This window comes from Nonomuraea sp. NPDC049655 (assembly GCF_044465465.1).
GTDB lineage: Bacteria > Actinomycetota > Actinomycetes > Streptosporangiales > Streptosporangiaceae > Nonomuraea.
This window is the reverse complement of sequence record NZ_JBITLS010000011.1, coordinates 56591-164705: the sequence shown is the minus strand read 5'-3', so window position 1 is coordinate 164705 and position 108115 is coordinate 56591. Positions and strand designations below refer to the sequence as shown.

Below are 108115 nucleotides of genomic sequence, written 5' to 3'. Positions count from 1 at the left end.
CCCGGCTGGATCCCCGGCAGGTAGCCGTGCCAGACGAAGCCGTCGACCTCCGGGAGCGGCACCCGCTCCTCGCTGTCGTCGTCGTGAAAAAGGCACAGCTCGACCCGCTCGGCGACCTCGGAGAACACGGCAAAGCTGGTGCCGACGCCGTCCCAGGTGCCGCCGAGTGGATAGGGTTCGCCCGGCCAGACCTCGCGCATGTGACCCAATTGTCGCACGCGAATGCGTTCCTGTTAGAGGAGTTCGGCTTTCAGGGTGATCGTGGTGCCCGCCAACGCCTTGCTGACCGGGCAGTTCGCCTTGGCGGTCGCGGCGGCCTCCTGGAACTGCTCGGCCGAGATGCCCGGAACGTGCCCCTGCACGGTGAGCACGATGCCCGTGATGCCCTCGCCCGGCTGGAACGTCACGTCCGCGCTCGTGCGCAGCGACTCCGGCGGCGTGCCGGCGCCGGCCAGGGCGTGCGACAGGGCCATGGAGAAGCAGGAGGAGTGGGCGGCGGCGATGAGCTCCTCGGGGGAGGTGCGGCCGCCCGCGGCCTCGGCCCTGGAGGGCCAGGAGACCTCGAACGTGCCCACGCCCGAGCTGTCGAGCGAGACGGTGCCCGAGCCGTCGAGCAGGGCGCCCTTCCATTGCGTGGTGGCGGTGCGGGTGGTGGCCATGGCGGGTGATCCCTCCGGTCGTCGTCCGTTCGACACTATCGCGGGGCCGCGGAGCGGGTGCCGGGGGGCGTCCGCCTCAACATTTCCGGCGAATGGTGACATGCTCGGGTCGCGGCGCACCCGCCCGCCTCGGTCCGGACCACGGGAGTGTGGTGCCAGTGGAGGCACCGTACGACGACCGCCTGCTGCACCAGCGGGTGGTCGGCGGCGACGAGTCGGCGCTGGGGGAGGTCTACGATCGGCTGTCCGCACTGATCTTCGGGCTCTCCCTACGGGTCACCAGGGACCGCGTGATCGCCGAGGACATCACGCAGGAGGTGTTCCTGGTGTTCTGGGAGCGCCCGCTGGCCTACGACCCCGGACGCGGCCCGCTGCGCGCCTGGCTGGCCACGATCGCCCACCGCCGCGCGGTCGACCACGTGCGCGCCGAGGAGCGCCGCCGCGTCTCCGCGCTCGGGCCGCGGCTGTTCGAACGCGAGCCCGCCAGGCTGGAGGAGGCCGTGCTGGCCGCCGAGGAGGCCGAGCGCGTGCGGCAGGCGGTGACGTCGTTGCCCGAGGGGCTGCGCCGGCCGGTGGAGCTGGCCTACTTCGGCGGCCGGACGTACCGGCAGGTGAGCGAGGAGCTGGGCGTGCCCGAGGGCACGGCCAAATCGCGCATCCGGCTGGCGCTGCGGCGCCTGGCCGACGCGCTGGCGGAGGAAGAAGCGTGATGGATCCTGTCGAGCGCCTGTATCTGGACACGTTGATGGAGGACCCGGCGGTGCCGGTCCGTTCCCTGCGCCCGCAGCTCCTGGCCGGGGCCAGGGCCCGCCGCCGCCCCGCGGCGCCGACCGCCGGCTGGGCGCTGCCGTACGCGGGCCGCGTCGCCGCCATGGACGCGCTGCTGGCCTCGGCCGCGGACGACGACTGGGCGCGCGTCATCGTCGAGGGCTGGACGCTCCAGGAGCTCGTGGCCCACCTGGCCGCCAAGGACGGCCTGCTGGCCGCCTCCGTCGGCGCGCCCGTGCTCGGCCCGCCGCCGGCCGCCCGGGACGCGGCCGGCCGCACGGCCGACGTGCAGGCGTACGAGCGGGCCCGCAGCCCCGAGCAGACCAGGCGCGACTGGCGGGCCCAGGCCGACGCCCTCTGCCGCCACCTGGGCGGCCTCGACCCGGCCACCCCGGCCACGGTGGACGGCATGGAGACGGTCGTGCGCGACCACGTCCTGGCCAGGAGCCTGGAGACGTGGGTGCACGCCGCCGACGCCGCCACGGCGGCCGGGGTGCGCCTGCCCGACCCGGTGCCCGAGCACATCCGCCCCACGGCCGACCTGTGCGCCCGCCTGCTGCCCTGGACGATGCTCCTGTCCGGCCTGGACGGCTCCGGCCGCACCCTGCGCCTCACCCTCACCGGCGCGGGCGGCGGCGACTGGCGCATCCCGCTCGGCGTCGCCGACACCGCCCCCGGCACGCCGGACGCCCACCTGACGGCGGACGTGGTCGCGTTCTGCTTCCTGCTGGGCGGCAGGGGCGAGCCGGACGCCTTCCCCGCCGAGCTGACGGGCGACCTCGCGCTGGCCCGCGACGTCCTGACCTCGGCTCCCGCCCTGTCGGGACCGTGAGCTGGTAAGCTGTGATCGATCTGTGACCTAATATAGGGTGATAAATCGGGATCCATAGGGAATCCTTTGATCCGAAGTCCAGCAGAGGGCTTCACTCACGTAGAAACGTGGCGTGCCTCTGCCTGGGCTTTTTCCATGGACGGGGCCGCCTTCGGGCATATGGAGCTACTCAGATGGCCGTCCTGGATATCGCACTCGACGAAATGACCGCCGAACAGCTTCTGGCTGAGATGAACAGGCCGGAAGCCTCGGACGAGCACAAGGCCCGCATCCGTGAGCGCGTCGTCACCATGTACGACTCCCTCGTCACCGAGGTCACCCGTCGCTACCGCCACCAGCGCGAGCCGATGGAGGACCTGCGCCAGGCCGCGTACGTCGGCCTGATGAAGGCCATCAACGGCTTCGACCCCGAGCTCGGCCACGAGTTCCGCGGCTACGCCATGATCACGATGGTCGGCGAGGTCAAGCGGCACTTCCGCGACCGCACCTGGGCCGTCAAGGTGCCGCGCGTCTACCAGGAGCGCCGGCTGGAGCTCAACAAGGCCACGGCCGACCTCACCCAGACGCTCGGCCACTCGCCCACCGTCTCCGAGCTCGCCGCGCACATGAACATCACCGAGGAGGACGTCCTGCTCACCCTGGACGCCTCCACCGCCTACAGCGCCCTGTCGCTGGACGCCCCCGTAGGCGGCGACAACGACGGCGCCGACCTCGGCGACTTCCTGCCCTCGCAGGACGAGTCGCTGGACACGCTGCTCGGCAAGTACTCCGTCAAGCCGCTCATCGACGCCCTGCCGTCGCGGGAGCGCAACATCCTGCTGATGCGCTTCTACGGCAACATGACCCAGTCGGAGATCGCCGCCGAGTTCGGCATCTCGCAGATGCACGTCTCCCGCATCCTGCGCGCCGTGCTGAACCAGCTCCGCACCGCCCTGTCGGACTGACCGGGTGGGCGGGCGGCCCCTGCTCCAGGGCCAGAACCCCGGCCCCCGGCGGCCCCGCCCAGCGGGCGGCCGCCGGGGGCGACAGGGTCACTCCCCGCCGATCCCCGTGACGAGGTCTCTGGCGTAGTCGTCGTCGCTCTCCTCCAGCACCCGCCTGACGCCCTGCTCGGCCCGCTCGTCGCCGCGCGCCGCGAGCCCCCGCGCCGCCTCGGCCACCGTGCGCAGGTCGGCGTCGGCCAGCCGGTCGGCCAGCGCCTCCCGGATGCGGGGCGTGTCCGCCGACAGCCCGGCCAGCCCGGCCGTGGCCCAGTCGCGGATCTCGGCCTCCTCGTCCCGGGACATCTCGATGAGCAGCGACAGGCCCTCCTCGTGGTCGGCGGGCAGGACGTCGGCCAGCGCGATGGCGTCCGTCATCGTGCGCTTGTGGCCCGGCCGGCCGATGATGTCGAGCACGGCGGGCAGCGCGCGCGGGTCGCCCTGGTGCCCCAGCGCGGCCAGCACCGAGCGCAGCACCTGCGGGTTGCCCTCGGTGGTCACCATCTTCTGCAGCAGCGCCAGCGTGCGGTCGAGGTAGGGCTTCTCGCCGTCGGCGAACCCGAACTGGGCGATCGCGTCGACCCCGAACTCCCGCTCGCGCGCGTCCTCGCTCACGCACAGCCGGGACAGGGCCTCGTAGGTCTCGTCGTCGGCCCGCCGGCCGAGCGAGTCGGCCACGATCCACCAGGTCTCGGCGTCCTCGTCGACGTCGCGGTGGGCGACGGCCCTGGCGACGAGCTGGTCGACCGGCGTGTGGACGCCCGCCGCGTCCTCCAGGACGGTCGCCACGGCGGCGTGGCCCCGCTGGGCCTGCACCTGCTCGGTCTGCGAGCCGTCGGGGGAGCGGCCGGCCACGGTGACCAGCTCGGTGCCGTCCTTGGCGTACTGGCGGCCGACGACGTACTCCCAGCCCTCCTGGGCGATCTGGTCGAGCAGCGCGGACTCCAGGTGCACGCCCACCCAGTCGGCCGCGATGTCGAGCGGGCTGTCGCCGTCGCCGTCGAACTTCTCGTGGTCGGCGCCCGCCTCCAGCAGCGTCTGGACCACGCCCAGCGCCCCGCGCCTGGCCGCCAGCGTGAGCGGCGTGTCGCCGTCGTCGTTGGCCGCGTCGACCTCGGCCCCCGCCTCGATCAGCACGCCCGCGGTCGCGGCGTGGCCGTTGGCGGCGGCCCAGAGCAGCGCCGTCCAGCCGCCGGCCTCGCGGCCGTTGACGTCGGCCCCGGCCGCCAGCAGCGCCTCGGCCACCTCGACGCGGTCCCAGGCGGCGGCCGCGCAGAGCGGCAGCCCGGCCTCCTCGCCCTCGCTGGCCTTGTTGGGGTCGGCGCCGCCGGTGAGCAGCTTGCCCACGGTCTCGGTCTCGCCGTTCAACGCCGCGCGATAGAGCTGTTCCTCATGCATGACAGGACCCTAGCGTCTTCGCAGCCCGCGGTCGCCGGAGCACGCTGACGGGCGGTCCGTGGGCCCCGGGACCATCCAAGGGTGTACGGATGTTCCTCCCAGGGGAGGAGCCCCAACCGGCCCAAGACGCGATATGTTGCGTCTATGACAGATCCGGGTGAGGTGCGCGCGTCGGACGCCGAGCGCGAGGCCGTCGTGGAACAGCTCCGTGTCGCCTCGGTCGAGGGCCGGCTCACGCTCGCCGAGCTGACCGACCGTACCGAGGCCGCCTACACCGCGACCACGCACGCCGAGCTCGCCCTGCTCACCCAGGACCTGCCCGTGGGCCGCGGGCCCGCGCCCACGCCCCCCCCGGCCCGCGAGGGCGGCAAGCGGCGCTGGTTCGTCGGCATCATGGGCGACACCAAGCGGCGCGGCACCTGGCGCATCGAGCAGGAGCTCGGCGCGGTCGCCGTCATGGGCGACGTGCTGCTCGACCTGCGCGAGGCCGAGGTGCGCACGGACGTGGTCGACGTCACGGCGGTGTCCGTGATGGGCGACGTCAAGATCATCGTGCCCGACGGCGTGAACGTCGACCTCGACGGCGTCGCCGTGATGGGCGACAAGAAGGTCGACGTGCTGGAGGCGGCCCCCGGCATGAACGTGCCGGTGATCCGGGTGCGCGCCTACGCCGTGATGGGCGACGTCAAGGTGCTCGGAGACTCCCGCGCCCAGCCGGTCAAGCGCGGCCTGGCCGCCTGGCGGGAGCACTGGCGGGCGCTGCACGGCGACGACTGGCGCGAGGTCGGCCGCCAGATGCGGGACGACGCCCGCGAGGTCGGCCGGCAGATCCGCGACGAGCACCGCGCCCTGGAGCGCGAGCGCCGCGACCGCCGCCGCGACCATGGGGGTTACTGAGGCCGTGCAACGCGGGCGGGGGTCTTCGGCGTAGTGATCGGTGAACATCACCGGACAGTGAGGACCCCTCGATGCGGGATCGTGCCGACTTCGAGCGATACGTCGAGCAGCGCTCGGCCCGCCTGCTCAGGACGGCGTACCTGCTGTGCCGCGACTGGGCCACGGCCGAAGACCTGACGCAGACCGCGCTGGCCAGGGCCTGGCTGGCCTGGCGGCGGGTCGGCGCGAACCCCGACCCGTACGTCTACCGCATCCTGACCAACACGCACGCCTCCTGGTGGCGGCGGCGCTGGCGGGGCGAGGTGGCCACGGGCGAGCTCCCGGACCGCCCCCAGGAAGCGGACGACACGGCCGGGCTCGGCACCCGGGACGCGCTCAGGGCCGCCCTGGCCGCGCTCCCGGCCAAGCAGCGGGCCGTGGTCGTGCTGCGGTACTTCGAGGACCTGCCCGACGAGGCCATCGCCGAGATCGTGGGCTGTTCGGTGTCCACCGTACGCAGCCAGGCCAGCCGCGCGCTGGCCAAGCTGCGGCTCGACCCCGCGGCCAGGGCCGCGGCGGAGACGGGGAGCTGACGATGACGGAACAGCGACTGCGTGACCTGCGTGACCTGCTCGAACACGACACCGCCGACGCGCCCCCTGGCGGGGTGCGGCTGGCCGACGTGGACGCCCGCGCCCGCCGCATCCGGCGGCGCCGGGGCCGGGCGGCGGCCTCGGTGGCGGCGGCGGCCCTGACGGTCACGGCCGTCACGGTGCTCACCGTGGACGCCCGGCCCGTTCCCGTGTCCACCCCCGCCGCCGGGGACGTGTGGGCCGGCGCCCTGGCCCAGCCCGCGCCGGCGCGCGCCCGGCCCCGGCCGCCGCTCTTCCACGGCTACACCCAGGGCGGCAGGCGGGAGACGTTCACCTTCGAGTCGAAGGCCGGGAAGGTGTCCTTCACCCTCACCTGCCCGTCGGGCGGCTACGGGCTGGTCTGGCTCAACGGCGACCTGGTCGCCACCGGCGCGTGCGGGCCCACGGTCCGGCAGCCGCCCGGCTGGTTCGGCGACGCCACGGCCCGCGACGGCGTGAACGAGCTGAGCGCCGCCGTGGTGAAGGCCGCGGACGCGGGCACCGGCACGATGACCGCCGAGCGCGCCGACGAGCTGCTGGCCTGGACCGCCTCCTACCCCGCCGACTGGCGGCTGACGCTGGTGGACGCCCGCACCCGCGCGTGCCGGCCCGACGTGGTCAGCGTCGATCCGAGGACCGGCGCGATCACGGCCCAGTGCTGAGCGCCCGGTGCTGAGCGCCCGATGCTGAGCGCCCGGTGCTGAGAGTTCGGTGCTGAGGGCTCAGCCGGCCACGGGCAGGCGCTCGCGCAGGGCCGACTCGTACCGCTCCAGCAGCACGTCCACCAGCTCGGGCGCCGGGCCGAGCACGTCGGCGCAGACGGCCGGGGCGGTGGCCCGGCGGATCCGGTCGGCGAAGAAGCCGGGAGCCAGCAGGTAGGGGGCGACGGCCACCCGCGGCGCGCCCGCCGCCCGAAGCCGCGCGACGGCCTCCCCGGGCGTCGGCCCGGCGGCCGAGGCGTAGGCCGCGGTCACCGTCCACCAGCCGGCGCGCCGCCAGGCGCGGGCCATGCCGGCGATCACCTCGTTGGCCCTGGCGTCGCTCGACCCGGCCGAGACCAGCACGACCGCCGTCTCCGGGTCGCCGGCCGGCACGCCCGCCTCCGTCAAACGCCGCTCCAGCGCCGGCAGCAGCAGCGGGTGCGGCCCGAGCGTCGTGCCGTAGCGGACCCGCAGGCGCGGATCGCGCGCGCGGGCCTCGTTGAGCGCGGCGGGCAGATCGACCCGGCTGTGGTAGGCCTCGGTGAGCAGCAGCGGCAGCACCACGGCCTCGCTCAGCCCGTCGAGCGCCTGACCCAGCGTGGGCGCGCAGTGGTCGAGGTAGGCCACCCGCACCGGCAGCTCAGGACGCGCCACGCGCACCCGGTCCAGCAGCGCGGCCACGGTGGCGGCGGCACGCGGGTCGCGCGACCCGTGCGCGACCGCCACCAGTGGCACGCGCCCGGGGGCCGGCCCGTCTGCCAACGGGACGCGGCCCCTGCCGGGGATCACAGGTGAATGCCGCATTCGACCTTCCCCAGCCCCGCCCAGCGGCCGCTGCGCGGGTCCTCACCCTCGGCGACCTGGCGCGTGCACGGCGCGCAGCCGATCGAGGGGTAGTTGTCGTAATGCAGGGGGTTGATCAGCACGCCGTTGTCGGCGATGTAGTTGTCGACGTCCTCCTGCGTCCAGGCGGCGATCGGGTTGACCTTCACCATCTGGCGCTTGGCGTCCCACTCGACGACCTTGGTGTCCGTACGGCTGGACGACTCGTCCCGGCGGATGCCGGAGATCCACGCCAGGTACGGCTCCAGCGCCCGGTTGAGCGGCTCGACCTTGCGCAGGTAGCAGCACAGGTCGGGGTTGCGGCCGAACAGGCGCGGCCCGAGGTCGCGATCCTGCTCCTGGACCGTCCTGGACGGCTTGATGTCGATCACGTTGACGTCATAGACCTGCCGCACGGCGTCACGGGTGCCGATCGTCTCGGCGAAGTGGTAGCCGGTGTCGATGAACAGCACGTCCACGCCCGGTTTGACGCGGCTCACCAGGTCGATGAGCAAGGCGTCGCTCATGGAGGACGTCAGGCACAACCGGTCGCCGAACGTCGCCGCGGCCCACCGGATGATCTCCCGGGCCGGGGCGCCCTCAAGGAACGTGGCGGCGGACTCGACGATGTCCTGCAGGTCGAGCGTGCCACGCTGATCTCGCAATCCCACCTCGATGTCGACGAGCGTCATATCTTCACTCCGATTCCGAGAAACTTCAGCTTGAAGGCGCGGGCGCAGGCGCGGCAGTACCAGCCGCCGTCCCCCTCGTAGGGCTCCAGGTCCTCGTCACCGCAGTACGGGCAGTGGAAGGGGACCGCTCGCGTGGTCATTTCAGGTCCGCCTCGTCCGCGCGCTGCACCCAGTCGGCGAAGGACTCGCCCTCCTTCTTCTGGGCGTCGTAGTTGCTCACCACGCGCTCGACGTAGTCGGGCAGGGCCTTGGCGGTGGTCTTCAGGCCGCGCACCTTGCGGCCGAAGCCGGAGTTCACGCCGAGCGAGCCGCCCAGGTGGATCTGGTAGCCCTCGACCTGGTCGCCGTTCTCGTCCACGACGAGCTGGCCCTTCAGGCCGATGTCGGCGACCTGGATGCGGGCGCAGGAGTTGGGGCAGCCGTTGACGTTGATGGTGAGCGGCTGCTCGAAGTCGGGCAGCCGCCGCTCCAGCTCGTCGATCAGGTGCGCGGCGGTGGCCTTGGTCTCGACGATGGCGAGCTTGCAGTACTCGATGCCGGTGCAGGCCATCGTCTGGCGGCGGAACGTGGAGGGGTTGACCTGCAGGTCGTTGGCCTCCAGCTCGGCCACGATGGACTCCACCCGGTCCGGCGCGACGTCGAGGACGACCATCTTCTGCTCGACGGTGGTGCGCACCCGGCCGGAGCCGTGCCGCTCGGCGATGTCGGCGATCACGTGGAGCTTGTCGCCGTCGAGACGGCCCACCTTGGGCGCGAAGCCCACGTAGAAGTTGCCGTCCTTCTGCGGGTAGACGCCCACGTGGTCGCGGCGGCTGCCGCGCGGCAGGGTGGGCGCCGGGCCGTCGGGCAGGCTCTCCTTGACGTACTCGGTCTCCAGCACCTCGCGGAACTTCTCCACGCCCCAGTCGTTGACCAGGAACTTCAGCCGGGCCCTGTGCCGCAGCCGCCGGTAGCCGTAGTCGCGGAAGATGCCGATCACGCCCGCGTACACGTCGTCGACGCGGTCGGGGCTGACGAAGACGCCGAGGCGCTTGGCCAGCATCGGGTTGGTGGACAGGCCGCCGCCGACCCACAGGTCGTAGCCCGCCTCGCCGTGCTCGTTGACGACGCCCACGAAGGCGACGTCGTTGATCTCGTGCACCGTGCAGTGGGCCGGGCAGCCGCTCAGCGCGCTCTTGAACTTGCGCGGCAGGTTGGAGTACTCGGGGTTGCCGATGAACTGCCGGTTGATCGACTGGATGTCGTCGGTGGCGTCCAGCACCTCCTCGGCGTCGATGCCGGCCAGCGGGCAGCCCAGGATCACCCGCGGGGTGTCGCCGCACGCCTCGGTGGTGGACAGGCCGACGGCCTCCAGGCGCTCCCAGATGTCGGGCACCGACTCGATCTCGATCCAGTGGAGCTGGATGTTCTGCCGGTCGGTGAGGTCGGCCGTGCCGCGCGCGTACTCGTTGGCGATGTCGGCGATCGTGCGGAGCTGGCGCAGGTCGAGCTGGCCGCCGTCGATGCGCACGCGGAGCATGAAGTAGCGGTCGTCGAGCTCCTCCGGCTCCAGGATCGCGGTCTTGCCGCCGTCGATGCCGGGCTTGCGCTGGGTGTAGAGGCCGTACCAGCGCATCCGGCCGCGCAGGTCGGCGGGGTCGATCGAGTCGAAGCCGCGCTTGGCGTAGACGTCGATGATGCGCTGGCGGACGTTGAGCCCGTCGTCGTTCTTCTTGTTCTCTTCGTTCTTGTTCAGCGGTTCCCGGTAACCGAGGGCCCATTGGCCCTCGCCGCGCGGGCGCTTGTGATGCCGGCTGGCAGGGGTGCTCATTGCGCGTCCTTCGTTTTGTGGGCGCGCGCAGCGTTCCTCCTGCCTCGTCGTCGAGTGCAGGGGTTCAGGTGGGTGCGACGCGCTCTGCGGTAAAGAAGATGAGTTAGCGGGCGTCGCAACAGATGGCACTGCGGACACGCTGAAGGTCGACGTGGCGTCGACCGACGAGCATGGGGTCCGCTGGCATACCTTGAAGATACTCCGGAGATCCCGGATGTCCAAGATGGGGTCCAGAGTCTGGACTCCGCGGGCCCCTAACCCTGGCGCGGCCAGTCGAGCGGCGACTCCTGCGGCCGCTCCTCGCTCTGGTGCTGGCAGTCGCACCAGGAGCCGCCGCGGCAGTCGTCGTGACGCTTGTCCTTGCAGCTCTCGCAGATCACGTCTGCATTATTCTCCCAGAACGTTGTTCGGGTTAGGCTGGCGCGCGTGGACCTCATGGCCGGACTGCTGGCCGACCTCCGGGCCGAGAGCGATTCCCTGGAGGCGCTGCTGGCGCCGCTGCGCCCCGCCGACTGGGAGACGCCCACGCCCGCCGCGGGCTGGGCGGTGCGCGACCAGGTGAGCCACCTGGCCTGGTTCGACGACGCCGCCGTGGTGTCGGTCACCGACCCCGACGGCTTCCGTGCCCTGGCCGCGCGGGCCGGCTCGGTGGACGAGCTCGCCGAGGCCGCGCGCGGCCTGCCGCCGGGGGAGTTGCACGCCTGGTTCCGCGCGTCCCGCGCCCGGTCGCTGGAGGCGTTCGCGACGCTCGGCGCGCGCGTGCGGGTGCCGTGGTTCGGGCCGGCGATGTCGGGGGCGTCCTTCGTCACCGCGCGCCTGATGGAGACCTGGGCCCACGGCCAGGACGTGGCCGACGCGCTCGGCGTCGCCCGGGAGCCCACCGAACGGCTGCGGCACGTGGCCCTGCTCGGCGTCCGCGCCCGGCCCTACAGCTTCGCCGCCCGCGGCCTGCCCGAGCCCGCCGGGCCGGTACGCGTCGAGCTCACCACCCCCGGCGGCGACCTGTGGACCGCCGGCCCCGCGGACGCGCCCGCCGCCGTGCGCGGCCCGATGCTCGACTTCTGCCTGCTCGTCACCCAGCGCGTGCACCTGTCGGACACCGCCCTGGAGCCGGCCGGCGAGCCCGCCCGCGCCTGGATGGAGATCGCCCAGGCGTTCGCCGGGCCGCCGGGGAGCGGGCGGCCGCCCAGGTCAGGGTAAGTTCAGGGTCGTACCGGATGACGTCGGCGGCACGGCCGGTGACATGCTGTGAGCATGCGGACCATTCTGAACGTCATCTGGCTCGTGTTCGCCGGCATCTGGCTGGCGATCGGCTACGCCGTGGCCGGGATCATCTGCTGCATCCTCATCGTCACCATCCCGTTCGGCATCGCCTCGTTCAGGATCGCCGCCTACGCTCTGTGGCCGTTCGGCCGTACGGTCGTGCGCGATCCCGACGCCGGCGTCTTCTCCCTCATCGGCAACGTCATCTGGTGCGTGGTCGCGGGCATCTGGCTGGCGATCGGGCACGTGGTCACCTCGATCCCCCTGTTCATCTCCATCATCGGCATCCCCATGGGCATCGCGAACCTCAAGCTGATCCCCGTCTCCCTCCTCCCGCTGGGCGCGCGCATCGTGGACAACGACTAGGGCAGGAGCCGGGACGTAAGCTGTCCCGGAGAGTCACTGCGAAATACCGTTGGGTGCCATGACGTCCACCAATGCGCCTTCCCGGTCCAGGAGGCGGCTCGCCTCGAACGCCCGGGCCAGGCTGAACTGGGTGCTCGACACCAAGTCGTGGGCGATCGTGCGCGCGGCCACGAACGCCGGTGTCAACTACCGGGTCACCGGCCTGGCCGGCGAGGCCGCGTTCTTCGCGCTGCTGTCGCTGCCGCCGTTCGTGCTGGGCCTGATCGGCGTGCTGGGCAAGCTCGGCACCTGGCTCGGCGGCGGCGTCGTCACCGAGGTCAAGAGCTGGGTGATCGAGCAGGCCGGGCTGCTGTTCACCGACGACGCCGTCAAGAAGGTCATCAACCCGCTCATCACCGACGTGCTCAGGGACGACGCCAACAAGGTGTCCATCATCTCGCTGGGCTTCCTGCTGTCGCTGTGGTCGGGGTCGCGGGCGCTCTACGTCTACGTCGACCTCATCTCGGTCGCGTACGGGCTGGGGGAGGAGCGCGGCATCATCCGCACCCGGCTGATGTCGTTCGGCCTCTACGTCGTCGGCCTGATCATCGGCATCATCGTCATGCCGATCCTGGTCATCGGCCCCACCCTGCTCAAGGACGCCCTCCCCGGCGAGTACGGCATCCTCATCGACATCCTCTACTGGCCCGTCGTGATCAGCGGCTCGGTGCTGTTCCTCACCGTGCTCTACCACGTCAGCGTGCCGGTGCGGACCAAGTGGTACCGGGAGCTGCCCGGCGCGATCCTGGCCCTGTTCCTGTGGATCGTGTGCGCCGCCGTGCTGCGGGCGGTGCTGGCGGCCTGGTTCTCGCCGGTGTCGGTCTACGGCTCCCTGGCCGCCCCGATCGCGCTGCTGCTGTGGCTGTACATCACCGCCCTGGCCGTGCTCATCGGAGCCATCCTCAACGCCGAGGTCGACCGGCTCTGGCCGGGCGTGAGCCGGACCAAGTAGTGGGACGAGCGGCCCGTTGCGCATCCGCTATCGTCTAGGGCGACGCGACTGGCGCATTCGGTGGGATCGACCACCAGGGAGCGAATCAACCGGGAGCGGAGGCCGAGCGCCTGGGTCTTCGCCAATTGTCAATGATGACAGGGGAGTCATGAGTTCTCTTGCTAGCGCCGACCCGCAGCTCGCCGAGCTCATCAAGGCGGAGGAGCGCCGCCAGGCCGACACCGTCAAGCTGATCGCGTCCGAGAACTACGTGTCCAAGGCCGTGCTCGAAGCGACCGGCACGGTGCTGACCAACAAGTACTCCGAGGGCTACGCGGGCAAGCGCTACTACGAGGGCCAGCAGGTCATCGACCAGATCGAGACGCTGGCGATCGAGCGGGCCAAGGCCGTGTTCGGCGTCAACCACGCCAACGTCCAGCCGTACTCGGGCTCGCCCGCCAACCTGGCCGTCTACCTGGCCTTCCTGCAGCCCGGCGACACCGTGCTCGGCATGGGCCTGCCCTTCGGCGGCCACCTGACCCACGGCTGGTCGGTCTCGGCCACCGGCAAGTGGTTCAACCCGGTCCGTTACGGCGTGCGCCGCGACACCGGCCGCGTCGACCTCGACGAGGTCCGCGAGCTGGCCCTGGAGCACCGGCCGAAGCTGATCTTCTGCGGCGGCACCGCGATCCCGCGCACGATCGACTTCGAGGGCTTCGCCTCCATCGCCCGCGAGGTCGGCGCCGTGCTCGCGGCCGACATCGCGCACATCGCCGGCCTGGTCGCGGGCGGCGCCCACCCGTCCCCGGTGGGCCACGCGGACGTGATCTCCACGACCACCCACAAGACGCTGCGCGGCCCGCGCGGCGCCATGCTCATGGCCACCAGCGACGAGCACGCCACCGCGCTCAACAAGGCCGTCTTCCCCGGCCTCCAGGGCGGCCCCCACAACCACACCACCGCCGCCATCGCCGTCGCGCTGCACGAGGCCGCCCAGCCGTCCTTCCGCGACTACGCCCACCAGGTCGTCGCCAACGCCAAGGCGCTGGCCGAGGAGCTGTCCAGCCGGGGCTTCGACCTGGTCTCCGGCGGCACCGACAACCACCTGATCCTGCTCGACCTGACGCCCAAGGGCATCGGCGGCAAGCCCGCCGCCCAGGCGCTCGACCGGGCCGGTCTGGAGACCAACTACAACGCGGTGCCGTTCGACACCCGCAAGCCGTTCGACCCGTCGGGCATCCGCATCGGCACCCCGTCGGTCACCTCGCGCGGCATGGGCGAGGCCGAGATGCGGCAGATCGGCGCCTGGATGGACGAGGTCGTCACGGCCCTGGCCAAGGGCGACGCCGAGGACGTCATCACCCGCGTCCACCACGAGGTCAGCGAGCTGACCGCCCAGTTCCCGGCCCCCGGCCTGTCCTGATCCGGCGGCCCGCCCGTCCGGCCCGTCCCGTCCCTCACGGCGGGCGGCCGGACGGTCAGTGCCGGACCGTCACCACGATCTTGCCGAACTGCGCGTTCGACTCCAGGTGCCGGTGGGCCCGCACGATCTCCTCCAGGTCGAACGTGCGGTCCACCACCGCCCGGAAGGCCCCCGAGCGCAGCCCCGACGCCACGAACGCCGCCGCCCGCCGCAGCCGCTCGGGCACCCGCGTCGTCTCGTGCATCGTGTACGTCCGCATGTTCAGCGCCGGCATGCCGAGGTCGATCCCCGGATAGGGCGTCGGCTGGCCGCTCAGCGCGCCGTACACCAGCAGCAGCCCCTCGGGGGCGACCACCCTGGCCAGGTCCGTCACGCCCGGCCCGGCCACGGCGTCGAAGACGAACTCCGCGCCGCGCCCGCCCGTGGCCGCCAGCACCCGCTCGGTCACGTCCTCCTCCCCGGTGACGATCACCTCGGCCGCGCCCTCCTTCAGCAGGGCCTCCTTCTTGGCCGCGGTGCGGGTGAGCGCGATCGGCGTGGCGCCCATGCGGTCGGCGACCCGGATGGCGGCCAGGCCCACGCTGCTGGAGGCGGCGTTCAGCACCACCGTGTCCCCGGGACGCATCCCGCCCACCTCCACCAGCGCGCCGTAGGCCGTCACGTACGGCATCCACACGGCCGCGCCCTCCACCGGATCCACCCCCTCCGGACGGGGCAGCACCGCAGCCGCCGGCACGACCGCCCGCCCGGCGTACACGCCGTAGTCGTTCTGCGAGAACGCCGGCACCGTGCTCACCGGCTGCCCGGCCCGCAACCCGGTGACGCCCGCGCCCACCGCCTCGACCACCCCGGCGGCCTCGGTGCCCAGCCGGGCGGGGAAACTCCGTACGGGCTCGATGTAGTGGCCGCTGCGGAACAGCGCCTCGGCCCGGTTGAGGCCGATCGCGTCCACCCGGATCCGCACCTCGCCGGGCCCCGGCTCGCCGGCCGCCACGTCCGCCAGCTCCAGCACCTCGGGCCCGCCGAGCTCGTGGAACAGCACCGTCCTGGTCATCACATCGTCCTTCCGCGTCAGAGGCCGCCATTCAACCGCCGAAGTACGACTGCCGTCAAACTTCGATGGATGTCGTACTATGGACCCATGGACGCCGACCGCACCCCGGACCACCCCGACCTGCGCGAAGTCACCCTGCAACGGGTTCTCGAAGCCCTCGTCGACCCGGTCCGGCGCAGCATCGTCACCCAGCTCGCCACCGCCGCCGGCGACATCAGCTGCGGCGGGTTCGACATCTCGGTGAGCAAGTCCACCGCCACCCACCACTTCCGGGTGCTGCGCGAGGCCGGCCTCATCCGGCAGCACTACGCCGGCACCTCCCGCCTGAACACCCTGCGCAGGGCCGAGTTCGACCAGGCGTTCCCTGGCCTGCTCGACGCCGTCGTCACCGCCGACCGCGCGTCCGCCTGAACGCGGCGAGGCTCTCCCGCCCGCGGCGGAAGGGCCTCGCGCGGGTCCGCGACCTCAGGTCCTGACGGTGAGCAGGGTCGTCCCCGTCCTGGTGACCACCTCGAAGCGGTCGATCTCCGCCAGCGGCGTGGCGCTGCCGCCGTGCATGTAGAGCGGGGCCGGCGAGCCCGGCACGCCGTAACCCGGCGCCGGCACCGACCATCCGGTCATCACCCGCCGCTCGCCCGACTTGCCCACCGACACCAGCTCGCACTCCAGCGGCCCCTTCACCCCCGACAGCTTGAGCGCGGCGTGCGTGCCCCAGCCCTTCGACTCCACCACCAGCCCGCCCGACACCCCGCCGACGCCCTTGCCCGCGATCGGCGTGCCGTCGGCGTAGAACTGCTCGGCCGGGCCCATGTGGTCGGCGCGTCCCGCCATCGCCTGCGGCGGGTCGCCGCCGCCGGTGAGCTGCGTGCCGACGGTCAGCCCGCCGGCCACCAGGGCGACCGCCGCGGCCATCCCGAGCAGGAACGTCCCCCTGCGGGCCCGCCGGTCGGCCGCCTTCTTGCGCTGGAGCAGGTCGACCACGCCGGCCTGCCCCTCACGGGGAGGAGGGCCGGCGTCCTCCAGGGGGCCGATGCCGTGCAGCACGCTCGCGACCCCCGCCAGGTCCGACAGCTCGAAGCGGCAGGAGGGGCAGGTGCGCAGGTGGGACTCGAAGGCCAGCCGGTCGTCCTCCTCCAGCAGGCCGAGGGCGTAGGCGCCCACGTCGGTGTGCTCGACTTGCGAGGTCACGCCGTCACCCCCCGCTCCTCCAGCGCGACCCGCAGCGCGCGGACCGCGTAGTAGACCCGCGACTTCACGGTGCCCACCGGGATGCCGAGCGCGGCGGCGGCGTCGTTGACCGACCGGTCCCGCAGGATCGTCTCGTTCAGGATCTCGCGATGCGCCGGTGACAACGCCTTCAGCGCCTCCGACACGACCACCTGGCGCAGCAGCCCCTCCAGTTCGTCCGGCACCGGCACGCAGTCCAGCGCCCCGTCGCCCGACTCCGGCGGGCGCGCCTCCCTGCGCCGCCGGTCGTCGATCACGATGCGTCTGGCCACCGTGGCGAGCCAGGGCATGAGCGAGACCGAGTCGGGGTCCAGCCGCTCCGCGCTGCGCCAGGCCCGGATCATCGTCTCCTGCACCACGTCTTCCGCCCACTGCCGGTCGCCCGCCGTCAGCCGTACCACGAAGGCCAGCAGCGGCCGGTGGTACTCCCGGTAGAGCGCGGACACGACCACCTCGTCGTCCGGTCGCACCCGCCGGATCAGATGGCGTAGGCGCGGCTTGCCCACCGGGGCCGTCCCCTCGGCCGAGGGCGGGGGATACGTGCTGATCCGCATCATTCCCCTTTCTCGCGTCCGTCGGGAGGGAGTACGCTCGGCCGCCCTGGCGGGGTTCAACGGATCGCCGAACATAATGCGATTGCATCTGCCGGGACAGGGTGGTTAGAGTCGCATTCGTAACTGATCGAGGAGGTGAGGGCTATGCGGGTCGTTCTGTTCCGCCTGTCGTCCGTCTACCTCCGGGCCCTCGTCTGAGCTGCCCGTTTCCTTCTCGATCAAAGGTTTCACCGTCTTGTCTTACGACCTTTCCCTGCTCGGCTGGACCGATCTGCGCGCCGCCGAGCTTCCTGCTGACACCGTCCCGGCGCGGGTGGCCCGCGTCGACCGCGGCGCCGCCGAGGTGATCGCCGCCGACGGTCAGCAGCACGTCCGCTACGGCGCCCGCGTGCGCCGTTCCTCCGCCGACGACCCGGTGGCCCTGCCGTGCGTCGGCGACTGGGGCGCGCTCCGATGGCTGCCCGAAGGCCGGTACGAGCTCGACCAGGTGCTCTCCAGGACCACCGCGTTCATCCGGGGCGGCGTGAGCCGCCACTCGACCGGCGGCCTGTCCGGCGACGGCCAGGGCCAGGTGCTCGCGGCCAACGTCGACGTCGTCTTCGTGGCCGAGCCGTCCATGCACTCGACCGACTTCGCCGACCTCGGCCGCATCGAGCGCCTGGTGGCGCTGGCCTGGGAGTCCGGCGGCACGCCCGTCGTGCTGGTGACCAAGTCCGACCTGTTCGAGGCGGGCCTCGACGAGCTGATGGCCGACGTGCGCGCCGCCGCGCCGGGCGTCGACGTGCACGCCGTCTCCTCGGTGCTGGGGGAGGGGGTCTCGCTGGCCGCGAGCTACCTGCACGGCTCGCGTACGGCGGTCGTGCTCGGGCCTTCCGGCGCGGGCAAGTCCACCCTGGTCAACGCGCTGGCCGAGACCGGCGTGATGGACACCCAGCAAGTGCGCGCGGCCGACGGGCGCGGGCGGCACACCACCGTCCACCGGGAGCTGATCCCGCTGCCCGGCGGCGGCCTGATCATCGACACCCCGGGCATCCGCCGGATCGGCCTCTACGACATCGGCGAGGGCGTCGACCTCGTCTTCGCCGACATCGAGCAGCTGGCCGAGCGGTGCCGCTTCGCCGACTGCGGGCACGTCAGCGAGCCGGGCTGCGCCGTCCTGGACGCCATGGAGAACGGCGAGCTGCCCGAACGCCGGCTGCAGAGCTGGCGCAAGCTGCAGCGCGAGGCCGCCTGGATGGCGTCCCGCACCGATGCGCGGCTGCGCAAGGAGCAGCAGAACAAGTGGAAGATCATCCACAAGGAGATGCGCCGCTCCAGCCGCTACCGCCCCTGACCGTCTTCGGCCGGCTTTCTCGCCTTCCTCCTGGCTGGTGCGGGAGGAAGGCGAGTAGAGCCGGTCGTGCGGGTATGCACAGGTCATGCGGGTGTTCGCGGATCGGGCCGAGGCCGGGGCGTTGCTGGCCGAGCGGCTGCCGGAGGTGCGCGACCCCGTCGTGCTGGCGTTGCCGCGCGGCGGGGTCGCCGTGGCCGTGCCGGTCGTCCGCCGGCTCGGCGGCGAGCTGGACGTGCTCGTCACCCGGAAGATCGGCTACCCGCCCGCTCCCGAGCTGGGCGTGGGGGCGATCGCCGAGGGCGGCGAGCCGGTGTTCGACCTGACGATGCTCGACCGGCTGGGCCTGACGCCCGAGGACGTGGCCGACGTGGTCGAGCGGGAGCGGCACGAGCTGGCCAGGCGGGTGCGGGCCTACCGGGGCGACCGGCCGCTGCCGCCGCTGGCCGGACGTGAGGTGATCGTCGTGGACGACGGCCTGGCCACGGGCGTGACGGCACGGGCCGCCCTGCGCGCGGTGGCCGCGGCCCGCCCCGCCAGGGTGACGCTGGCCGTGCCGGTCGGCGCGGAGGAGACCGTCGAGATGATGCGTGCGGAGGCCGACGAGGTGGTGGTGCTGCTGACCCCGATCGACTTCAGGGCGGTCGGCCAGTGGTACGAACACTTCGACCAGCTCACCGACGACGACGTGCTCGACCTCCTGGAGCGGCGGTGACCCTCACCGGACGGCGCCGCTCGTACCGGTGTCTATGCGGACAGGACCGCCCAGACCAGCTTCCGCGAGCCGCCGGGGGCGAACCAGCCCCACGCGCTGCAGAGCGCGTCGACCAGCCGAAGCCCGCGCCCGAACTCGGCGAACACGTCGGCCGGCGCCGCCACCGGGACGGTCTCGCTGTGGTCGGTCACCACGCAGGCCAGCTCGGGCCGGCGGAAGAGCAGCCGGAGCTGCACGGCTCCGCCGCCGTGCCGCATCGCGTTCGTGACCAGCTCGGAGACCACCAGTTGCACGTCGTAGACCAGGTCGGCGGCGGCCCACGAGGTGAGCGTCTGGTCCACGAACCGCCGGGCCATCGCCACGCAGGCCGGTTCGAACGCGGTGCGCTCGTGGAAGGGGAACACCGCGTCGCACTCTCCGGCGCGCCCATCCACCAGAATGGTGGCGAGCCACCCTGGTGGCCCGGAACCGATGGCGGCTTGCGGCCGAGCGTCGAAAGTCGTCATTCTGGCCCCCGAAGCGCGGTCTGGTGATCCAGTGCCCATCTTTACGGGGTGTGGGTAGTGATGCAAGACTTTTCGTGTTTTACCGATGCGAATACCATCTGCACGTGCAGATGATCTAGGAGCGGTCGAGTGAGCGCACAGAGCGCGGAGGGAAAGCTTCTCAGCTACACGCCGGGAAGCCCGACGGTGCTGCGGATCCTGCTGGGTACGCAACTGCGCAGGCTCCGTACCGAGAAGGGTATCTCCCGGGAGGATGCCGGGTACTCCATTCGCGCATCTCATGCGAAGATCAGCCGACTTGAGCTCGGTCAGGTGAGTTTCAAACAACGGGACGTCGCCGACCTGCTCACCCTCTACGGCGTCACCGCCCCGGACGACCGCGAGCCGCTGCTCGCCCTGGCCCGGCAGGCCAACGCGCCGGGCTGGTGGCACAAGTACGGCGACCTGCTGCCCGGCTGGTTCGAGGTCTACATCGGGCTGGAGGGGGCCGCCTCGGCCATCCGCACGTTCGAGAACCAGTTCGTCCCCGGCCTGCTGCAGACGCCCGCGTACGCCAAGGCCGTGATCCGGCTCGGCAACGAGAAGGCGCTCGACCCCGAGCTCGACCGCCGCGTCACCCTGCGCACCACCCGGCAGAAGCGGCTGGAGAGCGGGCTCAAGCTGTGGGCCGTGATCGACGAGGCCGTCCTGCGGCGGGGGCTCGGCGGGGCCGGCGTCATGCGGGAGCAGATCCGCCACCTGCTCGACGCCACGGAGGAGCGCAACGTCACCGTCCAGGTGATGCCGTTCGAGAGCGGCGGGCACGCGGCGGCCGGCGGTTCGTTCAGCATCCTGCGTTTCCCCGAGCGCGAGCTGCCCGACGTGGTCTACATGGAGCAGCTCACCAGCGCCCTCTATCTGGACAAGCCGGCCGACTCCGACCACTACATGGAGGTCATGGACCGGCTGAGCATCCAGGCCCTGGAGCCGAAGCAGACACGGCGCTTTCTGGAACAGCTCATTTCCGGATGAGCTGCTGAAACTCCTGTGATCCACTCCATAGTCGGATTTTTGGTCATCCGGTATATGGAGTCTGTCGTGCTGTCGTATGGTCAGCGCAAACGCGGATGCACGTGCATCCGTAAGATCGCTAGGAGCTTCCCCCATGCACGAGTTCCGGAACGGAACGCCCGCCGGTCACCTCCCCGTCGTGTGGCGCAAGAGCAGGCGAAGCAATCCCAACGGCAACTGCGTCGAGGTCGCGGGCCTGCCCACGGGTGAGATCGCCATGCGCAACTCCCGGTTCCCCGACGGCCCGGCGCTGGTCTACACGCAGGCCGAGATCAGCGCGTTCGTCCTGGGGGCCAAGGACGGCGAGTTCGACGACCTGATCGTCTGAGCACCCGGTCTGATCCCCCGTCTGATCAGCGGGGTTCGTTGTACCAGCGCCACCGGGTCAGGCGCGGCCGTCCGGGCAGCTCGCCGCGGCCGGTCGCCCACAGCAGCGTGGCCCAGGGGGCGGTGTCCACGGGGACGTCGGGGAACAGGCGGGCCAGCACCCGCGAGCACAGGTCGGCGGGCGGCTCCCAGGCCAGTCCCAGCCCCTCGGACACGTCGTGCATATGCACGAGCGTTTCCACCAGGCCCATCGCGGCGGTCGCCGACGCGTCCGCCATGCCGAAGATGTGATGACCGCGCGCCTGCGGCGGCGCGGTGCGGACCATGGCCGACAGCAGCGCGCCGGAGGTCTGGAGCACCTGCAGCAGCCCGGTGGGCCCGGCCGCGCGGTCGGCGTGGATGGTGTTGTTGGGGCCGCCGGGCCTGCGCCGCTCCAGCACGAAGGGCACGTACGTGTCCAGCGGCGGCACGCTGAGCCCGAGCTGGGCGGCGTAGGCGAACAGGTCGTCGGCGAGGTGCTCGACGGTCTCCCAGCAGGTCCACTCCAGTGAGCCCGCCTTCGCCTCCCACGCCTGCGGCGGCGCGTCCCGCAGCGTGTCGACGGCGAGGGCGACGGCCTGGTCGAGGTCGTCCGCGGTCACGAGCGCTGAATCCGGCATGCAGGGCACCTTATCGCCGTCCGCTTCGTGCGCCCGCGTGTAGGGTCGTCACGATCCGCGCGGCCGGACGGGAGCCGTACCGCATGACCGAGCCCGAAGACCTCACCGCGCGCGCCCGCATCAGGGAGGCGGCGCTGCTGCACTTCGGCGAGCACGGCTTCGAGGGGGCCACGACCCGCGCCGTCGCCGGGACCGCCGGGGTGACCCCGGGGCTGCTGCGCCACCATTACGGCTCCGAGCAGGCGTTGCGCGAGGCGTGCGACGAACACCTGATCAGGCTCGTCCGGCGGATCGACGACGACGTCCGCGCCGGCGCCGTGCCCGCCGGGCGCAACTCCGTGGCCGCGGCGCTCGACGCGCTGGCGCCCTACCGGCTGTACGTGGCGCGGGCGCCGGCCGAGGGCTGGGCTGCGCCGCTGTTCGACGGCATCGCCGAACTGAGCGAGCGGTGGCTGGCGGAGCTCGACGAGACCCGCACCGACGAGCCGTTCGCCGGGCGCAGGGCGCGCGACCGTGTCCACGGCCATGTCGCCCACCCGCTCGCGCTCACCCTGCTCGACCTCTACTCCCACCCCCTGCTGACCCCGGAGGCGGCGGCGGAGCTCCGCGACGCCCTCGGCAAACCCCCCGGAAGCAGATGATCCAGCTCAGGATCGTTTCATTCTGGACGGACCCGCTCAGGACAGGAAGTCGGTCAGCGTCGGCAGCAGCGCCTCCGGCCGGCCCAGCACGCCGTGGTCCTCGCCGGGCAGCACCACGTGCCGGGCGCCCGGCACGGCGTCGGCGACGGCCCGCACGGCGTCCAGCATCCACTTCGGGGACTGGTCGCCGCCGATCGCCAGGGTGGGCACGGTGATGCCGGACAGCCGCTCGACCGGCAGTGACTGCCCCGGACCGCACACGGCGGCGTCGTAGGCGAGCGTGTGCGCCAGGCTGGTGAACCAGCCCCACACGGGCTCCGACCGCATGCCCGCCACCACCTCCGCGGGCACGTCGGCGCCCTCGGTCAGGAACAGCGCCACGGCCTCGTCGCGGCGATCGCCCTCGACGAGGGCGCGCAGCCGCTCGGCGAAGTCGCCGCCGGGCGCGGTGCGCGCGCCGTCCACGACGTACGGCGGCTCGTAGACGGCCAGGCGGGCGATCGGCAGCCCGTACGCGGCGGCCTCCAGCGCCAGGATGGCGCCGGAGGAGTGGCCGAAGACGCTCGCCGAGCCGCCCGCGTGCTCGATCAGCGCGGCGAGGTCCTCGATCTCGCGCTCGACGGCGTAGGCGGGCGCGTCGCCGCTGCCGCCCCGGCCGCGGCGGTCGTGGGCGATCGCGCGGAAACCGGGGGCGAGCGCGGCGGCGAGGGCGGCGACGGTGGTGCGGTCGTTGAAGGCGCCGCCCACCAGGATCACCGGGTGGCCCTCGCCGCTGCTCTCGAACGCGATGCGGGTGCCGTCGGCCGAGGTGACGGTCTGAACCGTGGACTGCATGTCGAACTCCTTCTGCGGGCTCTTGTCAGCAGGAGGTCGGAGCCGTCCCACGCTTCTCTACATGCTTCTACCGGAGAATTCGCGGATCGGCCTGAAGGCCGCGCGAGAGCCGGACGGTGATGAACTCGTTGTCGTCGGGACGGCCCGGCGTGCGGCCGCTGGAGAAGGGGAAGTTGTTGTCGTCCAGCAGGCCCAGGGTGCGGTCGTCGAGGACGACGACGTCCTCGATGGTCTGGAACGGGAACCGGAACGTGCCGGGCGCGCCGCCGAGGCCGCGCGGGTCGGCCAGGTCGAGCAGGTCGGCCACCTGCGTCTTGTCCAGGGCGCCGTCGTGGTCGCGGTCGCGCGTGTCGGCCAGGTAGACGCGCTTGACCTTGGCCGCGTCGCCCTGGAGGTTGTCCCGCTCGATGATCAGGAAGCGGTTCGCGTCCACGGCGACGGCGTCGCCGATGGAGTGCGCGGGGTCCTCCAGCCGGTACGTCCACGTGCGCCCGGTGTATGCGCGCTTGCGCAGGTCGAACTCGTTCATCCGCAGAGTGCCCGCGGGGTCGCCGCTCACCGTGCCTTCGAGCAGCGGGTAGAGCCGGCGGCCGTCCACCGACCTGGCCATGCCCTCGAAGCCCTTGGAGCTGGCCAGGTTGGGCTGGGCGCCGTTCAGCCAGGGGTTCTCGGGGGCCTTGACGCCGGGCAGCTCGATCGGGGCGTCGAGCAGCCGGCCCTTGCGGTCGAAGTGCAGCAGGAACGGCCCGAACTCGTCGCCGATCCAGTACGTGCCGTCCGTCGCGCGCACGATCGACTCGACGTCGAAGTCGGAGCCCGTCAGCGTACGGTCCTGGCGGGTCAGGGCGAACGGGACGAGCCCCCGCGGGTCGGTCAGGTTGAAGCCGCCGAGCACCTCGACCGTCCTGGCGGCGAAGTCCGGCTTGACGCGGTGCACGCGCAGGAGGAAGTCGGCGCTGTTGGCCTTGTTGCCGAAGCCGTTGTCGGACAGCACGTCGAAGGTGCCGTCGTGGCGGCGGGCGATGCCGCTGAAGCCCTGCACGGGCTGGCCGGGGAAGGGCGGGGTGACGCCGTTGACCGGCGCGGCGCCGAGGAGGGAGCCCGACGGCTCGCTGCCGGGCACGTAGGTCTGCGCGGGCAGCGCGGCGAAGCCGGTCAGCGTGGCGCGGCCGAACGCGGCGGGTCCGCGGTCGCCGGGCCGGGCGGGGTCGGCCAGGGCGGCGGTGGCCGGGGCGGCGAGGGCGAGCGCCATGGCCGCCGCGCACGTCAGGGTGGTGATGCGTCTCATGGCGGGCACGCTAGAGGCGGCACATGACGGCATTCCGAACAGGAGACGACCTTCAGGGACGCTCGCGGAGGAATCGGACACGCGCGAGCCCGGTTATCTACGTACATGCCCGGACGAAAGGCGCGCAGGACGGGAAACGCGACGGCCACCCCTGCCCTGGGTCGGGCGGGGGTGGCCGGGCGATGCTTTGTGCGGGATGACGATCTCGGGCCTGATCAGGCAGTTGCCCCGACCGGGTTCGCCAGAGCCTGGACATGGAAGGCCAGGCTCCGGTTCATCGGGACAACTGAGTGATCACGCGATGATCGTTGATGCTGCCGAGGTGTGTCAGGCGGCGGAGATGCCGGCGCTGGCGGCGCGGCGCATGCGACGGCGACGCTCGCTGGCGCGCTCGTCCTCGTTGAGACCGCCCCACGTGCCGTACTTCTCCGGCCGGGACAGCGCGTAGTCTAGGCACTCGTTGCGGACAGGGCACCCGGCGCAGATCGCCTTGGCCTTCCGCTCACGTACGTCACGCTCGGGCTGCCGCTCCCCGTCGGGGCCGAAGAAGAGCACGAGATCCTCACCCCGGCACGCGGCATCATCCTGCCAACCCCAGCTGGGGCGCGGGCGGGCGAGCTGCCGACGTACCTGAGACATGAGAAAACCACCTTCGTGAGAGGTATTTCGGTAATTGAGCCGCATTGGACGCTTTTGGCGTCACTGTTCCAACGCAAGGACGGGCCGTGATGTTCCCTAGTCAGGCGAGGGCGGGCGTGGCGTACCGCACAGGCGTGAGCCTGTCCAGCGAAACCAGCCGGTAGGTGGTGATCGTCTCGGCGCAAGCCGTACCACACGGCGCTGTGAACGCCGATGGCTCAACCACAACCTGGAACCGGACGTCTCCGCAGCGCACGACTGCTTCGGTGACGTCGCCGTCCGACCTGGAGGATTCCACGGCCACTGCGCCGACGGAGCACTCTCCCGTATGGGCTCGGGCAAAATGCTCGACGGCTTGCAATGGCTCAGGGATGCCTGCGCGCCCCCGGAGACGGTCGAGAATGATCTCGCCCGACCGGTACGCGTTAGCCGCTGCCAGTGCAGCAGCCTGAGACATGCTGCCGTAGAAAATTCCGTGTGGCAAGCACACGAGGTTGGCGGCGTAGCGATCGCCGCCAACGTGTGACGTTTCCCACACTCTGTCCGGCAAAGATTCGGCCAGCGACCGAGCGAGGGGTAGTCCAATGCGGGCGCAGCACGCATTGCGCTTGGCGTGCGTGCAGACCAGAAATACCGGCTCGTCTTCAAGTATGCAGGACTCCGGGAGCACTCCGGCCACGAAGGCGTCCAGGTCAAGATCGTCCGGACCTGCGACGACGCCGCCGGCCAACCAGGGGCGGTCGCCCGCCGCGTAGGCCAGTAGCACACGGATGCCCTGGTCCCGCTGGCGGGTTCGCTTGCCCGGCCGCCTGATGAGCTGGGGCCTGATACCGCGTTCGAGCGCTCTGCGCACGAGTTCGGAGATTTCTTCAGGAAGTTGCAAGCTTTCCGGGTGGGACGGCCACGGCCCGGCGTACTCGACGAGCAGCCAGAGCCTGGCTCCCACGGTGGCGCTGGCCAGGGTGGGCATGGCTCCCGTGTGGCAGCCCGCCGGATGCTCGCATCCCCTCGCCAACGCCTCCCCCTTCCCGAAGAATTAGGTAAGGATAACCTAACGCATCGGTGGGGTTCGGGGCCGGGGTCACCCGGTCCCGAGCACGTCGCGTGTCGCGGGCAGCGCCCGGTCGCGGTCGGCGGCGACCAGGCCGATCCTGGTCCTGCGGTCCAGCAGGTCGGCCTCGTCGAGCGCGCCCTCGTGCCGGACCGACCAGAGGAGGTCGCCCTTGGTCAGGCCGAGCCCGACCTCCTCGGGGTGGGCCTTGACCAGCTCGTACGCCGCCGCGGCCTCGCTGCCGTACCGCTCGGCCAGCCGGGGCGGCACGCCGTCCGGCTGCGGGCCCGCGCCGACCAGGGGGATGTGCTTCGTCCGGCTCGGTCCGGCGCTGAGGTCTTTGAGGGAGACAGCCCGGTCGATGGCGTCCTCGGCCATTCGCCGGTATGTGGTGAGTTTGCCCCCGACGACCGTGACCACGCCGCCGTCCGACAGCACCGCGTGCCGGCGCGAGAGGTCCGCCGTGCGGCCGTCGGCGGCCAGGAGCGGCCTCAGGCCCGCGTACGCGCCCGCGACCGCCTCAGGGGTCACCGGAGCCTCCAGAATGCCGTTCAGCACCTCCAGGAGCGCCGTGACGTCCTCGGCGGGCACCTCGGGGACGTCGGGCACCGGCCCGTCCAGTGGCTCGTCGGTCAGTCCGACGTAGACGCGGCCGTCGCCCTGGGGGAGTACGAGCGCGAATCGGTTGCTCTCTCCGGGAATGGGCACGTGCATGCCGGCGATCAGCCCCGGCAGCGTCCCGGCGTCGAGCACGAGATGGCTGCCCCGGGACGGCCGCAGCCGCACCGCCGGGTCGAGCTGCCCGGCCCACACGCCCGTCGCGTTGACCACCGCTCTGGCCCGGATGGTGAACCGCTCGCCGGTCAGCTCGTCGCGCACCTCGGCGCCCTCGTCCGTGAGCCGCAGGGCGCGGCAGCGGGTCAGGACGCGGGCGCCGTGCCCGGCGGCGGTCCTGGCCAGCGCCACGACCAGGCGGGCGTCGTCGAGCAGCCGGCCGTCCCACGACAGCAGGCCGCCGCGCAGGCCGTCGCGCGCCAGCACCGGCGCGAGCGTGTGGGCGCGCGCCGCGCCGAGCCGCGTGGGGCCGGGCAGCAGGCGGCGCGGCGTGCGCGCCGCGGTCCGCAGCCCGTCGCCGAGCCGGTAGCCGGTCATCACCAGGGCGGCCTGCCGAGGGGAGACCGCCGGCGTCAGCGGCAGCAGGTACGGATGGGCCTTGACCAGGTGCGGAGCCGTCGTCCTGAGCAGGATGCCGCGCTCGACCGCGCTCTCGTAGGCCACGTCCACCTGGCCCTTGGCCAGGTAGCGCAGCCCGCCGTGGACCATCTTGGAGCTCCACCTCGACGTGCCGAAGGCCAGGTCGTGCGCGTCGACCGCCGCTACGCTCAACCCGCGGGAGGCGGCGTCGAGGGCCGCGCCGGCTCCCGTCGCGCCGAGCCCCACCACCAGCACGTCCAGCCGCTCGTCGGCGACCACGCCCAGTTCGTACGTCCTTCTGCGGGCGTTCAGCGAGCTATCCAAGGTAGGCCTCCAGCAGGGCGGCGAGTTCGGCGTCCAGGTCGTCGAGCGTCACGGGGTCGAGCATCGTGGGGGCCGACAGCAGGAACGACTGGGCGACCAGCAGCACGGCCCGCGCCCTGGCCGGCCCGCCGACGGCCGGCTCCAGCAGGGCCAGCACCGCCTCGTGGCTCGCCCCCCGCCGGTCCAGCAGGTACGGCAGCAGCAGCTCGGGGTCCGCCTCCACGATCTTGCGCCAGAGCGGGTGCCCGCGCAGCCCGCGCACGCCCGCCACGATCGCGGGCACCGGATCGGACAGGTCGAGCCCCGACACGACCGCCACCCACTCCCGCGTCATCAGGTCCGCGACCAGCGAGCGCACGTCCGGCCAGCGGCGGTAGATCGTCATCCGCGACACGCCCGCCCGCCTGGCCACGTCCGTGAGCGTGGTCCTGCGCACGCCGTAGGCCAGCACGCAGGCGCGGGCCGCGTCCAGCACACCCTCATTGTGACGGTTCGACGTCATGTGTCACAGTGTATGCGTGACCGGTGAACCCATGCTGTGGTGTGGCTGGGGCGACCCCGCCAAGGCCCGCGAGCTGCCCGAACAGATCCGCAAGCTGCTGCACGACCTGCTCGGCGTGCGCGCGCCCGAGACCCCGGCCGCCGCCATCGAGGAGGTCCGGCTGCCGCCGGTCGCGCTGCCCGAGCCGGTGCTGGCCGCGCTCGCGGCCGTCACCGGGCCCGCGCACGTGCTGACCTCCCACGAGGCCAGGCTCCGGCACACGCGCGGCAAGTCCACGCCCGACCTGCTGCGGATGCGCGCGGGAGACGGCTCCGACGCCCCCGACGCGGTCGTGCTGCCCGGCTCGCACGAGGAGGTGGAGGAACTGCTGCGGCTGTGCGCGGCCGAGCGGGTCGCGGTCGTGCCGTTCGGCGGCGGCACCTCCGTCGTCGGCGGGCTCGTGGCCGCGCGGGCCGGCTTCACCGGCGTGATCGCGCTCGACCTGGGCCGGCTCGACCGGCTGCGCTCGGTGGACGCCGAGTCGATGGTGGCCGACTTCGAGCCGGGCGTGCGCGCCCCCGAGGCCGAGCGGCTGCTCGCCGAGCACGGCCTCACGCTGGGGCACTTCCCCCAGTCCTTCGAGTACGCCACCCTCGGCGGCTTCGCCGCGGCCCGCTCCAGCGGCCAGGCCTCGGCCGGGTACGGGCGCTTCGACGACATGGTCGTCGGCCTCACCCTGGCGACGCCGTCCGGGACGCTGGAGCTGGGCCGCGCGCCCAAGTCCGCGGCCGGGCCCGATCTGCGCCAGCTCGTCCTGGGCTCGGAGGGGGCGTTCGGCGTCATCACGTCGCTGCGCCTGCGGGTGCGCAGGCGGCCGGCCGAGCGCCGCTACGAGGGCTGGCGGTTCGAGTCGTTCCGAGCGGGGACGGCCGCTGTGCGGTCACTCGCCCAGGAAGGCCCGCTTCCTACCGTGCTGCGGCTCTCCGACGAGACCGAGACCATGATCGGCCTGGCCCGGCCGGACGCGATCGGCGGCGGCGGCTCCGGCTGCCTGGTGATCCTCGGCGTCGAGGGCGACTGGATCGGCCACCGGCACGCCGCGGCCGCCGCGGTCCTGGCCCGGCACGGCGGCGAGCCGCTGGGGCCCGAGCCCGGCCAGGCGTGGGAGCACGGCCGCTTCTCCGCGCCGTACCTGCGCGACTCGCTGCTCGGCGCGGGCGCCACCGTGGAGACCCTGGAGACGGCCGGGTTCTGGTCGAACCTGCCGCGCCTGTACGACGCCGTCCGGCTGGCCCTGCTCGGCGCGCTCGGCTCGCCGCTGGTCATGTGCCACGTCTCGCACGTGTACGAGACCGGCGCCTCGCTGTACTTCACCGTGGTGACCCCGCAGCAGGGCGACCCGGTCGAGCAGTGGGAGCGGGCCAAGGAGGCGGTGAACGCGGCGATCGTCGAGGCCGGCGGGACGATCTCGCACCACCACGGGGTGGGCCGCGACCACCGGGACGCCTACGGCGCGGAGCTGGGCCCGCTGGGCGTGGGCGTGCTCCAGGCCGTCAAGGACCGGCTGGACCCGGCGGGGATCCTCAACCCGGGGGTGCTGGTCCCTCAGTCGCCGCCGGGGATCTGATCGGCCTCCGCCAGCGTCTCGGCGGCGTCGCTGTAGCGGTGGAGGGCCTCGTACGCCTCGGCCAGCCGGTAGAGGGAGACCGCGAGGTGGCCGCCGTCCAGCCCGCGGCTGAGCGCCACGGCCTCCTGCGCCATGGGCAGCGCCTCGGTGGCGCGGGAGCGGTCGAGCAGCAGCCTGGCCGTGGTGCGCAGGCAGTGGGCCAGCAGGGCGGTGTGCTCGGCGGGGGAACGGGCGGCCAGCGCCCGGCTCTGGGCGACGGCCTCGAGCGCCCGGTCGACGCCCCGGCCGCCCCGGCCGCCCCGGCGGGGGAGGGTGAGGGCGTAGGCGAGTAACGCCTGCACGGCCGCCGCGTCGGGGCTGCCCATCCTGGTCGCGTCGTCCGGGCCGTTCCGGTTCATGGGAGCCCACCTCCGCGTCCCAAGGGCTTGCTTGGGGACGTGAGGTTACACCATGCCGCACCATCTGTGTTTCCGGGAGTACGGAGCGTGGAGTGTGCGCGAATGGTGGATGCCGGTAAAGATGTGGTCATGGTGGAAGTCGCGGCCGAGCGCGGGAAGCAGCATTCGTCACGGGTGTCGGAGGCGGGGGCCGGCTGGTCCTGTGCGCAACCGGGGACGTTCGCCCAGCTCAGACCGGACAAGGGTGGATTCACCTGGCTGAATTTACGCACGCTCTGGTTGTCCAGGAACGAGATCCTGGCGACCTTGTTCGGTGATCCTTCGGGGGAGGTGCGGAAACGGTGGATCGCGGCTCAGGAAGCCCGCGGGATAGATCCGGAATTTCGCATCAAGCCCGGCGTCGGGGGAAATTTCAATTTCCTGATTCTGGGCGACACCGGCGAGGGCGACGCCTCCCAGTACGCCGTCGTCCCCGGGATGCTGAGGCTCGGGCAGGACACCTCGTTCGCGGTCATCGCCAGCGACGTCATCTACCCGACGGGGTCGGGCAACGAGTACGGGAACAAGTTCTTCCGCCCGTACAAGGACTACGAGGCGCCGATCTACGCGATCCCCGGCAACCACGACTGGTACGACGGGCTCGGCGGCTTCATGCGGGTCTTCTGCGACGCCCCGCCGCTCAAGCCGAAGCCGGACCGCGGGCTGCGCGGGCTGCTGTGGCGCAGGCCGGAGACGATCGACGAGGGCAGGCTGGCCGAGGCGCGCGAGCTCCGGGGACGGCCGGCACAGCAGGCCGCGCAGCCGGCGCCGTACTGGGCGATCGAGAGCGACAGCCTGCTGGTCGTGGGTGTGGACACCGGCATCAAGAACGTGATCGACAAGGCCCAGACGGCCTGGCTGCGCCGCGTCTCGCTCGACCCGCGGCCGAAGATCCTGGTGACCGGGAAGCCCATCTACACCGGCAACGTGCACAAGCCGTCACCGCTGGAGGAAGGCGGCACGATCGATGACATCGTGCGCGACCCGGCCCACCGGTACGTCGCGGCCATCGGCGGAGACGTGCACAACTACCAGCGCTATCCGGTCAAGGTGGGCGACCGGGTGATCCAGTACGTCGTGACCGGCGGCGGCGGCGCCTTCATGCACGCCACCCACATCATCGGCAGGGTGGACGTCGCCGGCGTGGCCGAGGACGACTTCAAGTGCTACCCGCTGCGCGGCGACTCGCTGTCCTTCTACAGCCAGCTCTACGCCCGCCGCCTGCGGATGAAGTGGCTCTGCCTCACCCCCGACGAGGCGGTGTGCATCATGTCCAGCCGGATCGGCAACCGTCCGGCCCGGCCGATCGAGGGCGCGGTCACGGTGACCCGGCGGATGCGCTGGGCGGCGCGGCTGCTCGGCGCCTGGCCGTGGCCGTTCAGGCTGCCGGTGGACAAGGTGTTCCACCGCTTCCTGTCGGAGCTGTCCGACTGGGACCAGCCGCCGTTCTTCAAGCAGTTCCTGCACGTGTCGGTCACGCCCGACCGGCTGACCCTGCGCTGTTTCGCCGCCACCGGCTGCCTGGAGCAGGAGCTCCGGCCGCCGTTGGAGGACGAGGTGCACATCGATTTGTCGTAGCCGTTTGGCACCCTTATGTGCGTGTATGTCGTGGTAGCGGGGGAGACGGTGCTCCCCGTCGGAGGAACGGCCCGGCGCGCGGCCGACCCGGCGTCCGCGGTGCGGGAGCTGGAGTCCGGGGGCGGGCCGCGGTGGGTCTGGGCCGACACGCGGGAGACGTACCCTCAGCTGCTGGAGCAGGGCGTGCGGGTCGCGCGCTGCCACGACCTCGCGCTCACCGAGGGGTTGCTGCTCGCCCACGAGGGCCGCTACGGCGAGCCGCGCTCGGCGCGGGCCGCCCACGCCCGGCTGCACGGCCTGCCGGTGCCCGACGACCAGCCCAGCGTGCCCGGCACGTTGTTCGCGCCGGAGCCGCTGGGTGCCGAGGCGGTGGCCGAGGTGCTGGCCGACCAGCTCCGCCGGATCGAGGCGCTGCCCGAGCCCGGCCGCTTCCGGCTGCTGGTCGCCGCCGAGTCCGCGGGCGCGCTGGTCGCGGCCGAGATGTCGCACGAGGGCATGCCCTGGCGCCTGGACGTGCACGACGCGCTGCTCACCGACCTGCTCGGCCCGCGGCCCGTGCACGGCATGCGCCCGGCCAAGCTGCAGGCGCTGGCCGACGAGGTGGCGGCGGCCTTCGGGCGGCCGGTCAACCCCGACTCGGTGCAGCAGCTGGTCAAGGCGTTCAAGGGGGCGGGGGTGGCGCTGAAGACGACCCGGTCGTGGGAGCTGAAGAAGATCGACCATCCCGCCGTCGCGCCGCTGCTGGCCTACAAGGAGCTGGCCCGGCTCTACAGCTTCCACGGCTGGGTGTGGGCCGACCAGTGGGTGCGCGGCGGGCGCTTCCGGCCCGAGTACGTCGTCGGCGGCGTGGTGTCCGGCCGGTGGGCGACCAGTGGCGGCGGCGCGCTGCAGATCCCCAAGGTGATGCGCCGGGTCGTGGTGGCCGACGCGGGATGGACGCTGGTCGTCGCCGACGCGGCCCAGCTGGAGCCGAGGGTGCTGGCCGCGATGGCCGGCGACGGCGGGCTGGCCAGGGCGGCGGGGGAGATCGACCTGTACTCGGCGCTGGCCCAGTCGTTCGGCGGCGAGCGCGGGAACGCCAAGATCGCCATGCTGTCCGCCATGTACGGCGGCACCAGCGGCGACGCCTCCAAGCTGCTGGCCGTCATGCGCCAGCGCTTCCCCAAGGCTTACCAGTTCGTGGAGGACGCGGCCAAGGCCGGGGAGGAGGGGCGGCTGGTGCGGTCGTGGCTCGGGCGGACCAGCCCGCCGCCGTCCGGGCGGTGGAAGGAGCTGGTGTCCGGCCCGGAGGGCGGCCGGGCGGCCCGCGACCGGGGTAGGTTCACCAGGAACTTCGTGGTGCAGGGCACGGCCGCCGAATGGGCGCTGGCGCTGCTGGCGGTGCTGCGCGGGCTGCTGCCCGAGCCCGCCAGGCTGGTGTTCTTCCAGCACGACGAGGTCATGGTGCACTGCCCGCTGGAGCAGGCCGAGCAGGTCACCGCGGCGGTGACGGCGGCGGCCGCGGAGGCGAGCAGGCTGCTGTTCGGCTCGACCCCGGTGCGCTTCCCGATGGAGACGGTGGCCGTGGGGTGCTACGCCGACGCCAAGTGACCGTTCAGGCCGGTCTGTCGCGGTACCGGGCCGAGACCAGCCAGAGCCCGGCCAGCGTGACCATGACGCCGACGACCAGGCCGAGCACGCCGTAGGACAGGACGCCCACGATGGCGCCCGCGATGATCGTCCCGGTGGCGCCGCAGACGTTCATCAGCAGGTCGGACAGGCCCTGCACGGCGGGCCGGCGGTCGATCGGCACCGACTCGGTGACCAGCGCCGATCCGGCGACCAGCCCGCACGACCAGCCGAGCCCGAGCACGACCAGGGCCGTCGTCACCTGCCACACCCGGTGCCCCGCCGTGCCCGCCAGGACGGCCGCGGCCAGCAGCAGCGCCGACCCGAGCACCAGCACCGGCACCTTGCCCGCCCGGTCGGCCAGCCAGCCGACGACCGGCGAGAACATGTACATGCCGGCGATGTGCAGGCTGATCACCAGGCCGATGACGTTCAGGTTCGAGCCGTCGTGGTGGAGCTTCACGGGCGTCATCGACATGATCGAGACCATCGCGGTGTGGGCCACCGCGATCATGACGAGCGCGCGGCGGGCCATGGGGGTCTCGCGCAGCGTGCGCAGGCCCGTCCTGATCGTGCGGTGGCGGCCGGGGCCGGGCTCGGGGGCGCCGTCCAGCGTGCGGGCCAGCTTGAGCGGGTCCGGGCGCAGGCCGCCGATGATGATCACGAGCGCCACGGCGAACGCCAGCGCCGCGAACGCGAACGGCCCCGCCTTGGCCGCCAGCCCGGCCTCGATCCCGATCCGGTCGGCGGGCTCGGCCAGGTTGGGCCCGGCGACCGAGCCGACGGTCGAGGCCCACACCACCAGCGACAGGTGCCGGGCCGAGTGGCCCTGCGGCGACAGGTCGGTGGCCGAGTAGCGGGCCGCCAGGCTGCCCGCGCTGCCGCCGCCGACCAGCACCAGCCCGGCCAGCAGCAGCGGCCAGTTGCCCAGGCTGATCGCGGCCACCGAGAGCGCGCAGCCCGCCAGCGCCGCCAGGTAGGTCAGCGACAGGCCCACCCGGCGGCCCCCCAGGCTCGACAGCCGCGCGGTCGGCAGCGCGAGCAGCGCCGCCCCGAGCACGGTCGCGGTTCCGGCGAACCCGCTGATCACGGTCGAGCCGGACAACTCGTCCACGACCACCGAGCTGAGCGCCAGGCCGACGGCCACCCCGACGCCGCCCACGATCTGCGCGGCGGACAGGACGACCAGGGTTCGACGCTGGACGCTGACGAGGTCAGGCAGGGAGACGGGGGGTTTCGTGGGGGCGCTGGTCACCTGTGAAGTCTCGCATAGCCCCCGACATCCCCCCAAAGAGGACAGGCATCCATTTCTATTGGGAAAGGTGCCTTTTTCAGAGGATGGTGACGGAATCCCCCACGGTGATCGTGCCGGGGGCGTCCGGGATCAGGTTGATGCCGAACCAGACCTTGCCGTCCCACTTGCGGTGGCGGGACAGCGTCCTGATGGGCTCCTTGCCCTTGGTGTACGTCGCGGTGTCGATCGTGGTCAGCACGCAGCGGTCGCAGCCCTTGGTCACCCGGAAGGCGACCGCGCCGATGCGCAGCCGCTTCCACTCGTCCTCGGCGAACGGCCGCTCCGCCCCGTCGATCACCACGCTGGGCCGGAAGCGGTGCATGGGCAGCGGCTCGGGGACCTCCTCGCCGCGTTCGGCCGCCGTCTCGGCGATCCAGTCGTTGAGCCGGCCGAGTGAGGCGGTCGTGGTCAGCAGCAGGGGGTAGCCGTCGGCCAGGCTCACCCGGTCGCCGGGCAGGCCGTACTCGGGGTTGACGGGACGTCGGGCCGGGTCGTCGAGCCAGGCCAGCCGCGCCGGGCGGCCGATCAGGTCCGACAGCCAGCGTGCCGCGTCGTCGCCGCAGTCGGTGAGCTCCACGGGTGTGCGCCAGACGTCCACGGTGGTCATGGTGGAAGTCGGGGTGACCCGCAGCGGGGGCGCGTGCGGGCCGGTCAGGGTGAGGGTGTCGCCGTCGAGCTGGGCCACGCAGGCCAGCAGCCTGGGGTGCTCGCGGGCGGTCAGCATGCCGCCCTGGCCGTCGGTCACCAGGTAACGCCGGTCGCCGGCCAGCCCCCACGGCTGCACTTCGGCCTCATGGACGTCGTGCCCGGCGGTGGACTTGACGGGATAGAAGTGGATGCTCGCCAGTTCCATGGCCAGGACCGTACCTCACGCCCTCGGGACGGCTTCGGCCCGGTGGGCCGCGGCGACCGGCTCCCGGCCCGGACGGGCGGACAGGGCCACCACGCCCAGCGCCGCCGCGCCGAGCACGGCGCCGATCCAGCCGACGGACGGGTATCCGGCGCCCGCCCCGATGGCCAGCCCGCCGAGCCACGGGCCGACGGTGATGCCGACGTTGAAGGCGCAGACGTTCATCGCGGCGGCCATCGTGGGGGCGTCCTTGGCCAGGGTGAAGACGCGGGTGTTCAGCGTCGGGTTGGTGGCGAAGCCGAACCCGCCGAGCAACAGGACCAGCGGCACGGCCAGCACCGCGACCGGCGCGGCCAGAGCCAGCAGGACCGAGGTCACGACCAGCCCGGCGATGCCCGCGTACAGGGTCGGGAACGGGCGCGTGTCGGCGGTGCGCCCGCCGATCGTGATCCCGATCACCGCGCCGACGCCGTACAGCGCCAGGACGGCGGGCACCCAGGCGGCCCGCAGGCCGGTCGTGTCCACGAGCATCGCGCTCAGGTAGCTGAAGGAGACCAGCAGGCCGCCGGTCGCCAGGGCGGTGGTGGCGAAGGCGAGCCACAGGCGCGGGCTCAGCATCGAGCGCAGCTGCTCGGCGACGCCCGGCGCGGCCTCCCGCTCGGGACGGCCGCCGGGGATCGTCGCCAGCACGCCCAGGGCCGCCAGCGCCGACAGCGCGGCCACGGCCCAGAACGCGGCGCGCCAGCCGAGGTGCTGGCCGATGACCGTGCCGAGGGACAGCCCGACGACGGTGGCCACGGTCAGCCCGCCCGCCACGATGCTCATCGCCTTCCCCCTGGCGTTCGGCGGCACCAGGCCGACCGCCGTGGACGCCGCGACCGCCCAGAACCCGGCGTAGACGAAGGCGCCCGCCACGCGGGTGGCGAACAGCAGGCCGTAGCTGGTGGTCAGGGCCCCGGCGACGTGGGTCAGCGCGAAGACCGCCATGAACGTCAGCAGCGCCGTCCGGCGCGGCCAGCGCATCGTCACGACGGCCAGCACCGGCGCCCCCACCAGCATCCCGATCGCGAACGCCGAGATCAGCAGCCCCGCGTCGGGGACGGACACGCCGAGGTCGGCGGCCATCTCCGGCAGCAGTCCGGCCAGCATGAGCTCCGAGGTGCCCTGGGCGAAGATCGCCAGCCCCAGGATGAACACCGCCAGCGGCATGAGAACTCCCTCAATTTTAGAACGCTCAGTACAAAATTCGGCCACGAAAAGTGATGGAGGCGCAGGAAAGGTCAGAAAGCGGTCAGCGCCGTCGTCGCGATGGATGCGAGCACCGCCCGGCCCGCCCCGCCCCGGGCCGCGACGCGCAGGCCGCTGACCGTGGCCACGACGAAGTGCGCGAGGGCCAGGGCGTCCTTGTCCGCGCCGATCTCGCCGAGGGCCTGCCCGCGCTCGATCGCGCCGCGCATCGCCTCCACCCGCCGCTCGCCGTCGCGGCGCAGCAGGACGGCGATCTCCGGGTCGTGCGGAGCCAGCTCCACCAGGGCGTTGACCACCAGGCAGCCGGCCGGGTCGCCGGCCTCGGGGTCGACCGCCTGCCACAGCACGGTCCTGATCTTCTCCGCGGCGGGCCGGTCGGAGGCCATGAGCTCGATCAGCGCGGACGTGCGCTCCTCCTGGTAGCGGCGCAGGGCCCGCTGGTAGAGGTCGCGCTTGTTCGCGAAGGTGTTGTAGATGCTGCTGCGGCCGAGGCCGGTGGCCTCGCACAGGTCCTGGGTCGAGGTGCCTTCGTAGCCCGCGTCCCAGAACGCGCGCATGGCGGCCTCGACGGCGCGGTCCTCCTCGAACGTCCGTGGTCGTGCCATGACGAGCACGCTAGCACGTTTTGGAATGATCAGTGCAATATGGGTCAGGTGGTCTGGCGGAAGGTGTCCAGGAACGTCTTGCGGGCCTCGGCCTGGTCGTCCCACTTCAGCTCGGGCATGTCGAACGAGATCGTGAAGGCGGTCTTGTCGTCGAGCGTGACGTACCGGGTCAGGGCGTGCATCGGGACGCCGTCCTTGGAGGTGTAGGTGTACTCCCAGTCGGCGGCCTTCCAGCCGCGGTAGTCGGTGGCCTGGAGCTGCACCTGGATGTAGCCCTCCACGCCGCCGTCGGCCTCGCGCCGGCTCAGCTCGGCGAGCCCGTCGGCCTGCGGGGCGGCCTGCTCGACGACGATCCGGGTGCCGGAGTCCTTGGGGCCGGTGAAGGTGGCCGCGTCCCCCGAGGCGGCCAGCTTCCAGCCGTCCGGGACCGCCGCCGCGAAGCCGGGCGGGGTGTGCTCCTTGTAGCCGTCGGGCACCGGCGACGGCCCGGTCTTCCGCGGCGCCTGGCTGGTGGCGGCGGCCGACTGCGTGCCGGGCGAGACCTGCGGCGGGCCGCCGGACAGGATGACCACGATCGCGCCGATCACCACGGCCACGCCCGCGACCGCACCGGCGATCAGCAACGGCGTGGGCCGGCCGCCGCGCATCCAGGGGCCGTCGCCCTCCTGGACCCTGCGGCGGCTGGTGCCCGCCCGCGAAGAACCGCCGCGCGAGGGGCCGCTGCGCGCGGGCCCGGTCCGGGTGGCGCCGGTGCGCGAGGAACCGGTCCGGCTGGAACCGGTCCGGGTGGCGCCGGTGCCCGACGGGCCGGAGCGCGACCCGGCGCCGGAGCCGGGCAGGGTCGCCAGGCGGCTGTGGCTGATGTCGTGCGACAGGTCACGCGAGTGCTCGCGCAGTTCGTCGGCCGAGGCCAGCGGCCACGGGGCCGGGACGGCGGCCGCCCTGCTGTCCGTCGTCAGCGGCAGGATCGGCTGCGGCGCGGGCGGGACGGGCGCGCCGAGGTCGTCGAGGTCGTCGAGGTCAGCGGCGGGCGGTTCCATCCGGTGCGGGCCGGACGGGCCGCCGAAGGCGTTGAAGCCGCCGGCCGGGGACGGCAGCCGGTCGGTGCGATGGCTGCCCGACGGGCTCGACAGGCCGTCGTGGGGCGGCATCGCGTACCCGCCCGCCGGTCCGGCCAGCGGGTCGTACGGCACCCGCACCGGCCCCGAAGGGGTCTCCACGATGCGCGAGGGCATCGGCCCGGACGGGTGCTCCAGCGGCGGCAACATCCCCAGCGGCGTCTGGTCCGACTCGGCCGGCAGCGTCTCGGGCGGGCGCGGACGGGCCGAGCCGTGGGCGCGCAGCACCGCTTCCAGCAGGTCGGCGACCTGCTCCGCGGTGAGCCGCTCGGCCGGGTTCTTGCGCAGCAGGCCCTCGATCACCGGCAGCAGCGCCCCGGCCCGCTGCGGCCTGATGGGCTCCTGGGTGAGCACCGCGCCCAGCACCGCGATCGCGTCCGGCCCTTCGTACGGCGGCCGCCCCTCCACGGCCGCGTACAGGGTCGCGCCGAAGGACCACAGGTCGGCCGCCTGCCCGATCGGCTGCCCGGACAGCCGCTCCGGCGGCACGTACGCGGGCGAGCCCATGAGCAGCCCGGTCTGCGTGATCGTCACGTCGCCCTCGATGGCGGCGATGCCGAAGTCGGTCAGCACCACGCGGTCGGAGGTCAGCAGCACGTTGCCCGGCTTGACGTCGCGGTGCAGGATGCCGGCCGCGTGCGCGTGCCGGAGCGCGTCGAGCACGCGGATGCCGATCTCGGCGGCCTGGATCACCGGCAGCGGGCCGCTCTGCCGCACGGCCTGCTCCAGCGACCAGGCGCGGACCAGCTCCATCACGATCCACGGCCGGCCGTCCTCCTCGACGACGTCGTGGACGGTGACGATGCCCGGATGCGTCAGCCGGGCCGCCGACCTGGCCTCGCGCAGCATGCGCCGGTGGGCCATCTGCTTGCCCGCCTGATCCAGCCCGTACGGCAGGATCAGCTCCTTGACCGCGACGTCCCGGTCGAGCAGCACGTCATGGGCGTGCCACACCATGCCCATGCCGCCCCGGCCGACCGGCGACATCAACCGGTAACGCCTGCCGACCAGACGCCCCTGGCTCTGCGGGTCACCCCCCGGCGCACCCTGGTCCGGGCCGGGCCCGCCGAGCAAGCGGTCGGCTGCCATCTTGCCGCCCCCATTCAGCCTCATCCGTCACATCAGAGCGTGACCGCTTCGAGCGGTGGATCGCCGTACGCGCCACCGTGCGCCATGCGCTACTTGCAGATTATGAGGTTCGCCACGATATCGGCGGAAAATCGGTAATGGAAGGCGAAGAGCCTTTACAGCCGCTCTGACCTGCAGATATACGGCTTTTCAAACTGATCACTTACTCAGCGGCGAGTGCGATCAAGGCGCTGGTGAACGCCTGTGCGGGCGGCTCCACCAGCCCCGCGCCGACCTGGCCGGTGCCCGCCACGCGCCCCGCGATGCCGGTGTTGACGACCGGCAGAATGCCCGTCCTGGCGACGAGCGTCACGTCGATGCCGACGGGCGTGCCGCGGAATCCGAGCCCGGGGATCTGGTACGCGGGATGCTCGGCCAGCGTGATCTCGTACATCGAGCGGGTGGCCCGGACCGCGTCGGCCACCTCGCCGCCGACGAAGCGCACGATCGCGGGCGCGGCGGCCATCGCGAAGCCGCCCAGCCCGGAGGTCTCGGTGATCGTGGAGTCGCCGATGTCGGGGTTGGCGTCCTGGGGGCCGTACGCGCCGAGGTAGAGGCCGTCCGGCACCCCGGCCGGGCCGGTGAACCAGCGTCCGCCGAGCCCGGAGACCTGCACGCCGAAGTCGGTGCCGTTCCTGGCCATGGCCACGACCAGCGAGGAGCCGGGGATGTCGCGGGCGGCGTCCGTGCTCACCTTGCCCGCGGCCATGCCCGCGTTGAGGAAGAAGTGGTCGTTGCCGTTGACGAAGCGCAGCACCTGCGCCGCCTGCGCGGGCGCGGCCTCCACCAGGGCCGGGGCCAGCTCGCGCAGCAGCAGCGAGGTGGCCGCGCGGTTGCGGTTGTGCAGCTCGTCGCCCATCTGCAGGGCCTGCGCGATCAGCGAGCGCAGGTCGATCGGGCCGGTACGGGCCAGCGTCGCGGCGAGGACCGGGCCGAGCACCTCCTCCATCCAGCGCAGCCGGTCGAGCACCTCGGGGCCGTACGCGCCGTACCTGAGCACCTTGCCCAGGCCCTCGTTGAGCGAGCAGTAGGCGGTGCCGCCGTGCTCCTCGTCGCGTACCTCCAGCAGCCACATCGACGGGCTCACCACGCCCGCCATCGGGCCCACCGCGGCGTGCTCGTGGCAGGGCCGCAGCGCGACCGCGCCCGCCGCCAGCCCGGCCTCGGCCTCCCGCTCGTCGCCCGCCAGGCCCTCCAGCAACATCGCGCCGATCAGCGCGCCGCGCATCGGGCCCGAGGCGCGGTCCCACTCGATCGGCGGCCCGGCGTGCAGGAACGTCCCCGCGGGCAGCACCTCGGCGGCCCGCCGCAGGCCCACCAGGTACGGCCGCGCGCTCGTCAGCCTGCGCACGGCCAGCTCGTTGGCGGCCGTCCTGCGCGGGTCGGCCAGCACCTTGGCCAGGGCGTCGGCGGTGCCGGGCAGCGGCGGCCGCCAGGCAACCGGCGTCGTCGGCACGGCCTGGGCCGCCAGCGCCTCGTCGAGCAGCCCAGCGCCGACGGTGATCACCCGCGGCGGCCCCGACAACAGGCTCACGACACCCTCCCGGCAAGGCGACGAACGGCGGGCGGGGGCACGGCGGGCGGGGGCACGGCGCGCGTCAGTGCGGGTGGCGGCACGGCGGGCGGGGTCACAGGAGGCTCCGGGCGTGGCGGGCGGCCTCGGCGTTGGAGACGAACACGGCGGCCCCGGCCTCGCGCAGCGCCGCGGCCTGCCGGTGCAGGTCCTGGGGATCGCCCGCGCTGCCGACCAGCGCCACCACGACGGTGGCCGGCGTACGGGCGACCGCCGGCGCGAGCGAGGCCGCCGGGTCGGGGTCGGCGGCGTGGCCGAGCACGACGTCCATGAGCACCACCTCGTCCGCCCGGACCCGCGACAGGGCCTCCAGGCGCAGCGTCGGATCGATCATCGGATGCGCCCTGCCCCTGGTGTAGGCGTCGTCCCCGAAGTCGGTGAACGCGCCGGGCCCGGCCAGGACGGCGGCCTCCGCGCACAGCGTGCCGCCCGCGTACAGCCCCCTGACACTGCGCGGCTCCCCGCGCAGCGCCCCCGGCCACGACGGCCATCCGGGCACGCCGCGGCCCAGCGCCCGCAGCGCCCGCCCGGCCGCCTCGGTGAGGTCGGTCTCCGGCAGCACCGCCTCCACCACCGGCGTGCGCAGCCCGGCCGCCACCTCCAGGACGGCCCCCGCCACGCCGGGACCGGGCGGCTTGCCGACCAGCACGATCAGCTCGGTGGCCGGATCGTCGTCGAGCAGCCGCAGGGCGCGCATCGTGGCCAGCCCGCCGACCTCGGCCGACAGGTCCCTGCCGCCCACGCCGAGGATGTGGCTGATCCCGGCCTCCGCCCAGTCGAGCAGGCAGGACACCTGCTGGGCGCCCGTGCCGGAGGCGGCGACCAGGCCGACCGGCCCCGGCCGCAGCACGTTGGCGAAGCCCAGCCCGACGCCCGCGATCGAGGCGGTGCCGCAGTCGGGCCCCATGACCAGGACGCCGCGCTCCTCGGCCAGCTCCTTGAGCCACCGCTCCTGGGCCGGCGGCACGCCGTCGCTGAAGATCATCACCGGCAGTCCGGCCTCGACGGCGTCGCGGGCCTCGCAGAAGGCGTGCTCGCCGGGCACGGACACCAGGACCAGGTCGGCCGGCGTCCTGGCGGCCGAGTAGGTGGTGAGCGGCGGCTGCTCCCCGGACACCGTGGCGGCCCTGGTGGCGGTGGCGGCGGCGGTGGTGGCGGCCCGCGCGGTCAGCCGGGCGTCCAGCTCCTCGACGGCCCGCGCGGGGTCGGCGCCGCGCAGGGCGATGAGCAGGTCGCCGGGGCCCGCGGGCGGGGGCTCGAAGCCGAGGTCGCGGACGATGGCGAGGTTGAGCTCGGTGGCCATGGCCACCATCGCCACCTCCACGCCCGGCATTTCGGTCAGCGCACGACTTATTCGCATCAAGGTGACGGAGTCGTGGTACGTCCCTTTTCTCAGCTGGATCAGGTCGTCGCTCACGGGCGCCCGCTCAACGCCCGGACCGAGGCGAGCCCGATCGAGATGCCCTGGGCGAGGTCGGCGCCCGAGGTGTGGCCGAGCCGGTGCAGGCGCCGCAGCGCCGGTTCGAGCGCCTGCCTGCCCGCGATGCCGCGCAGCACGCCGGTCACCTCAGGGCTGGCCTCGCCCCTGGCCGCGCAGTGCAGCAACGTCGCCGAGATCGGCGTCGTACGGGTGCGCGCGTCGTAGGTGACGGTCGCCGCCAGCCAGTCGGCCAGCCAGACCGCCCGCCGCGTGCCGGTCGCCGTGCCGAGGTGCCTCAGCGTCACCAGCAGCCCGGCCAGCACGTCGTCGCCGCTCGGCGTGAGCCCGGGACCGAGCCCCACGAGCCGTTCCGCCGCCGTCACCGCGCCCAGCAGCCGGGCCTGCGCGCAACTGCGCGCCAGCAGCTCGACGGCGTCGTTCCCGGCCAGGCCGGGCCGTCCGGGGCCGTCCAGGACGACGTCGGCCAGGCTCAGCGGGTCGACCGGGCCCAGCGCCGGAGCCGGGTCCCACCAGCGGCGCACGCCGAGGCTCAGCGAGCCCAGCTCGATGCCGCGGTCGCCGACGGCGGCGTCGTCACCCACGGTGACCTTCGGCAGTGGCGTGGCCAGCAACACCGAGTTGGGCAGCCGGGCCGCCTCGCCGGTGATGAGGGCGATCACCGAAGGCTCGCAGTCGGTCCTGACCTCCAGGTATATCCCCGCGGAGAACGCCGCGAGCACCCGGGCCGGGCTGCGCGGGGCCTCCAGCACGGGACGCACGGTGGTGCTGGCCGCGCCCGTCACGCGGACCCGGGCACGCCGCGCATGAGTACTGACGGTCACCGAACCTCCCATCGGACCCTGGTCCTGACCGTAGAACGGCCGGAGAACCCTCCGTACGGAGAAATTTGCCAACAGTCAGCGGGAAGGTTGGCTCTTCCTGACAGACCATCTGGGGAGTCACAATCACCACATGGAGCCCCCCGTGCGTCTGGCCAGCACCGGAACGATCATCCACGGCGTCTCGGTCGGGGAGGTGCTCGGCGTCTCGACGCTGGCCGAGGCCAGGCTGATCGCGGGGGAGAGCGGGCTCGGGCGCATCGTGCAGCGGCTCAACGTCATGGAGGTGCCCGACATCCTGGCCTGGGTCAAGCCGCACGAGCTGCTGCTGACCACCGGCTACCCGCTGCGCAACACGCCGCAGTCGCTCGGCCGCCTGGTCGCCGACCTGGACGAACGCGGCCTGGCCGCGCTGGCGATCAAACTCGGCCGGTACGTGGACGAGCTGCCCGCCGAGATGACCGAACAGGCCGACCGGCTCGGCTTCCCGCTCATCCTGCTGCCCAACGACGTCGGCTTCGACGACATCCTCAACCAGGTGCTCACCGACATACTCAACCGCCAGGCCGCCGTGCTGGCCCGCGCCGAGGAGGCGCACCGGGCGCTGGTCCACGTGGTGCTGGCCGGCGGCGGGCTCGACGAGGTCGCCGCCGAGGTGGCCCAGCTCCTCGACGTGGCCGTGGCCGCCGTGGACGGCTCCGGCCAGGTCCTGGCCACCGCCGGGGCGGCCGAGCACGTCGCCGCCCTGCGCGAGTCGATCTCCCGTGAGGGCCCGCCGCCCGCGCGAACCGCCGACACGCCGGGCCGCGGCAGGGCGTTCGCCTCGGCGCCCGTGCTGGCCGGCGGCCACCACCACGGCCGGATCGTCGCCTACAGCGCCACCGGCGCGATCCGGGACAGCGACATCGGCATCCTCGAACGCGCCGCCACCGTCGCCGCGCTGGTCGTTACCCGGCAGGAGGCGGTCAACGCGGTCGAGAGCAAGTACCGGGCCGACTTCCTGCGCGACGTGCTCACCGGCCGGGCCGGCACGCCCGAGCGGGTCGACGCCAGGGCCAGGGCGTTCGGCTGGGACCTGGCGCGGCCGGTGATCGTGCTGGTGGCCGAGCTCGACCCCGACGGCGACGAGCGCAGCGCCCAGGACCGGCTGGTGTCCTGCTGGACGGCGGCCGTGCGGCGGCACGACCCGCGCGGCGCGGTGGCCGGGTTCTCGCACGAGGTCGTCGCCGTCGTGGACGCCTCGCTCGACGCCGCCAGGGTGGCCAAGGACGCCGCCTCGGCGTTCGCCGACGTGCCGCCCGCGACGTTCTCGACCGGCACCTCTCGGCCGAGCCCCGGGGCCGGGACGCTGCCGGAGGCGTACGCGCAGGCGATGAAGGCGGCCCGGGTGGGCCGGCAGCTGCACGGGCCGGGCGCGGTCGCGCACTTCGACCAGCTCGGCGTCTACCGGCTGCTGTCGCTGGTGAACGACACCGGCGAGCTGCACGCGTTCGTCCGCGAGACGCTGGGCCCGCTGGCCTGGGACGAGGACGCCGAGAACGCCGACCTGCGGCGCACGCTGCAGGTGCTCCTGGAGACCAACCTCAACGTCGCCGAGACCGCCCGCCGGCTGCACTTCCACTACAACACGCTGCGCTACCGGATCGGGAAGCTGGAACGCCTGCTCGGCAACTTCACCGACGACCCCCACCTGCGGCTCAACCTGACCCTGGCCCTGCACGTGCTGCGCATGCGCGGCATCTAGGCTTGGGGCTCGTGGATCTGGATTTCGAACTGCGTTCCGAGTACATCCCGCTGTGCGACCTGCTGAAGTACTGCGGGGTCACCGAGACCGGCGGCATGGCCAAACACCTCATCGCCGAGGGCCTGGTCCAGGTCGACGGCGAGGTCGAGCTGCGGAAGACGGCGAAGATCCGTACCGGCCAGGTGGTGAGCGGCGACGGGTTCACGATCCACGTGCAATAACGGCCCACCGTATCCGGATGGTCGTGACACCCCTTATTGTGCTCTCCGACATACTTCGGAAGACGTCGCCGCTGGTCAGGCGGAAGATTGAGGTGGGTTCGCGGTGTTCGGGTGGAAGCTGCACGGCGACGGGAAACATCTGACGCCGGGAGAGGTCGTCAAGCCTGACGAGCGGCTCTCCTGGCCCCGGATGGTCGGCATCGGCGCCCAGCACGTCATCGCCATGTTCGGTGCGACGTTCGTGTTCCCGCTGGTCATGGGGCTCGACGCGAACCTGGCCGTGATGATGTCCGGCGTCGCGACGATCCTGTTCCTGCTCATCGTCAAGGGCAAGATCCCCAGCTACGTCGGGTCGAGCGCGTCCTTCGTGGGGGCCGTGGTGGCGATCAGGGCGGCCGGGGGCGGCGACGCGACCGTCACCGGCGCGCTGCTGGCCGTCGGCGTCGTGCTGGCCGGCTGCGGGCTGGCCATCCACCTGCTCGGCGTGCGGATCATCCACCGCGTCTTCCCGCCGATCGTCACCGGCGGCGTGGTGATGCTGATCGGCTTCGGCATGGCCTACGTCGCGGCCGACGTCTACTGGCCCAAGGACCCGTGGGTGGCGCTGCTCACGATGGCGGCCACGTTCGTGTTCATCGGGGTCTTCAAGGGCTTCCTCGGCCGCATCGGCGTGCTGCTCGGCCTGGTCTTCGGGTTCGTGCTGTCGTGGGTCTGGGACGTGGTGGGCGGCAAGATCCTGGCCCCCGACGCCACCGGCAAGGTGACCGAGCACTTCCGCGTCAACCTCCAGGGCGTCGCCGACGCCGACTGGATCGGCCTGCCGTCGCTGCACGGGCCGGTGTTCGAGGTGTCGGCGATCGTGCTGGTGCTACCGGTCGTGATCGCGCTCATCGCCGAGAACGTCGGCCACGTCAAGGCCGTCGGCGAGATGACCGGCGCGGACGTCGACGGCTACATGGGCCGCGCCATCATGGCCGACGGCGTCGGCACCGTGGTCGCCACCTCGGTCGGCGGCCCGGCCACCACCACGTACGCCGAGAACATCGGCGTCATGGCGGCCACCAAGGTCTACTCCACGGCCGCCTACTACATCGCCGCGGTCATCGCGATCCTGTTCGGCCTGTGCCCCAAGTTCGGCGCGCTCGTGGCCGCGACCCCCGACGGCGTGCTCGGCGGCGTCACGACCATCCTGTACGGCATGATCGGCCTGCTCGGCGCCCGCATCTGGATCGAGAACAAGGTGAACCTGTCCGACCCGGTCAACCTGGTCCCGGTGGGCGCGGGCATCATCATCGCCATCGGGCCGGTCGCCTTCCCGATCACCAGCACGTTCTCCCTCAGCGGCATCGCGCTCGGCACGATCGTGCTGCTCGTCGGCTACCACCTGCTGCGCGCCACGCGCCGCGAACCGGTGCCCGAAACAGGCCGATAACCCCCTCTCTGACCGGCCGGCGACTTCCCCGTACGGAGGTTCGCTCTGGTGACCGCGGGATATTTGGCAGATCATGCCCGTGTAGCCGCATCCCAGCGGTCCTAATGTGCCCGCAAAGGCACGGTCGCCGGCCCGGAAGAGAGGGCGCAGATGGTTTTCGGATGGACCAGACACGGTGACGGCAGGCATCTGGCGCCCGGCGAGGTGGTCAGGCCCGACGAGCGGCTGAGCTGGCCGCGCATGATCGGCTTCGGCGCCCAGCACGTGATCGCGATGTTCGGCGCCACGTTCGTGTTCCCGCTGGTGATGGGGCTCGACCCGAACGTCGCCGTGATGATGTCCGGCGTCGCGACGATCATGTTCCTGCTGATCGTGAAGGGCAAGGTGCCCAGCTACCTGGGCACCAGCGCGTCGTTCGTCGGCGGCGTGTTCGCCATCAGGGCCGCCGTCGGCACCGACCAGAGCGTCGCCGACGCCATCGTGACCGGCTCGATCCTGGTCGCCGGGCTCGTGCTGGCGCTGGCGGGGCTGGCCGTGCACGTGCTCGGGGTGCAGATCATCCACCGGGTCTTCCCGCCCGTCGTCACCGGCGCGGTGGTGATGCTCATCGGGTTCGGGCTGGCGTACGTGGTCGCGGACGTCTACTGGGGGCAGGACCAGTGGGTGGCGCTGATCACGATGCTGGTGACGTTCGTGGTGATCGTGGCGTTCAAGGGGTTCGCCGGGCGCGTCGGAGTGCTCATCGGGCTGGTCGCCGGGTTCGCGCTGTCCTGGGTGCTGGACCGGGTGGCGGGGCCGGTCACCTCCGTGCTGCCCGGCCAGAACCTGCGCGACGCGGCCGGCGCCGCCTGCCCGGCCGAGGGCACGTACTGCGTGGCCACGGCCTTCCCGCACGACCGGGTCAGCTTCGACGCCGTCGCCAAGGCCGACTGGTTCGGGCTGCCGGACTTCCACGCGCCCGACTTCCGGTTCTCCGCCGTGCTGCTCGTGCTGCCCGCGGTGATCGCGCTCATCGCCGAGAACGTCGGCCACGTCAAGGCCGTCGGCGAGATGACCGGCACCGACGTCGACCCCTACATCGGCCGGGCGATCATCGCCGACGGCGCCGCCACCGTCGTCACCAGCGCGGTCGGCGGCTCGCCCACCACCACGTACGCCGAGAACATCGGCGTCATGGCGGCCACCAAGGTCTACTCCACGGCCGCCTACTACATCGCCGGCCTGATCGCGATCCTGTTCGGCCTGTGCCCGAAGTTCGGGGCGCTGGTCGCCGCCACGCCGGGCGGCGTGCTCGGCGGCGTCACCGTCATCCTGTACGGCATGATCGGACTACTCGGCGCCAAGATCTGGATCGAGAACCGGGTGGATTTCGCCGACCCGGTGAACATGGTCCCGATCGGCGCGGGCATCATCCTGGCGATCGGACCGGTGACGCACATGATCGGCGGAGACTTCTCCCTGGAGGGCATCGCGCTCGGCACCGTCGTGGTGGTGGGCGGCTACCACCTGCTGCGCGTCATAGCCGGGCGCCCACCGGGGCCGGCCCGGAGACCGGCCCCGGGCGAGGCCGGGTGAAGCCGCCGCCGTTCACCCACCACGCCCCCCGCGACCTGGAGGCGGCGCTGCGGACGCTCGCCGAGGTGCACGGGAAGGTGCTGGCCGGCGGCCAGAGCCTGATCCCCATGCTCAACATGCGGCTGGCCGCGCCCGAGCACATCGTCGACATCAACCGCCTGACCGCCCTGGACACGGTGGAAGCGGGCGGCGACGGGGTGCGGGTGGGCGCGCTGGCCCGGCACTCGCGGGTGGCCCGGTCCGGCGCGCACCCGCTGCTGACGAAGGCGCTGCGGCTGGTCGCGCACCCCGTGATCCGCAACCGGGGCACGGTCGTCGGGAGTCTGGTGCACGCCGATCCCGCCGCCGAGCTGCCCGCGGTGCTGGCCGTCCTGGGCGGCTCGGTGCGGCTGGCCCGGTGGACCCCCGCGGGCATCGCCGAGCGGGACGTGCCGGCGCGGGAGTTCTTCGTCGGGCCCATGGAGTCCGGCGTCCGGCCGGACGAGCTGGCCGTGTCGGCCTACTTCCCGGCGCTCGGCGGACGCGCCGGGACGGCGTTCGAGGAGGTGTCCCGGCGGCACGGCGACTACGCCCTGGCCGGCGTCTGCGCCGTGGTCACGCTCGACGACGACCTGCGCGTCGCCGCGGCCAGGGTCGCCTGCGTCGGCGTGGGCCCGGTCCCCGTCCTGATGGACGTGACCGGCGCGTGCGGCCACCGGCCGGCCGCGAGCGTCGACTGGCCGGCCGTCGCGCGGACCGTGCGGGACGGGACCGACCCCGAAGGGGACATCCACGCCACCGCCGCCTACCGGCGGCACCTGGTGGGCGTGCTGGCCGAACGGGCCCTGCGCGAGGCGGCACGGGAGGGGACGGCGACCGGTGGACCATGAGATCACGCTGACCGTGAACGGCACGGCGAGGCGGGTCAGCGTCCCCGGACGCCGCCTGCTGTCCGACTGCCTGCGCCACGACCTCGGCCTGACCGGCACGCACGTCGGCTGCGAGCACGGCGTCTGCGGCTGCTGCACGGTGCTGCTCGACGGCGAGCCGGTCCGGTCGTGCCTGACCTTCGCGGTCACCGTGGACGGGCACGAGATCACCACCGTCGAGGGCCTGGCCGGCCCGGACGGGCTCTCACCGGTGCAGCGGGCCTTCGCCGAGTGCCACGGCCTGCAGTGCGGCTTCTGCACCCCCGGCTTCCTGTGCACGGTGACCGCCCTGCTGGCCGAGAACCCGGCGCCCACCCACGAGGAGGTGCTCGAAGGCGTGTCCGGCAACCTGTGCCGGTGCACCGGCTACCAGAACATCGTCAAGGCCGTCCACCGCGCCGCCGAGCTGCTGGCGGAGGAGTCGTGAGCTTGCTGGGGGAGTCATGACGACCAGGATGTTCGGTGAGCCGGTGCAGCGGCGGGAGGACCCGAGGCTGCTCACCGGCCAGGGCCGCTTCCTCGACGACCTGGGCCGCGACGCGCTCGCCGCCGCGTTCGTCCGGTCACCCCACGCCCACGCCCGCGTCGGCGACATCGACGTGTCCGCCGCGCTCGACGTGCCGGGCCTGGTCGCGATCTACACCTGGGAGGACCTGCCCGAGCGGGTGGGCCGGCCGCTGCCGCTGCTGATCCCGCACCCGGCGCTCACCCACGGGCGCACGGCGTACCCGCTGGCCAGGGAGATCGTCCGGCACGTCGGCGAGCCCGTGGTCATGGTCGTGGCCGCCGACCGGTACGCCGCCGAGGACGCCTGCGCGCTCATCGAGGTCGCCTACGAGCCGCTCAAGCCGGTCGTCGGCCTGGCCGAGGCGGTGCAGGGCGCCCAGCTCGTGCACGAGGACGTGCCGGGGAACGTGGGGGCGCACCTCGTCCAGGAGGTGCCGGGGGCCGACGGCAGGGGCGCGCGCGAGGCCGTCGAGAGCGCGCCGCACACGCTGGCCTTCCGGCTCGACATCGAGCGCAGCGCCAGCATGCCGCTGGAGGGCCGCGGCGTGCACGCCCGCTGGGACGGCCGCGACCTGCGCGTCCACTCCAGCACCCAGACCTCCACCAGCGTGCGCATGGCCGTCGCCGCCGCGCTCGGGCTGCCGCTGCCGCAGGTCGAGGTGATCGCCCCGGACGTCGGCGGCGGCTTCGGCGTCAAGATCGTGCACCCGTGGCCCGAGGAGATCCTGGTGCCGTGGGCCGCGATGACGCTCGGCCGTGAGATCAAGTGGACCGAGGACCGCAGGGAGCACTTCATCTCCTCCGCGCACGAACGCGCCCAGATCCACCACGTGCGCGTCGGCTTCGACGACGACGGCCGCGTCCTGGGCCTGGACGTGACGATCCTGCACGACCACGGCGCCTACACGCCGTACGGGATCATCGTGCCCATCGTCACCTCCACGCAGTTGCTGGGGCCGTACAAGCCGGGGGCCTACCGGGTCGAGTTCACCGCGGTCTACACCAACACCGTGCAGGTCACGCCGTACCGGGGGGCCGGCCGGCCGCAGGGCGTGTTCTGCATGGAGCGGACCATGGACAAGATCGCCCGCTACCTGGGCAAGGACCGCACGCAGGTGCGCGCGGCCAACCTCATCCGGCCCGAGGAGTTCCCCTACGACCAGGGGATGACGTTCCAGGACGGCCGCCCGCTCATCTACGACAGCGGGAACTACCCGGAGATGCTCCGCATGATCAAGGAGCTGATCGGCTGGGACTCCTTCGAGCGGCGTCCGGGCCGGGGGATCGGCATCGGCTGCTACGTCGAGGGCACGGGCGTCGGCCCGTACGAGGGCGGGCACGTGCAGATCACCTCCGACGGCCGGGTGCACGTCTCGACCGGCCTGACCTCCCAGGGGCAGGGGCACGAGACCGCCTTCGCCCAGATCGCCGCCGCCGAGCTGGGCGTGCCCATCGAACGCGTCAGCGTGGTCACCGGCGACACCCGCAGGTTCGGATACGCGGTGGGCACCTTCGCCTCCCGCGCCGCCGTCGTCAGCGGCAACGCCATCGCCCTGGCCTGCCGGAAGGTCAAGGAGAAGGCGCTGCGCATCGCGGCCGACGCCCTGGAGGCCGACCCGGCCGACCTGGAGATCGACGACGGCCTGGTGCACGTCGTGGGCGCGCCGACCGCCGCGATCCCGCTCTCGACGGTGGCGGTGCTGGCCAACCCGCTGCGGTACGCCTTCGACGAGGAGACGGCCAGGGCGACCCAGTTCTCCGGCGCGGCCGACCCGGCCCGCCCGCCGGTGGCCGAGGGCGACGAGCCGGGCCTGGAGGGGCGGGAGTTCTACTCGCCGATCCGGTCCACGTTCGCCTCCGGCATGCACGCGGCCATCGTCGAGACCGACCCGGACACCGCCGAGATCAGGGTCGTCAGGTACGCCGTCGTGCACGACTGCGGCCGGCTGATCAACCCGATGATCGTGGAGGGCCAGATCCACGGGGGAGTGGCCCAGGGCATCGGCGGCGCCCTGTACGAGCGCATGGAGTACGACGTCCACGGCCAGCTCGTCAACGCCTCGTTCATGGACTTCCTCATGCCGTACGCCACCGAGATCCCCCCGATCGAGACCGCCCACCTGGAGACGCCCTCGCCGCTCAACCCGCTCGGCATCAAGGGCGCGGGCGAGGCCGGCGTGATCCCGGTGTCGGCGGTCATCGCCTCGGCGATCGAGGACGCCGAGGGCATCGAGATCGACCGCATGCCCATCTCGCCGTCCGACCTGTTCGGGCTGCGTATGCGATGATCGGCGCCATGCTCGCTCCCGGCGCCGGCCTGACCCGCTTCCCCGACGTGCCCGACGACGTGCGCACGATCGACCTGGCCTGGAACGAGATCACGCACGTGCCCGCCCGGGTGGCCGGGCTGGCCGCGCTGGAGGAGCTGCGGCTCGACGGCAACCGGCTGCGCGAGCTGCCCCGCCTGTCCGGCCTGGCCGCGCTGCGCGCCCTGCACCTCGACGGCAACGAGCTGAGCGAGGTCCCCGACTGCCCGCCCGGCCTGGAGACCCTCTTCCTCTACGGCAACCGGATCGAGCGCCTGACCGGCGACCTCGGCCCGCGCCTGCGCCACCTCGCGCTCGGCGGCAACCGGCTGACCTCCGTGCCCGCCGGGCTGTGGAAGCTGACCGGGCTCGAATCCCTCAACCTCGCCGAGAACGCCCTCACCGAGATCCCCGCCGACATCGGCGGCCTGGCCCGGCTGCGCATGCTCGACCTCGGCCACAACCGGCTCGCCTCGATCCCGCCCGAGGTCGGCGACCTGCCGCTCACCGACTACCTCTACCTGAGCGACAACGGGTTCACCGACGTCCCGGCCGCGCTCGGCCGCCTCGACCGGCTGGCCTACCTCAACCTCACCGACAACCGGCTGACCAGGCTCCCGGACGCGCTCGGGTCGATGGCGTCGCTGGTGGAGCTGCGCCTGTACAACAACCGGCTGGAGGCGCTGCCCGAGACCGTCGGCGGGCTCGGCCGGCTGCGCGAGCTGCACCTGCAGGGCAACCGGCTGACCCGGCTGCCCGCCGCCCTCGCGGCGCTGACCGAGCTGCGCGTGCTCGACCTGCGCGACAACCAGCTGAGCGAGCTGCCCGCGCTGCCGTCCGGCCTCACCCATCTCGACCTGCGCAACAACCGGCTGCGCGAGCTGCCCGCCGCGGTCGCCGAGCTGACCGGCCTGCGCAAGCTCGACCTGCGCTGGAACAAGCTCTACGACGACCCGCCGGTGCTCGATCTGCTGCGCGCCCGGGGCTGCGCCGTCCTGCGCTGAACCGGCGCGGAGGGCCGTGCGTAACTCCGCACATGACGACATTTCCACGTCTGGCTGTCCTCGCGCTGCTGGCCGGGCTGGTCGCCGCCTGCTCCGCCGGCGGCGGCTCCGGCGACCCGGCGGCGGCCGGCCGGAACGCCCCGCGGGCGGCGGCGCCCCAGACGGTCGAGCAGCTCGCCGCCAAGGTCGGCTGCAAGCCGCGCATGCAGGTCGACGCCGCCGAGATCCGTACGGGCTACTGCCGGACCGCCGACGGCCAGTTCTTCGTCACGACGTTCGCCAGCCAGTCCGGCAAGGACGCCTGGATGGACGCCGCCCCCGAGTACAACCCGCACCTGGTCGGCAACCTGTGGACCGTGCTGTCCAGCCGCAAGGTGCTGGAGCTGCTGAAGGAGCGGCTCGGCGGCGACCTCCACCTGAAGGACCACCGCACGAACCAGATGCGCACGGTCGGCTGAGGCGCCCTACGCCGCCGCGAGCATGACCCGCTTGCGGAACACCCAGTACGTCCAGCCCTGGTAGACCAGCACGAACGGCAGCGTGATCAGCCCGATCCAGCTCAGCATCGTCAGCGTGTACGGCCCCGAGGCGGCCGCCGCCAGGGTCAGCCCGGGCAGCGGCGCGACGCGCAGCTCCATGAAGACCGCCAGCGTGGCCAGCACGATGCCCGCGGCGGTCGCGCCGAACGCCCAGCCCTCCCTGCGCCGCCAGATCAGCGCCGCCGCGGCGGCCAGCGCGGCCATGGCGGCCAGGGCGGGCAGCGAGCCCAGGTTCGACAGGGCCAGCACGGCCACCGGGATGGCCACCGCCGCCGCGGCCATGGCGGCGGTCCTGGCCCGGCGGCGCACCGGGCCGGTGGTGCGCAGCGCGAGGAAGACCGCGCCGTGCAGCACGCAGAGCGTCAGCGTGAACGCGCCGCCGAGCAGGGCCGCCGGGCCGCTGTCGAACAGCACGTCGGCGAAGATCGCGCCCCACAGGAACGCCGGGAGGCCGCTGCCGACCAGGATGCCGAGGTCGCACCAGATCGGGTTGGCGACCTTGCCGCGCCACTCCAGTCCGACGCCGCGCACGATCAGGCCGACCAGGATGAGCGTGACGGGCAGGTAGAACGCGCTGAACAGGCCGGAGTACCAGGCGGGGAAGGCGGCGAACATGGCGCCGACGGCCGTGATCAGCCACACCTCGTTGCCGTCCCAGACCGGGCCGATGGTCTGCAGGCTCTGACGCTGCTCGGCGGCGTTCCTGCTGAGGAGCGGCGCCAGCAGGCCGACGCCGAAGTCGAAGCCTTCGAGGACGAAGTACCCGGTCCAGAGGAAGGCGATGATGACGAACCACATGTTGATCATGGTCTGGTCCCTCTAGTACATCAGCGACGGTTCGAGCGGCTGTGCCTCGGGAGCGGGCTGCCGCTCCTCGACGCCCTTGCGCACGTGCTTGGCCAGCAGGACGACCTCGGCCACGGCCAGGCCGCCGTACAGGAGTGTGAAGACGGTCAGCGAGATGGCGACCTCGGCCAGGGTCACGCCGGGCGAGACGCTTGAGGCGGTCAGCAGCTCGCCGGCGACCGTCCAGGGCTGCCGGCCGATCTCGCTCAGCAGCCAGCCCGCGATCACCGCCGCGAACGGCAGCGGCAGCGCCAGCAGCAGCGCCCGCGCCAGCCAGGACGGCACCTCGCGCCTGCGCCGGGTCAGCCAGAGGCCGAGCAGCGCGAGCCCCGCGGTGGCCATGCCGAACACGATCATCACGCGGAACGACCAGAACACGATCGTCGGGTCGGGCCGGTAGTCGCCGGGGCCGAACTGCTGCTCGAAGCGCTTCTGCAGGTCCTCGGTGCCCTGGACGGTGGCGTTGAGGTCGTTGGTGGCCAGGAAGCTGAGCACCTTGGGGATCTCGATGCCGGGCGCGAGGGAGAAGGCCGCGCCCGCGGTGTCGCGCTCCAGGCCCTCGGCCGCGGCCAGCTTCATGGGCTGCTGCTCGTACATGAGCTTGGCCGACATGTCGCCGGTGCCCGCGACGACCGCCCCCGCGATCGCCGTCATGACCAGCGCGCCGCGCGCGGCGCTGCGCCACATCGGCGCGCGCGTCCGCAGCAGCCAGTAGCCGCTGACCGCCAGCACGAACCCGCCCGCCACGATGAACGCGGCCCCGATGACGTGCGGCACCTGCGCGACCGCCGTGGAGTTGGTCAGCACCGCCCACAGGTCGGTCATCCTGGCCTTGCCGTCCACGACCTCGTAGCCGACCGGGTGCTTCATCCAGGCGTTGGCGGCGAGGATGAAGTAGGCCGACAGGTTGGAGCCGATCGCGGCGGCCCAGATGCTGGCCAGGTGCGCCTTCTTCGGCAGCCGGTCCCAGCCGAAGATCCACAGGCCGAGGAACGTGGACTCCATGAAGAAGGCCAGCAGCGCCTCCATGGCCAGCGGCGCGCCGAAGACGTCACCGACGAACGTGGAGTACTCACTCCAGTTCATGCCGAACTGGAACTCCTGCACGATGCCGGTCACCACGCCCATGGCGAAGTTGATCAGGAACAGCTTCCCGAAGAACTTCGTGAGCTTGAGGTAGTGCTCCTTGCCCGTGCGGTGCCAGGCCGTCTGGAGGCCCGCGACGAAGATGCCCAGACCGATGGTCAGGGGCACGAACAAGAAGTGGTACACGGTGGTGACCCCGAACTGCCACCGTGCCAGGTCAAGCGCGTCCATCAATCCCCACCCGCTCATAGCTCTACAAGCTGTAGTACTTCTACCTGTAGTAGTACTACAGGCCGTAGAGCATCGCGATGCGACGTTGGTCACATCCCCCGGTTCTGCCTACTTTTCGAGGATCCCGTACGGGTACGTCCCGGCGCGTCACCCGCCGGGCGGATTGCGCACTACCCCGCCCGGCGGACCCCGCCCGCGGCGTCGAGGTAGGCCCGCAGATTGCCCAGCTCGAAGCCGCGCCGCTTGATCTTGTCGATCAGCACCCGGAAGTCGGCCGCCAGGTTGGGCCGGAAGTGCAGGAGCAGGATGTCGCCCGGACGCAGGCGCTTGTCGGGCACCTGGTAGGCGATCTTGCCGCCCGGCTGCACGGTGGCGGTCCACAGCAGCACGGCCTTCACCCCGCACCGCCGGGCGGCCCGCAGCGTGTCGGTGTTGTAGCTGCCGAACGGCGGCCGGAACAACGCCGGCCGGGTGCCGATCTCCTTGCCGACCACCTGGGCCGCGCCGCAGATCTCGCGGCGCTGCCCGTCGAGGGCCAGGCGGCGCAGGTCGGGATGGGTGAGGGTGTGGTTCTCGACGGGCACGTGGACGTCGCGGAGCTGCCGGAAGTACCCCCACTTGCCGGCGCCCACGTAGCGGCCGGGGCCGCCGGCCGGGTCGGGGCTGCCCTTGGCCTCGACCGCGTCGCGCATGGCGAAGGCGGTGATGGGGACGCGCCGGTCGCGTACCAGCTTGACGAAGCCCGGGTCCTGCTCCCAGCCGTCGTCGATGGTCAGGAAGACGACCTTGCGCTTGGTGGGGATCGAGCTGATCACCGGGGGCAGGCCGTTCTCGCCCCTGATCGGGCCCACCTCGCCGGCGCGCGGCAGCGCCCCCGGCGGGCCCTGCGGAGTGGGCCGGGACGTGGGGACGCCGGTCGCGGACTGCTTCGCCGACGGCCCGGTCACGACCCCGCCGGTGTCGCCTGTGGTGCCGCCTGTGGCACACTCGGCGGCCAGCGCCACCAGCACCCCGGCGAGCACGGCCGGCCCCAGCCCGCCACGCCCGGCCCCGCTCCTGACCGTTCCACGCCCCCAGCACATGGAGCACCATCTTGCCAGCCCTGATCAGCGCGACGCGTCGCCCGACTGGCAGGTCTTGCCCTTAACCAGCCGGTCACCGGTGCCTAGAGTGGCCGCATGAAGGTGGCGGGCAGCGCCGTGATCGGCGTACAGCGAGATCGAGTGTGGGCCGCGCTCCAGGACCCGGCGGTGCTCGTGCGCACCATCCCGGGCTGCGAGCGCCTGGAGGAGACCGGGCCGGACACCTACAGGATGACGGTCAACGCGGGCGTGGCGTCCATCAAGGGCCTCTACCAGGGGGAGGTCGCGCTGGCCGAGCCGCGCGCGCCCGAGAGCTTCACGCTGCGGGCGCGCGGCCAGGGCGCGCCGGGCACGGTCGAGGCCACCGTCCTGGTACGGCTGAGCGAGATCGACGGCGGCACCCGGGTGGACTACGACGCCGACGCGGTGATCGGCGGGATGATCGGCGGCGTCGGGCAGCGCATGCTCGGCTCGGTCGCGAAACGCACGGCGGGCGAGTTCTTCTCCGCCGTCGAGGGCCACCTCAGCGCCCCGCCCCCGGCGGCCCAGACCGCACCAGAGGCCGCACCAGAGGCTGCACCGGAGGCCGCCCCGGCCGCCCCGGCGGTCTACGAACGGCCGCCCGCGCGGCCCGCCGAGCCCCGCCCGTGGGCGTTGCTGGCCGCCTTCGGCATGGGCGCGGCCGCCGCGCTCGCCGGCGTCGCCGTGGGCCGGCTGCTCGGCCGCGACACAGCCGGCCGGCGCGGCTGAGGGACGCGCCACGACGACCCTCGCGGAAAAGGATCTCCCGGCGTAGCGTGGCGGTATGCGGCAGGCACACGCTGAAGACGCACGGAACGAAGCCAGGCGCATCGTACGCGACCTGCTGGGGGAGGAGCGCCCCACCGCCGAGTCGCTGGTCGCCGAGGTGCGGCCGGTGTTCGGCGACCAGCGGACCGACCGCGCGCTCGGGCTCGCGCTCGGCGCGTCGCTCACCCGCCGATCGGCCGAACTGGCCGCCATCGCCGCGCTCCTCGTCGGCGCCCGCGAGCTGGGCGCCGGCTGGTGGACGCGGCCCAGGGGCGGCAAGCTGCCGCCGCCCGACGAGGTGTTGCGCACGGCCGTCGCGATCGAGCCGTGGACCGACCTGACCGCGCTGGAGATGCTGGCCGCCTGGATCGCCGACGACGCCGCCGACCAGCTCTGGGGCCGGCCCGTCGCCGAGGTCGACCTCAATTCCTGGCAGGCCGAGGACCGCTTCGAGCTGCCGCCGGGGGTCCGGCCGGGTCAGCGGCTCGTGGTGCACTTCGACGCGGGCGGCCGGCTCGACGCGGTCGTCGCCCGCCGTCCCGACGACGCGCTGGGGTCCAACCTCGACTTCCAGTCGCTGCGCTACTCCAGGCCCGCCGAGGCCGAGTGGAGCTGGGGGGTGGCCGCCGGGCTCGGGCCCCACCGGCTGCCCGGCGAGAAGCCCGACCCGTACGCCCGCGAGATCCCGGCCGCCGCCGCGGGCGTGCTGCGGGCCTGGGCCGTCCGCCACGGCGTCACCCGCGAGGAGCTGGGCGAGCGGTGGGGGACCGTCGGCGACGTGGTGGCCGCCATCGAGCGGGTCGACTGGATGTGGCGCAGCGGCGAGTGGTTCGGCTGGTGGCGCGGCGCGTCCGCCCTGGTGGACGACTCGGCCTACCTGCCGTACCGGCTGGAGGAGCTGGCCGCCGGGTGACCCGCGGCCGGCGGAATCGTCGTGCGGTCCGCGTGGTTGTCGATGGGGTGAAAGTCGAGATCTTCTCCGATGTCGTGTGCCCCTGGTGTTACATCGGGCACGTCAGGTTCGCCCGCGCCGCCGAGCGTTTCCGTGCCAAGGGCGGCACGATCGAGGTGACCATGCGCCCGTTCCAGCTCAACCCCGACGCCCCCGTCGAGGGCGAGCCGCTGATCCCGGCCCTTGAGCGCAAGTTCGGGCCGGGCGCGCGGCAGATGACCGAGCGGGTCAAGGCCGTCGCCGTCGAAGAGGGCCTGGAGATGGACTACGAGCGGGCCGTCAACGCCAACACCTTCGAGGCCCACCGGCTCATCGAGGCCGCCACCGCCCAGGGGCTCGGCAAGGAGATGGCCGACCGGCTGTTCCGCGCGTACTTCGGCGAGGGCGCGAACGTCGGCGACCCCGGCGTGCTGAGCCGCCTGGCCGGCGAGGTCGGCGTCCAGGACACCGGCGAGGGCGCCGAGCAGGTGCGCGAGCACCTGGCCAGGGCCGGCGCGCTGGGTGTCAGCGGGGTGCCGCTGTTCCTGTTCGAGGGCAAGTTCGCGGTGTCGGGCGCGCAGCCCGAGGACGCCTTCGCGGCGGCGATCGACGAGGTCGCCGAGCGTACCGGCCAGACGCCGATCACCCAGCTCGCCCCGCCGGCCGACGGATGCGACGACGACGGCTACTGCGCGGTCTGAACGGCCCCGCCCGCGGCGGTGCGACAATCGGAAGGTGTCGAGCCGCCGCCTTGGTTACCTGCTCAAGCATGCCGCGCTGCGCCTGGCCGAGTTCACCGGCCCGGCGCTCGCGCCCTACGGGATCGACGGGCGGGAGCTCGGGGTGCTGTCGGTGATCGACGCCCCCGAGCCGCTGTCGCAGCAGGAGGCGGCCCAGCGGCTCGGCATCGACCGCACGACGATGGTCGCCATGGTCGACGCGCTGGAGGGCAAGCGGCTGGTGGCGCGGCGGCCGCATCCGGGCGACCGCCGCAAGAACGCGGTGGAGCTGACCGAGCACGGCCGCGAGACCATGCGCCTCGCGGTGCCGGCCGTGGAGGAGGCCGAGCGCGCCTTCCTGTCCGCCCTGCCGGAGGACGAGCGCCGCCTGTTCCGCGCCGCCCTCGACCGGCTGGTGTGAGCCACGCGGGTCAGGCTGGTGTGAAGCCCCCGGCTCAAGGCACGCGGGTCAGGCCGGGGCGCCGCCCTCGCCGAGCTGGCCGGAGCGGTGGTGGCGGCGGCAGAGCACCTGGTAGCGCACCGGCGAGGCGTCGGTGTCGCCGATCACGACCTGCTCGCCCGTCCGCGCCAGCACCCCGCCCACCACGCGCGCGTTGAGCTGCCCGGGGCGTCCGCACCAGCACAACACCTCGACCTGCAGCCGGCACACCTCGTCGGCCAGCTCGAACAGCCGCTGCGCGCCGGGGAACATGACCGATCTGAAGTCGGAGGCCAGCCCGAAGGCGTAGACGTCGATGCCGTGCTCGTCCACCAGGTCGGCGAGCTGCTCGATCTGCTCGACCGTGTAGAAGCAGGCCTCGTCGCAGATCAGGTAGTCGATGCGCTCGTGCGCGGTGACCAGGCCGACGAGGTCGAGGGAGTCCTCCACCTCGATCGCCTCAAGGCCCAGCCCGATCCGGCTGGTGACCTTCGGGCCGCCGGAGCGGTCGTGCTTGGTCAGGACCAGTCCGCGCCGCCCCTGGCGGCCGTGGTTGTAGTTCATCTGGAGCGCCAGAGTGGACTTCCCGCAGTCCATGGGGCCGAAGTAGAACTTCAGCACGGCGTCCCGGGCTCCGGATGGCACGGCTGACAAGGCAGACAGTTCGGTCACAGGAGGCCAGCTTAGCGGCTTGGCTTGTTCCATGACCTCGTGGGACATTTCTCCCCTGGACTATCAGGAGGAACTGTGGTCACCGACAATCCACCGACGCTCGACGCGATGCTGACACAGGACGACGTGACGGCCGCCCAGGCCGACGCCACCCGATGGCGGTACGGTTTCCTGGTCGTCGTGGCGGGCATCGTCGCGATCCTGATCGCCTTCGGCGCCGCGGTGTTCGCCACCAAGGAGTTCGCCGCGTTGTTCGCGGGCGTGGCCGGGGTGGTGGGCACGATCATGGGCGCTTATTTCGGCGTGCAGGCCGGCCAGTCGGGGAAGGCCAGAGTCGAGGCCGAACTGGCAAAATCCCAAGAGCTGGTGGTGCGCCTGGCGGCCTACGTCGGCACCCAGAACGCGCCCCGGGTCATCGACGAAGTTCTCGGCCGTCGCCGAAGCTGAGGAGCCATGCGTAGCGTCCGAATCGGAGTGGACACCGGGGGCACGTTCACCGACGTCGTGGCGGTGGACGAGCAGACCGGTGAGATCGTCACCACCAAGACCCCCTCGACGCCCGCGAACCCGGCCGACGGGTTCGTCGCGGGCATCGGGAAGCTGGGCGAGCTCGACGTCGCCTCCATCGTCCACGGCACCACCGTCGCGACGAACCAGCTGCTCGAAGACCGCATCGGCAACCTCGGCTTCATCACCACCGAGGGCTTCGAGTTCATCCTGGAGATCGCCAGGCAGAGTGTGCCGGACGGCTACGGCAACTCCTACTTCTGGGTCAAACCGCCGCGGATCGTCCCCGTGCACCTCGTCAGGACGGTCGGCGGCCGGCTCGATCACCTCGGCAACGAGGTGCGGCCGTTCTCCGAGGAGCAGGCCGTCGAGGCCGCGCGCTGGCTCAGGTCGAAGGGGATCACCGCGGTCGGCGTGTGCTTCCTGCACTCCTACGCCAACCCCGAGCACGAGCGCCGCATGCGCGAGATCCTCTGGCGCGAGCACCCGGAGGCGGTGATCTCGCTCTCCAGCGACGTGCTGCGCGAGTACCGCGAGTACGAGCGCTCGATCACCACCCTGGTGGACGCCGCGGTCAAGCCCGCCGTGCGCGGCTACATCGCCGGACTGTCCAACCGGCTCGGCATGCCGTTCTCGGTGATGAAGTCCAACGGCGGCGTGCTGTCGGCGCGCGAGGTCGTCAACCAGCCGATCACCACCGTGCTGTCGGGCCCGGCGGCGGGCGCGCTCGGCGCGGCGCTGATCGCCTCCACTGCCGGGCACCCGTCGGTGATCACCCTCGACGGCGGCGGCACCTCGACCGACGTGGCCGTGGTGATCGACGGCGAGCCGTCCCTGACGACCGAGGGCACGGTCGGCCGTTACCCGTGCAAGATCCCGATGATCGACATCGTCACGGTCGGCGCGGGCGGCGGCTCGGTGGCCTGGATCTCGCCCGAGGGCACGCTGAAGGTCGGCCCCCGCTCGGCCGGCGCCGATCCGGGGCCCCTGTGCTACGGCAAGGGCGGCTCGGAGGTCACGGTCACCGACGCGCACGTGTTCCTCGGCCGCATCCCGCCCCACCTGCTGGGCGGCGAGATCCCGCTCGACGCCGACGCCGCCCGCCAGGGCGTCGAGGCGCTGGCCGACAAGCTCGGGCTCAGCCCCGAGCGCACCGCGACCGGCATCCTGGAGATCAGCGCGTTCAACCAGAGCAACGCGATCCGGCAGCTCACCGTCAAGCGCGGCCTGGACGTACGGGACTTCCCGCTGGTGACGTTCGGCGGGTCGGGGCCGCTGCTGGCCTGCCGCCTGATCGACATCCTGGGCCTGCCCGCCGTCGTCGTCCCGCGCGACCCGGGCAACGTCTCGGCGTTCGGCCTGCTCACCGTCGACGTCAAGAACGACTACGTGCGCACGTACGTCACCCGCGACCTCGCCCTCAAGACCGCCGCGCAGATCTTCCAGGAGCTGGAGGGCCAGGCCGCCGAGGCGCTCGACCGCGAGGGCTTCGACGACCCGGTCCACGTGCGCAGCGCCGACCTGCGCTACTACGGGCAGGCGTTCGAGGTGCGCGTCGCGGCCCCGGCGGGCCCGCTCGACGACGACTGGAAGCGCACGGTGATCGACGCCTTCCACGACGCCCACGAGAAGTTGTACGGGTACGCCTACCGCGACGACCCGCGCCACGGCGTCGAATGGGTCAACCTGCGCGTCTCGGGCATCGGTCCCATCACCCGTCCGGCGATCCGGCGGCTCGGCAAGCCGGGGGAGGGGGCCACGTCGGTCCGTCCTGTGCACTTCGAGGAGACCCGCGACACGCCGATCCACCAGCGGGCCGCGCTCGGGCCGGGGGCCACCGTCCAGGGCCCGGCGGTCATCGAGGAGTACGGATCGACGATCCCCGTGCACCCGGGCTTCACCGCGAAGGTGGACGAATACGGAAATGTGGAGATCCGACGTGATTGATCCGATCCTGGTGGAGATCGTCGAGGGCACGCTGGCCTCCGTCGAGCGGGAGGTCGAGACGGCCATCGCCCGCACGGCCCGCTCCCCGATGATCCGCGACGCGCACGACTTCCGCGCCGGCATCCACGACGCCCGGCTGCGCAAGCTCACCGGCCGCTCCTACAGCGCGCTCGTCCAGCCGATCGTGCGCGACTTCCCGATCGAGACGATGAAGCCCGGCGACGTCTACTTCCACAACGACGTCTACCTGTCCGAGGGCGGCATCGGCCACCTGCCCGACCTGTGCGTCACCGTGCCGGTCTTCCACGACGGGGTCGTGGTGGCGTTCGTGCAGGCGTTCGGCCACCACGACGACATCGGCGGCGCGGTGCCCGGCTCGATGCCCTCGCACGCCCGCTCGGTGTACGAGGAGGGCCTGATGATCCCGCCGATCAAGCTGTGGGACCAGGGCGTGCCGAACGACACCGCGCTGCGCATCATGACCCGCAACTCCCGCATGCCCGACTCCCTGGCCGGCGACCTCGACGCCGAGTGCTCGGCCTGCCTCATGGGCGCCCGCCGCCTCGGCGAGCTGTTCGACCGGTACGGCAGGCAGGCCGTCGAGGAGTGCTTCGACGCGATCGTCTCCAAGACCACCGAGACCTTCCGCAGGGAGCTGCTCGCCAAGATCCCCGAAGGCACGTACGTCTGGGAGGACTACGCCGAGCACGACGGCGTCGACGAGCCCCGCCTGCACGCCCAGCGCATCACGCTCACCGTCGACCACGCCGCCGACGCGCCGCTCACCATCGACTTCACCGGCACCTCGCCCCAGGCCAAGGGCCCGATCAACCACGCGGGCGACTACGCCGACGGCGTCTTCCTGAAGAAGTGGCTGGCGCCGGTGCTGCGCAACCTCGCCGACACGCCCGAGCGCATGGCCGAGCTCGACGTCAACGAGGGCGTCGTGCCGCTGATCAGGATGGTCTTCCCGGAGAAGGGCACGCTGCTCACCCCGGTCTTCCCGGCGCCCACCAACGCCCGCACGTTCGTCATCCTGCGCCTGCTCGGCGTGCTGGCCGGGGTGCTGGCCAAGGCCACCGGCGGACGCATGCCCGCCGACCAGGAGACCATCCGCTACACCGGCGTCTACGGCAGCGACGCCGACGGCACGCCGTACCTGATGCGCGAGGTGCTGGGCGGCGGCTCGGGCGGCCGCTGGTACGCCGACGGCGAGGACACCATCCACATCGTCCCCGACTCGCGCAACATCCCGGTCGAGTTCGCCGAGGCGCGCTGGCCGTTCCGGGTGGAGCGGCTGGGGCTGGCCTGCGACTCGGGCGGCCCCGGCATGTTCCGCGGCGGCCTGGGCTACGACAAGCACATCAGGATGCTCAGGGACGCGTCGTACATGTCGATCGCCGACCGGTCGATCCTGTCGTGCTGGGGCGTCAACGGCGGCCTGGCCGGGCGTCCGTTCCGGGTGGAGATCGCCGGCAAGGAGATGGACGGCCTGGTGGACGACCACCCCGTCCAGGCCGGCGACCTGATCCGCGTCCGCACCACGGGCGGCGGCGGCTGGGGCTCCCCCTACGACCGCGACCCGCGGGCGGTGGCGGCCGACGTCCGCGACGGCAAGGTCTCGATCGCCGGCGCCCTGGGCGACTACGGCGTGGTCCTGGACGGCGACCGCATCGACGAACGCGGCACCGCCGAGCTCCGCGCCCGCCTCCGCCCGCCCACTGACCGCTTCTTCGACCGCGGCCCCGGCTACCCGAGGCTGTCCGGCGGCAGAACGTTCGCGGAGGTGGACGAACTGTAGGGAACCGGCGGGGGCTACTCCTCGTCGAAGCTGGCGAAGTAGGTGGCCACCATGTCCTGGTCGCCGTGCCCCTGCGCCTCGGCGCGGCGCAGGCGCTCGCCGGCCGCCGCCACCATGTCCAGCCGCACCCCGGCCGACTCGCCCGCCTCGGTGATCAGCCGGGTGTCCTTCTCGGCGTTGTGCACGGTGAAGGACGGCTCCAGGTCGCCCTCCAGGATGGCCTTCGACTTGGCCTGGAAGTAGACGTTGTCCAGCGGGCCGCCGGTGATCACCTCGCGCACCAGGCCGGGGTCGACGCCGAGCCCCTTGGCCAGGGCCAGGGCCTCGGCCACGATGCCGGTCATCGAGATGGCGTAGCTGACGGCGGCCATCTTGAGCCTGGTGCCGGTGCCCTGGGCGCCGTCCTCGCCGAGCCAGAGGGTGCGCGCGCCGACGGCGTCGAACACCGGGGCGAGCGCCTGCCGGGCCGGCTCGGGGGCGGCCGCCAGGATGAGCAGGGTGCCCTGTTCGGCCGGCTGCCTGGTGCCCTGGACGGGCGCGTCGGCGAAGGTCAGCCCGTGCTCGGCGGCCAGGGCGGCCAGGCGGCCGACCGCCGCCACGCCGACCGTGCTCATCTGCGCCCACACCTGGCCGGGGCGCAGCGCGGGCGCGGCGGCGGTCATCGCGTCGTGCACGGCGTCGCCGTCGCTGAGCATCGTGACGATCACGTCGGCGCCCTCGACCGCCTCGGCGGGGGAGCCGGCGACGACGGCGCCGTCGGCCGCCAGCGGCTCGGCCTTGTCCCGCGTGCGGTTCCACACCCTGACCGGCAGGCCGGCCTTGAGCAGGTTGCGGGCCATGGGAGCGCCCATGAGCCCGGTCCCGAGCAATGCGACTTCAGTCATGAGGATCACCCTACGACGGCCCGCTCCGGCGGCTTCGGCGAGGTACGGCGTCCGGATGCGAGGATGGCGGCCATGGGACCTTCTCGGATAGTCGCCGTACGCCACGGGGAGAGCCAGGCGAACCTGGCGCACGCGCAGGCCGGCGACCGGCCACTGGTCTACGAGCGGGGCGACCACGAGGTGACGCTGACCGACCTCGGCCTGCTCCAGGCGCGGGCGCTCGGCCGGATGCTGGCCGGGCTGCCCGCCGGCGAGGCGCCCGAGGAGGTGTGGTGCTCCCCCTACCTGCGGGCCCTCGACACCTGGAAGGCCGCCCACGAGACCTGGGGCGCCGGCGCGCTGCCGGTCACCGTGGACGAGCGGCTCAGAGACCAGGAGTCGGGCGATTTCGCCCGGTTCAACCTGGCCGCCATCGGCGAGCGGTTCCCCGGCGAGGTGCGGCGGATGCGGGCCGAGGGCCCCTACGCCTACCGCCCGCCCGGCGGCGAGTCGCTGGCCGACGTGGTGGCCCGGCTGAAGGACTTCCTGCACGGGCTGCGCGCGGCGGCGGACGGGCGGCGGGTGCTGATCGTCGCCCACGACTCGGTGGTGCTGGGCCTGCGGCACGTCATGGCCGGGCGGGACGACGCCGACCTGGCCGACGTCCTGCGGTTCGCGCCGGTGCTGAACGCGTCGGTGTCGGTCTGGCGGGCCGCGGGCGGAGGGTTCGAGGTGGTGGCGTTCAACGACGTCACCCACCTAGATCCCGCTTGAGCCGCAGCAGCCGCGCCCGCCGCGCGTGGGCCTGCCCGGTCAGCACGGCGCTCACCGCCACGAACGCCAGCCCGAGCGCCAGCGCGCCGGTGGCCACGGCGGCGACGAGCGCGGTGGTGAGCAGGGCCGCCGCCAGGGCGATCCAGCCGGCGATCACCCGGTCGCGGGCGAACAGCGGCGTTCTGCGCGTGCTCAGCCAGCCGCCGTAGCAGGCCCAGGCCAGGCAGAACGCGGTGAGGGCGGCGAAGGCCAGGTGGGTGCGGCCGGGCAGCGGGCCGGGCTCGGTCCACCACAGGGCGCAGACGAAGACCGTCCCGGCGGCCCCGGCGAGCAGGGCGGTCAGCGCGCGCACGCGCCGCCACGGCGACAGCGACGGTTCGAGGCGCTCGATGATCTGGTCGGCGGTCAGGCGCGGCTCATCGGTCATGGTCGATCTCCTTCAGGTGGTCGCGCAGGAGGCGGCGGGCGCGGCTGAGTCTGGACTTGACGGTTCCGGCGGGGATGCCGCAGATCTGGGCGCACTCCTCGACCGGCAGGTCCTCCAGGTAGTGCAGGACGAGGATCTCCCGCTCGGGAGGGGGCAGGGCGGACAGGGCGGCGAGCAGGCCGGCGCGGTCGACGACGGCCTCGGCGGGGTCCTCGGTCACCGGTTCCGGCTCGGCCGCGCTCTCCGCCCGCGCGTACTCCTCGCGCAGGCGGTCGGTGACCGCCCGGCGGGCGATGGTGAACAGCCAGGGCGCGAACCGTCCGGGCGCGCGCAGCCGGGGCAGGCCGCGCACGACGGCCGCCCAGATCTCCTGGGCGACGTCGTCGGCGCGCTCGGCGTCCAGCATGCGCCGGACGTAGGTCCAGACCGGGGTGTGCCAGCGGCGTACGAGTTCGGCGATCGCCGCGCGCTCGCCCAGCTGGGCGCGTACGACGAGCAGCTCATCTGTCATGTCGTCCTTCCGTCACCCTGCTCAGTCGGGCGGGAGGGCGACCCGGTTCACGTCTCGACGACGAGATCGGCGCGCTCGCGGGTGCGGTCGGCGGCGAACCAGGCCCGTTCGGCGGCGAACCACTGCCGCCACCGGGGTTCGAGGTCGGGGCCGTCGCGGTCGAGGACGCGCCGCAGCCGCACGGCCTCGGGGGCCTCCACCCAGACGGTGAAGGCCAGCAGGCGGGCGGCCGACCGGCGGGCGGTGCCGACGCCCTCGACCACCAGCACGGGCGCGGCCGGCACGGAGACCTGGTCGGCGTAGCGCTCGCGCACCCAGTCGTACCGGCGGAAACCGGCCGGGCGGCCGTGCCGCAGCGGTTGCAGGACCTGCTCGTCCAGCAGCCGGAACCAGGCGCCGGGGCCGTCGTCCCAGTGGACGGGGAAGTCGTCGCTGTGGATCACCTGGCAGCCGAGCGCCGCGCCGAGCCGGCCGGCGAACGTGGTCTTGCCCGAGCCCGCCGGGCCGTCGACGGCCACCAGGCGGACGGGCCCGCAGGAGGGCGGCAGGGCCTGGATGCGGCGGGCCAGGGATTTCACCGGACCAGGGTAGGCGATGGTGGACGGGCGCCTGAGAGAATATTCTTCCGGCCCAACGCAAGCTGGAGGTTGACCTTGCTCGGACCCCTCGGCGACGTCGTCGTCCTCGATCTGTCCAGGGCCCTGGCGGGGCCGCACGCCGCGCAGATGCTCGGCGACCTGGGCGCCCGGGTGATCAAGGTGGAGCATCCGGACGGGGGTGACGACTCGCGCGGATGGGGGCCGCCCTTCGTGGGGCCCGACCACGACATCTCGACCTACTTCCTGGCGGCCAACCGCAACAAGCAGTCCATCGCGGTCGATCTCAAGTCCGCCGAGGGCAGGCAGCTCATCGAGCGGCTCGTCCGGCAGAGCGACGTGCTGATCGAGAACTTCCGCACCGGCGTGCTCGACCGGCTCGGCTTCCCCGTCGAGCGCCTGCACGAGCTCAACCCGCGCCTGGTCGTCCTGTCGATCACCGGGTTCGGCCACGACGGGCCCGAGGGCGGCCGGCCGGGCTACGACGTGATCGCCCAGGGCGAGGCGGGGCTGATGTCGCTGACCGGGCCCTCGCGCGAGGAGCCGTACCGGGTGGGCGCCTCGATCGCCGACCTGCTGGCCGGCATCCACGGCGCGTACGGCGTGGCGGCGGCCCTGTACGAGCGCGAGCGCACCGGCCGGGGCCGGGTGGTGCGCACGTCCCTGCTGGCCGCGGTCACCGGCGTCCACTCCTACCACGGCACGGCCTGGACGGTCGGCGGCCAGGTCCCCGGCGCCAACGGCAACCACCACGCCTCCATCGCCCCCTACGGCGCCTTCCGCTGCGCCGACGGCATGCTGCAGATCGCCGTGGCGAACGACGGCCAGTGGAAGAAGGTCGCCAAGCTACTCGACATCGACCCTGATGTGGCGAAATATGCGACCAACAGGCAGAGATTCGCACACCGGGACGAGCTGATCGCCGACATGGAGAAGGCCCTGGCCGACCACGACCGCGCCCACTGGCTGGCCAGGCTGGGCGAGGCCGGCGTGCCCGCGGGCGCGATCAGGTCGATCGACGAGGTCTACGCCTGGGAGCAGACCCGCTCCCAGGGGCTCCTGGTCGAGGTGGACCACCCCGTGCTGGGCCCGATCGAGCTTCCCGGGCCGCCGCTGCGCTTCGACGGCCTGCCCGCGGCCGAGCACACCGCGCCCCCCGCGCTCGGCCAGGACGGCGAGGCCGTGCTCGCCTGGCTCGAAGAGCGGGAGGGATGATCGGCAATTCCCGGCTCCGGCATGTACCCTCGTGCGTCACCATGGCATCATCGGTTGATCGTTAGGAGCGATAGTGAGCCGTCCGGACGCGCGCACACTGATCGAAGCGGTCCTCGACAGGGGGTCGTGGAAGTCGTGGGACGCGCCGCCCGCCGATCCGGCGGAGCCCGGCTCCTCCTATGCCGAGGAGCTGGCCGCGGCCCGCGTGAAGTCCGGCTACGACGAGTCGGTGATCACCGGCGAGGGGCTGCTCGACGGCCGCAGGGTCGCCGTCGTGGTCTGCGAGTTCTCCTTCATGGCGGGGTCGGTCGGGGTCGCCGCGGCCACCCGCATCGCGGCCGCGGTCGAGCGCGCCACGCGTGAGCGGCTGCCGCTGCTGGCCGCCCCGGCCTCGGGCGGCACCCGGATGCAGGAGGGGGCGCTGGCGTTCGTCCAGATGGTCCGGATCACCGTCGCGGTGCAGGAGCACCGCGCGGCCGGGCTGCCGTACGTCGTCTACCTGCGCCACCCGACGACGGGCGGCGTGCTGGCCTCCTGGGGCTCGCTCGGGCACGTCACCGCGGCCGAGCCGGGGGCGCTGATCGGGTTCCTCGGGCCGCGGGTGTTCGAGGCGCTGCACGGCTACCCCTTTCCCGAGGGCGTCCAGGTGGCCGAGAACTTCTACGAGCACGGCCTGGTCGACGCCGTCGTGTCGGCCGACGACGCCCGCCGGGTCGCGATCAGGGCCCTTTCCGTGCTGTGCGCCGCGCGTACCGGCGTCGAGGCGGGCGAGCCGCCCGCGGAGGACCTGCGGCCGGTGGAGGCGTGGGAGGCGATCACCCGCTCGCGCCGCGACGACCGTCCGGGCGTGCGCACGCTGCTCAAGCTGGCCGCCACCGACGTGACGCCGCTCAGCGGCAGCGGCGCCGGCGAGAACGAGCCGGGGCTCGTGCTGGCGCTGGCCAGGTTCGGGTCGGCGCCCGCCGTGGTGCTCGGCCAGGACCGGCGAAGACAGCGCCGGCGCTTGCCGCTCGGCCCGGCCGGGCTCAGGGTGGCCAGGCGCGGCATGCGCCTGGCGGCCGAGCTGGGGCTGCCGCTGGTCACCGTGGTCGACACCGCGGGGGCCGACCTGTCGAAGTCGGCCGAGGAGGGCGGGCTGGCCGCCGAGATCGCCCGCTGCCTGGCCGAGCTGGTCACCCTCGACGCGCCGACCGTGTGCCTGCTGCTCGGCGAGGGCGCGGGCGGGGCGGCGCTGGCGCTGCTGCCGGCCGACCGGGTGTTGTGCGCGCAGCACGCCTGGTTGTCGCCGCTGCCGCCGGAGGGCGCCTCGGCCATCCTCTACCGGTCGGTCGACTTCGCCCCCGAGATCGCCCAGGCCCAGCACATCCGGGCCACCGACCTGCGGCGCGACGGCATCGTCGACCGGGTGATCCCCGAGCTGCCGGACGCCGCCTACGAGCCCAGGCAGTTCTGTGAGCGCGTGGGGCGGGCGCTGGAGCACGAGATCGCCAAGCTGCTGGAGGCGCCGCCGGCCGACCGCCTGGCGGCCCGCCTGGCCCGCTACCGCGCCCTGGGCTGACCGCCTACGGCACGGGGATGCGTTCGACGCGGATGGAGAAGACCTCCTCGCGCGGCACGACCACCTCGTACGCGCCGTGGTCGACCATCCAGTAGCCGAGCGCCTCGGCCTTCATGCCGCTGTGGCCGGTGTAGGCGATGTGCAGGCCGTCGTCGTCCTCGTCGAGGACGATGCACGGCTCGCCGCCGAAGGCGCCGACAGTGCGGACGAGCACCAGCCACTCCAGCCGTGACCTGGCCACCACCCGCCGCCAGTAGCCCGAGGCGGGCTCGAAGCCGTCGAGCTCCACCTCGCTGAACAGCACCACCTGGTCGTTGTCGGGGCCGAGCGCGGCCGGCAGCGTACGCTCGCCGAACCGGGCCACGAAGCCGGAGGCGACCGGCGTGATCTCCTCGCTCATGCGGCGGGCCGCCAGGTCAGGCCGTCGTAGCCGGCGAAGGGCCGCTCGCCCTCGTCGGTGACGTGGACGATCTCCGCCCCCGCCGGGATCGGCATCGGGACGGTGTGGAACTGCGGCACCACGTGGTCGGGCGAGGTGGTGAACCCGTTGCCGGCGAACGGCGGCACGTCGCTCCAGTCGCCTCCCATGTGCGGGCCGTAGGGCACCGCGTAGGTGTCGACGTCGCGGGCGTGCCAGCGCATCAGGTAGAGCTCGGGCACCTCGGGGAACAGCTCCGAGCCGTCGAAGGACAGGTCGAGGCCGTAGTAGAGGGCCGCCGGCGTGGTCAGCCTGACGCAGTCCTGGACCCGGTAGACGTAGCCGGAGATCACCGTGCGCTTGCCCGACAGGTACGGCACGAGCAGACGCGGCGGCACGACCTTCTGCATCTGCGTTCCGCTCATGGCTCTACTTTACGGTCGGTTGACCCTTGAGCACCCGGTGATCCAGACACGGGAGCATGGCCCTGGCGGTGGCCGTCCATTCGGTGTCGAGACGGACGAGCTGGACCCCCGGACCGGTGCCGAGGTCGGCCCGGACCACTCCGAGCGGGTCGACCAGCATGCTGCGCCCCACGCCGAACCCGTCCTTCGACTCCTCCGGGTTGGGCGCCTGGCCGACGGCGGCCGTCCACATCGTGTTCTCCAGGGCCCGTGCGCGGACCAGCGTGACCCAATGGTCCTCCTTCAGCGGGCCCGACCCCCAGGCGGCGATCACCGCGAACAGGTCGGCGCCCTTGTCGACCAGCGCCCTGGTCAGCTCGGGGAAGCGGATGTCGTAGCAGGTGACCAGCCCGACGCGCAGCCCGGCCAGCTCGACCACGGCCGGCTCGGCGCCCGGCGCCACCAGGTCGGACTCCTTGGAGCCGAAGGAGTCGAACAGGTGGATCTTCCGGTAGGCGGCCTTGATCCCGCCGTCGGGGCCGATCGCCACGGCCGTGTTGTGCACCTTCGCGCCGGCCGGGCCCTCGCCCGGCTCGAACACGCCGGCGATCACCGCCAGGCCGTGGGTGCGGGCCGCCTCCGCCAGCCCCGACACGAACGGCCCGTCGAGCGGCTCGGCCAGCTCGGTGACGCGCCTGCCGTAACGGGTGAGCGTGGCCTCGGGGAAGATCGCCAGGTCGGCCCCCTCGGCGCGGGCGAGCGCCTCCCTGGCCCTCTTGAGGTTGGTGGCCGGGTCAGGAGAGACCGGAATCTGGCAGAGGGCGATTGTGGTCACGGCCCGACTCTAACCGGTTGGGCACCAGTCGAAACCAGGTCAGGCACCGCCAGATCCACTCAAGTGGGCCGTACCGAAATCTGGTTAGCCACCAGCCGCTGAACAACGTCTGCGCCACCACGGTCGTCAGCGCCACCGCGAGCACCGGCCAGCGGGTGGCGCCGGTCTTCAGCGGGACCGTGCACAGCGCGATCACCGCCGTGCCGGTGACGTAGTTCGTCAGCGCCATCCGGCCCAGCGGCTCCAGCAGGGCCGACGACCACGGCCGCAGCGCCAGCAGCAGCCCACTGGCGTACGCCGCCGCCCCCGACAGCGCGGCCACGCTGTAGACGGTCCAGTCGCCCGCCCCCGGCGCCTCCGCGACGCCCGCCCAGGTGACCGTCAGCACCAGGGAGGTCAGCGCCGAGGCCGCGAACACGGGGGCCAGCAGGCTCCGCGGCGGGCGCAGCCGCATCAGCCCCATGCCGACCAGGAACAGCCCGGGGATGAGCGACGGGCCCGCGCCGTGCCAGGTGGCCCAGACGGTCGCCACGACGCCGAGCGCCAGCACCGGCAGGCCGCCCGGCAGGAACGAGGCGGGCAGCAGCACCACCAGGCCGTAGAGGGCGTAGTCGGTCAGCACCTCGCCCTCGTAGAAGGTGTGCTGGAGCAGGCCGAAGCAGGCCAGCCAGGCCAGCCGGCGGGCCAGCGCCCAGCGGCTTCCCGAACGGTCGAGGAACAGCACGAAGCTGATGCCGAACAGCAGCGAGAAGATCGGGTAGAAGCGGCTCTGGAACAGCGCCTCGATCGTGCGGTCGATGCCGGTGTAGGGCTCGTGGCTCGCGTGCTGCCAGGTGTTGACCAGCATGATGCCGCCCACCGCGAAGCCGCGGAGGGCGTCCAGCTCACGGATGCGCGTCACAGGAACCAGGTGAACCACCATACGAGGAATCCGGCGCCGGTGACCGCCGCCACGATGTGCGGCCACCGCCGTGCGTGGAACAGGGCCGCGACGCTCAGCACGGCCGAGGCCACCGCGATCCACGTGTACAGGCCGCCGACCGAGGCGGGGACGCCGACGGCCAGGGCCGTCTCGTTCCTGCTCGCCATACCGTAGACGGCCTGGCCGGTCAGCCCGGCGGACGCCACGCCGGCCAGCCCCGCGAAGGCGGTCACCGACCTGCCGCGCAGCGCGCCCGCGGCGAGCTGGACGAGCGAGACGAGCGCGAACAGCGCGAAGGGCGCGGCCAGCCAGGGCGCCTGCGAGATGCGGTACGGCGCGCCGGTGACGTGCGTGTCGGCGAGCCGGAGCGTGGGCGGCAGGCCCGGGTCGGGCTCGCACGGCTTCGGCGACACGCCGCCTGGGGACTCGACGAACTCGGCGATGTGCTTCCTGGCGCACGCGCTGCTGAGGAAGACGGCGTGGCTGCCGCGGAACGTCTCGAACCGGGCGCCGGGGATGGCCCTGGCGGCGGGCCCGGCCGTCCTGGCGGGGGTGGTGGGGTCCCGATCGCCGCCGACGACGTAGACAGGGGCCTTGGGGACGGCGTTCACGGGGGCGGATTGGGGAAGTTGCCACGCATCACACACCGCTTTGTCCGCGTTTACCGTGAAAAGTCGGGATTTGGTGGTGAAGGTGTTGAACGGCACCTCGTCCTGGCACTGCACCGCGTGGTACAGCCCGAACTCGTGCGACACCAGCCCCTCGCCCACCGCGTCGGCCAGCGGCCGCAGCAGCTCGTCGTGCCCCTCGGCCAGCCCGCCGACCAGCGCGGGCGCCACGGCCGACACGTCCGCCTCGTGCAGCGCCTCGGCCAGGACGGTGGCGACGTCGTCGCCGGACATCGTCGCCGTGAACGGCCGGCCGAGCAGCGGATCGGTGGTCGGCACCCGGGCGGGGGAGCGGTTGAGCCCGGCCACCACCCGGTCGAAGGCGTCGCCCACGCCGAGCGCGGCCACGGTGTCGCGCAGGTTGCGGTCGGCGTCGTCGTACCAGGCCACGGACTCGGGCAGGAACGAGTCCAGCACGACCGAGCGCACGCCCTGCGGGTCGGCCGCGGCGACGTCGGCCATGACGCGGGTGGAATAGCTGACGCCGAACAGGTTCCAGGAGGGATGGCCGAGCGCCTGGCGCAGGGCGACCACGTCGGCGGCGATCTCCTTGGTGTTGTAGCCGCGCAGGTCGATGCCCTGTTCCTGGAGGCGGGCGCGGCAGCGCCGGGCCGCCGCGCCCACGTCGGCGGGCGGCCTGCGCAGCCGTCCGAGCAGCGCCTCGGCCGTCTCGGGGCAGCCCAGCACCGGACGGGAGTACTTCCCGCCGCGCTGCTCGATCGTCACCACGTCGCGGTCGGGGAACATCTGGCTCAGGAACCCGGTGAGCTGCAGCGACGACGACGCCGGCCCGCCGCCCATGTAGACGATCGGATCGGGTTTGCGGCCGGCGGCCGTCGAGGTGTGCACGGCGTACCCGACCTTGATGGTCCGGCCGGGCGTGTCGCGGCGCTCGGGGACCAGCAGGAACCCGCAGACGGTGTGCTCCGGCACGGCGACCGGGCAGGGCGCGGACTCCACGGGAGGAGGCGTGGCAGGCGTGACGAGGGGAACGCTCAGGGCGAGGGCTAGCACGACCCGGATGATCACGAGACGAGACTAATAGTGTGGGGGCGTGACCGAACCACTTGTTTCCAGGATGCGCGCCTTCGGCACGACGATTTTCGCCGAGATGAGCGCGCTCGCCGTGCAGACCGGGTCCATCAACCTCGGACAGGGCTTCCCTGACACCGACGGCCCGGCCGCCATGCTCGACCGCGCCGTGCAGGCGATCACCTCGGGCGCCAACCAGTACCCGCCGGGGCCTGGCGTGCTGGAGCTCCGGCAGGCGGTCTCGGAGCACCGGATGGCCCACTACCGGCTCGACTACGACCCGGCGGGCGAGGTGCTGGTCACCGTGGGCGCCACCGAGGCCATCGCGGCGAGCGTCCTGGCGCTGTGCGAGCCGGGCGACGAGGTGATCGCGTTCGAGCCGTACTACGACTCCTACGCGGCCTCGATCGCGCTGGCCCAGGCCAGGCTCGCGGCGGTGACGCTGCGTCCGGTGGACGGCCGCTTCACCTTCGACCCCGACGAGCTGCGTGCCGCCGTCACGCCGCGTACCCGGGCGATCCTGGTCAACTCACCGCACAACCCGACGGGGACGGTCTTCACCAGGGACGAGCTGACGGTCATCGCCGAGCTGTGCCAGGAGCACGGCCTGATCGCGATCACCGACGAGGTTTACGAGCACCTCACCTTCGACGGCGTCGAGCACGTCCCGCTGGCCACGCTGCCCGGCATGCGCGAGCGCACGGTCATGATCTCCTCGGCGGGCAAGACGTTCTCGGTCACGGGCTGGAAGACCGGCTGGGTGTGCGCGCCGCCCGAGCTGGTGCGGGCGGTCTCGACGGTCAAGCAGTTCCTCACCTTCACCGCGAGCGCGCCCTGGCAGCTCGCGGTGGCGTACGGGCTGCGCACCGAGCTGGAGTGGGTGGCCGCGTTGCGCGCCGGGCTCCAGGACAAGCGCGACCGGCTGATGGACGGGCTGGCGGCGGCGGGCTTCGAGGTGTTCGGGCCGGCGGGCACGTACTTCGTGCAGACCGACATCCGGCCGCTGGGCTTCACCGACGGCCTGGAGCTCACCCGCCGCCTGCCCGAGCTGGCCGGGGTGGTGGCCATCCCCACGCAGGTCTTCTACGAGCACCCCGAACGCGGCCGGCACTTCGTCCGCTTCGCGTTCTGCAAGAAGGACGAGGTCATCGACGAGGCGGTGACCCGGCTCAAGCGCCTGTCGCAGGGGTAGCCCGGCGCAGGCCGTCGAACAGCACGGCCAGGGCCCTGGCCCGCAGGTCGTCGCTCCAGTTGTGGTGCTGCGCCGCCAGGCAGGCGGCGCTGAGCAGGGCGAGCAGCTCCGCCATGCCCACGTCCTCGCGCACCGCCCCCGCCCGCTGCGCCCGCTCCAGCAGCGCGCCGATCGCGCCCCTGATGTCGGGCGCGCCCGCCTTGGCGTCGATGCCGGCGCTGGCCAGGGCGTCCACCAGGATCTTCTTGACCGTCGAGTAGGCCACGATGCGGTCGAAGAACTCGAAGAAGGCCGCTCCGGCGTCGGCGGCGCCGGCCAGCTCTTCGGCCATCTCGGCCAGCCGCTCCTGCCGGTCGGCCACGATCGCCGCGTACAGGGCCTCCTTGGTGGGGAACTGGCGGTAGATCGTCCCCACGCCCACGCCGGCCAGCGCGGCGATCTCGCGCATCGAGGCGTCGAGCCCGTCGCGGGCCAGCACGACCTCGGCCGCCTCCAGCACACGGGCGCGGTTGCGCCGGGCGTCGGCACGCATGGGCCCTCCTCGCGTCGACATCATCGCGTTGACATCCGGAACCATTGTTCCGTATCGTTCCCCGCATCCAAGCGGAACAGTCATTCCGATTCTAGGGGCATATTCGTGCACTTCCAGACCATGGGACGTTCCGGGCTGCGCGTCTCCCGCGCCTGCCTCGGCACCATGAACTTCGGCACCGAGCACGGCCTGGCCGCGGGCGACGCCGCCGAGGCGGGCCGCGTCATCGACGCCTACCTCGACGCGGGCGGCAACTTCATCGACACCGCCGACCTCTACCACCGGGGCGAGACCGAGGAGATCGTCGGCCGGGCGCTGCGCGGCAGGCGCGAGTGGGTCGTGCTGGCCACCAAGGGCGCCATGCCGGTCGGCCCGGAGGGGCGGGGCCTGTCCAGACGGCACCTCACCCGCGCCCTGGAGGCCAGCCTGCGCCGCCTGGGCACCGACTACATCGACCTCTACCAGTGCCACCAGTGGGACCCGGGCACGCCGATCGAGGAGACGATGGCCACCCTCGACGGCTTCGTCCGTTCGGGCAAGGTGCGCTACCTCGGCTGCTCCAACTTCACCGCCGCGCAGATCGTCGAGGCGCAGTGGGCCGCCGAGCGGGTGGGCGGCACGCCGTTCGTGAGCCTGCAACCGCAGTACTCGCTGCTCCAGCGGGTCGTCGAGGCCGAGATCCTGCCCGCCTGCGCCCGGTTCGGCCTCGGCACGGTGGTGTACGGCGCGCTCGGCGGCGGCGTCCTGACCGGCCGCTACCGGCGCGGCGAGATCCCCGACCCGGACAGCCGCATGGGCCGCCTGCTCGGCGCCGCGATGCCCGGCGCGGCCCGCTGGGCGCAGTCGCTGCTCAACGACCGCAACCTGGCCGTCGCCGAGGGGCTGGCCGAGGTCGCGGCGGAGCTGGGGGCCGACCCGGCCGCGGTCGCCCTGGCCTGGGTCGCCGGACGTCCCGGCGTCACGTCGGTGCTGCTCGGGCCGCGCTCGGTGCGGCAGCTGCGGGAGAACCTGGCCGCCTTTGACCTCACCCTCCCGCCGGAGGCGGCCACCCGCCTGGACGACCTCTCCGACCCCGCCCACACCCCCTCCGACGGCTCCTTCTTCCACCTCGTCCCCCGCTGATTCCGGCGCAACCGAGAGGTCACGGAGAGTAAAGTGTTCTCCGTGGTATCGCTGTGATACCGCCCCAGACCTACGATGAGGGCATGGCCATGACCCTTCGCCTGAACGACGAACAGACCGAGGCTCTTCGTAAGCGTGCCGAGCTGGAAGGGCGAAGCATGCAGCAGATCGTGCTGCGCGCGATCGAGGAGTACCTGGAGCGCGCCTCCGACGACGAGATCACCGACGCTCTGGCGGAGAAGGGCGCCAGGCGATTCGCGGACCTGTTGCGCAGGCTGGGCGAGTGATCCGCTACGTCAGCCTCGAACAAGGGCTTCGCATCGCGCGGGCCGCGGTGGGCGGCCCCCTTCAGGTGCGCGACCTCGGGCTCCTGGAGGCCGCGCTCCTGCGGCCGCGGACCTCGCTGTTCGGGCATGACGCCTATCCCGACCTGATGACCAAGGCCGCGGCCCTCCTCCACTCGATCGTCACCAACCATCCGCTCGTCGACGGGAACAAGCGCGCGGGCTGGCTCACGGCCTACGTCTTCCTCGCGAAGAACGGAATCGAGCTCGACCCGGCCGACGACGACGCCTACGACCTGGTCGTCGCCGTCGCCTCCGGCAAGCTCGACGACGTGACGGAGATCGCCGGGGCGCTGCGCGCGTTCACGAGGTGAGCTTGACCGGGAGGCGGCGTTGGCGGATGGCGGTGCGGACGGCCTTGGCGAGCTGGTCGTACTCGGCCGCGCGGGCCGAGGAGGCGCGGTAGGCCAGGCCGATCGTGCGGCCGGGGGCGGGGGCGGCGAAGCGGCGCAGCGCCAGGCGTACCCGCTTGCCGGTCTCCACCGGCACGGCCGACTCCGGCAGCAGCGTCACGCCGAGGCCGCCCGCCACGAGCTGCACCAGCGTCGGCAGGCTGGTCGCGTACGTGGTCGCGGTGGCCCGCGCGCCCACCTCGCGGCACACGTCTATGGCCTGTTCGCGCAGGCAGTGGCCCTGGTTGAGGAGCACGATGTCCAGGCCCTTGAGCGCGTCGCGGTCGAGCGGCGCGGGGTCCGCGGCCAGGGGGTGGTCGTGGGGGAGGGCCAGCAGGAAGTCCTCGTCGTAGAGCGGCGTCTCCACCAGGCCGCCCACGTCCGTCGGCAGGGCGAGCAGGACCAGGTCGAGCCGTCCCTCGCGGACCTCCTCCAGGATCGTGTCCGTCTTGGCCTCGTGGACGGTCAGCTTGAGCTGCGGGAAGCGCTGGGCGAACATGGGCAGCAGCGCGGGCAGCACGTACGGCGCCACGGTGGGGATCACGCCGAGGTGGGCCGGCCCGCTGAAGGGCTCGCGGTTCTGGGCGGCCTCGCCCATCAGGTCCTCCACGGCGGCCAGCACCCGCCAGGCGTGCTCGGCCACGCGCTCGCCGGCGGAGGTGAGCAGCACCTTGCGGGTGGTCCGCTCCAGCAGCTGTGTGTCCAATATCTCCTCCAATGAGGCGATATTTCCGGAGAGGGTGGGTTGGCTCATCTTCAGTGCCGTCGCCGCCTCCCTGAAGTGGAGATGCTCGGCCACGGCGAGGAAGGAACGCAGCTGAGCGAGGGTGGGCATGGGCTCACTGATAGGAATCACCTCTCAGATTGGTCCAACTACTCGATTTCTCGAATCAATGCTAGGTGCGGCAACGTAGGTGCCCTGACCCGCACTTCCTCCGAAGGAGTAGGAACTTGCTCACCGTCGGTGACCGCTTCCCCGAGTACGAACTCACGGCCTGTGTCGACCTCGACCCCGACAAGGCGTTCGCTGAGATCAACCACAAGACCTACGAGGGCAAGTGGCGCGTGGTGTTCTTCTGGCCGAAGGACTTCACGTTCGTCTGCCCGACCGAGATCGCCGAGTTCGGCCGTCTCAACGGCGAGTTCGCCGACCGTGACGCCCAGGTGCTCGGCGTCTCGATCGACTCCGAGTTCGTGCACCACGCCTGGCGCAAGAACCACGAGGACCTGCGCGACCTGCCCTTCCCGATGCTGAGCGACATCAAGCGCGAGCTGTCGCAGGCCTGCGGCGTGCTCGGCCAGGACGGCGTCGCCCAGCGCGCCACGTTCATCGTCGACCAGAACAACGAGATCCAGTTCTCGATGGTGACCGCCGGTTCCGTGGGCCGCAACGTCAAGGAGGTCCTGCGGGTCCTCGACGCCCTGCAGTCCGACGAGCTGTGCCCGTGCAACTGGAACAAGGGCGAGGCCGGCCTCGACGCCCAGAAGCTGCTGGCCCAGTGAGCGTCGACACCCTGAAGTCGCTCCTGCCCGACTACGCCAAGGACACCAGGCTCAACCTGGGCTCGGTCACGACCACCTCGTCGCTGACCGACCAGCAGCTCTGGGGCGCCGTCCTGGCGTGCGCCCTGGCCACCAGGTCGGCGCGGGTCATCGCCGAGCTCTCGCAGGAGGCCGCCGACCACCTGTCGGCCGAGGCGTTCACCGCCGCCAAGGCGGCCGCGTCGATCATGGCGATGAACAACGTCTACTACCGCGCCACCCACCTGATCGGCGACGAGACGTACGCGACGCTGCCGGCCAGGCTCCGGATGACCGTGATCGGGAACCCGGGCGTGGACAAGACGGACTTCGAGCTGTGGTGCCTGGCGGTCTCGGCGATCAACGGCTGCGGCCGCTGCCTGGAGTCGCACGAGCAGGTGCTGCGGGGCGCGGGGATGCCGCGTGAGCAGGTCCAGGAGGCGCTGCGGGTGGCCGCCGTGATCAACGCCACCGCCGCGACCCTGGAGGCCGAGGCCGCGCTCCAGACGGTCTGACCTCCCCGCGGAACGCGGAACCGCGAACCGCTCTGCGGAACCGCGCAAACGTGAACCGCTCTGCGGAACGCGAAAGCGCGAACCGCGTAACCGCAGGACCGCGTAACCGCAGGACCGCGAAGGCGGGCGCCCGTACGGGTGCCCGCCTTCGGCGTGCGCGGGGGTGCTAGCTGCTCTGGGGTTCGTCGAGCGGGGTGAGCGCCTGGCTGGCCTGCTCGTGCTCCAGGCCCGTGGCCTGCAACAGGTCCACCGCGATCGACCGCAGCTGCGCGATGATGACGTGCGCCGAGAAGCCCAGCCGCTCGGGCCGTTCCCGGCCGGCCACCGCGAGCAGCGCCTGCCGCGCCAGCAGGGGATCGCGTCCGGCGGCCAGCTCCAGCTGCAGCAGCAGCGCCGCCTCCGAGACCTCCCGCATCGCCTCGGCCAGCGCCGTGGGCGGCGGGCTCGCCTCGCCCAGCGCGGCCAGCGTGCGGCGGACCATCACCCGCGCGTTGCGCAGGGCCAGGTCGACGGGGACGGCGGCGGTCTCGTACCGGGCCAGGGCGGCCCGGCGATGCCAGTGCAGCGGCGAGATCATGGTGATCTCCTTGCTGGTCTCCAGCGCCATCGCGAACTCCTCGACGGCGGCCTGCGTCGTCCGCGCCTCCTCCAGCGCCTCGGCGGCCAGGTCGACGTCCCGCTTCTCGATCGCCTCCGCCGCCTGCTCCAGGACGGTGGACAGCGCGTCCAGCACCCCCGACAGGTGTTTGGCCGCGATCGTGAACGGGCTGGCGGGCATCAGCGCGACCGCCGCGACGCCGATGACGCCTCCGGTGAGGGCGTCGGCCATGCGGTCGAGGCCGCCGGCGTTCTCGCCGGGCAGCAGCGTGGCCACCAGCACCGCCGACGAGCCCGCCTGCGCGACGAACAGCGCCCCGCCGTTGAGCAGCAGCGCGACGGCCATGGCCAGCCCGACGACCAGCGCGAGCTGCCAGGGCCCCGAGCCGATCCAGGACACCAGCAGGTCGCCGACGCCGACGCCGAGGCTCACGCCGACCACCAGCTCGGCGACGCGCCGCAGCCGCTGGCCGAGCCCCACGCCGACGCAGATCAGCACGGAGATCGGGGCGAAGAACGGCCGGGCGTGCCCGAGCAGGTCGACGGCGACGATCCAGGCCAGCGCCGCGCCCACCGCGCACTGCACGATCGAGGGCGCCATGAGACCGAACGTGCCCAGTCGTTCCCTTACGTGATCGCTGAGCCTCGTTCGCACCTTTTCACCTTGGCGGATCTTTGTGACATTGAGGTCACGTTTGCCCCGTGACATCCGGCTGAACCACGCCGGGGGCGAGCCGCCTGCGGACGAGCACGATGATCGCGACCACGAGCGGCGTGGCCATCCACAGGAACGTGGAGTCCTCGCCGACGCCGAACGCCAGGACCGCGCTGACCGCCCACAACACCCCGCAGCCCCAGTACACCCAGGCCGAGGTGGCCATGCGCCGCCTGCTCGCGTGGGCGTTGAGCAGCCCCTGCGACAGGGCCAGCGTGAACAGCGCGCCCTGGCAGAACATCAGGAGCGCCTCGGTCCCCGCGAACAGCGCCAGCGCCAGGCCCTTGGACGCCTGGACGTCGATGTCGGCCGCCGACATCTCGCTCCACAGGTTCATCGTGTACGGCAGGAACGCCGAGCACAGCAGCAGCGGCACGTGCAGCAGCAGGACCGGCTGGGAGACCCGGTGGAGCTGGTCGAAGAGCGTGTGGTGGGCCCGCCAGCTGAACCACAACATGAGGAAGGCCAGCGCGAACGCCGCGAACGAGCCCTGGTGATGGCTCAGGAAGCCCGCGAGGTCACGGAAGTCGTCCTCCGCCGGGCGGGGGATCTCCAGGACGAGCAGCGTGATCGCGATCGCGAAGACCGCGTCGCTGAACATCCCGACCCGCTCCGGGGTCATGCCGGGACGGGGGGCCGATGGGGGGCTGGACACAGCGGGTCTCCGTGAATCGTGGGGGGACGACCAGCATAGAGGCCATGGCCTGCCTGGGCTCACCTGTCCAGGAAGGCGTCCACCGCGGCCAGGAAGGCGGCCCGTTCGGTGACGTGGACGAGGTGCCCGGCCTCGATCGTGACCAGCTCGGCGCCGGGGATCAGACGGGCCAGCCCGGAGGCGTCGAACGGGCTCAGCCGTCCGCCCGACAGCACCAGCGTGGGTGCCGTGATCTTCCCCAGCTCGGCGGCCAGCGCCGGGTCGGGATCGACGATGTACGGCTCGGTCTGGTGCATCATCCGCCAGTCGAAGCCGGTGGAGTCGTCCTCCACGAGCGGCTGCCGTCCTTCGACCGGGTACGGCGCCGTGACGTCCTCCAGCACCAGCCGCTCGACCCGCTCGGGGTGGCGCATGGCCACGTGGTAGGAGACCATGCCGCCGAGCGAGTGCCCGACCAGCCGGACGCGGTCGAGGCCCAGGTGGTCGAGGAGCGCCACGACGTCCTCGGCCATCGTGTCCACCGCGTACTCGCCCGGACGGTCGCTGGCCCCGTGGCCGCGCAGGTCGGGGGCGAGGACGTGGTGACGGGCGGCGAAGTGCTGGGTGATGCCGTTCCAGTCGTTGTGGTTCGCGGTCCTGCCGTGGAGGAGGACCAGCGGCGGAGCGGCGGGGTCGCCCTCCTCGCGGTAGACGAGCTTGATGCCGTTGACGTGGGCTTCGCGAATCACATCCGGGAACACTACCTTCGCTCCTTTTGTGCGCTTCGAGGTTCCGCCGAGAGCTTGACCGGCCAGCGCACCTTGACATCGCCGCGGCCGTTCATGGGCAGACATTGCCCATGAACCCCGCCGGGCCGCTCGGCTAGCGTCGCGACGGTGGGGAAGCCGGTACTGGAGAAGGGGCAACGCATGCCGGACCCGATTGAAGTGCGCAAGGTGCCGATCGAGAGCGTGACCGACGCCTCCGGGCTGTCCCGGCTCATCGAGGACGGGGTGATCGAGGCGCGCCGGGTGCTCGCGGTGATCGGCAAGACCGAGGGCAACGGCGGCGTCAACGACTACACGCGCATCCTGGCAGACCGGGCCTTCCGCGAGGTCCTGGCCGAGCACGGTCACCCGTCCCCCGAGAGCGTGCCGCTGGTGTGGTCGGGCGGCACCGACGGCGTCCTCAGCCCGCACGCCACCGTCTTCGCCACCACGGCGGACGCGCCGATGAGCGACGAGCCGCGCCTTTCGGTGGGCGTGGCGATGAGCGAGGTGATCCTGCCCGAGGACATCGGCCGTCCGGCGATGGTGGAGAAGGTGGCCGCCGGGGTGCGGGAGGCCATGAAGATCGCCGGCATCGACGACCCGCGCGACGTGCACTACGTGCAGACCAAGACGCCGCTGCTCACCCTGGCCACCATCACCGAGGCCAGGAGCCGCGGCCAGGACACCGCCATCGAGGAGACCGGCCCGTCGATGGACCTGTCCAACTCCACCACCGCGCTCGGCATCGCCGTCGCGCTCGGCGAGATCGACATGCCGCGGGCCGACCAGATCCACAAGGACCTGTCGCTGTACTCGTCGGTGGCGTCGTGCTCGTCGGGGGTGGAGCTGGACCGGGCGCAGATCGTGCTGGTGGGGAACGTGCGCGGCATCGGCGGGCGCTACCGCATCGGGCACAGCGTCATGCAGGACGCGCTCGACGCCGACGGCATCTGGGCGGCCATCAGGGACTCCGGGCTGCCGCTGCCGGACCGCCCCCACCCTTCCGACCTCGGCGGGCGGCTGGTCAACGTGTTCATGAAGTGCGAGGCCGACCCGTCGGGGCGGGTGCGCGGGCGGCGCAACATCATGCTGGACGACTCCGACGTGCACTGGCACCGGCAGATCAAGGCGGCCGTCGGCGGGGTGGCGGCCTCGGTCACCGGCGACCCCGCGGTGTTCGTCTCGGTGGCCGCCGTGCACCAGGGGCCGTCGGGCGGCGGACCGGTCGCCGCCATCGCCGACCTCGGCTGACCGGCCGGGCCTCGGCTGACCGGTCAGCCCGGCTGACCGGCAGGCCCTGGCTCGCACCAGGGCAGCACGGTCAGCTCGGGCCAGGCTTCGGCGCAGCGCGCCGCCTTGGCCTCGTAGACCTCGCGCGGCGCCTGCCGGGGGTTGGGACGCAGCACGAGGTTGAAGGCGTCGGCCACGCCGTAGGGGGCGTAGACCCGCCACGTCCCCGACGGGGTGAGCCGGACGCCGATCGCGCTCGTGGTGCTGGGGAAGGAGTCGATCGCGGCCTCGGAGCTGTCGTAGGGCGGGCACGGCACGCCGAAGCGGCGCTCGTACCACAGATGGACGCGGGCCTCGTTGCGGATCTCCACCGCAGTCTGCTCGTCGAGGGGGAGCCGAGAGATCCGCACCGCACCTGTCTAGCAGCCCGCCCCGACAGAACCCCGCCGGAACGCCGCCGGAACCCCGACAGAACACCGCCGAGCATCCCAGGAACGCTGACGAGCGTCGCGGGAACGCCTTCAGGGTGGCTCCAGGAACGGGGGCGGTGGCGCCCGCGGGTAGTCTCGTTCGTTGTGCCGACCATCCCACAGCCACTCGACCCCGACGACGACGGCAGCGCCGCCCCCGCCGTGGCCGCCGCCCTGGCCGCCTACGAGTCGGGCGCGTGCGGCCCCGCCGACGTGCTGACCGCCCTGAGCGGTGCGCGGCTGCTGGTGCCGGTGGTCGCCCTGCTGACCGAGTCCGAGGTCGGTGAGCACGGGCTGCGCCAGGAGAAGGAGAGCGAGATGGCGCTGCCCAAGCTCGTCGGCCAGGACGGCAGGCACGCGGTGCTCGCCTTCACCGGCACCGACGCGCTGACCAGATGGCGCAAGGACGCCCGCCCCATCCAGACCGGCACGCTCCAGGTCTGCCGGGCGGCCGTGCACGAGGAGGCCGCCGCGGTCGTGGTCGACGTGGCCGGGCCGGTGCAGTTCGTGATCGAGGGCGAGGTGCTGAAGGCGCTGGCCGCGGTCGAGTCCGGCACCGTCGACCAGCTCGGCGGCGTCACCGTCGCCAGGATGGAGCCCGCCCCGCCCCGCCGCCGCTGGTTCTCCCGCCGAAGCAGCTGAACGCCGCTTCTTCCGCGGAAAAGGCTGAACGCCGCTTCTTCCGCGAGCCGGACAAGCCGACGCCCCCGGCCGGTGTCGTCACCGGCCGGGGGCGTTCGCCGGACGTCCTCAGGAGCTGACGTCGTCAGGTGCGGACGTCCTCAGGAGCTGACGTCGTCAGGTGCGGACGTCGTCAGGAGACGGTCAGGTAGAACCCGGTGTCGGCCGCCACGCCGTCGGCGAGCTGGCTGTAGACCGCGACCGCCCGGTAGTGGCCGCCGCAGATCGCCGCCCCGCGCTGCACCGACAGCGAGCGCGGGTAGCTGGACCGGCCCGTCGGCGTCACGTGGATCGCCAGGTCGCCGTCGTAGTCGACGTCGTCGCTGAGGATCACGCAGTACGTCCCGCGGAACATGCGCCTGACCTCCTCGACGTTCTTGCTGGCGGTCACCACGCCGTCCGCCCTGACGGTGGCCGAGGCCTGGGCGTAGGGCGTGTCCGCGTACGCCGCCGCGGGCGTCAGGACGGCCGCCGCGACGAGCGCGACGCCGGCGGCGCGCCGGATAATGTTCACATGGGTGCTCCCTCGGTTCTCGGTCAGGAGATGGTCAGGTCGAAGCCGCCGTCGGCGAGCCGGCCGGTGCTGGTGTCGTAGACGCCGACGGTGATGGTGTTGGACTCGTGGCAGGTCGCCGACGAGTTCCGGTAGGCGATGAACGGCAGGCGGCGGGGCGCCCGCGGGGTGATCTGGATCACCGCGGCGGACGTGGTGACGTGCCTGTCGACCATCACGCAGTAACGGCCGGTCGAGGCCCGCCACGTCTTGAGGATGTTCTTGCCGTTGTTCAGCTCGCCGTCGGCGTCGACGATCGCCGCGGCCCGCGCGTAAGGGGCCTGCAGGTCGGCGTACGCGGCGGGGCCGGTCATGATGAGGCTTGCGGCGCTCAGCGCGAGGCCGCCGGCCAGGATGCCACGGAACATGGGTCTTCCTCTCGGTCACTCTTCCGGGGGGCCACGACAGAAAGTAAGTTCCTGACCACCCCCGGAGCCGCGTGCCACCCCGTCCCGGACGATCAAAGTTCCTTGGGGGATCGCCCCCGAACCCATGACCGCCGGCGTGCGTCGCGGCCCTCCGTCCGGGGCGCGAAAGCCCGCCGGGACGCGGGTTCGCTCTTGGCGCACGCCATACCCGGGCCGCCCGCCGCGATCCCGGGACGGCCGCCGGGCCGCCGCATTAGGGTCTGCTCGTGGTCGCACTGATGGCGCTGCTCGGTCTGGTCGCCGGACACCAGGTCAGGGCGCTGGCCGACGCCTACGACGACCTCGCGTCCCCGCCGCCGTGGCCGCCCGGCGTGGAACTGCTGACCGCCGCCGTGACGGCGCTGACCGCCTGGCTCGCCGGGCCGCCGTACACGGGTCTCGCGCTGGCCGGCACGGCGCTGGCGGTCATCGACTGGCGTACCACCCTGCTGCCCGACGCGATCACGCTGCCCGCGTACCCGATCATCGCACTGACCCTGCTCCCCACCAGGGAGCTGCCGCGCGCGCTGCTCGGCGCGGCGGCGCTGGCGGCCGTCTACGGCCTGTTGTGGTTCGCCAGGCCGGCCGCGATGGGCCTCGGCGACGTCAAGCTGGCCGGGCTCATCGGCATGGCGGCGGCGGCGATGAGCTGGCAGACGTGGGTGGCCGCCGCGTTCGCCGGGCAGGTGCTCGGCGCGCTGTACGCGGTCGCGCTGCTGCTCACCGGGCGGGGCGACCGGCACACCCAGTTCCCCTTCGGGCCGTTCATGCTGCTCGGTGCTTTCGTGGCGCTCTGTCTCGGCTGGTGAACGACGGACATCCCACCCGGCCGCACGTGGAAGACTTGGAGTCATGTTGCGCTGGTTGACGGCCGGAGAGTCCCACGGCCCCGAACTCGTTGCCATCCTCGAAGGACTGCCCGCCGGGGTCGAGGTGACCACGGCCGCGATCGACGAGGCCCTGCGCCGCCGCAGGCTCGGCTACGGCCGCGGCGCGCGGATGAAGTTCGAGCAGGACCAGGTGACGATCGTCGGCGGCGTGCGCCACGGCCGCACCATGGGCAGCCCGGTCGCCGTCCGCGTGGGCAACACCGAGTGGCCCAAGTGGGAGAAGGTCATGTCGGCCGACCCGGTCGACCCGGCCGAGCTGGAGGGCCTGGCCCGCAACGCGCCGCGGTCCCGCCCCCGCCCCGGCCACGCCGACCTGGCCGGCATGCAGAAGTACGGCTTCGACGACGCCCGCCAGGTGCTCGACCGGGCCAGCGCCCGCGAGACCGCGGCCCGCGTCGCGCTCGGCGAGGTCGCCAGGCGCTTCCTGAAGCAGGCGCTCGGCGTCGACATCGTCAGCCACGTCACCTCCATCGGCGGCGCGCAGACCCCGACCGAGGTGCTGCCCGGCCCCGGCGACCTGGCCAGGATCGACGAAGACCCGGTCCGCTGCTCCGACCCCGAGGGCAGCGCCGCCATGGTCGCCGTGATCGACCAGGCGCACAAAGAGGGCGACACGCTCGGCGGCGTCGTCGAGGTGCTCGCCTACGGCCTGCCGCCCGGCCTGGGCAGCTACACCCACTGGGACCGCAGGCTCGACTCCCGGCTCGCCGCGGCCCTCATGGGCATCCAGGCGATCAAGGGCGTCGCGGTCGGCGACGGCTTCGAGACCGCCCGCCGGCCCGGCTCGCGCGCCCACGACGAGATCGAGTACACCGCCGAGAACGGCGTCAAGCGCGTCACCAACCGCGCGGGCGGCGTCGAGGGCGGCATGACCAACGGCGAGGTCCTGCGGGTCAGCGCCGCCATGAAGCCCATCTCCACCGTGCCGAGGGCCCTGGCCACGATCGACGTCAAGACCGGCGAGGCGGCCAAGGCCCACCACGAGCGCTCCGACGTGTGCGCCGTCCCGGCCGCGGGCATCGTGGCCGAGGCCATGGTCGCGCTGGTGCTGGCCGACGCGGCCCTGGAGAAGTTCGGCGGCGACTCGGTGGAGGAGGTCGCCCGCAACCTGTCCGGCTACCTCTCCTCGATGGTGATCAAGTGACGGCCGCGCGGAGCGAACGAGAAGGGGTGAGCGACCAGTGACCAGAGCCGTGCTCATCGGCCCGCCCGGATCAGGCAAGACCACGATCGGGCAGCTGCTGGCCGAGCGGCTCGGCGTCGCCTTCCGCGACACCGACGCCGACGTCGAGGCCGTGGCCGGCAAGCCGGTCTCCGACATCTTCGTCGAGGACGGCGAGGCCCGCTTCCGCGAGCTGGAGCACCAGGCCGTGCGCCGCGCCCTGGCCGAGCACGACGGCGTGCTGTCGCTCGGCGGCGGCGCCGTGCTCAACGAGGACACCCAGGCCCTGCTCGCCGGTCACCACGTGGTCTACCTGCAGGTGGGCCTGGCCGACGCGGTCCAGCGGGTCGGGCTCGGCTCGGCCAGGCCGCTGCTCGTGCTCAACCCGCGCAGCCAGCTCAAGAAGCTGATGGAGGAGCGGCGGCCGGTCTACGAGCGTCTGGCCGTGGTCACGCTCGCCACCGACAAGCGCGACCCCGGCGAGCTCGCCGACGAGATCCTGGAGGGCCTGCCGGCATGACCGCGACGCGGATCCCCGTATCCGGCGACAGCCCGTACGACGTCGTGGTGGGCAGCGGCGTGCAGGCCGAGCTGCCGGGCCTGTTCCGGCCGGGCGTGCGCACGGTCGCCGTCGTCCGCCCGCAGGGCCTGCCCGAGCTGTCCCGCCCGGCCCTCACGGCGCTGGCCGAGGCCGGTTACGAGGTGGCCGACCTGCCCGTCCCCGACGGCGAGGCGTGCAAGACGCCCGAGGTGGCCGCCGGCCTGTGGTCCGCGCTCGGCCGCCACGGCCTGACCCGCTCCGACGCCGTCGTGGGCGTGGGCGGCGGCGCGACGACCGACCTGGCCGGCTTCGTGGCCGGCACCTGGCTGCGCGGCGTGCAGGTCGTGCTCGTGCCGACGACGCTGCTGGCCATGGTCGACGCCGCCGTCGGCGGCAAGAACGGCATCGACACCCCCGAGGGCAAGAACCTGGTGGGCACGTTCCTGCCGCCCGCCGGGGTGCTCTGCGACCTGGCCGTGCTGCCCGGCATGCCGAAGGCCGACTACGTGGCGGGGCTCGCCGAGATCATCAAGGGCGGCTTCATCGCCGACCCGCAGATCCTCACGCTGGTCGAGTCCGACCCCGAGGGGGCCACCCGGCCCGACGGCCCCCACACCCGCGAGCTGATCGAGCGCAAGATCCGCGTCAAGGCCCACGTCGTGGGCGCCGACCTGCGCGAGCAGGGCCTGCGCGAGATCCTCAACTACGGACACACGCTCGCCCACGCCATCGAGCGCGACGAGCACTACACGATCCGCCACGGCGAGGCGGTCGCCATCGGCATGGTCTACGCCGCCGAGCTGTCCCGGCTGTCCGGCCGCGCCGACCTGGTCGCCCGCACCCGCGCGATCCTCACCTCCGTGGGCCTGCCGGTCTCCTACCACGCCGGCGCCTGGCCGCGGCTGCGCGACCACATGCGGCTGGACAAGAAGAACCGGGGCGCCAAGCAGCGCTTCGTCGTCCTCGACGACCTGGCCAGGCCCGGGCGGCTCGAAGACCCCGCCGAAGAGCTGCTCGAAGCCGCCTACAAGGAGATCGCGCGATGATCCTCGTGCTCAACGGCCCCAACCTGAGCCGGCTCGGCACCCGCGAGCCCGACGTCTACGGGGCCGAGACGCTGGAGGACCTCGCCGAGCTGTGCCGCGAGACCGGCCGCAAGCTCGGCGAGCAGGTCGAGGTGCGCCAGACCGACGACGAGGCCGAGCTGATCGGCTGGCTGCACGAGGCCGCCGACGGCCGCATTCCCGTCGTGCTCAACCCGGCCGCCTTCACCCACTACTCCTACGCCGTGCGCGACGCCATCGCCCAGCGCACCGCCCCGCTCGTCGAGGTGCACATCAGCAACCCCGCGGCGAGGGAAGAGTTTCGCCACACCTCGGTCGTCGCCGGGGTGGCGACGGGCACGATCGCCGGATTCGGACTACAGTCCTACGTCCTGGCGCTACACGCTATCGCGGAGATGAACAGCAGCTCATGAGGCAATACAAGTCCTTCGTCGCACTCGGGGACAGTTTCACCGAAGGACTGAACGATCCAGGCCCCGACGGGCACTACCGCGGCTGGGCCGACCGGGTCGCCGAACGGCTCGCCGCCGACGACCCGGCGTTCCGCTACGCGAACCTGGCCGTCCGCGGCAAGCTGCTCGACCAGATCGTCACCGAGCAGGTGCCGCGGGCCATCGAGATGGGTCCCGACCTGGTCAGCTTCTGCGCGGGCGGCAACGACCTGCTGCGGCCGGGCAGCGACCCCGACGTGATGGCCAAGCGCCTGGCCCGCGCGGTGCGCGACCTGCGGGCCGGAGGCGCGGACGTGCTGCTGTTCACCGGGGTCGATCCGCGCGACACGCCGCTGATGCGGCGGCTGCGCGGCCGTTTCGCCATCTTCTACCTGCACATCCGCTCCATCGCCGACCTCTACGGCTGCCGGCTGGTCGACCAGTGGTCGATGCAGGGGCTGCGCGACTGGCGGGCCTGGAGCACCGACCGCCTGCACATGAACGAGGACGGCCACCGGCTGGTGGCGGCCCGCGTGCTCGACGTGCTGGGGGTGCCGTTCGACGACTGGCGCAAGGATTGGCCGGAGCGGCTGGTCGACCCGCGGGCGCGGCGCCGCGAGGACGCCCAGTGGATCCGCGAGCACCTGGTGCCGTGGATGTCCCGCCGCCTGCGCGGCACCTCCTCCGGCGACGGCCTCACCCCGAAGCGCCCCGACCTCACCCCGTTCTAGCCGACGGGGGCCACGGAGTGGGGCAAGGCGGGCTCGCGTGACGGCGGCCGGCCGGTGAAGGGTCAGCGGGCGTTTCCTGGAAGCCCGCCGGCCCCGTACGGCGGGTGGCCTGACCAGGCGGAGCCGTAAGGAAAAGAAGGAAAAGAAGGAAAAGACTGTCGCCTGAAGGGGCCCGCGACGGTCAGGACTCGGTGGACAGGCGCTTGAGCGCGGCACGGGGGACGGCCGGGTCGGTGGTGCGCCAGAACGGCGGCAACGATCCCAGCAGGAAACCGCTGTACCGGGCCGTCGCCAGGCGCGGGTCGAGGACCGCGATGACGCCCTTGTCGTCCTGGGCGCGCAGCAACCGGCCGGTGCCCTGGGCCAGCAGCAGGGCGGCGTGGTTGGCCGCCACCGCCATGAACCCGTTGCCGCCGCGCGCCGCGACGTGCCGCTGCCGGGCCGAGGTGAGCGGATCGTCGGGACGCGGGAACGGCACCCGGTCGATGATGACCAGCCGCAGCGACGGCCCGGGGACGTCGACCCCCTGCCACAGCGACAACGTGCCGAACAGGCAGGTCGGCTCGTCCTCGGCGAACTGCTTGACCAGCAGCATGGTCGAGTCGTCGCCCTGGCACAGCAGCGGCACGTCGAGCCGCTCGCGCAGCGCCTCCGTGGCGGCCTTGGCGGCGCGCATCGAGGAGAACAGCCCCAGCGTGCGCCCGCCGGCCGCCTCGATGAGCTCGGTGATCTCGTCGAGATACTCCTGCGGCAGCCCGTCGCGGCCCGGCTGGGGAAGGTGTTTGGCGACGTAGAGGATGCCGGCGCGCGGGTGGTCGAACGGCGAGCCGACGTCGATGCCCTGCCAGCGCTTGCTGTCACCCAGGCCCCACTGCGCGGCCAGCCCGTCGAACGTGCCGCCGAGGGCGAGCGTGGCGGAGGTGAGCACCACCGTGCGCTCGCCGAACAGCCGGTCGCGCAGCATGCCGCTCACGCTCAGCGGCGCGACCCGCAACATGGGCGGACGGCGGTCGGTGGCGCCGTCGAGCCAGACCACCTCGGCGCGGTCGGCCTCGGAGGCGTGGCCGTAGGCGTCGAGCATGCGGACGGCGGTGTCGTGCACCTCGTCGAGCGCGGTGAAGGCGGCCTTGCGCTGGCCGGCCTTGTCGGGGTCGTCCTTGTCGGCGTTGCGCGGGCCCATGGCGGTGATGCAGCGCCAGGCCGTGTCGCGGATGAGCTGCAAGGTGAGGCCGAGCACCTGCGGCAGCTCGTCGATACGGCCGGGCGGCGCGGCGGCCAGCAGCGCCTTGAGGTCTTCGCCCGCCTCCATGAGCTGGTCGGCGAGCGGCTGCTCGATCAGCCGGCCGACGCGGCGCACGGCCAGCATCACCGAGGCCTCCGACAGCTCGCTGGTGACCACCGAGGTCACCCGGTCGACCAGCTCGTGGGCCTCGTCGACGACCACGACCTCGTGCTCGGGCAGCACCGGCAGGTCGCCCATGGCGTCGATGGCCAGCAGCGCGTGGTTGGTCACCACGACGTCGACCTCGCCCGCGCGCGCCCTGGCCAGCTCGGCGAAGCACTCGGGGCCGCTCGGGCAGCGGGTGGCGCCCAGGCACTCCTGCGCGCTCACCGAGAACTGCCGCCAGGCCTGCTCGCTGACGCCGGGCACCAGCTCGTCGCGGTCGCCCGTCTCGGTCTCGTCGGCCCACTCCTGGATGCGCTGGACCATGCGGCCGGTAGCGCTCACCTCACGCGGATCGAAGAGCTGGTCCTGCTCGTCCTCCTCGGGCCAGCCCGCCGTCGCCTTGTAGCGGCACAGGTAGTTGCGCCGGCCCTTGAGAATGGCGAACGTCGGCTCGTGCGGCAGCTCCTTGCCCAGCGCCTCGGCGAGCCGGGGCAGGTCGCGGTCGACGAGCTGGCGCTGCAGCGCGATGGTGGCCGTGGAGATCACGACGGGGGAGTCGCTGTCCATGGCGTGCCGGATCGAGGGCACCAGGTACGCCAGCGACTTGCCGGTGCCCGTGCCCGCCTGGACGGCCAGGTGCTCCTCGTCGTCGATGGCCTTCTGGACGGCCTTGACCATGGTGACCTGGCCCTGCCGTTCGCTCCCTCCGAGAGCGCCGACCGCGATGCTGAGCAGTTCGTCCACTGACGGGAGATGGGAGTCCGGCACGGTCGTCAACGGTACCCGCAATCCCGGGCCGACGCGCCGGGACGCCCTGTGTCCGGTCATGCGCATCCCGTCGTTCGCGGGCTCCCCGCGGGACTCCCGTGGCACACTGTCGAGCGGAACTCCGACTGGTCAGGGAGATCTTGCCGGTGTGATCGATGGGGTTCACGGTCTCGATGGTGAGAGCGGTTAGGTAGGGTTTTCCGGGGTTGAGTGGACGAATAAAGGCTGGTTAAAGCAGTATGTCTGCCATGTCGGAAGTTGTCCCGTTGCCGTCGTTCGGCGAAGTCTTCTTCGATGCACGAGGTCAGGAGCGGTGCCTCCGGGTCACGTGGCATGAGGGCACACTGGTCCTCAGCCTGTGGCGTGGGGAGATGTGCACAGCGAGCTTCCGCATGCCGATGGAGGACGTCGGCAGGCTGCTCGACACGCTCGACGACGGCTACGCCGAGGCCACGGGCGAGCAGCCCGCGGTGCCCGCGGCCGATCCGGGCACCGAGGTCATGCCGGGCACCGGCACGTACCACCGGCCGCCCCAGCACGCCCAGCAGCAGCCTCCGCCGCCCGCGCTCGACGAGCGGCCCACCGCGTCGCTGTCGCCCAACGACGTGCTGGTCGCGCGCGGCCCCGCGCCGCAGGACAAACTGGTGGCCTCCTACAGCGAGACCACCGGCCCCCGGGAGACGCCGTCGTACGGCGAGCGCAGCCCCTTCACCGGCCCCCAGTACGTCGAGCAGCCCGCCGCCCAGTACCCCGGCGACCCGCACAGCGGCCCGCAGTACACCGGTGACCCGTTCAGCGGCCCGCAGTACACCGGCGACCCGCTGAGCGGCCCCCAGTACACGGGCGACCCGTTCAGCGGCCCGCAGTACACCGGCGACCCGCTGAGCGGCCCCCAGTACGCCGGCGACCCCTTCACCGGCCCCCAGTACGTCGAGAGCAGCGAGCCCGTCTACCAGCTGCCCGCCGACCAGCGCCGCCCGGCGCCGCTGAGCACCGACCCGCTCGGCTTCCCGTCGCAGGCCGCCGACCCCTACCCGCCGGCCCAGCAGTACACCCCGGACTCGTACGGCTCCTACCAGCAGCCGCCGTCCCAGCCCCAGCCCCAGCCCCCGGCGCAGCCGCAGAGCACGGCCGGGCTCGGCACGCCCATGCACGGCATCCCCGGCGCCGGCCGCAGGCACAACCCCGCGCCCGCCCAGGACCCCTACCGCGCGGCCGACACCTACCAGGGCTACCAGCAGCCCGCGCAGCCCAACCCGGTGGACCCGCTGCTGGCGCTCGGCCGCCAGGAGTACCCGCCGCAGTCGTCCGACCCGAACATGGGCCGTCCGTACGTGACGGACCCCCTGTTCTCGACCGGCGAACGCCTGCGCCCCGACCAGCAGCAGGACTACGGCGACGGGCGCGACCGCCGGGAGTGGTGACACCCTCCTCCCGCCCGCCGGGTACGCTCTCGGCATCCACCCGGGCGAGCTGGAGGAACGTCGTTGAACCCGACCATGGGCCTGCAACTGCTGCTGATGGCCGGTGGCGCGGTCGCGGTCGCGGCGGTGGCACGGCGGCGGGGCTGGCCGGCCCCGCTGTTGCTGGTCGCGGCCGGCCTGCTGGTCTCGCCGCTGGTGCCGGCGGTGCCGTTGCAGCCCGAGCTGGTGCTGTTCGTGTTCCTGCCGCCGCTGCTCTACTCGGCCGCGCTCGACAGCTCCTACCTGCGCCTGCGTGACGTCAAGCGGGCCGTGGCGCTGCTGTCGATCGGCCTGGTGCTGTTCACCACGGCCGTGGTGGGGCTGGTCGTCCACCTGCTGCTGCCGCAGCTCCCGCTGGCCGCCGCCTTCGCGCTCGGCGCGATCATCGCGCCGCCCGACGCCGTGGCGGCCGTCGCCGTGGGCCGGCGGCTCGGGCTGCCGCGCAGGTCGCTGACGATCCTCATCGGCGAGAGCCTGTTCAACGACGCCACGGCGCTGACGGCCTACCGGGTGGCCATCGGGGCGGCCGTGGGCGGCAGCATCGACCTGTTCCAGGGCGTGGCGCAGTTCCTGTTCGCGGCGCTCGGCGGGGTGGCGATCGGGCTGGCGCTGGCGTTCGTGTTCGCCTGGGTGTTCCAGCACACCCGCGACTCGCTGGTCGAGAACACGCTGATGCTGCTGATCCCGTTCGCGGCCTATCTCGCGGCCGAGTCCGTGCACGTCTCCGGGCTCGGGCCCGAGCCGGTGCACGCCTCGGGCGTGATCTCCGTCGTGGTCGTCGGCCTCTACCTGGGCAACCGCATGCACCAGCGGGGGTTCGGCACCCGGCTGGTGTCCGACGCGGTGTGGAAGGTCACCGACTTCTTCCTGGAGTCGATCGTCTTCGCGCTCATCGGCCTGCAGCTCGTGACCGTGATCAAGGGCATCACCGGCTACGGCCCCTGGCAGGTCGCCGGCTACGCGCTGGCGGTGCTGGCGGTGACGATCGTGTCCAGGTTCGTGTGGGTGTTCGCGTTCACCCCGCTGGTCAAGCTCGTCCGGCGGGGCCCGGCGCCCAGCCCGCAGCAGACGGTGATCCTGGGCTGGGCCGGCATGCGGGGCGTGGTGTCGCTCGCGGCGGCGTTCTCCATCCCGCCGGAGATCCCGGCCCGCGACCGGGCCATGCTGCTGTTCCTGACGTTCACCACGGTGATCGGCACCCTGCTGATCCAGGGCATGACGTTCCCCGCGCTGATCAGAAAGCTGCGCGTGTCGAGCGAGCAGGAGCGCTACGAGGACACGCTGGCCGAGGCGGCCGCCCAGCAGGCCGCGCTGGAGGCGGGCCTGGCCGAGCTCGAACGCCTGGTCGAGCAGGAGGGCGAGCCCGACGAGATCAAGAAGCAGGTCATCGACCAGCTCAGGGAGAAGTCGTGGCGGCGGTCGCTGACCGCGTGGGAACGGCTGGGCGGCGGCACCGCGCAGGGCGGCGCCGAGACCCCCAGCAGCATCTACCGGCGGCTGCGCCGTGACATGCTCACGGCCGAGCGCGAGGTGTTCGTCCGCCTGCGCGACGAGCGCCGCCTCGACGACGAGGTGCTGCGCGAGGTGATGGCCCAGCTCGACTTCGAGGAGGCCATCCTCGAACGCTGACCCCGACGGGCGCCGCCCGCGCAGGGCAGGTCAGCCGGGCAGTCAGCCCATCTGGTTGTCCACGAAGCACCAGCGCCAGCTCTCGCCCGGTTCGAACGACTGGATCACCGGGTGCGTGGTCGCGTGGAAGTGCTTGGTCGCGTGCTTGTTGGGCGAGGAGTCGCAGCAGCCGATGTGGCCGCACTCCAGGCAGCGCCGCAGGTGCACCCATCGGCTGCCGCTGGCCAGGCACTCCTCGCAGCCCTCAGGGGTCTTCGCCGCCGGGTCGTCGGCCTGGGAAAGATGCTCGCACATTGCCATGGATCCGATCCTAGGACCCGGCCGCCGATGCCTTCCGCGCAGACCTGCTGTCCGGGCCCTGACCTGCGAGAAGGCCGTGCGCGCCGGGCCGCTCTCGGGGGATGCCCGCGTCAAGGAGGCCGCCGTCGCGGCGATCCGGCGGCTCGGGGCGGGCAGCGGCGGTTCGCGGCTGACGAACGGCTCCCTCGCGCTGCACGAGGAGCTGGAGGCGCGGCTCGCGGAGTTCCTCGGGCGTCCGGCGGTCATGGTGACCAGCGCCGGCTACCTGGCCAACCTCGCGGTGGGCGCGCTGCTGGGGCCCGGCGACGTGGTGATCGGCGACCGGCTGGTGCACGCGTGCCTCATCGACGCCGTACGCCTGGGCGGGGCGCGCTTACGCCGCTACCGGCACAACGACATGGACCACCTGGAACGGCTGCTGGCCGCCGGCGACCCGGACGCCGGCCGGATGATCGTGACCGAGGGCATGTTCTCCACCTCGGGCAACGTGTGCGACTTCTCCACCTCGGGCAACGTGTGCGACCTGCCGGGCATCGCCAAGCTCGCCCGCACGTACGGAGCCCGCGTCGTGATGGACAGCGCCCACGACGCCGGCCTGCTCGGGGACGCCGGTCGCGGCGCCGCCGAGGCGCACGGCCTGGAGGAGGCGGTGGACGTGCAGACCATCACCTTCTCCAAGTCGTTCGGCACGATCGGCGGCGCGGTCGCCGGGCCGGAGGAGATCATCCTCTACCTGCGCCACCACGCGCGGTCCATGGTGTTCACCGCCGCCCTGTCACCGGCCTGCGCCGCCGCCGCGCTGGCCGCCCTGGAGATCGTCGTCGCCGAGCCCGAGCGGCGGCGCCGGTTGCGGACCGCGGCCGGGCGGCTGAGCGGCGAGCTGGCCGGGCTGGGGTACGCCGTCGTGCCGTCGGACCGTCCGGTCATCGCCGTGCCGGTGGGGGAGGACCTGCGCTGTTTCCGGTTGTGGCGGGAGCTGTTCGACGAAGGGGTGTTCACCACGGCCATGATCTCGCCCGGGGTGCCGCCGGGGCAGGCGCTCATCCGGGTCAGCCTCACCGCCACCCACACCGACGCCCAGCTCGACCGGATCGCGGCCGCCTTCGCCGCCGCCGGCCGTCGAGCGGGGCTTCTTCACTGATCGCGCGCGCCGCCACGGGCGCGGGGCGCTGGGTAAGGTCGAGGTATGCGACTCATCAAGAGCCGGTTCGTGCCCCTGGCGCTCTTCGCCGTCTGCGTCCTGGCCGCCGGGTGCGGCGAGGTCAACGACACGATCGACAAGGCCCAGGCGTGCCTGGAGGCGCCGAAGATCGTCACCGACCTGGCCGCCAAGGTCAAGGACCTCACCGACGACCCCAAGGCCATGGAGAAGGCGCTCGACGACGCCGCGGGCAAGCTCAACGACGTGGCCGACAAGGCCGCCAACACCACGCTCAAGCAGGCCAGCGAAGACCTTGCCAAGACTTTGGGCGGGATCAACGTCCAGAACGTGAACGACGCCGTCGACGCGGCCCAGAAGGTGGGCAGCGAGGCGGTCGACTACGCCCAGCAGGTCGCCAAGGCGTGCAGCTGAAATCCCGTCTTCTCTAGGGGAAAAGGGGACGAATTACCATATAAGGCATGGAGCCCGACCCGCGTTTCACCTTGGCCAACGAACGCACCTTCCTCACGTGGCTGAGTACGGCGCTGGCGCTCAGCGCGGGCGGGGTGGCCATGGCGGCGGTGCCCTCCGACGTGTTCGTTCCGTGGGTCCGCACGGTGCTGGCCGTCATGCTGGTGTCGTTGTCCGCGCTGGCCGCGGGCATGGCCTATCCGCGCTGGCGCAACATCCAGCGCGCCCTGCGCAACCAGGCGCCGCTCCCGCCGCCCGCCCTCGCGGCGGTCTTCGGGTACGGCGTCGCCACCGTGGCCGTCGTCGCCCTCGTGCTCATCATCCTGTCGGTGTAGATGTCACAGGAGATCTGGGACGAGGGCCTGCAGAGCGAGCGCACCCGGCTCGCCTGGGTCCGCACCGCCGTGGCGCTGGCCACGGGCGGGCTGGGCGCCGCCGGGCTCGCGGTGCGCCACGGCCTGCCCGCCGTGGCCGTCGCCGGGTTCGCGCTGGCCGCGCTGTGCGGCGCGGTCCTGCTGATCAGGACGGGGGCGCGCTTCCGCCGGGTCCAGGAGGCCCTGCACGGCGGACGGCCCATCGACGCGGGCCTCGACGCGCTGTTCGCCTGGCTCGGCACCCTCAGCGTCGTGCTCGGCGCGGTCACCTTCGTGCTCACGGTCCGGTGACCCCCGGCTTGCGATGTTCCGGAGGGGAGGCGGACACTCGTAGTGAGGGGGTGACCTCAGTGGAGGAAGAACGCAGGACCCTGCCCTTCGAGTGCCGCGGTTGCTGGCACGTCTGGGAAGAGGACTACCTCGTCCGGCACGTCGACGACGAGCACGGGAACGCCGCCGAGATCTGGCTCAGGGACGGGCTCGTGGTGCCGCCGCCGTCGTACGGGGTGATCTGCCCGCATTGCGGCTGTCAGCAGACCACCACGTTCCCGGCCGGCTATCTCGCCCGTCATCCGGAGCTGTTCCGGTCGGACGAGCCGGTCGTGCCGGACGCCACGCCGCTGCTCAGCCCGGTTCCGCCGCGGCGTCCGTACTGACGGGAGACGCGACGGCGGGCGGGCAAGTGCCGAAAAACGGCGCTAAACCATGACACTTGGTAAGCGTTTCGTAGCTTGAAGTGTCATAAGGTGCGTCTTGCGCAGGCGCGGGGCCAGGCGCAGACTCAGGTCTAGACCACTGAAACCCCAGCCGGGGGTGATCCTCGTGCGCGACGGGTTCGAGACCCGCGAGACCTGGCCCTTCGAGTGCCTGCGCTGTCTGCGTGTCTGGGAGGAGGAATTCGTCGTCCGGCATTTCGCCGACGACCACGGCAATCAGGTCGAGATCTGGCTCAGCTCCGGCGTTGCCGTGCAACCTCCCTCGTCGGGCACGTGCTGCCCGGGATGCGGCGCCTACCACGTGACGTCGTTCCCGAACGGCTACCTGGCCAGGCACCCCGAGTTGCGGCCGGATCCCGAGGTGCGGCCCGAACTCGTGCCCGAGCTCGGCGTCGTGTCGGGTCCGGTGCTGGAGGAGCCGAAGGCGCCCCTGGCCGGGGCGCCGTTGGCCGGTCGGCTGCTCGTCGCGATCGGGGTGCCCGTCGCCCTGTTCGTCGGGTACGAGCTGTACCGCGGCCTCGTGGCCGCCGCGCCCGTCCACCACTAGCGCGCCGGCCCGCCGCTCGCGCGGTGGGCCGACGGCGTCGTGGTCACTGGCTCAGGCTCTCCAGCCAGGCCCGGTGCAGCCCGGCGAAGCGGCCCGAGGCGGCGATGAGCCGGTCGGGCGGCCCGTCCTCGACGACCTGGCCGGCCTCCATCACCAGCACCCGGTCGGCGATCTCCACGGTCGAGAGCCGGTGGGCGATGATCAGCGCGGTGCGGTCGGCGAGGATCGTGCGCAGCGCCCGCTGCACCAGCCGCTCGCTCGGCACGTCGAGGCTGGAGGTGGCCTCGTCGAGGATGAGCACCGCGGGGTCGGCGAGGAACGCCCTGGCGAACGCGATGAGCTGTCGCTGGCCCGCCGACATGCGCCCGCCGCGCTTGCCGACCTCGGTGTCGTAACCGTCGGGCAGCCCGGAGACGAACTCGTGCGCGCCGATCGCCTTGGCCGCCTCGCGGACCTGCCGGTCGGTGGCGTCCGGCCGGCCGAACCTGATGTTGTCCGCCACCGTGCCGCTGAACAGGAAGTTCTCCTGCGTCACCATGACGACGGCCTGGCGCAGCGTCGTCTCGTCCAGGTCGCGCAGATCGACCCCGTCGAGCAGCACGCGGCCCGCGGTCGGGTCGTAGAAGCGGGAGATCAGCTTGGCCAGCGTCGTCTTGCCCGCGCCGGTCGCGCCGACCAGCGCCACGCTCTGCCCGCCGGGGATCGTCAGGTCGAGGCCGGGCAGGATCGGCATCTCCTCGACGTAGGCGAAGCGCACGTCCTCGAAGCGGACCATGCCGCGGGCCTGCTGGGGCAGCGGCTCGGGCCGGCGCGGCTCCGGCACGCCCGGCTCCTCCTCCAGCACGCCCGACAGCTTCTCCAGGGCCGCGCCCGCCGACTGCAGCGTGTTGTAGAACTGGCTGAGCTCCTGCATCGGCTCGTAGAACTGTCGCAGGTACAGCAGGAACGCGGCCAGCACGCCGACCGTGACCTCGCCCTGGATCGCCAGGTAGCCGCCGTAGAGCAGCACCCCGCCCACGGTCAGGTTGCCGATCAGCTTGATGCCGAACATGAACTCCGCGCCCAGGACCATGCTGCGCGCGTTGGCGTCCCGGTAGTCGTCGTTGAGCTGGGCGAAGATCTCCTGGTTGCGCGGTTCCCTGCGGAACGCCTGCACCGCGCGGATGCCGGTCATCGACTCCACGAAGTGCACGATCACCAGGGCGACCGTCTCCCGCGTGCGCCGGTAGACGATCACCGACTGCCGCCGGAACCACCGCGTGAACAGCAGCAGCAGCGGCAGCGGGACCAGCGCCACCAGGCCGAGGTGCACGTCGAGGACGAGCAGCAGCGCGGCCGTGCCGAACATCGTCAGCACCGCCTTGACCAGCCCGTCGAAGCCGGACTGGAGCAGCTCGGAGATGGCCTCGATGTCGGAGGTCAGCCGGGAGATGACCCGGCCCGAGGTGTACTTCTCGTGGAAGCTCAGCGACAGCCGCTGGAAGTGGTCGAACACCCGCCTGCGCAGCTCCAGCAGCACGCTCTGGCCGACCTTCCCCGACAGGCGCAGGAACGCCTGCCGGGTGAGCGCCTGCGTGACGGCCGCGACCAGGATCACGCCGACCACGATCAGCAGGATCGACGGCCCCGACCCGCGGGTCATCGGCGGGATGCCGTCGTCGATCCCCACCTTGACCAGGTACGGGATAGCCAGCGCCGCGGCGTTGGAGACGACGATGATCGCGGTGAGCAGCGCGATGGCCTTGCGGTAGGGACGCAGCAGGTCGCCGAGCAGCCTGCGGGAGCGCTCCCGCAGCAGCACCGACACCTTCTCCGGCAGTTCGTCCTGCTCCTCGGAGGCGACGCCGCGCCAGGAGGAGACGGGGGCGGCGGTCATCGCAGGGCTCCTTCCGAGGGGTCGAAGTCGGCGTCCTGGGCCAGCAGCTCGCGGTACTCGGGCACGTCGGCCAGCAGCTCGTGGTGGCGGCCGACGTGGGTGATGGTGCCGTCGCGCAGCAGCGCCACCTTGTCGGCCAGCAGCACGGTCGAGGCGCGGTGGGCGACCACGATGCCGGTCGCCTCGCGCAGGACGTGCCGCAGCGCCTCCTCCACCAGCGCCTCGGTCTCCACGTCGAGCGCCGACAGGGTGTCGTCGAGGACGAGCACCCGCGGCCTGCTCAGCACCGCCCGCGCCAGGGCGAGCCGCTGCCGCTGCCCGCCCGACAAGGACAGGCCCTGCTCGCCGATGCGGGTGTCGAGGCCCCAGGGCAGGTCGTACACGAAGCCGGCCTGGGCGGTGGCGATCGCGGCGGCCAGCTCCTCCTCGGTGGCGTCGAGCCGGCCGAGCATGAGGTTCTCGCGCACGCTCATCGAGAACAGCGTCGGCTCCTCGAACGCGGTGGCCACCAGCGAGCGCAGCGTGGTCAGGTCGAGGTCGCGCACGTCCTCGCCGTCGATGGTCACGCGGCCCGTGGTGGCGTCGAGCAGCCGGGGCACCAGCGCGGTCAGCGTGGTCTTGCCCGCGCCGGTCGCGCCCACGATCGCGACCGTCTCGCCGGGGTGCACGTCCAGCCAGACGTCGCGCAGCACCGGCTCGTCCGCGCCGGGGAAGGCGAACCCGACGCCCTCGAACCGCAGGTGGCCCCGGGGCAGCTCGATCGTGCGGCTGCCGCTCTCGATCGCCGGGACGGTGTCCATGACCTCCATGACCCGGTCGGCGGAGGTCATCGCCTCCTGGGCCATGGCCAGGATGTAGCCGAGGCTGGCGATCGGCCAGACGAGCTGGAGCATCAGGGTGGTGAAGGCGACCAGCGTGCCCAGCGTCATCGAGCCGGAGCCCACCGCGAGCGCGCCGAGCAGCAGCACCAGGGCGAGGGTGACGTTGGGGATCACTTCGAGGAAGGCGAAGAACCGGGCCGACAGGGTGGCCTTGTCGACCGAGCTGCCGTACACCTTGCGGGCCGCCTCGTCGTAGCGGTCGTAGACGTGGTGGCGGCGGCCGAACGCCTTGATCGTACGGATGCCGATGGCCGACTCCTCGACGAGCGTGGCGAGGTCGCCCTGCTCGTCCTGGACCTGGCGGGAGATCTTGATGTACCGCTTCTCGAACCGCAGGGACGTCCACACGATCGGCACGGCCGAGGCCAGCACCAGCAGCCCGAGCGGCCAGTACTTGTTCAGCAGGAGCACGGTCACCGTGATGAGCTGGAGGACGTTCATCACCAGGAAGAGCATGCCGAAGCCGAGGAAGCGGCGGATCGTGGACAGGTCCGTCGTGGCCCGCGACAGCAGCTGGCCCGACTGCCAGTCGCCGTGGAAGCCCATCGGCAGGCGCTGCAGGTGCTCGTAGAGGTCGTCGCGGATCGCGGTCTCCAGCCCGAGGACGGGTTTGACCTGGGTCCAGCGCCGCAGGAAGATCAGCCCGGCCTCCACGACGCCCACGCCCAGGGCGATGAGACCGAGCGGGAGCAGCCCGTCGGAGTCGCCCCGCGTCACGGGACCGTCGATGACCTTCTCGCTGATCAGGGGGAGCGCGATGCTCGCGGCGATGCTGAGGATCGCGGCCAGCCAGATGAGCACCAGTCTGGCGGCGTACGGGCGGAGGTAGGACTTCATCCGCCACAGGGAGTTGGAGGAGAGCAGGGGACGGCGAGGTGTGTCAGTATCGGGAGGCATCCCATCCACATTAATACGTGGGATCAACCCATTTTTTGCGGTAAATGTGGGGGTTTCTGCAGGTTACGGGCAGAAACGAGACCGTCACGGCGCGTCCGGCGACCCCGCGCCCGCCGCCGTCCGGACGGCCGGGCACACTGCCACCTGCGGCTCGGGCGCGGCGCGGGCTAAGGCGGAGCTGTCCTTTCCGCTCACCATTCTCACCGGACAGGAAGTCGTGATGATCGACGAGAGTGAACTGCCGTACCTGCGGCGCTGTGTCGAGCTGGCCACCGAGGCGCTGGAGTCGGGCGACGAGCCCTTCGGGTCCGTGCTGGTCGCCGCGGACGGCGCCGTGCTGGCCGAGGACCACAACCGGGTGGCCGGGGGCGACCGCACCCGGCATCCGGAGTTCGAGCTGGCGCGGTGGGCGGCGGCCAACCTGACCCCGCAGGAGCGGGCGGCGGCCACCGTCTACACCTCCGGCGAGCACTGCCCGATGTGCGCGGCGGCCCACGCCTGGGTGGGCCTCGGGCGCATCGTCTACGTCGCGTCGTCGGAGCAGCTCGGCGGCTGGCTGGCGGAGCTGGGCGTGCCGGCGCCGCCGGTGAGCACGCTGCCGGTCAACGCCGTCGCGCCGGGCGTCCCGGTGGACGGGCCCGTCCCGGAGCTGGCCGGGCAGGTGCACGAACTGCACCGCCGCTTCCACGGCGGACGCTGAGGACGCCGCCCGGCCGGGCGGGCCGGTCAGGGGGCGGACGTGCCGAGGGCGATCGTGTCGGCGACCTCGGCGTGCCGCTCGGCCTCCTCGGCGGCGAAGCGGGCGGCGTCCAGCTTGTCGGCGATGTCCTCGTCCTGCTTCATGAGGGCGTCGAGCGACTGGCCGGCCATCTCCAGCACGCCCATGTCGGCGTACGCCTGCTGCAGCCGCGGGCTCCACAGCCCGATGTCCTTGACGCACGGCACGATCCTGCTGAACAGCAGCGAGCGGAACAGCCGCAGGTACTCCGACTGGTCGGTGGCCCGCATGACCTCGTCGGTCTCGGCCCTGGACAGGCCCAGGTGCTCCCAGGACTCCGCGCCGCGCAGCCGGTCGCGCATGAGGTAGCAGCCCTCGATGACGAAGTCCTCGCGCTCGCGCAGCTCGGACTCCGACAGGTTCTTGTAGTAGTCGCGCAGCGCCATCCGGCCGAAGGCGACGTGCCGGGCCTCGTCCTGCATCACGTACGCGAGGATCTGCTTGGGCAGCGGCTTGGTGGTGATGTCGCGCATGACGCCGAACGCGGCCAGGGCCAGGCCCTCGATGAGCACCTGCATGCCGAGGTAGGGCATGTCCCAGCGGGAGTCGCTGAGCGTGCTCTCCAGCAGCGCCTTGAGGTGCTCGTTGATCGGGTACGCCAGGCCCACCTTCTCCTGGAGGAAGCGGGCGTAGGTCTCGGCGTGGCGGGCCTCGTCCATGGTCTGGGTGGCGGCGTAGAACTTGGAGTCCAGGTCGGGCACCGACTCCACGATCCGGGCCGAGCAGATCATCGCGCCCTGCTCGCCGTGCAGGAACTGGGAGAACTGCCAGGCCGCGCCGTGCAGTCGCACGTCCTGGCGCTGCTGGGGGCCGAGCCGGTGCCACAGCGGGGTGTCGTGGATGGCGATCGTGTTGTCGGGGATCCCGAGCACGTTGTACGGGTCCACCTCCAGGTCCCAGTCGATGCGCTTGGCCGAGTCCCACTGCTTGTCCTTGCCCTTCTGGTACAAGGCCAGCATGCGGTCGCGGCCCTCGTCGTACTCCCAGGTGAACCGGCTGGCGCCGGCCATGCCGACGTCCCAGGTGGAGAGCTCGGCGGGGAGGGTGTAGAGATCGTGCGTCGACATGGGGGACCTCCGCGAGGGGATTACGTACGGTGTACGTCCACGGCTCGACCCTTGCACGTACGGTGTACGTGCGTCAATAGAATGAGCTATGACCACCGAGCCCCTGTCCAGGCCCCGCATCGTGGCCGCGGCCATCGACCTCATCGAGCGCGAGGGCGCCGACGCGGTCTCCATGCGCCGCATCGCGGCCGAGCTCGGCGTCGGCGTGATGTCCCTCTACAACCACGTGCCGAACAAGGACGCGCTGCTCAACGGCGTGGCCGAGAGCGTGCTGAGCGGCATCGAGTTCACCGACGACCCCGACGCCCACTGGACCGACCGGGTGCGGGCGCAGGCGCGGGCCTTCCGGCAGATCGCCCATCACCATCCGCGCTCGACCATGGTGGTGGTCAGCCGCCAGCTCCACTCCCACGCCGGGCTGCTGCCGGTCGAGCGGGCGCTGGCCACGCTGCGCGGCGCGGGCTTCGACGGGCCCGACGCCGTCCGGATGTTGCGCATGTTCATCGCCTTCATCGTGGGCTCGCTGCTGCGCGAGGTCGGCGTGACGCCCACCTTCGCGCCCGTCCACAGCCGCACGGTCGAGGCAGCCGTCGTCGATCCGGCGTTGTTCCCCGAGGTGAGCGCGCTGGCGCCGCTGCTGGCCGAGTGCGACCACGAGGCGGAGTTCGAGTTCGGGGTCGAACTGCTCATCCAGGCCATCGCGGTGCACGCGGGTCAGTAGGAGGGCACCCGGGCGGGCCCGGATGCCCTCCGGCACGCGAGATCAGTACCAGTTGTGCGATTGCCAGTGCCCCCAGGCGCCGCAGGGCCTGCCGTACCTTCCCTTGATGTAGGCCAGGCCCCAGCGGATCTGCGTCTCGGGGTTGGACCGCCAGTCCTTGCCCGCGCCGCTCATCTTGCCCGCGGGCAGCGCCTGCGGGATCCCGTAGGCGCCCGACGACCGGTTGAGCGCGTGGTGGTTCCAATTGCTCTCCCTGGTCCACAGGTTGTCCAGGCAGCGGAACTCCCGGTAGTTCCACGCGCGCCGGACGACCTGTCCCAGGGCGATCTTCTTGTTTCTTCCGGCGGGCCGTACGGCCGCGATCTTCGGTTGCGCTGACGTTGTCCAGGTCCGCATCTTGATCACCGGAGGCCGGGACTCCGCCCAGGCCGGGCCGGTGCTGACGCCGAACGCGCTGATAGTGAGAAGAGTGCCGCTGAGCACGCGTTTGCTGTCCAAGGCGATCCTTGCTTTCGGGTCGCGTGCGGACGGGCGCCCCCTCCGGGGCGCCCTGCCGGTCCGCGTCCGTGGCTCGGACGCGGAGGGTCCGCGCGGCCTCCCGGGATCCTGTACCGCCCGATCGTGCTGGACGGCCCGGAAGGCGCCACGACGTGTCCTCAAGCACGATTCCTATTACGGGCCGTGACCGCGGGCCGCGATCTCGACACGCGAAGGACAGGTGTTTGCGCGCTCAATTCGGATAAAGGGCGATCTCGCTGGGCCAGGATTGCCCGGCCCGTCGCCCATATGGCATGTCCTTGGGTAAAAACGCGGACGTACCTGGGGTTTGGCTCAGTACCAACTGTGGGATTGGAAGTGCGCCCACGCGCGACACGGCGAGCCGTACCGCTGCTTGATGTAGCCCAGACCCCAACGGATCTGGGTGCGCGGGTTCGTGAGCCAGTCGGCGCCCGAGGAGGCCATCTTGTGGCCCGGTAGCGCCTGCGGGATGCCGTAGGCGCCCGACCGGTTGCCGGCCCTGTGGTTCCAGCCGCTCTCTCTGGCCCAGAGCCTGACCAGGCAGCCGTAGCTCGCGGCGCCCCAGCCGCGCTGGGCGACCAGGGACTTGGCGATGGCTTTGTTCCTGCCACTGCTCTGGGAGCTCTGCGCCTGTGCGGCCGTGGTGCCGGTCACCGTCGCGAGCGTTGCGGCGAGGACCAGGACACCGGTACGGCGGAGCATGGGCATGCGGATTCCCTTTCGAAGGGGACGGGGACCGCGTCACCCTGCATGACAAACACCCACATTTCCTAATTGACCATGAAAAATCAGGCGAAATTCCAAGATCGCGACATATTGATATTCAGGGGTTTCGCGGGAAAAATGAGGAATAGGTCACAATCTGCGGCGGGCGTCGTTCTGTAAGCTTCAGATCATGAGCCTTCGCGACATCCCGCTCCGCACCCTCGCCGACGACCCCACCACGCTCGGAGACCTCGCCGGCGACAAGGCCGTGCTGCTGGTCAACGTGGCCTCCCGCTGCGGCCTGACACCGCAGTACGCCGGCCTGGTCCAGCTCCAGCAGGACTTCGGCCCGCGCGGCTTCAGCGTGGTCGGCGTGCCCTGCAACCAGTTCGCCGGCCAGGAGCCCGGCACGGCGGAGGAGATCCAGGAGTTCTGCTCGGCGACCTACGGCGTCGACTTCCCGCTGCTGGCCAAGGCCGAC

120 protein-coding genes (2 of these 120 cut by a window edge) are annotated in these 108115 nt (G+C 72.4%); 63 read left to right on the top strand and 57 right to left on the bottom strand.

Annotated elements, in window-relative coordinates:
- Positions 1-200, bottom strand: partial view of a glycogen debranching protein GlgX gene (glgX, locus tag ACIBQ6_RS32595; protein WP_397216533.1) — the start only. The gene continues 1930 nt to the left of window position 1, outside the view; the window shows 200 of its 2130 coding nt (coding positions 1-200); the start codon lies at positions 198-200; its stop codon lies beyond the left edge, outside the window.
- A 33-nt stretch (positions 201-233) separates the two neighbouring features.
- The gene (locus tag ACIBQ6_RS32590; protein ID WP_358284802.1) at positions 234-659 is read right to left on the bottom strand and encodes an OsmC family protein; all 426 of its coding nucleotides are present in this window, start codon (positions 657-659) and stop codon (positions 234-236) included.
- A gap of 158 nt (positions 660-817) precedes the next feature.
- Between ACIBQ6_RS32590 and ACIBQ6_RS32585 the strand changes: the two genes are divergently transcribed.
- The 3 genes from ACIBQ6_RS32585 to ACIBQ6_RS32575 all read left to right on the top strand — a co-directional run bounded on the left by ACIBQ6_RS32585 (position 818) and on the right by ACIBQ6_RS32575 (position 3203).
- The gene (locus ACIBQ6_RS32585) at positions 818-1369 is read left to right on the top strand and encodes a sigma-70 family RNA polymerase sigma factor (protein WP_358284805.1); all 552 of its coding nucleotides are present in this window, start codon (positions 818-820) and stop codon (positions 1367-1369) included.
- Positions 1369-2259, top strand: coding sequence for a maleylpyruvate isomerase family mycothiol-dependent enzyme (locus tag ACIBQ6_RS32580; RefSeq protein ID WP_397216530.1), 891 nt, complete (start codon positions 1369-1371; stop codon positions 2257-2259). The genes ACIBQ6_RS32585 and ACIBQ6_RS32580 overlap by 1 nt, the downstream gene beginning before the upstream one ends.
- 173 nt (positions 2260-2432) lie before the next feature.
- Entirely contained in the window at positions 2433-3203 is a 771-nt protein-coding gene (locus tag ACIBQ6_RS32575) for a SigB/SigF/SigG family RNA polymerase sigma factor (protein WP_358284809.1), read from the top strand.
- Positions 3204-3290: 87 nt separating this feature from the next.
- Here ACIBQ6_RS32575 and ACIBQ6_RS32570 read toward each other — a convergent pair whose 3' ends face one another.
- Positions 3291-4637: an ankyrin repeat domain-containing protein gene (locus tag ACIBQ6_RS32570; protein ID WP_358284811.1), complete on the bottom strand. Its 1347-nt coding sequence runs from the start codon at positions 4635-4637 to the stop codon at positions 3291-3293.
- A 144-nt stretch (positions 4638-4781) separates the two neighbouring features.
- Here ACIBQ6_RS32570 and ACIBQ6_RS32565 point away from each other — a divergent pair, with 144 nt between their 5' ends.
- The 3 genes from ACIBQ6_RS32565 (at position 4782) to ACIBQ6_RS32555 (ending at position 6807) form a co-directional block, all read left to right on the top strand.
- Positions 4782-5534, top strand: coding sequence for a DUF1707 domain-containing protein (locus ACIBQ6_RS32565; protein ID WP_397216528.1), 753 nt, complete (start codon positions 4782-4784; stop codon positions 5532-5534).
- Positions 5535-5605: 71 nt separating this feature from the next.
- Complete coding sequence (locus ACIBQ6_RS32560; RefSeq protein ID WP_352363802.1) at positions 5606-6106, top strand: SigE family RNA polymerase sigma factor; 501 nt, start codon at positions 5606-5608, stop codon at positions 6104-6106.
- 2 nt (positions 6107-6108) lie between these two features.
- Positions 6109-6807, top strand: a complete 699-nt coding sequence (locus ACIBQ6_RS32555; protein WP_397216526.1) for a hypothetical protein — start codon at positions 6109-6111, stop codon at positions 6805-6807.
- A 60-nt stretch (positions 6808-6867) separates the two neighbouring features.
- Here ACIBQ6_RS32555 and ACIBQ6_RS32550 read toward each other — a convergent pair whose 3' ends face one another.
- The 6 genes from ACIBQ6_RS32550 to ACIBQ6_RS32525 form a co-directional block, all read right to left on the bottom strand.
- Entirely contained in the window at positions 6868-7572 is a 705-nt protein-coding gene (locus ACIBQ6_RS32550) for a sirohydrochlorin chelatase (protein WP_397216524.1), read from the bottom strand.
- 59 nt (positions 7573-7631) lie between these two features.
- Positions 7632-8360, bottom strand: a complete 729-nt coding sequence (locus ACIBQ6_RS32545; RefSeq protein ID WP_358284820.1) for a phosphoadenylyl-sulfate reductase — start codon at positions 8358-8360, stop codon at positions 7632-7634.
- Positions 8357-8500 (bottom strand): Insertion element protein, encoded by a 144-nt coding sequence (locus tag ACIBQ6_RS32540; protein WP_103955276.1) that lies wholly within the window; start codon positions 8498-8500, stop codon positions 8357-8359. Before ACIBQ6_RS32540 ends, ACIBQ6_RS32545 begins: the two co-directional genes overlap by 4 nt.
- The gene (locus ACIBQ6_RS32535) at positions 8497-10170 is read right to left on the bottom strand and encodes a nitrite/sulfite reductase (protein ID WP_358284822.1); all 1674 of its coding nucleotides are present in this window, start codon (positions 10168-10170) and stop codon (positions 8497-8499) included. The genes ACIBQ6_RS32540 and ACIBQ6_RS32535 overlap by 4 nt, the downstream gene beginning before the upstream one ends.
- A gap of 103 nt (positions 10171-10273) precedes the next feature.
- Positions 10274-10357, bottom strand: coding sequence for a putative leader peptide (locus ACIBQ6_RS32530; protein WP_311132608.1), 84 nt, complete (start codon positions 10355-10357; stop codon positions 10274-10276).
- A gap of 67 nt (positions 10358-10424) precedes the next feature.
- A complete protein-coding gene (locus ACIBQ6_RS32525; RefSeq protein ID WP_352328175.1) occupies positions 10425-10550 on the bottom strand; it encodes a hypothetical protein in 126 nt (41 codons plus the stop codon).
- 55 nt (positions 10551-10605) lie between these two features.
- Between ACIBQ6_RS32525 and ACIBQ6_RS32520 the strand changes: the two genes are divergently transcribed.
- The 4 genes from ACIBQ6_RS32520 (at position 10606) to glyA (ending at position 14192) form a co-directional block, all read left to right on the top strand.
- Positions 10606-11370 carry a TIGR03084 family metal-binding protein gene (locus ACIBQ6_RS32520; RefSeq protein ID WP_358285967.1) on the top strand — a complete coding sequence of 255 codons (765 nt, stop codon included), beginning with the start codon at positions 10606-10608 and terminating at the stop codon, positions 11368-11370.
- A 54-nt stretch (positions 11371-11424) separates the two neighbouring features.
- Positions 11425-11799, top strand: a complete 375-nt coding sequence (locus ACIBQ6_RS32515; RefSeq protein WP_352363810.1) for a YccF domain-containing protein — start codon at positions 11425-11427, stop codon at positions 11797-11799.
- Positions 11800-11857: 58 nt separating this feature from the next.
- Complete coding sequence (locus ACIBQ6_RS32510) at positions 11858-12790, top strand: YihY/virulence factor BrkB family protein (protein WP_358284824.1); 933 nt, start codon at positions 11858-11860, stop codon at positions 12788-12790.
- A gap of 148 nt (positions 12791-12938) precedes the next feature.
- Complete coding sequence (gene glyA, locus ACIBQ6_RS32505) at positions 12939-14192, top strand: serine hydroxymethyltransferase (protein WP_352328178.1); 1254 nt, start codon at positions 12939-12941, stop codon at positions 14190-14192.
- A 55-nt stretch (positions 14193-14247) separates the two neighbouring features.
- Here the strand turns inward: glyA and ACIBQ6_RS32500 are convergent, their stop codons facing one another.
- Positions 14248-15246 carry a zinc-dependent alcohol dehydrogenase family protein gene (locus tag ACIBQ6_RS32500; protein ID WP_397216521.1) on the bottom strand — a complete coding sequence of 333 codons (999 nt, stop codon included), beginning with the start codon at positions 15244-15246 and terminating at the stop codon, positions 14248-14250.
- A gap of 87 nt (positions 15247-15333) precedes the next feature.
- Here ACIBQ6_RS32500 and ACIBQ6_RS32495 point away from each other — a divergent pair, with 87 nt between their 5' ends.
- Positions 15334-15657 (top strand): helix-turn-helix domain-containing protein, encoded by a 324-nt coding sequence (locus ACIBQ6_RS32495; RefSeq protein WP_358284828.1) that lies wholly within the window; start codon positions 15334-15336, stop codon positions 15655-15657.
- Positions 15658-15711: 54 nt separating this feature from the next.
- Here ACIBQ6_RS32495 and ACIBQ6_RS32490 read toward each other — a convergent pair whose 3' ends face one another.
- Both ACIBQ6_RS32490 and ACIBQ6_RS32485 read right to left on the bottom strand, forming a co-directional pair.
- Positions 15712-16434, bottom strand: coding sequence for a zf-HC2 domain-containing protein (locus ACIBQ6_RS32490; protein WP_358284830.1), 723 nt, complete (start codon positions 16432-16434; stop codon positions 15712-15714).
- Entirely contained in the window at positions 16431-16919 is a 489-nt protein-coding gene (locus tag ACIBQ6_RS32485; RefSeq protein ID WP_358285969.1) for a sigma-70 family RNA polymerase sigma factor, read from the bottom strand. Before ACIBQ6_RS32485 ends, ACIBQ6_RS32490 begins: the two co-directional genes overlap by 4 nt.
- Before the next feature lie 343 nt (positions 16920-17262).
- Between ACIBQ6_RS32485 and rsgA the strand changes: the two genes are divergently transcribed.
- Entirely contained in the window at positions 17263-18360 is a 1098-nt protein-coding gene (gene rsgA, locus ACIBQ6_RS32480; protein ID WP_397216519.1) for a ribosome small subunit-dependent GTPase A, read from the top strand.
- 85 nt (positions 18361-18445) lie between these two features.
- Positions 18446-19072: a phosphoribosyltransferase family protein gene (locus ACIBQ6_RS32475; RefSeq protein WP_358284834.1), complete on the top strand. Its 627-nt coding sequence runs from the start codon at positions 18446-18448 to the stop codon at positions 19070-19072.
- A gap of 32 nt (positions 19073-19104) precedes the next feature.
- Here ACIBQ6_RS32475 and ACIBQ6_RS32470 read toward each other — a convergent pair whose 3' ends face one another.
- A complete protein-coding gene (locus ACIBQ6_RS32470; protein ID WP_397216516.1) occupies positions 19105-19476 on the bottom strand; it encodes an ATP-binding protein in 372 nt (123 codons plus the stop codon).
- Between the two features lie 231 nt (positions 19477-19707).
- Here ACIBQ6_RS32470 and ACIBQ6_RS32465 point away from each other — a divergent pair, with 231 nt between their 5' ends.
- A complete protein-coding gene (locus ACIBQ6_RS32465; RefSeq protein WP_358284839.1) occupies positions 19708-20589 on the top strand; it encodes a helix-turn-helix transcriptional regulator in 882 nt (293 codons plus the stop codon).
- A gap of 133 nt (positions 20590-20722) precedes the next feature.
- Complete coding sequence (locus ACIBQ6_RS32460) at positions 20723-20956, top strand: DUF397 domain-containing protein (protein ID WP_352327185.1); 234 nt, start codon at positions 20723-20725, stop codon at positions 20954-20956.
- A gap of 25 nt (positions 20957-20981) precedes the next feature.
- On the opposite strand, the gene ACIBQ6_RS32455 is transcribed toward ACIBQ6_RS32460, so the two are convergent.
- Positions 20982-21614: a maleylpyruvate isomerase N-terminal domain-containing protein gene (locus tag ACIBQ6_RS32455; RefSeq protein WP_358284841.1), complete on the bottom strand. Its 633-nt coding sequence runs from the start codon at positions 21612-21614 to the stop codon at positions 20982-20984.
- Between the two features lie 83 nt (positions 21615-21697).
- Here ACIBQ6_RS32455 and ACIBQ6_RS32450 point away from each other — a divergent pair, with 83 nt between their 5' ends.
- A complete protein-coding gene (locus tag ACIBQ6_RS32450; RefSeq protein WP_397216514.1) occupies positions 21698-22255 on the top strand; it encodes a TetR/AcrR family transcriptional regulator in 558 nt (185 codons plus the stop codon).
- A gap of 36 nt (positions 22256-22291) precedes the next feature.
- Here ACIBQ6_RS32450 and ACIBQ6_RS32445 read toward each other — a convergent pair whose 3' ends face one another.
- The 6 genes from ACIBQ6_RS32445 to ACIBQ6_RS32420 form a co-directional block, all read right to left on the bottom strand.
- Positions 22292-23089: an alpha/beta fold hydrolase gene (locus ACIBQ6_RS32445; RefSeq protein WP_397216512.1), complete on the bottom strand. Its 798-nt coding sequence runs from the start codon at positions 23087-23089 to the stop codon at positions 22292-22294.
- Positions 23090-23156: 67 nt separating this feature from the next.
- Positions 23157-24377: an esterase-like activity of phytase family protein gene (locus ACIBQ6_RS32440; protein WP_397216510.1), complete on the bottom strand. Its 1221-nt coding sequence runs from the start codon at positions 24375-24377 to the stop codon at positions 23157-23159.
- Between the two features lie 327 nt (positions 24378-24704).
- Positions 24705-25016, bottom strand: a complete 312-nt coding sequence (locus tag ACIBQ6_RS32435; RefSeq protein ID WP_125634885.1) for a WhiB family transcriptional regulator — start codon at positions 25014-25016, stop codon at positions 24705-24707.
- A 100-nt stretch (positions 25017-25116) separates the two neighbouring features.
- On the bottom strand, positions 25117-25986 hold the full coding sequence (locus tag ACIBQ6_RS32430) for a sucrase ferredoxin (RefSeq protein WP_397216508.1): 870 nt from the start codon (positions 25984-25986) through the stop codon (positions 25117-25119).
- A 111-nt stretch (positions 25987-26097) separates the two neighbouring features.
- Positions 26098-27585 (bottom strand): glycerol-3-phosphate dehydrogenase/oxidase, encoded by a 1488-nt coding sequence (locus ACIBQ6_RS32425; protein ID WP_397216506.1) that lies wholly within the window; start codon positions 27583-27585, stop codon positions 26098-26100.
- A complete protein-coding gene (locus ACIBQ6_RS32420) occupies positions 27578-28087 on the bottom strand; it encodes a helix-turn-helix domain-containing protein (protein WP_352363842.1) in 510 nt (169 codons plus the stop codon). The genes ACIBQ6_RS32425 and ACIBQ6_RS32420 overlap by 8 nt, the downstream gene beginning before the upstream one ends.
- Positions 28088-28118: 31 nt before the next feature.
- Between ACIBQ6_RS32420 and ACIBQ6_RS32415 the strand changes: the two genes are divergently transcribed.
- Entirely contained in the window at positions 28119-29693 is a 1575-nt protein-coding gene (locus ACIBQ6_RS32415; protein WP_358285972.1) for an FAD-binding oxidoreductase, read from the top strand.
- Here the strand turns inward: ACIBQ6_RS32415 and ACIBQ6_RS32410 are convergent.
- Positions 29672-30091, bottom strand: coding sequence for a hypothetical protein (locus ACIBQ6_RS32410; protein ID WP_397216504.1), 420 nt, complete (start codon positions 30089-30091; stop codon positions 29672-29674). The two genes, ACIBQ6_RS32415 and ACIBQ6_RS32410, sit on opposite strands and share 22 nt — an antisense overlap.
- A gap of 129 nt (positions 30092-30220) precedes the next feature.
- Between ACIBQ6_RS32410 and ACIBQ6_RS32405 the strand changes: the two genes are divergently transcribed.
- Together ACIBQ6_RS32405 and ACIBQ6_RS32400 are read left to right on the top strand one after the other, a co-directional pair.
- Positions 30221-31708: a metallophosphoesterase family protein gene (locus ACIBQ6_RS32405; protein WP_397216502.1), complete on the top strand. Its 1488-nt coding sequence runs from the start codon at positions 30221-30223 to the stop codon at positions 31706-31708.
- Positions 31709-31729: 21 nt separating this feature from the next.
- Positions 31730-33298 carry a bifunctional 3'-5' exonuclease/DNA polymerase gene (locus tag ACIBQ6_RS32400; RefSeq protein WP_397216500.1) on the top strand — a complete coding sequence of 523 codons (1569 nt, stop codon included), beginning with the start codon at positions 31730-31732 and terminating at the stop codon, positions 33296-33298.
- A gap of 4 nt (positions 33299-33302) precedes the next feature.
- Here the strand turns inward: ACIBQ6_RS32400 and ACIBQ6_RS32395 are convergent, their stop codons facing one another.
- The 8 genes from ACIBQ6_RS32395 to ACIBQ6_RS32360 all read right to left on the bottom strand — a co-directional run bounded on the left by ACIBQ6_RS32395 (position 33303) and on the right by ACIBQ6_RS32360 (position 43394).
- Positions 33303-34571: an MFS transporter gene (locus tag ACIBQ6_RS32395; protein WP_397216498.1), complete on the bottom strand. Its 1269-nt coding sequence runs from the start codon at positions 34569-34571 to the stop codon at positions 33303-33305.
- A 76-nt stretch (positions 34572-34647) separates the two neighbouring features.
- Complete coding sequence (locus tag ACIBQ6_RS32390; protein WP_397216496.1) at positions 34648-35463, bottom strand: MOSC domain-containing protein; 816 nt, start codon at positions 35461-35463, stop codon at positions 34648-34650.
- Between the two features lie 15 nt (positions 35464-35478).
- Entirely contained in the window at positions 35479-36669 is a 1191-nt protein-coding gene (locus ACIBQ6_RS32385) for a Cmx/CmrA family chloramphenicol efflux MFS transporter (RefSeq protein ID WP_358284863.1), read from the bottom strand.
- A gap of 71 nt (positions 36670-36740) precedes the next feature.
- On the bottom strand, positions 36741-37313 hold the full coding sequence (locus tag ACIBQ6_RS32380) for a TetR/AcrR family transcriptional regulator (protein ID WP_397216494.1): 573 nt from the start codon (positions 37311-37313) through the stop codon (positions 36741-36743).
- Between the two features lie 44 nt (positions 37314-37357).
- Positions 37358-39520: a protein kinase gene (locus ACIBQ6_RS32375; RefSeq protein ID WP_397216492.1), complete on the bottom strand. Its 2163-nt coding sequence runs from the start codon at positions 39518-39520 to the stop codon at positions 37358-37360.
- Between the two features lie 202 nt (positions 39521-39722).
- Positions 39723-41093 (bottom strand): DUF1116 domain-containing protein, encoded by a 1371-nt coding sequence (locus ACIBQ6_RS32370; protein ID WP_397216490.1) that lies wholly within the window; start codon positions 41091-41093, stop codon positions 39723-39725.
- Between the two features lie 94 nt (positions 41094-41187).
- Positions 41188-42549 (bottom strand): FdrA family protein, encoded by a 1362-nt coding sequence (locus ACIBQ6_RS32365; RefSeq protein ID WP_397216488.1) that lies wholly within the window; start codon positions 42547-42549, stop codon positions 41188-41190.
- Positions 42546-43394 (bottom strand): DUF2877 domain-containing protein, encoded by an 849-nt coding sequence (locus tag ACIBQ6_RS32360; protein WP_397216486.1) that lies wholly within the window; start codon positions 43392-43394, stop codon positions 42546-42548. The genes ACIBQ6_RS32365 and ACIBQ6_RS32360 overlap by 4 nt, the downstream gene beginning before the upstream one ends.
- A 130-nt stretch (positions 43395-43524) precedes the next feature.
- Here ACIBQ6_RS32360 and ACIBQ6_RS32355 point away from each other — a divergent pair, with 130 nt between their 5' ends.
- The 9 genes from ACIBQ6_RS32355 (at position 43525) to ACIBQ6_RS32315 (ending at position 53546) form a co-directional block, all read left to right on the top strand.
- On the top strand, positions 43525-45135 hold the full coding sequence (locus ACIBQ6_RS32355) for a PucR family transcriptional regulator ligand-binding domain-containing protein (protein ID WP_358284876.1): 1611 nt from the start codon (positions 43525-43527) through the stop codon (positions 45133-45135).
- Between the two features lie 11 nt (positions 45136-45146).
- Positions 45147-45356, top strand: coding sequence for an RNA-binding S4 domain-containing protein (locus ACIBQ6_RS32350; protein WP_352363868.1), 210 nt, complete (start codon positions 45147-45149; stop codon positions 45354-45356).
- Between the two features lie 103 nt (positions 45357-45459).
- Complete coding sequence (locus ACIBQ6_RS32345; RefSeq protein WP_358284878.1) at positions 45460-46788, top strand: solute carrier family 23 protein; 1329 nt, start codon at positions 45460-45462, stop codon at positions 46786-46788.
- 150 nt (positions 46789-46938) lie between these two features.
- Positions 46939-48363 carry a uracil-xanthine permease family protein gene (locus tag ACIBQ6_RS32340; RefSeq protein WP_397216483.1) on the top strand — a complete coding sequence of 475 codons (1425 nt, stop codon included), beginning with the start codon at positions 46939-46941 and terminating at the stop codon, positions 48361-48363.
- Positions 48360-49232 carry an FAD binding domain-containing protein gene (locus ACIBQ6_RS32335; protein WP_397216481.1) on the top strand — a complete coding sequence of 291 codons (873 nt, stop codon included), beginning with the start codon at positions 48360-48362 and terminating at the stop codon, positions 49230-49232. The genes ACIBQ6_RS32340 and ACIBQ6_RS32335 overlap by 4 nt, the downstream gene beginning before the upstream one ends.
- Positions 49222-49698 carry a (2Fe-2S)-binding protein gene (locus ACIBQ6_RS32330; RefSeq protein ID WP_397216479.1) on the top strand — a complete coding sequence of 159 codons (477 nt, stop codon included), beginning with the start codon at positions 49222-49224 and terminating at the stop codon, positions 49696-49698. The genes ACIBQ6_RS32335 and ACIBQ6_RS32330 overlap by 11 nt, the downstream gene beginning before the upstream one ends.
- Before the next feature lie 16 nt (positions 49699-49714).
- Positions 49715-52066 carry an aerobic carbon-monoxide dehydrogenase large subunit gene (gene cutA, locus ACIBQ6_RS32325; RefSeq protein ID WP_397216477.1) on the top strand — a complete coding sequence of 784 codons (2352 nt, stop codon included), beginning with the start codon at positions 49715-49717 and terminating at the stop codon, positions 52064-52066.
- Between the two features lie 8 nt (positions 52067-52074).
- Positions 52075-53088: a leucine-rich repeat domain-containing protein gene (locus ACIBQ6_RS32320; protein WP_397216475.1), complete on the top strand. Its 1014-nt coding sequence runs from the start codon at positions 52075-52077 to the stop codon at positions 53086-53088.
- Between the two features lie 32 nt (positions 53089-53120).
- Complete coding sequence (locus tag ACIBQ6_RS32315; RefSeq protein ID WP_397216473.1) at positions 53121-53546, top strand: hypothetical protein; 426 nt, start codon at positions 53121-53123, stop codon at positions 53544-53546.
- 6 nt (positions 53547-53552) lie between these two features.
- Here the strand turns inward: ACIBQ6_RS32315 and cydB are convergent, their stop codons facing one another.
- The 3 genes from cydB to ACIBQ6_RS32300 form a co-directional block, all read right to left on the bottom strand.
- Entirely contained in the window at positions 53553-54434 is an 882-nt protein-coding gene (cydB, locus tag ACIBQ6_RS32310; RefSeq protein WP_397216471.1) for a cytochrome d ubiquinol oxidase subunit II, read from the bottom strand.
- A gap of 12 nt (positions 54435-54446) precedes the next feature.
- On the bottom strand, positions 54447-55790 hold the full coding sequence (locus ACIBQ6_RS32305; RefSeq protein WP_358284895.1) for a cytochrome ubiquinol oxidase subunit I: 1344 nt from the start codon (positions 55788-55790) through the stop codon (positions 54447-54449).
- Between the two features lie 170 nt (positions 55791-55960).
- Positions 55961-56872 (bottom strand): polysaccharide deacetylase family protein, encoded by a 912-nt coding sequence (locus ACIBQ6_RS32300; RefSeq protein ID WP_397216469.1) that lies wholly within the window; start codon positions 56870-56872, stop codon positions 55961-55963.
- Between the two features lie 96 nt (positions 56873-56968).
- Here ACIBQ6_RS32300 and ACIBQ6_RS32295 point away from each other — a divergent pair, with 96 nt between their 5' ends.
- Genes ACIBQ6_RS32295 through ACIBQ6_RS32280 form a run of 4 tightly spaced genes read left to right on the top strand, consistent with a single transcriptional unit; the run spans position 56969 to position 59732 of the window.
- A complete protein-coding gene (locus ACIBQ6_RS32295; RefSeq protein ID WP_397216467.1) occupies positions 56969-57622 on the top strand; it encodes a carbon monoxide dehydrogenase subunit G in 654 nt (217 codons plus the stop codon).
- Positions 57623-57677: 55 nt separating this feature from the next.
- Positions 57678-58574 (top strand): hypothetical protein, encoded by an 897-nt coding sequence (locus tag ACIBQ6_RS32290; RefSeq protein WP_397216465.1) that lies wholly within the window; start codon positions 57678-57680, stop codon positions 58572-58574.
- Between the two features lie 47 nt (positions 58575-58621).
- A complete protein-coding gene (locus ACIBQ6_RS32285) occupies positions 58622-59293 on the top strand; it encodes a DsbA family oxidoreductase (protein WP_358284902.1) in 672 nt (223 codons plus the stop codon).
- A gap of 34 nt (positions 59294-59327) precedes the next feature.
- Entirely contained in the window at positions 59328-59732 is a 405-nt protein-coding gene (locus tag ACIBQ6_RS32280) for a MarR family winged helix-turn-helix transcriptional regulator (protein ID WP_397216463.1), read from the top strand.
- Positions 59733-59780: 48 nt separating this feature from the next.
- Here the strand turns inward: ACIBQ6_RS32280 and ACIBQ6_RS32275 are convergent, their stop codons facing one another.
- Positions 59781-60395 carry a thymidine kinase gene (locus tag ACIBQ6_RS32275; protein WP_352363896.1) on the bottom strand — a complete coding sequence of 205 codons (615 nt, stop codon included), beginning with the start codon at positions 60393-60395 and terminating at the stop codon, positions 59781-59783.
- Between the two features lie 102 nt (positions 60396-60497).
- On the opposite strand from ACIBQ6_RS32275, the gene ACIBQ6_RS32270 reads away from it, so the two are divergent.
- Genes ACIBQ6_RS32270 through ACIBQ6_RS32260 form a run of 3 tightly spaced genes read left to right on the top strand, consistent with a single transcriptional unit; the run spans position 60498 to position 64677 of the window.
- Positions 60498-60869, top strand: a complete 372-nt coding sequence (locus tag ACIBQ6_RS32270) for a hypothetical protein (RefSeq protein WP_357992394.1) — start codon at positions 60498-60500, stop codon at positions 60867-60869.
- Between the two features lie 6 nt (positions 60870-60875).
- Positions 60876-62876 carry a hydantoinase/oxoprolinase family protein gene (locus ACIBQ6_RS32265; protein ID WP_358284907.1) on the top strand — a complete coding sequence of 667 codons (2001 nt, stop codon included), beginning with the start codon at positions 60876-60878 and terminating at the stop codon, positions 62874-62876.
- Entirely contained in the window at positions 62869-64677 is a 1809-nt protein-coding gene (locus tag ACIBQ6_RS32260; RefSeq protein ID WP_397216460.1) for a hydantoinase B/oxoprolinase family protein, read from the top strand. The genes ACIBQ6_RS32265 and ACIBQ6_RS32260 overlap by 8 nt, the downstream gene beginning before the upstream one ends.
- Before the next feature lie 14 nt (positions 64678-64691).
- Here ACIBQ6_RS32260 and ACIBQ6_RS32255 read toward each other — a convergent pair whose 3' ends face one another.
- Entirely contained in the window at positions 64692-65561 is an 870-nt protein-coding gene (locus ACIBQ6_RS32255) for an NAD(P)-dependent oxidoreductase (RefSeq protein WP_387664200.1), read from the bottom strand.
- 72 nt (positions 65562-65633) lie between these two features.
- On the opposite strand from ACIBQ6_RS32255, the gene ACIBQ6_RS32250 reads away from it, so the two are divergent.
- Positions 65634-66314, top strand: a complete 681-nt coding sequence (locus ACIBQ6_RS32250) for a histidine phosphatase family protein (protein ID WP_358284914.1) — start codon at positions 65634-65636, stop codon at positions 66312-66314.
- Here the strand turns inward: ACIBQ6_RS32250 and ACIBQ6_RS32245 are convergent.
- Genes ACIBQ6_RS32245 through ACIBQ6_RS32235 form a run of 3 tightly spaced genes read right to left on the bottom strand, consistent with a single transcriptional unit; the run spans position 66292 to position 67830 of the window.
- Complete coding sequence (locus tag ACIBQ6_RS32245) at positions 66292-66741, bottom strand: hypothetical protein (RefSeq protein ID WP_358284917.1); 450 nt, start codon at positions 66739-66741, stop codon at positions 66292-66294. The genes ACIBQ6_RS32250 and ACIBQ6_RS32245 overlap by 23 nt on opposite strands.
- The gene (locus tag ACIBQ6_RS32240; RefSeq protein ID WP_397216457.1) at positions 66731-67252 is read right to left on the bottom strand and encodes an RNA polymerase sigma factor; all 522 of its coding nucleotides are present in this window, start codon (positions 67250-67252) and stop codon (positions 66731-66733) included. Before ACIBQ6_RS32240 ends, ACIBQ6_RS32245 begins: the two co-directional genes overlap by 11 nt.
- A gap of 47 nt (positions 67253-67299) precedes the next feature.
- Entirely contained in the window at positions 67300-67830 is a 531-nt protein-coding gene (locus tag ACIBQ6_RS32235) for a uridine kinase (RefSeq protein ID WP_397216455.1), read from the bottom strand.
- Positions 67831-67905: 75 nt separating this feature from the next.
- Between ACIBQ6_RS32235 and ACIBQ6_RS32230 the strand changes: the two genes are divergently transcribed.
- On the top strand, positions 67906-69063 hold the full coding sequence (locus ACIBQ6_RS32230) for a CoA transferase (protein WP_357964777.1): 1158 nt from the start codon (positions 67906-67908) through the stop codon (positions 69061-69063).
- Positions 69064-69136: 73 nt separating this feature from the next.
- On the top strand, positions 69137-70621 hold the full coding sequence (locus ACIBQ6_RS32225; RefSeq protein WP_397216453.1) for a carboxyl transferase domain-containing protein: 1485 nt from the start codon (positions 69137-69139) through the stop codon (positions 70619-70621).
- Positions 70622-70625: 4 nt separating this feature from the next.
- Here the strand turns inward: ACIBQ6_RS32225 and ACIBQ6_RS32220 are convergent, their stop codons facing one another.
- From ACIBQ6_RS32220 to ACIBQ6_RS32200, 5 genes are read right to left on the bottom strand one after another with little or no spacing between them, the layout of a single operon-like run.
- The gene (locus tag ACIBQ6_RS32220; protein ID WP_352363918.1) at positions 70626-71021 is read right to left on the bottom strand and encodes a hypothetical protein; all 396 of its coding nucleotides are present in this window, start codon (positions 71019-71021) and stop codon (positions 70626-70628) included.
- Positions 71018-71464, bottom strand: a complete 447-nt coding sequence (locus tag ACIBQ6_RS32215; protein ID WP_358284931.1) for a hypothetical protein — start codon at positions 71462-71464, stop codon at positions 71018-71020. The genes ACIBQ6_RS32220 and ACIBQ6_RS32215 overlap by 4 nt, the downstream gene beginning before the upstream one ends.
- A 4-nt stretch (positions 71465-71468) precedes the next feature.
- Positions 71469-72278: a carbon-nitrogen hydrolase family protein gene (locus tag ACIBQ6_RS32210; RefSeq protein ID WP_358284933.1), complete on the bottom strand. Its 810-nt coding sequence runs from the start codon at positions 72276-72278 to the stop codon at positions 71469-71471.
- Positions 72238-73179: a DUF418 domain-containing protein gene (locus ACIBQ6_RS32205; RefSeq protein ID WP_397216451.1), complete on the bottom strand. Its 942-nt coding sequence runs from the start codon at positions 73177-73179 to the stop codon at positions 72238-72240. The genes ACIBQ6_RS32210 and ACIBQ6_RS32205 overlap by 41 nt, the downstream gene beginning before the upstream one ends.
- Positions 73176-74897 carry an alpha/beta hydrolase gene (locus ACIBQ6_RS32200; protein ID WP_397216449.1) on the bottom strand — a complete coding sequence of 574 codons (1722 nt, stop codon included), beginning with the start codon at positions 74895-74897 and terminating at the stop codon, positions 73176-73178. Before ACIBQ6_RS32200 ends, ACIBQ6_RS32205 begins: the two co-directional genes overlap by 4 nt.
- Positions 74898-74922: 25 nt before the next feature.
- On the opposite strand from ACIBQ6_RS32200, the gene ACIBQ6_RS32195 reads away from it, so the two are divergent.
- Positions 74923-76092 (top strand): pyridoxal phosphate-dependent aminotransferase, encoded by a 1170-nt coding sequence (locus tag ACIBQ6_RS32195; protein ID WP_352363926.1) that lies wholly within the window; start codon positions 74923-74925, stop codon positions 76090-76092.
- Here the strand turns inward: ACIBQ6_RS32195 and ACIBQ6_RS32190 are convergent.
- Positions 76070-76624: a helix-turn-helix domain-containing protein gene (locus ACIBQ6_RS32190; protein WP_358284939.1), complete on the bottom strand. Its 555-nt coding sequence runs from the start codon at positions 76622-76624 to the stop codon at positions 76070-76072. The two genes, ACIBQ6_RS32195 and ACIBQ6_RS32190, sit on opposite strands and share 23 nt — an antisense overlap.
- Positions 76625-76729: 105 nt before the next feature.
- Between ACIBQ6_RS32190 and ACIBQ6_RS32185 the strand changes: the two genes are divergently transcribed.
- The 3 genes from ACIBQ6_RS32185 (at position 76730) to ACIBQ6_RS32175 (ending at position 78404) form a co-directional block, all read left to right on the top strand.
- Positions 76730-77746 carry an aldo/keto reductase gene (locus tag ACIBQ6_RS32185; protein WP_358284941.1) on the top strand — a complete coding sequence of 339 codons (1017 nt, stop codon included), beginning with the start codon at positions 76730-76732 and terminating at the stop codon, positions 77744-77746.
- Positions 77747-77829: 83 nt separating this feature from the next.
- The gene (locus ACIBQ6_RS32180) at positions 77830-78033 is read left to right on the top strand and encodes a DUF6290 family protein (RefSeq protein ID WP_397163705.1); all 204 of its coding nucleotides are present in this window, start codon (positions 77830-77832) and stop codon (positions 78031-78033) included.
- Positions 78030-78404 (top strand): type II toxin-antitoxin system death-on-curing family toxin, encoded by a 375-nt coding sequence (locus ACIBQ6_RS32175; RefSeq protein WP_397216446.1) that lies wholly within the window; start codon positions 78030-78032, stop codon positions 78402-78404. Before ACIBQ6_RS32180 ends, ACIBQ6_RS32175 begins: the two co-directional genes overlap by 4 nt.
- Here the strand turns inward: ACIBQ6_RS32175 and ACIBQ6_RS32170 are convergent.
- Complete coding sequence (locus ACIBQ6_RS32170) at positions 78394-79317, bottom strand: LysR substrate-binding domain-containing protein (protein WP_358284944.1); 924 nt, start codon at positions 79315-79317, stop codon at positions 78394-78396. The two genes, ACIBQ6_RS32175 and ACIBQ6_RS32170, sit on opposite strands and share 11 nt — an antisense overlap.
- A gap of 116 nt (positions 79318-79433) precedes the next feature.
- On the opposite strand from ACIBQ6_RS32170, the gene ACIBQ6_RS32165 reads away from it, so the two are divergent.
- Both ACIBQ6_RS32165 and ACIBQ6_RS32160 read left to right on the top strand, forming a co-directional pair.
- On the top strand, positions 79434-79985 hold the full coding sequence (locus ACIBQ6_RS32165; RefSeq protein ID WP_357964755.1) for a peroxiredoxin: 552 nt from the start codon (positions 79434-79436) through the stop codon (positions 79983-79985).
- Entirely contained in the window at positions 79982-80518 is a 537-nt protein-coding gene (locus tag ACIBQ6_RS32160) for a carboxymuconolactone decarboxylase family protein (protein WP_397216444.1), read from the top strand. The genes ACIBQ6_RS32165 and ACIBQ6_RS32160 overlap by 4 nt, the downstream gene beginning before the upstream one ends.
- A 166-nt stretch (positions 80519-80684) precedes the next feature.
- On the opposite strand, the gene ACIBQ6_RS32155 is transcribed toward ACIBQ6_RS32160, so the two are convergent.
- From ACIBQ6_RS32155 to ACIBQ6_RS32145, 3 genes are all read right to left on the bottom strand, one after another.
- Complete coding sequence (locus tag ACIBQ6_RS32155; RefSeq protein WP_358284948.1) at positions 80685-81716, bottom strand: FUSC family protein; 1032 nt, start codon at positions 81714-81716, stop codon at positions 80685-80687.
- Positions 81717-81804: 88 nt separating this feature from the next.
- On the bottom strand, positions 81805-82485 hold the full coding sequence (locus ACIBQ6_RS32150) for a TMEM175 family protein (RefSeq protein ID WP_397216442.1): 681 nt from the start codon (positions 82483-82485) through the stop codon (positions 81805-81807).
- 59 nt (positions 82486-82544) lie between these two features.
- Positions 82545-83213 (bottom strand): alpha/beta fold hydrolase, encoded by a 669-nt coding sequence (locus tag ACIBQ6_RS32145; protein ID WP_397216440.1) that lies wholly within the window; start codon positions 83211-83213, stop codon positions 82545-82547.
- Positions 83214-83393: 180 nt separating this feature from the next.
- On the opposite strand from ACIBQ6_RS32145, the gene ACIBQ6_RS32140 reads away from it, so the two are divergent.
- Positions 83394-84485: a ring-opening amidohydrolase gene (locus tag ACIBQ6_RS32140; protein ID WP_397216438.1), complete on the top strand. Its 1092-nt coding sequence runs from the start codon at positions 83394-83396 to the stop codon at positions 84483-84485.
- Positions 84486-84508: 23 nt separating this feature from the next.
- On the opposite strand, the gene ACIBQ6_RS32135 is transcribed toward ACIBQ6_RS32140, so the two are convergent.
- Positions 84509-84874 (bottom strand): nucleotidyltransferase family protein, encoded by a 366-nt coding sequence (locus ACIBQ6_RS32135; RefSeq protein ID WP_397216436.1) that lies wholly within the window; start codon positions 84872-84874, stop codon positions 84509-84511.
- 165 nt (positions 84875-85039) lie between these two features.
- On the opposite strand from ACIBQ6_RS32135, the gene ACIBQ6_RS32130 reads away from it, so the two are divergent.
- Positions 85040-85576: an SseB family protein gene (locus ACIBQ6_RS32130; protein WP_358284958.1), complete on the top strand. Its 537-nt coding sequence runs from the start codon at positions 85040-85042 to the stop codon at positions 85574-85576.
- Between the two features lie 172 nt (positions 85577-85748).
- On the opposite strand, the gene ACIBQ6_RS32125 is transcribed toward ACIBQ6_RS32130, so the two are convergent.
- A complete protein-coding gene (locus ACIBQ6_RS32125; protein ID WP_358284960.1) occupies positions 85749-86129 on the bottom strand; it encodes a hypothetical protein in 381 nt (126 codons plus the stop codon).
- 23 nt (positions 86130-86152) lie between these two features.
- A complete protein-coding gene (locus ACIBQ6_RS32120; protein WP_352363953.1) occupies positions 86153-86536 on the bottom strand; it encodes a hypothetical protein in 384 nt (127 codons plus the stop codon).
- A gap of 266 nt (positions 86537-86802) precedes the next feature.
- Here ACIBQ6_RS32120 and ACIBQ6_RS32115 point away from each other — a divergent pair, with 266 nt between their 5' ends.
- The 6 genes from ACIBQ6_RS32115 to ACIBQ6_RS32090 are packed head-to-tail and all read left to right on the top strand — an operon-like array spanning position 86803 to position 91394.
- Complete coding sequence (locus tag ACIBQ6_RS32115; RefSeq protein ID WP_397216434.1) at positions 86803-87384, top strand: prepilin peptidase; 582 nt, start codon at positions 86803-86805, stop codon at positions 87382-87384.
- Between the two features lie 43 nt (positions 87385-87427).
- Positions 87428-88609 (top strand): chorismate synthase, encoded by a 1182-nt coding sequence (gene aroC / locus ACIBQ6_RS32110; protein WP_358284964.1) that lies wholly within the window; start codon positions 87428-87430, stop codon positions 88607-88609.
- 37 nt (positions 88610-88646) lie between these two features.
- Positions 88647-89147, top strand: coding sequence for a shikimate kinase (locus tag ACIBQ6_RS32105; RefSeq protein WP_358284966.1), 501 nt, complete (start codon positions 88647-88649; stop codon positions 89145-89147).
- Positions 89144-90214: a 3-dehydroquinate synthase gene (aroB, locus tag ACIBQ6_RS32100; protein ID WP_397216432.1), complete on the top strand. Its 1071-nt coding sequence runs from the start codon at positions 89144-89146 to the stop codon at positions 90212-90214. The genes ACIBQ6_RS32105 and aroB overlap by 4 nt, the downstream gene beginning before the upstream one ends.
- Positions 90211-90645 (top strand): type II 3-dehydroquinate dehydratase, encoded by a 435-nt coding sequence (gene aroQ, locus ACIBQ6_RS32095; RefSeq protein WP_352363963.1) that lies wholly within the window; start codon positions 90211-90213, stop codon positions 90643-90645. Before aroB ends, aroQ begins: the two co-directional genes overlap by 4 nt.
- A complete protein-coding gene (locus tag ACIBQ6_RS32090) occupies positions 90642-91394 on the top strand; it encodes an SGNH/GDSL hydrolase family protein (protein ID WP_358284970.1) in 753 nt (250 codons plus the stop codon). The genes aroQ and ACIBQ6_RS32090 overlap by 4 nt, the downstream gene beginning before the upstream one ends.
- 181 nt (positions 91395-91575) lie before the next feature.
- Here ACIBQ6_RS32090 and ACIBQ6_RS32085 read toward each other — a convergent pair whose 3' ends face one another.
- Positions 91576-93549, bottom strand: coding sequence for an ATP-dependent DNA helicase (locus ACIBQ6_RS32085; protein ID WP_397216430.1), 1974 nt, complete (start codon positions 93547-93549; stop codon positions 91576-91578).
- A 371-nt stretch (positions 93550-93920) separates the two neighbouring features.
- Here ACIBQ6_RS32085 and ACIBQ6_RS32080 point away from each other — a divergent pair, with 371 nt between their 5' ends.
- Both ACIBQ6_RS32080 and ACIBQ6_RS32075 read left to right on the top strand, forming a co-directional pair.
- On the top strand, positions 93921-94973 hold the full coding sequence (locus ACIBQ6_RS32080) for a hypothetical protein (protein WP_397216428.1): 1053 nt from the start codon (positions 93921-93923) through the stop codon (positions 94971-94973).
- A 63-nt stretch (positions 94974-95036) separates the two neighbouring features.
- Complete coding sequence (locus ACIBQ6_RS32075) at positions 95037-96641, top strand: Na+/H+ antiporter (protein ID WP_397216426.1); 1605 nt, start codon at positions 95037-95039, stop codon at positions 96639-96641.
- A 42-nt stretch (positions 96642-96683) separates the two neighbouring features.
- Here ACIBQ6_RS32075 and ACIBQ6_RS32070 read toward each other — a convergent pair whose 3' ends face one another.
- Complete coding sequence (locus ACIBQ6_RS32070) at positions 96684-96941, bottom strand: UBP-type zinc finger domain-containing protein (protein ID WP_358284978.1); 258 nt, start codon at positions 96939-96941, stop codon at positions 96684-96686.
- Positions 96942-97017: 76 nt separating this feature from the next.
- Here ACIBQ6_RS32070 and ACIBQ6_RS32065 point away from each other — a divergent pair, with 76 nt between their 5' ends.
- The 6 genes from ACIBQ6_RS32065 (at position 97018) to ACIBQ6_RS32040 (ending at position 100190) form a co-directional block, all read left to right on the top strand.
- Entirely contained in the window at positions 97018-98082 is a 1065-nt protein-coding gene (locus tag ACIBQ6_RS32065; protein WP_397216424.1) for an aminotransferase class I/II-fold pyridoxal phosphate-dependent enzyme, read from the top strand.
- A gap of 45 nt (positions 98083-98127) precedes the next feature.
- Complete coding sequence (locus ACIBQ6_RS32060; RefSeq protein ID WP_397216422.1) at positions 98128-98514, top strand: hypothetical protein; 387 nt, start codon at positions 98128-98130, stop codon at positions 98512-98514.
- Positions 98515-98561: 47 nt separating this feature from the next.
- Complete coding sequence (locus ACIBQ6_RS32055; RefSeq protein ID WP_352363977.1) at positions 98562-98888, top strand: DUF202 domain-containing protein; 327 nt, start codon at positions 98562-98564, stop codon at positions 98886-98888.
- Positions 98889-99218 carry a DUF202 domain-containing protein gene (locus tag ACIBQ6_RS32050; protein ID WP_397216420.1) on the top strand — a complete coding sequence of 110 codons (330 nt, stop codon included), beginning with the start codon at positions 98889-98891 and terminating at the stop codon, positions 99216-99218. It begins immediately after the preceding gene.
- A 59-nt stretch (positions 99219-99277) separates the two neighbouring features.
- Positions 99278-99583 carry a hypothetical protein gene (locus tag ACIBQ6_RS32045; protein ID WP_358284985.1) on the top strand — a complete coding sequence of 102 codons (306 nt, stop codon included), beginning with the start codon at positions 99278-99280 and terminating at the stop codon, positions 99581-99583.
- Positions 99584-99749: 166 nt separating this feature from the next.
- Positions 99750-100190, top strand: a complete 441-nt coding sequence (locus ACIBQ6_RS32040) for a hypothetical protein (protein WP_358284987.1) — start codon at positions 99750-99752, stop codon at positions 100188-100190.
- Positions 100191-100233: 43 nt separating this feature from the next.
- Here ACIBQ6_RS32040 and ACIBQ6_RS32035 read toward each other — a convergent pair whose 3' ends face one another.
- Together ACIBQ6_RS32035 and ACIBQ6_RS32030 are read right to left on the bottom strand one after the other, a co-directional pair.
- Positions 100234-102066 (bottom strand): ABC transporter ATP-binding protein, encoded by a 1833-nt coding sequence (locus ACIBQ6_RS32035; RefSeq protein WP_397216418.1) that lies wholly within the window; start codon positions 102064-102066, stop codon positions 100234-100236.
- Positions 102063-103844, bottom strand: a complete 1782-nt coding sequence (locus tag ACIBQ6_RS32030) for an ABC transporter ATP-binding protein (RefSeq protein ID WP_352357190.1) — start codon at positions 103842-103844, stop codon at positions 102063-102065. The genes ACIBQ6_RS32035 and ACIBQ6_RS32030 overlap by 4 nt, the downstream gene beginning before the upstream one ends.
- Positions 103845-104064: 220 nt before the next feature.
- On the opposite strand from ACIBQ6_RS32030, the gene ACIBQ6_RS32025 reads away from it, so the two are divergent.
- Complete coding sequence (locus tag ACIBQ6_RS32025; RefSeq protein WP_358284993.1) at positions 104065-104544, top strand: nucleoside deaminase; 480 nt, start codon at positions 104065-104067, stop codon at positions 104542-104544.
- Positions 104545-104570: 26 nt separating this feature from the next.
- Here ACIBQ6_RS32025 and ACIBQ6_RS32020 read toward each other — a convergent pair whose 3' ends face one another.
- Positions 104571-105689 carry a ferritin-like domain-containing protein gene (locus tag ACIBQ6_RS32020; protein WP_358284995.1) on the bottom strand — a complete coding sequence of 373 codons (1119 nt, stop codon included), beginning with the start codon at positions 105687-105689 and terminating at the stop codon, positions 104571-104573.
- Between the two features lie 88 nt (positions 105690-105777).
- Here ACIBQ6_RS32020 and ACIBQ6_RS32015 point away from each other — a divergent pair, with 88 nt between their 5' ends.
- The gene (locus ACIBQ6_RS32015; protein ID WP_352357184.1) at positions 105778-106410 is read left to right on the top strand and encodes a TetR/AcrR family transcriptional regulator C-terminal domain-containing protein; all 633 of its coding nucleotides are present in this window, start codon (positions 105778-105780) and stop codon (positions 106408-106410) included.
- A 42-nt stretch (positions 106411-106452) separates the two neighbouring features.
- Here ACIBQ6_RS32015 and ACIBQ6_RS32010 read toward each other — a convergent pair whose 3' ends face one another.
- Entirely contained in the window at positions 106453-106908 is a 456-nt protein-coding gene (locus tag ACIBQ6_RS32010) for a transglycosylase SLT domain-containing protein (RefSeq protein WP_358284997.1), read from the bottom strand.
- A gap of 333 nt (positions 106909-107241) precedes the next feature.
- Positions 107242-107637 (bottom strand): transglycosylase SLT domain-containing protein, encoded by a 396-nt coding sequence (locus ACIBQ6_RS32005; protein ID WP_397216415.1) that lies wholly within the window; start codon positions 107635-107637, stop codon positions 107242-107244.
- Positions 107638-107824: 187 nt separating this feature from the next.
- Between ACIBQ6_RS32005 and ACIBQ6_RS32000 the strand changes: the two genes are divergently transcribed.
- On the top strand, positions 107825-108115 hold the 5' portion of the coding sequence (locus tag ACIBQ6_RS32000) for a glutathione peroxidase (protein WP_358284999.1). The gene runs 195 nt beyond the window's last position; 291 of the gene's 486 nt are visible here — the first part of the coding sequence; the start codon lies at positions 107825-107827; its stop codon lies beyond the right edge, outside the window.

Bases quoted from the DNA above. Each gene is read 5' to 3' on its own strand.
- ACIBQ6_RS32535 (WP_358284822.1), bottom strand. From the start codon at position 10,170: ATGAGCACCCCTGCCAGCCGGCATCACAAGCGCCCGCGCGGCGAGGGC.
- ACIBQ6_RS32060 (WP_397216422.1), top strand. From the start codon at position 98,128: ATGCGACTCATCAAGAGCCGGTTCGTGCCCCTGGCGCTCTTCGCCGTC.
- ACIBQ6_RS32515 (WP_352363810.1), top strand. From the start codon at position 11,425: ATGCGGACCATTCTGAACGTCATCTGGCTCGTGTTCGCCGGCATCTGG.
- ACIBQ6_RS32025 (WP_358284993.1), top strand. From the start codon at position 104,065: ATGATCGACGAGAGTGAACTGCCGTACCTGCGGCGCTGTGTCGAGCTG.
- ACIBQ6_RS32575 (WP_358284809.1), top strand. From the start codon at position 2,433: ATGGCCGTCCTGGATATCGCACTCGACGAAATGACCGCCGAACAGCTT.
- ACIBQ6_RS32240 (WP_397216457.1), bottom strand. From the start codon at position 67,252: ATGACAGATGAGCTGCTCGTCGTACGCGCCCAGCTGGGCGAGCGCGCG.
- ACIBQ6_RS32380 (WP_397216494.1), bottom strand. From the start codon at position 37,313: ATGGCACGACCACGGACGTTCGAGGAGGACCGCGCCGTCGAGGCCGCC.
- ACIBQ6_RS32560 (WP_352363802.1), top strand. From the start codon at position 5,606: ATGCGGGATCGTGCCGACTTCGAGCGATACGTCGAGCAGCGCTCGGCC.
- ACIBQ6_RS32245 (WP_358284917.1), bottom strand. From the start codon at position 66,741: ATGACCGATGAGCCGCGCCTGACCGCCGACCAGATCATCGAGCGCCTC.
- glyA (WP_352328178.1), top strand. From the start codon at position 12,939: ATGAGTTCTCTTGCTAGCGCCGACCCGCAGCTCGCCGAGCTCATCAAG.
- ACIBQ6_RS32415 (WP_358285972.1), top strand. From the start codon at position 28,119: ATGCTGTGGTGTGGCTGGGGCGACCCCGCCAAGGCCCGCGAGCTGCCC.
- ACIBQ6_RS32500 (WP_397216521.1), bottom strand. From the start codon at position 15,246: ATGACCAGGACGGTGCTGTTCCACGAGCTCGGCGGGCCCGAGGTGCTG.
- ACIBQ6_RS32435 (WP_125634885.1), bottom strand. From the start codon at position 25,016: ATGTCTCAGGTACGTCGGCAGCTCGCCCGCCCGCGCCCCAGCTGGGGT.
- ACIBQ6_RS32545 (WP_358284820.1), bottom strand. From the start codon at position 8,360: ATGACGCTCGTCGACATCGAGGTGGGATTGCGAGATCAGCGTGGCACG.
- ACIBQ6_RS32255 (WP_387664200.1), bottom strand. From the start codon at position 65,561: ATGACTGAAGTCGCATTGCTCGGGACCGGGCTCATGGGCGCTCCCATG.
- ACIBQ6_RS32005 (WP_397216415.1), bottom strand. From the start codon at position 107,637: ATGCCCATGCTCCGCCGTACCGGTGTCCTGGTCCTCGCCGCAACGCTC.
- ACIBQ6_RS32440 (WP_397216510.1), bottom strand. From the start codon at position 24,377: ATGAGACGCATCACCACCCTGACGTGCGCGGCGGCCATGGCGCTCGCC.
- ACIBQ6_RS32570 (WP_358284811.1), bottom strand. From the start codon at position 4,637: ATGCATGAGGAACAGCTCTATCGCGCGGCGTTGAACGGCGAGACCGAG.
- ACIBQ6_RS32250 (WP_358284914.1), top strand. From the start codon at position 65,634: ATGGGACCTTCTCGGATAGTCGCCGTACGCCACGGGGAGAGCCAGGCG.
- ACIBQ6_RS32420 (WP_352363842.1), bottom strand. From the start codon at position 28,087: ATGACGTCGAACCGTCACAATGAGGGTGTGCTGGACGCGGCCCGCGCC.
- ACIBQ6_RS32090 (WP_358284970.1), top strand. From the start codon at position 90,642: ATGAGGCAATACAAGTCCTTCGTCGCACTCGGGGACAGTTTCACCGAA.
- ACIBQ6_RS32220 (WP_352363918.1), bottom strand. From the start codon at position 71,021: ATGAGCGAGGAGATCACGCCGGTCGCCTCCGGCTTCGTGGCCCGGTTC.
- aroC (WP_358284964.1), top strand. From the start codon at position 87,428: ATGTTGCGCTGGTTGACGGCCGGAGAGTCCCACGGCCCCGAACTCGTT.
- ACIBQ6_RS32265 (WP_358284907.1), top strand. From the start codon at position 60,876: ATGCGTAGCGTCCGAATCGGAGTGGACACCGGGGGCACGTTCACCGAC.
- aroB (WP_397216432.1), top strand. From the start codon at position 89,144: ATGACCGCGACGCGGATCCCCGTATCCGGCGACAGCCCGTACGACGTC.
- ACIBQ6_RS32530 (WP_311132608.1), bottom strand. From the start codon at position 10,357: ATGCCAGCGGACCCCATGCTCGTCGGTCGACGCCACGTCGACCTTCAG.
- ACIBQ6_RS32305 (WP_358284895.1), bottom strand. From the start codon at position 55,790: ATGGACGCGCTTGACCTGGCACGGTGGCAGTTCGGGGTCACCACCGTG.
- ACIBQ6_RS32405 (WP_397216502.1), top strand. From the start codon at position 30,221: ATGGTGGAAGTCGCGGCCGAGCGCGGGAAGCAGCATTCGTCACGGGTG.
- ACIBQ6_RS32445 (WP_397216512.1), bottom strand. From the start codon at position 23,089: ATGCAGTCCACGGTTCAGACCGTCACCTCGGCCGACGGCACCCGCATC.
- ACIBQ6_RS32475 (WP_358284834.1), top strand. From the start codon at position 18,446: ATGCGGGTGTTCGCGGATCGGGCCGAGGCCGGGGCGTTGCTGGCCGAG.
- ACIBQ6_RS32070 (WP_358284978.1), bottom strand. From the start codon at position 96,941: ATGGCAATGTGCGAGCATCTTTCCCAGGCCGACGACCCGGCGGCGAAG.
- ACIBQ6_RS32510 (WP_358284824.1), top strand. From the start codon at position 11,858: ATGACGTCCACCAATGCGCCTTCCCGGTCCAGGAGGCGGCTCGCCTCG.
- ACIBQ6_RS32300 (WP_397216469.1), bottom strand. From the start codon at position 56,872: ATGTGCTGGGGGCGTGGAACGGTCAGGAGCGGGGCCGGGCGTGGCGGG.
- ACIBQ6_RS32460 (WP_352327185.1), top strand. From the start codon at position 20,723: ATGCACGAGTTCCGGAACGGAACGCCCGCCGGTCACCTCCCCGTCGTG.
- ACIBQ6_RS32120 (WP_352363953.1), bottom strand. From the start codon at position 86,536: ATGTTCCGTGGCATCCTGGCCGGCGGCCTCGCGCTGAGCGCCGCAAGC.
- ACIBQ6_RS32375 (WP_397216492.1), bottom strand. From the start codon at position 39,520: ATGGCAGCCGACCGCTTGCTCGGCGGGCCCGGCCCGGACCAGGGTGCG.
- ACIBQ6_RS32155 (WP_358284948.1), bottom strand. From the start codon at position 81,716: ATGGCGCCCTCGATCGTGCAGTGCGCGGTGGGCGCGGCGCTGGCCTGG.
- ACIBQ6_RS32540 (WP_103955276.1), bottom strand. From the start codon at position 8,500: ATGACCACGCGAGCGGTCCCCTTCCACTGCCCGTACTGCGGTGACGAG.
- ACIBQ6_RS32355 (WP_358284876.1), top strand. From the start codon at position 43,525: ATGGAGCCCCCCGTGCGTCTGGCCAGCACCGGAACGATCATCCACGGC.
- ACIBQ6_RS32015 (WP_352357184.1), top strand. From the start codon at position 105,778: ATGACCACCGAGCCCCTGTCCAGGCCCCGCATCGTGGCCGCGGCCATC.
- aroQ (WP_352363963.1), top strand. From the start codon at position 90,211: ATGATCCTCGTGCTCAACGGCCCCAACCTGAGCCGGCTCGGCACCCGC.
- ACIBQ6_RS32450 (WP_397216514.1), top strand. From the start codon at position 21,698: ATGACCGAGCCCGAAGACCTCACCGCGCGCGCCCGCATCAGGGAGGCG.
- ACIBQ6_RS32385 (WP_358284863.1), bottom strand. From the start codon at position 36,669: ATGCCGCTGGCGGTGTTCATCCTGGGGCTGGCGATCTTCGCCCAGGGC.
- ACIBQ6_RS32050 (WP_397216420.1), top strand. From the start codon at position 98,889: ATGTCACAGGAGATCTGGGACGAGGGCCTGCAGAGCGAGCGCACCCGG.
- ACIBQ6_RS32555 (WP_397216526.1), top strand. From the start codon at position 6,109: ATGACGGAACAGCGACTGCGTGACCTGCGTGACCTGCTCGAACACGAC.
- ACIBQ6_RS32410 (WP_397216504.1), bottom strand. From the start codon at position 30,091: ATGAACCGGAACGGCCCGGACGACGCGACCAGGATGGGCAGCCCCGAC.
- ACIBQ6_RS32430 (WP_397216508.1), bottom strand. From the start codon at position 25,986: ATGCCCACCCTGGCCAGCGCCACCGTGGGAGCCAGGCTCTGGCTGCTC.
- ACIBQ6_RS32390 (WP_397216496.1), bottom strand. From the start codon at position 35,463: ATGGAACTGGCGAGCATCCACTTCTATCCCGTCAAGTCCACCGCCGGG.
- cydB (WP_397216471.1), bottom strand. From the start codon at position 54,434: ATGATCAACATGTGGTTCGTCATCATCGCCTTCCTCTGGACCGGGTAC.
- ACIBQ6_RS32495 (WP_358284828.1), top strand. From the start codon at position 15,334: ATGGACGCCGACCGCACCCCGGACCACCCCGACCTGCGCGAAGTCACC.
- ACIBQ6_RS32190 (WP_358284939.1), bottom strand. From the start codon at position 76,624: ATGCGTGCCGACGCCCGGCGCAACCGCGCCCGTGTGCTGGAGGCGGCC.
- ACIBQ6_RS32035 (WP_397216418.1), bottom strand. From the start codon at position 102,066: ATGACCGCCGCCCCCGTCTCCTCCTGGCGCGGCGTCGCCTCCGAGGAG.
- ACIBQ6_RS32180 (WP_397163705.1), top strand. From the start codon at position 77,830: ATGGCCATGACCCTTCGCCTGAACGACGAACAGACCGAGGCTCTTCGT.
- ACIBQ6_RS32520 (WP_358285967.1), top strand. From the start codon at position 10,606: ATGGCCGGACTGCTGGCCGACCTCCGGGCCGAGAGCGATTCCCTGGAG.
- ACIBQ6_RS32320 (WP_397216475.1), top strand. From the start codon at position 52,075: ATGCTCGCTCCCGGCGCCGGCCTGACCCGCTTCCCCGACGTGCCCGAC.
- ACIBQ6_RS32340 (WP_397216483.1), top strand. From the start codon at position 46,939: ATGGTTTTCGGATGGACCAGACACGGTGACGGCAGGCATCTGGCGCCC.
- ACIBQ6_RS32020 (WP_358284995.1), bottom strand. From the start codon at position 105,689: ATGTCGACGCACGATCTCTACACCCTCCCCGCCGAGCTCTCCACCTGG.
- ACIBQ6_RS32055 (WP_352363977.1), top strand. From the start codon at position 98,562: ATGGAGCCCGACCCGCGTTTCACCTTGGCCAACGAACGCACCTTCCTC.
- cutA (WP_397216477.1), top strand. From the start codon at position 49,715: ATGACGACCAGGATGTTCGGTGAGCCGGTGCAGCGGCGGGAGGACCCG.
- ACIBQ6_RS32455 (WP_358284841.1), bottom strand. From the start codon at position 21,614: ATGCCGGATTCAGCGCTCGTGACCGCGGACGACCTCGACCAGGCCGTC.
- ACIBQ6_RS32590 (WP_358284802.1), bottom strand. From the start codon at position 659: ATGGCCACCACCCGCACCGCCACCACGCAATGGAAGGGCGCCCTGCTC.
- ACIBQ6_RS32295 (WP_397216467.1), top strand. From the start codon at position 56,969: ATGAAGGTGGCGGGCAGCGCCGTGATCGGCGTACAGCGAGATCGAGTG.
- ACIBQ6_RS32315 (WP_397216473.1), top strand. From the start codon at position 53,121: ATGACGACATTTCCACGTCTGGCTGTCCTCGCGCTGCTGGCCGGGCTG.
- ACIBQ6_RS32170 (WP_358284944.1), bottom strand. From the start codon at position 79,317: ATGCCCACCCTCGCTCAGCTGCGTTCCTTCCTCGCCGTGGCCGAGCAT.
- ACIBQ6_RS32080 (WP_397216428.1), top strand. From the start codon at position 93,921: ATGTGCACAGCGAGCTTCCGCATGCCGATGGAGGACGTCGGCAGGCTG.
- ACIBQ6_RS32580 (WP_397216530.1), top strand. From the start codon at position 1,369: ATGGATCCTGTCGAGCGCCTGTATCTGGACACGTTGATGGAGGACCCG.
- ACIBQ6_RS32215 (WP_358284931.1), bottom strand. From the start codon at position 71,464: ATGAGCGGAACGCAGATGCAGAAGGTCGTGCCGCCGCGTCTGCTCGTG.
- ACIBQ6_RS32030 (WP_352357190.1), bottom strand. From the start codon at position 103,844: ATGCCTCCCGATACTGACACACCTCGCCGTCCCCTGCTCTCCTCCAAC.
- ACIBQ6_RS32140 (WP_397216438.1), top strand. From the start codon at position 83,394: ATGCCGGACCCGATTGAAGTGCGCAAGGTGCCGATCGAGAGCGTGACC.
- ACIBQ6_RS32290 (WP_397216465.1), top strand. From the start codon at position 57,678: ATGCGGCAGGCACACGCTGAAGACGCACGGAACGAAGCCAGGCGCATC.
- ACIBQ6_RS32565 (WP_397216528.1), top strand. From the start codon at position 4,782: ATGACAGATCCGGGTGAGGTGCGCGCGTCGGACGCCGAGCGCGAGGCC.